We start from the raw sequence: 115,343 nt of genomic DNA, 5'->3' as shown, positions 1-115,343 counted from the left end.
GAATTTTTCCACCTTTTCGGGTACAGTCTAAAGCTTGAAAAAATGCTTTATCACTGGGTACAGCTAACAAGGTGACATCTACACCCATTCCCCCAGTTAAAGCTTGAATTTTTGCAGGTAAATCAGGATCACGAGCATCAAAAGCGGCTTCTGCTCCTACTTCTAGAGCCTTTTCAATTCTAGATGGTAAGAGGTCGGTAGCGATCGCTCTGGCTCCAAAATACTTCACCAACATCATAAACATTAACCCAATTGGCCCAGCCCCAGTTATTAACACAGTTTGTCCCGGTGCAATTTGAGCCTTTTTCACCGCTTTTAAACAGCAATTAGTCGGTTCGACAAAACTCGCTTCCTCAAAACTGATCTCATCAGGAATCGGAATTAAACCCCCATTCTCCACAATATGTCCTGGTACTTTCACATACTCTGCAAAACCACCACCACTGGCGTTAAAACCTGCGGTAGTTGAGATATTTTTATAAACATCGCACATGGAGAAATTATCATTTAAGCAGTAAGCGCAACGCATACATGGTATATGGTGCATCACCGCAACCCGTTGTCCTACTGTCCAACCTTTCACCTCAGAACCTACCGCTGCAATAGTTCCAGCCGTTTCATGTCCAAATATACGTGGCGGTTCATACAAAGGATAACGAATCTTTTTAATATCTGACTGACACAAACCTACAACCCGCACCTGTACTAGCACTTCATCTGCTTCTAGTGTCGGAACTGGGACTTCTTCGTAGGATAATTGATTTACGCCTCTAAATACTTGTGCTTTCACGTTGGTTTCTTATCGTTCAACGTTACTAGATTTAGCATTTTGTGATCAACTTTAGGTTATGATATGTCAGATTTTTGTATTTTCACCCTTTCTAATTCGTCCTCTAGAGATTGTTCAAAATTTTGGAATGCTTCAACATCTGCTGAGGAAAGATATCCCCCGATTCCGCCATTCTCAAGTCTGAGAATCTCACCACGGTTGTCTTTAGCAGTAATTGTTAAAATTTCCCCTTTTTGCCAAAGTCGATATCGTGTACCCTCATAGCATCTACCACCTTCAGGTGCTGGTATACTTAGTATATCCAAGGCTTTTTTGGCAGTTTGCACAATTTCTTCAGCATAAAATTGGCAGCGAATAGTATGAGTAAATTTTGGTACTCTATTCTTTCTGTTTAAATTAGTTGTTTCTAACTTGTCAATGATCTCAGGAACACTTTTTGGAACTTTAAGCTCATTAGACTGCTCCCAAATAATTTTAATCATTGTTCCTGGATTTTGCTCATCAAGGTAAACCAGAAAATCATCCGCGTGCCAAGCTTCAATACCCCAAGGAGCTAAGGCTTCTCTGGGAAAACCATCCATGTCAACAGTAACAATGACTTCTGCCTTAGCAACTATAGCAGCAGCAATAACATGGCGATCATCTGGATTATTTGTCATATTTGCAACTAAATGCTCTGGCACTTCCACCATTGCTTCAGGAAAGTATCTCTTGATCTCCTCCTGTAAGTATGCTGCTTTAGCATCTGTTTTCATTCTTCCATTTTTTACAAGCTTGCGAGTAGCACGATCTAGAATTTCTTGTGAAAAATGAAGTTCGTATAACTATGCTTCAGCAGCACGCATCAAAGTATCACGTAAAGGCATAGGGTAGATGACACAGGAATCTAAAATTACAGAGAGTACCATTTTACTGATCTAATTCGCTACTCTCATCATCATAGAATCCCTCAGCTTCTAAAAATTGAGTGAATTGCTTCATTCCTTCCCGACGCTTGATATCGCGCTGTTCCTTATATTTCATCAAATCGTCAAAACGAACACGCCGATGTGTTCCTACTCTAATGCAAGGAATTTCACCCTGGTCTAATAACTTAATCAGATGGGGACGTGAAACTTTAAGAAGGTCTGCTGCTTTTTGGGTCGTCAGTTCTTTATCCTCAATGACTACAGATATTACTTTACCTGATGCCAGTGCATGAACAGCCTGATGTAAAACCTGATAAACAGATTCGGGAATGTGAATTTCTTTACCGTCTGCTCCTACTAGTTTTGGTTGAGAGCCTTCAAGCTGAAGTATACGTTCAAGGTGCTTGATGGATGACTGTTCCTGTTCTTGAGCCATCACTGACTCTACAGGCAGGTTCTGCCCAGATATGATGGTCTTCATTTTTTATGATTACTCTAATCAAGATATATAAAAGTATATCTTTTATATTATCTAAACGCAATATCCGAAACGACCATCAAGGAAAAACGTACTTTATGAGACTCAGGATACGCTGGATTCAAGAATGTAGAGGAAGAAAATAATTAAATCGGGTAAATCCTCAAATCCTGTAAATCCTGATTCTGACTCTAGGATCAAGGAAGGCAGAGCCTTCAGGAATTCATTCCCATACAGAGTATGGGAACGAGAAAACGAGAAAAAGAAAATTATTTAGACAACAACAGCAGCTTGTTTCTTAAAGAAAGCTTGCAAAACAGTTTCTGAAATTTGCCGACTAGTTAAACCTAACGCTGCATAAGATTCCTCTGGTGTGGCATGATCTACCAAAATATCTGGTACACCAATCCGCTTCACAGGAACCAAAACATCAGCATCCATTAAAGCCTCAGCCACCGCAGAACCAAAGCCACCCATCAAACAGCCTTCTTCCAAAGTGACAACTCGGCCAATTTGTTTAGCCAAAGGTAAAATCAACTCAGTATCCAAAGGTTTAACAAACCGGGCATTAATCACAGTAGCTTCAATGCCATGTTCGCTGAGAATTTCCGCCGCTTGCATACTGGGGTAAACCATTGTGCCGTAACCGACGATTAACACATCATCACCCTGACGGAGAATTTCCCCTTTACCGATTTCCAAAGGTTCCCAACCTTCTTCCATCAAAGGGACACCATGACCATTACCGCGAGGGAAACGCATAGAAATGGGGCTACTGGTGTGATTAATACCAGTCACCACCATCCGTTGTAATTCCGCTTCGTCCTTGGGAGCCATTACTACCATGTTGGGAATACAACGTAGATAGGCGATGTCATACATACCTTGGTGAGTAGGACCATCAGCACCAACAATACCCGCCCGATCTAAACAGAAGAATACAGGCAGGTTTTGGATGCAGACATCGTGAATAATTTGGTCAAAGGCGCGTTGTAAGAAAGTGGAATAGATAGCAGCAACGGGGCGCATTCCTTCACAGGCTAAACCAGCCGCTAAAGTCACAGCGTGTTGTTCAGCAATACCCACATCAATATATTGATTGGGTAATTTAGCTTGGAGTTTATCTAAACCTGTACCGGTGGCCATTGCTGCCGTAATCCCGACGATTTTGGGATTTTGTTCTGCCAGTTTCACCAAAGTGTGAGAAAAGACTTTAGCGTAAGCTGGAGGTTTGGGTTTACTGGAAGGAATAGCCTTACCAGTGCTTAAGTTAAAGGGGGTTTGGGCGTGGTAGCCTACTTGGTCTTTTTCAGCTAATTCATAGCCTTTACCTTTAGTTGTCACCACATGAACCAAAACCGGGCCAATAATTTGATGTGCTTGTTGGAAGGTAGCAATCAATTCTTCTAAATTATGTCCATCTACAGGCCCCATGTAGGTAAAACCCAGTTCTTCAAAAACTGCACCTACTTTAGGAACCGCTAAACGCTTCATTCCTTCTTTGATGCGTTCGAGTTCTGGGGAAAGAGATTCACCAACAAAAGGAATGTGTTTGAACTGTTCCTCTAAATTATCTTTGATAAATTGCACCGGTGGGCTGAGGCGCATTTTGTTGAGATAGCGGGGAATAGCACCAACGTTGGGGGAGATGGACATCTCATTGTCATTGAGAACCACCAACAGGTTAGTTTTGGGTAAGTGTCCAGCATGGTTGATGGCTTCTAAAGCCATACCACCGGTTAAAGCACCATCTCCAATCACAGCAACGGCTTTAAATTTTTCCCCTTTTAAGTCGCGGGCTAAAGCCATACCTAGGGCGGCTGAGATACTGGTAGAAGCGTGTCCGGCACCAAAGTGGTCAAACTTGTTTTCACAACGCTTGAGATAACCTGCAACTCCGTCTTTTTGTCTGAGAGTGTGGAAGTCACTGTAGCGTCCTGTGAGTAGTTTGTGGGGATAAGCTTGATGTCCCACATCCCAAATGACTTTATCCCGATCTAAGTCTAAAGTCTGGTAAAGTCCAATGGTTAATTCTACAACTCCCAAACCGGGGCCTAAATGCCCCCCAGTTGCTGCTACGGTTTGTAAGTGCTTATCTCGAATTTGACGAGCAATTTGTTGCAATTGGCGAATCGACAAACCATGCAACTGGTTAGGATGGGTAATTTCACTCAGGTGCATATTATACGGTTTTCCTCTCTATACTCTACTTTTGGCATTAATTAGATTTTCCCACTTCAGGTGGCTACAAAAAGCTGGCAGTCATTAATGTTGTTTGTAGAAGTATAACTTTGGTGAGTTATCCGCAACAATTTCTCGTCATCTCCCTATCATAATTGGGGTACTCCCAGGACTACTGGTGTCTCTGGTTGTTTCTGTTGGCGTTGCAAATATTTACTTAAGACGTAAGCCATGTCACCACGGTTCATGGGGCGTAATGGGTTAATATTACCTTGGCTATCTGTGTTGATAAATTCTTCACTGACTACGGTAGCGATCGCTTTTCTGGCCCAAGTGGGTATAGCCTCTGCATCTGGGTGTGCTGTCAAAATTTCGTTGACGGTATCGTTGGGAAACTGAAACACTCCATAGGCCTGGGCAAAAATTGCTAAACCTTCAGCCCTAGTTATCTTCTGATTGGGAAAGAACATATTCCCGCGATAGCCTTTCATGATGTCGGTTTTCAGCACTGTGCGAATGTCTTGATATGCAGGATGAGAATTTGGCACATCTGCTATAAATATTACATTTTTTTGTTGAGCAGCTAGGCGCTTTTCTAAACGAAAGGCTTTCACTAAAATTGATGCTAATTCAGCCCGACTAATTAACCTGTCTGGATAAAATTGACCATCTGGAGAATTGGTAATTAAATTGGCGTTAATCACCTTTTGTATATAATCTGCGCTTGTAACAGGTAGTTGTTCTGTGGTTTTTGCCTGTGCAATTACTGGGTAGGTTTGCAGTAGGCTGACTAAACTTAATGTACCTAGGATTTTTTTCATGTCAACTATGATTTTAGAAACGCATGATTGGTGTTGACGTTTTTTGAATAACTGAAGTTGCCGATTTTTGATATCATTAATTATGAGTATTTTTTATGTATAATTTGAAAGTTTTTATCTGGGAAATATAACCAATTACCTATTACCTATTACCCATTACCAATTTTGTAGTATAGTCGGCTGTGATAGTGTCTTTCCCAAAGTTAATTTTTCAGGAGTTTTGAGAATGTCCGTAGCAGCAGACCCCGTGAAGTTGATGAAGCAAGAAGTTGGCAAAGCCGCCGCCGCCCTGGTAAAATCGGGTTCTATAGTTGGATTGGGTACGGGGTCAACTACAGCCTACACAATTCAGTATTTAGGAGAACGCCTCAAGTCGGGTGAACTCAAAGATATTGTTGGTATCCCCACCTCTTTTCAGTCGGAAGTTCTAGCAAAACAGTACGGCGTTCCTCTCACCACTCTCGACGCTATTGACCATATTGATATTGCCATTGATGGTGCTGATGAAGTAGATCCCCACAAAAACTTGATTAAAGGCGGTGGTGCAGCACATACCCGCGAAAAAGTGGTAGATTATCTGGCAGAGCAGTTTATTGTTGTAGTCGATGCTGGTAAGTTAGTAGACCGCTTGGGTTCTAGTTTCGCTGTCCCAGTGGAAGTTATTCCTATGGCTATTACCCCCGTTCTCAATGCAATTAAAAAACTCGGTGGTAAACCTGAACTCCGCATGGGTGTAAGAAAAGCCGGCCCAGTCATCACCGACCAAGGTAACATGGTTGTAGATGTGAGATTTGACAATATTAGCGACCCTGTGAATTTAGAGAAAACACTGAATAATATTCCTGGTGTTTTGGAAAATGGCATCTTTGTAAATTGTGTTGATTTGGTTTTGATTGGCGAAGTTATCGATGGTAAGCCTGTTGTCCGCCAAATGTAGTTAATCGACACTTTCAGGTCAAGTCGCTTCTCTACGAGACGCTGCGCGAACGCTCCAATTAAAAATTATTAATTAAAAATTGCAACCAGTGGGGGCTTGTACCCACCACTGATTGTAGATCACTGAATCTTTGATTCAGTGGGGGCTTGCACCCAAAATTAATTAATTAAAAATTATTATTAATCTTAAATTTTTAATTTTTAATTTTTAATTTTTAACTTTTAATTAAAAAAAGGTCAAAAATTCAAAATGAAGGGTGTGTTAGCCGCAGTAGCAACAATTGAAGTTAGCTATATAGTAAAGTAACGCACCCTCAAATTTGATGAATTATTGAATTAGGTTATGTAGCAGGTGACAGGTGACAGATGACAGGTGACAGATGACAGGTGACAGTGTGAAAAGTGTTTTGGTGTCTAGGTTTTCTAATAAGTTGGTATTCTAACCACCTTGCCGGTTGTTATAGTTGTAAATATTAAATATTCAAAATCCCCAATTCAAAATCTAAAATTCCGCAATGCTATATAAAAGATTTGGACGCACAGAATTACAAATGCCCGTGTTTTCCTGCGGGGGAATGCGATATCAATTTAAATGGCAAGATGTTACACTAGAAGAAATTCCAGCAGATAATCAAGAAAACTTAGAAGCGACGATTCGTCGTGCATTAGAAGTTGGGATTAATCACATTGAAACTGCCCGTGGTTACGGAACATCAGAAATGCAATTGGGTAAAATCCTGCCCCAGTTTCCCCGTGAGAAATTAATAGTTCAGACTAAAGTTTCTCCTGTGGCAAATCCTGAAGAATTCCGCAAAACTTTGGAAAAATCTTTGGCTTATCTCCAGTTAGATTATGTTGATTTGCTGGGTTTACATGGCATTAATGATGCAGAAAGTTTGGATAATAGTATTCGTAAAGATGGTTGTTTAGAAGTAGCGAAACAGTTACAAGCTGAGGGCAAAGTTAGATTTATTGGCTTTTCTACTCATGGGGCTACAGATTTGATTATACAGGCAATTAATACTAATCAATTTGATTATGTGAATTTGCATTGGTACTATATTAATCAATGGAATTGGACTGCTATTGAAGCTGCTAATAAATTAGATATGGGTGTGTTTATTATTAGTCCATCTAATAAAGGCGGGTTATTATATCAACCATCTACAAAGTTAGTTGATTTGTGTGCGCCTTTGAGTCCAATGGTGTTTAATGATTTATTTTGTTTGAGTCATCCCCAAGTGCATACATTGAGTATAGGGGCAGCAAAACCGAGTGATTTTGATGAACATTTAAAGACTTTAGAATTGTTAGATAAAGCCGAGGAAATTTTACCACCAATTCTTGAACGTTTAGAAAATGCAGCCATAGAAATTTTAGGAGAAGATTGGGTAAAAACCTGGGAAACTAATTTACCAACTTGGGAAAAAACACCAGGACAAATAAATATACGGGTGATTTTGTGGTTGTTAAACTTAGCTTTGGCTTATGACATGATCGAATATGGCAAAATGCGCTATAACCTTTTAGGTAATGGTAATTCCTGGTTTCCTGGTAATAAGGCTGATAAGTTAGCAGAATTAGATTTGCGAGAATGTCTTGTTAATAGTCCCCACGCTGAAAAAATTACGCAGATGTTAGCGAAAGCCGAGGAGATGTTAGGGGGTGCAGAGGTGAAGCGGTTGTCTCAAAGTTGAGGACTAGAAACTTCGTATATTTGATGATATACTAGATTTTCATATATCAATAGTTAGTTGATAAAATTAGCTAACACACATGAAATCTATATTTTTGCAAATACCAAAACAAATAGAATTACCTCTACAGTTTGTCACTAACCAAAAACAATTCACCTTTATCGATCTCTTTGCTGGTATTGGTGGATTTAGAATCGCTTTAGATAAACTAGGTGGTCAATGTTTAGGCTATTCTGAAATAGATAAACAAGCTATTAAAGTTTATCAGCAAAATTTTATCAGTTACTTCAATAAAAATGAAATTGAGTTAGGAGATATTACACAAATTAGTGAACTTCCGCCGAATATTGACATAATTGTTGGTGGTGTTCCCTGTCAACCTTGGTCTGTTGCGGGTTGTTTACGGGGATTTGAAGATCCGAGAGGAAAATTATGGTTTGATGTAATTCGACTGGTGAATAAAAATCAACCCAAAGGTTTTATATTTGAAAATGTTAGTGGATTAGCAAGTCCTAAAAACCGAGATAATTTGGAACTAATTCTCAATGAATTGACAAATATAGGATATTGCGTTAAATGGAAAGTTATTAATGCTTACGATTTTGGTTTACCTCAAAATAGAGAGAGAGTTTTTATTGTTGGGACTAGACGGGATATAGAAAGATCTCAAGAGTATAAATTCCCTAATCCTTTGAATATTCACCCAAAAGTTTTAGATATCTTAGATGATTTTAAAAATGTCAAAGTTATTGAGAAAGTTAAATTAGATGCAGATACTTTATTTAAAGGTATGATTCCACCATCAAGAACTCGATTTCAGAAAGATGATGAGTTAAATGATTTTTTCATTTTTTCTGATTTAAGAAATGGGCATACAACAATTCACTCTTGGGATATTATCGACACTACTAATAGAGAGAAACTAATTTGTTTGACTCTTTTGAAATATAGAAGAAGCAAAAAATATGGAAATAAAGATGGTAATCCTTTATCTTTTGACAATTTTCGAGAAATAATCAATGATATACAAATAAATGAATTGAATTCATTGGTTGAAAAAGGAATATTGCGGTTAATCGGTGATCACAAGTTTGAATTTGTGAATTCTAAAAATATGACAGGTATTAATAATATTTATAGAATTATTTTACCTACTGCTGATATTTTCCCGACTTTAACTGCTACTGGTGCTAAAGACTATATCGCAACAGTATCTATTCATGCTAATAATCCACAGGAATATAAAAATCTTTTCTTAGAAAAAATTTATCAACCGCAGAAATATATACCAATTACAGCAAAACACGCTTGTAAATTACAAGGTTTTCCTAGAGATTTTGAATACCATAAAAAAGATGAAGTAGCTAAGAAACAGTTTGGTAATGCTGTTCCTGTACCTGTGGTTGAGTATGTAGCTAAAGAATTATTGAAAATTCTTGATATCTAACTAATTTGGATAAAAAATATCATGAAATTCTTCTGCAAAATTTTCTTGTCCTAATTCAATAAAATTTTTTAGATTTTCCTTGATAATTTGTTTGGTAGAGTCATCCATATTTCATTATGAGTAATTAAATTCATCTACATAAATAATAAAGCAAGGTGAATAGATAATTGCTAATTTATCACCAATTACCAATCACCTATCACCTATCACTAATTACCCATGATGATTTCCCTTTGGCACGACTAGTACTTTATCAACACGATTTCCATCCATGTCCATGACTTCAAAACGCATACCTACCCATTCAAAATGGTCTGCTGCTGCGGGGATACGTCCTAAATGGGTGATCACAAGTCCACCTAATGTTTGATAACTACCTCTTTCGTCGGGTTCCAATTCGTCGAGATCGAAAAGTTCCAAAAACTCTTCTATAGGCAACATCCCATCTACAAGCCAGGAACCATCTTCTCTTTGTACAGCTTCTGGTTGATCCTGTCCTGGTTCTGCGGGTACATCACCGACGATTTCACTCATGATGTCATTGAGAGTGACTAAGCCTTGAATTACGCCATATTCATCGACTACTAGCGCCATGTGAGTAATAGTTTGTTTGAATAACTCCAAAACTTTTAAACCACGGGTGCTTTCCGGTACAAATACAGGCTGACGTAATCCTACTGTTAAGTCTAAAGGTTCACCCCGAAAACTGCGGGCTAATAAGTCGGTGACGGGAATTACACCCAGGACATTATCAAGTCCTTCTTGACAAACTGGATAGCGGGAATAGGCACTCTCCACCATTTTCTGGCGGTTTTCTTCTGGGGGATCTTCTAAGTCTAGCCAGACTATATCAGGACGTGGTGTCATTAAGTAACTGACAGGACGATCACCTAAACGAAAAACTCGTTCTACCATATCCTGTTCGGCTTCCTCAAAGGTTCCCGCTTCTGTCCCTTGTTCTATTAAAATTTTGATTTCTTCTTCAGTGACTTGAGGTTCAGTAGAGGGTGTAATTCCCAATATTCGCAGCACCAAATCTGTAGATGCACTCAAAAGATATACTATGGGCGAAGTTATACTTGCTAAAGCTCGCATGGGGACGGCGACAAGGGCGGCAATTTTTTCTGGGTTGTTTAATGCCAGCCGTTTGGGTACGAGTTCACCAACTATGAGGGAAAAATATGTAATCAGTAAGACGACTACACCAAATGCGATCGCACCACTATAATTTGCTAAAACTGGGACTAGCTTCACATACTCTTCTAGTCTTTTGGCAATGGTAGCACCGCCGAAGACACCATTAAGAATATTGATCAGTGTAATCCCCACCTGGACGATAGACAAGAAATGATTGGGAGATTCTGCTAGTTGTAGTGCAGCCCTGGCGTTGATATCTCCTTGATTAGCCAACTGTTGTAGTCTAACTTTTCGGGCTGAGACTACGGCCATCTCCGACATAGAAAATAAGCCGTTGGCAATAATTAGCACTAAAATGATTAAAATTTCAAAAGTGATGGAAGACATTGTTGATAATTGCCGCTAAAAAGAGCGAAGGTAGCTCAAACCCTAGTATCTAGTATTAAAGACGTTTCTATAAATGCTTTGAGTATACATAAAGTAGTAGTTATGATTATGCCCTTTTATTCGCAAAGCGGCTGTTAACCCTTTTAGAATAGTTAACATAAACTTCTTATAGATTTTTTCATCCCCTAATACCGTTTTACTTTAAGGTTGATACAAATGGACAGACGCGGGGACACGGGGACACGGGGACGCGGAGATTCATTTGTAGCTTTGCTCCCAGTGAATTGATATAACGACGTTCCAACTAAGCTGATAATTTATGGCTTTTTCTTCTATTGTGCGTGCTTTGGCGCGATCGCCTCTCACCGCAGAACTAATTACCAAACTCAACAAACAACAAGAATTGCGGTTAAATGGCATTTCACGTCTACCGAAGGGATTGGTAGCTTCAGCTTTAGCAACCCATGAAGACAAGGATTTGTGTGTGGTGTGTGCCACTCTAGAGGAAGCTGGCCGGGTTTTCGCTCAAATGGAAGCAATGGGATGGAAAACTGTCCACTTTTACCCTACATCTGAAGCTTCCCCTTATGAACCTTTTGACCCAGAAAATGAGCTAAGTTGGGGTCAAATGCAGGTTTTGGCTGATTTGGTCAGTAGGAGCGCCAAAACTCAGCAAAGTCCAAAAATGGCCATTATTGCGACTGTGGGCGCTTTACAGCCACATTTACCACCGCCAGCAGCGTTTAAATCTTTCTGTCTAACTTTGAAAAAGGGGCTGGAATTTGATTTAGATGCTTTTAGCAAAAAAATCACCATGCTGGGGTATGAACGAGTTCCGCTGGTGGAAACGGAAGGACAATGGAGTAGACGCGGGGATATTGTCGATGTGTTTCCGGTGTCCTCTGAGTTGCCTGTGCGTTTGGATTGGTTTGGAGATGATATTGAACAAATTCGGGAATTTGACCCCACTACTCAGCGTTCTGCACTGGATAAAATTAACGAAATAACTCTTACTCCTATTAGCTTTGCACCGATTATTTTAGACGCACTTAAAGATTTACCAAATGTAGAGACGTTCCATGGAACGTCTCTACAAGAGTTAGGAACATTAGAAGGTAGTCGGCGGTTTTTGGGGTTGGCTTTTGCAAAACCTGCTTCTCTGCTGGATTATTTACCAGAAAATACTCTCCTGGCTATTGATGAGCCTGAACAATGTTATGCTCATAGCGATCGCTGGGTGGAGAATGCACAGGAACAATGGGAACTCTTAACCGGGAACGGGGAAAATGACCAACTACCTAAAATTCATTGTTCGTTTGATGAGTGCATAGCTGAAGCTGGCAATTTTAACAAGTTATATTTATCGGAATTGGCTGAAGAAAATGGTGGTCTCAATTTAGCGAGTAGACCTTTACCTGTGACACCTCACCAATTTGCCAAGTTAGCTGAGACAATTAGACAAGAGCGCGATCGCAATTTTTCGATTTGGTTACTTTCTGCTCAACCTTCCCGTTCGGTTTCTCTTCTCCAAGAACACGATTGTCCCGCCCAGTTTATCCCCAATCCCCGCGATTATCAAGCCATTGATAAACTACAAATTAATCATACGCCTACCGCGCTTAAATATTCCGGTTTGGCAGAATTAGAAGGTTTTATTTTACCTTCTTTCCGGTTGGTTATTGTCACAGATAGAGAGTTTTATGGACAACATTCTTTAGCTAATTTTGGCTATGTCCGTAAACGTCGTCAAGCTGCATCTAAACAAGTTGATCCCAACAAATTACGTCCTGGGGATTTTGTTGTACATCGCAGTCATGGAATCGGTAAATTTGTCAAGTTAGAAAGTTTGACAATTAATGATGAAACCCGTGATTATTTAGTTGTTCAATATGCCGATGGTTTGTTAAGAGTTGCTGCTGACCAAGTTGGTTCTTTGTCTCGTTTTCGCGTCAGTGGAGATAAAGCCCCGGAATTACATAAAATGACCGGCAAAGCTTGGGATAATACGAAGAACAAAGTCCGCAAAGCGATTAAAAAACTAGCAGTAGATTTGTTAAAGTTGTATGCAGCGCGATCGCAACAACAAGGTTTTTCCTATCCCGCAGATATGCCTTGGCAAGAAGAAATGGAAGATTCTTTCCCCTATCAACCTACCACAGATCAGCTAAAAGCGGTACAAGATGTCAAACGGGATATGGAAAGCGAAAGACCGATGGATCGGTTAGTATGTGGTGATGTCGGGTTTGGGAAAACGGAAGTAGCAATTCGGGCTATTTTCAAAGCTGTCACCGCAGGAAAGCAAGTTGCACTTTTAGCCCCAACGACAATTTTAACTCAACAACATTATCACACAATTAAAGAACGTTTTTCACCTTATCCTATTAATATCGGTTTACTGAATCGGTTTCGCAGTCCAGAAGAAAAACGCAATATTCAAAAGCGGCTCGCAACTGGAGAATTAGATATAGTTGTGGGAACACATCAGTTATTAGGTAAAGGTGTGCAATTTAAAGATTTAGGACTTTTAGTAATTGACGAAGAACAAAGATTTGGAGTTAATCAAAAGGAGAAAATCAAAAGCCTAAAAACGCAAGTTGATGTTTTAACTCTTTCTGCAACTCCTATTCCCAGAACTTTATATATGTCTTTATCGGGAATTCGGGAAATGAGTTTAATTACAACTCCACCTCCCACCAGAAGACCAATTCAAACTCATCTCGCACCTTTAAACCCAGAAATTGTCAGAAGTGCAATTCGTCAAGAATTAGATCGGGGTGGACAGGTTTTTTATGTAGTACCGCGAGTAGATGGAATTGAAGAAACCACTGCAAATTTGCGGGAAATGGTACCAGGAGGAAGATTTGCGATCGCACATGGTCAAATGGACGAAAGCGAGTTAGAATCAACCATGCTGACTTTCGGTAATAATGACGCTGACATTCTTGTTTGTACAACAATTATCGAATCTGGTTTAGATATTCCGCGAGTTAATACCATCTTAATTGAAGATGCTCACCGTTTTGGTTTATCTCAATTATATCAATTACGGGGACGGGTAGGACGTGCGGGAATTCAAGCTCACGCATGGTTATTTTACCCCAAACAACGAGAATTATCCGATGCAGCCAGACAAAGATTAAGAGCAATTCAAGAATTTACTCAACTCGGTTCTGGATATCAATTAGCAATGCGAGATATGGAAATTCGCGGTGTGGGTAATTTGCTAGGTGCAGAACAATCTGGTCAAATGGACGCAATTGGCTTTGATTTGTACATGGAAATGTTAGAAGAAGCAATTCGAGAAATTAGAGGTCAAGAAATACCCAAAGTTGAAGATACACAAATTGACCTTAATCTCACCGCATTTATTCCTTCAACCTACATTACTGATCTTGATCAAAAGATGAGTGCTTATCGCGCTGTAGCCACTGCAAAATCCAAATATGAATTAAAATTAATTGCTGCTGAATGGACTGATAGATATGGCACTATACCTGTGCCGGCAAATCAATTATTGCGAGTAATGGAATTAAAACAATTAGCCAAAAATCTGGGATTTAGCCGCATTAAACCAGAGAATAAACAGCACATTGTTTTAGAAACTCCCATGGAAGAACCAGCTTGGAATTTGTTAGCTGAGAATTTAAAAGAAAGTATGCGTTCTCGTTTTGTTTATTCTCCTGGAAAGGTGACAGCAAGAGGTTTAGGTGTGTTTAAAGCGGAACAACAATTGCAGACTTTAATAGAGGCTTTCGGGAAAATGCAAGGTGCAATTTCTGAAGCTGCTTTGGTTTAATTTCGTAGGTTGGGTTGACGCAAGGAAACCCAACATTATTAATACTGTTGTTGGGTTGCGCTATCGCTTAACCCAACCTACTGTGAAATAAACAATTAAAATTCAAATAGAGGTGACAATGGTTTTACAATTACTCAGACACCAATTTACAGTTAAGCAATTTCACCAAATGGGTGAATCTGGGATTTTGTCAGAAAATGACCGAGTAGAATTAATTCGGGGAGAAATGATTGATATGTCACCTATTGGAAGAAGACACGCAGGTTGTGTCAATAGATTAGTTAATCTCCTAATTCAGCTTTTAGGAAAACGGATTATTCTTGCACCTCAAAATCCAGTAGTTTTAGATGAAACTTCTGAACCGCAACCAGATATAGCATTATTAAAACCGCGTCCAGATTTTTATAGAAATTCACACCCCCAACCAGAAGATATATTTTTGTTAATAGAAGTTGCCGATACAACGCTAAAATATGATCGGGAAATAAAAATTCCTTTGTATGCAGAAGCCAATATTCCTGAAGTTTGGTTAGTAGATGTTAATCAGGAAATTATAGAAGTATATCGAAATCCTATTCAGGGAGTTTATCAGGATGTACAGAAGTTAGTGAAAAATCAAAGTTTATCAATTTTAGCTTTTCCTGATGTGAGTATTAATGTAAGTGAGATATTTTAAGGATCATCTTTTCTAGTGTAAAATATAATTATTTATCAAACTAGTATTCATTAAATATAAAAATTAATGCTATACCACTGATTAGGAAAAATATTTTTGATCATGTTCAAAAATACATAATAGCCTGTGGAAAAAATAAAAATTCTGATGGTTATTACCTACTACATAAAACAGCAGTGGATAGTATATGTGCCACAATTCTCGCTGCTTGTGAAGATTTTTTTAACGAGAATATAGAATTTTGCTATGGAGATATTCTTTTAATAACTACTGATACAGAGCATATTCTTACTGTTGCACCTGCCCAGGATAATTTAAATTAGGTGGTAAATTAGATTGAGGTAATTGACTTGGCTGTTGTAAACTATTATTAGCATTAATTCCATATCCGACTGGAGCCGTCGAGTTGACAATACCTTGACTGGGAACTTGAACAGGATAAGTATTATTAGGTAAAGCAGATGTTCCTGTTGTTGATATTCCTATATTAGGCGTTGTCTGAATGCTATTCAAATTACCGTAAGAATTTTGTGGTGAGTTAGTTACTTTTAATTGATTATAGCCCATAATCGAACCAGAGGGTAAACCCTGATTAGGTAAGCTGTTAGTAGGTGAAATTGGGCTTACTCCTACATTGCTAATAGCAGGATTTAGTTGCGTATTACTCCATTTTTTGATTGCTGCTTCTAAAGGACTAATCACAACAGTGCTTTGATTATTTGTAGTCTGATTAGTAGTTAATCCCTGGTTTAAATTAGAAACATCTGTTATTGCTGTTGGTTCTGGAGATATCGGCGAATTATTCGTATCTAAAAACCGACTTTTATAATCACTATTTTCAATTTTTAATAAATTTTCTGCCTGCACCACAAAAGGATTTTTTTCAGGTTGTGAACTAATACTATTAGCTATCCCCAGGATAGACTTATATTTGTCTTCATCAGCAGCATTTTTTTGATTAATTACATCTTCTATAAATGAGTCACTATTATTTGGCTGAATCTTACTTGGGAAGGTAGTTACATTTGCAGATACAGATGCTTGTTCAAAATCATTTAACAAAGTCGGCATATTATCAATATCTGCGGCAATAGCTTTATCTTCTTCTGAAAGTGAAGTTTCAGCAGTTTTTTCAGCAGCAGCTTTTTTAGTTTGTAGTTTAGTAAAAAGCTCTGGATTGAGCCAATATTCCCGAATTACCAGTACTATAACTAATAAAAAAACTCCTGTTACCCAAAAACTAGGGCGCAAGAAATTTGATAACCTGGCTTTGAAATAACGTAAGTAGGCAGGAGGATAGTTACGATCTGACATAAGATAATAAATTGGTGATTGAATTAGATAACAAACTGATACAAGTTGATGCAACCTGAGACTAGCTCATGAAAAGCATAAATATATTAGACATAAAAGTGAAAATTAAATGTGCGTTTCCTAGAACCCTTGTAGAGACGTTCCATGGAACGTCTCTACTTTTCCACCAGATGTCTATTGAATATTGATATCAATGTAACCCCTAATTAGTTATTAGTCATTAGCGATACAGTTTTATGACTCAAAAATTTACTTTCACACCGTCAATAGGACTGATTTATCTTTGCGCGACTCGCGTCAATAGAAATAAACCTGTTCCCAAACCAAAAAAGTTAGGCAACCAAGCACCTATAAAGGGAGAAAGAATACCCGCCTGTGCTAAAGCGCCAGAAATTGATAATAGTAAGTAATAACTGAAAATAACTATGACACTAATCGCAAAACTAGTTCCTTTCCCAGTTCGTTGAGGTATGGTTCCCATTGCAGAGCCAACTAAACCAAAAATTATACATACAAAGGGAAAGGCAATTTTTTGTTGAATCCGTACTTCTAATTTTCTAATTTTTTGGGGATTCCCCGCTAGGCGTTCTACTTCTAGTTGTTCTAGGGCTTGAGAAATATTCATTTCCCCGTAATCTCGGCTATTTTCGGCTAGATTCAAAGGTGTACGCGGTAGTTGTAATTGTTGTTTTTGAAACCGCAAAATGTTGCGATAAGAACTGTCTGGGGCGACTAAATAAATAGTTCCATTGTAAAAATCCCAAACTTGTTTTGAGCCATTCCACTCGGCAGATTCTGAGACTAAAATTTGATTCACTCCTTCTCGAGAACGGTCAATAATTGTTAAACCTTTCATTTGCTTACCATCAAATTGGTCAGCATAAAACAAGCGTGAAAGTACCTTAGTTTTAGTACCATCTGCTTCTTTAACTTCCCGATATTCAGGATAGTAAATATTTTGTTGTTTAAATGAAGGTTGATCTGATTTCAGTGCTTGCTCTAGGGTACGAGTGGCTTCATAATTTGCCGCTGGTGCAATTTGCTCATTAAAAACATATGTTATGCCTGTGATTAAACTGCTTAATAATACAGCAGTTAGTACCATGCGATAGACACTTACCCCACACCCACGCAGGGCAATTAGTTCACTCTCACTAGAAAGACGACTATAGGTCATCAAAGTAGCAAGTAAGGTGGACATGGGAAAAGAATAAACCATGACATAAGGCAGTTTTAATAAAAAAACTTTCAGAGCAATAGTAACTGGTAGCCCTGATTCCACCACTTTTCGCAATAATTCAAATAAGCTATCAATTGCCAATACTACAGAAGTAAATGCGCCGACACCGAAGAGGAATAGAGGCAGCAACTGCATAGCCAAATAGCGATCCATGATGGAAAAAGGCAGCAGTGAACTGAGGCTGTAAAAAGATTTAATCTGTTTAGATATCATAAGTAACTTTAAAATTTAAATAGTGACAACTTTTGTGAATTAGAGATTTTTGAATATATTTATTAAAATATTTATATATAGTAATTTATATGTTGACAAAATATTAAATCTTTGAATTTGATGATTAAAAATCATATAAAAAACCTAATACCAATTTAATGTGAATTTGCACAGAATCATCCAATCGTCGATTAATTCATCTGTGTTTATCTGCGTACATCTGCGGTTAATTGTTCTGGAAATCTTATTCTATGCAGTTTAATTTTCAGAAAGCTATAAATGAGATTGGAAAAAATCTATTACCTATTCCTTGTTTCCCATTTTTTGAGTTGATTTAGTTGAAAAAGTTATCACCTAAATAATATTGCCGCACAAGTGGGTTATTGTAAAGTTCATCGGCAGTACCGAAAGCCAGTATTTGTCCTTCCCGCATAATGTAACCACGATCAGTGATAGCCAAGGTTTCGCGGACATTATGATCTGTGATAAGAATGCCCATACCGCGATCGCGTAATTGTCCCACAATTTCCTGAATTTCCGCAACTGCAATCGGATCAACTCCCGCAAATGGCTCATCCAAAAAGAGAAATTTTGGACCTTCTCTCCCTGCGGCTAAAGCCCTGGCTAACTCAGTTCTTCGTCGTTCACCCCCAGAAAGTTGAATACCTTTACTATTGGCCACTTTTTCTAAGCGAAACTCCCCTAATAAATTATGCAACCGCTTCGACCACTCCCATCGTGGCACATTCGTTTGCTCAAATACCAGGAGAATATTATCCCGAACTGAGAGTTGGCGAAAAACACTGGCTTCTTGTGCCAGATAGCCAATGCCCAATCTGGCCCGTTTGTGCATTGGCATTCCTGTAATATCCCAACTATCTAACCAAACTCTTCCTTGATTGGGTTTTTCTAAGCCTGTGGCGATATAAAATGTTGTTGTTTTACCGGCACCGTTTGGTCCGAGTAAACCAACAACTTCACCTTGAGCAACAGAAAGGTTAACACGATTGACGATGACGCGCTTGCCGTAAGATTTGTGAATATTCTCTAAAACAATTTTCACTATTAACGTCTTGCTGAGGTGGTAGATATTAATTAGAACGTTTGAGGGCTGGTGTTTTTGGGGCAGGTTTGGCAGTTTGTCCGTTCACATTAGTGTCATCCACCATGTAGACAGATTCTACCTGACGGTTGGACTGGGGTAAGGCGATAAATCGGCCTTCGTCAATCAAATAAGTTACTTTCTCAGCCCGAATACTATTGTTTCCTTGTTGCAAAATATAAACGTTGCCACTGAAATCAATTCGCCGTTCTTTACTAAAGTATTGTGCTTGGGCGGATGTTGCTTGCAACTGACGAGCGGGATACAACATCTGCACATTACCACGAGCGGTGATTACTTGGGCTTTAGCGTCATATTCTTGCACATCAGAGCGAATGGTGAGTGGGCGATTTCCCCCTGCTGATTGAGCGGTAGCGGTTTGCACTTGGCTAGGGAAGGCAATTGCTCCCAACAGTGAAACTGGTAGCATCAAGGCTAAACCAAAGCGCCGTATTTGTGAATTTGGCAATTTATAGGGAGGTATCATAGCAATTGGGGATAGAAATCTTGAGGTTATGTTCTTATTATCTCCAGCAGTTTATCCAAAAATAAAATCTACTATCAAGAATATTTGTAGATAAATATTTGCTGGATTTGCTGGCTACTGAAGACTATTGACGTTTTTCTCCCCAGAAGGTTGCATTCAGGAAAAACCCCAAAATTATCTTTGGTATTTCTTGATGCTAATTCAGTTATTTATAGAAATCGTGGGTAAAAGCAAGGCTATATTTTCACCCCCATCACTACTAAGTATTTTTTCGGGATCGGTTTGTTGCAGTACTTTCAACAATTCCACGCTCTGAGTGAATAATTTTTCCACATTGATGCCGTAGTCACTTTCTGGATAGCGTCGCAGACGATTGCTACCTTCTCCCAATAGAATCATTGCTCCTCGCAAGTTGCGATTACCCAGATGATAGAGTGCTACAGCGATTTGCAAAATACCCTGGTATAAACTTTTTTCTGGTTCGGTTGCTTCAATCCACAGGGCTTCTAAGGTGTCATGACAAGCGTAGAACTGCCCAGAGTTGAACTGTTCTACGCCTTGCCAAAACTCTTGGGGCAGGTTTTCACTCATCCCATGGTTTCTCGGACTTCTTTGATGGTTTCGAGAGATATTTCTTGTGTTTCACCAACAAAGTCGCTCTCAGGGGTGAGGAACAGCATACAGTGACATTCTTTGCGTTCTCGCATGGGTACACAAGGACAGTTCCAATAGGCAGCGCTGACTTCCGCTTCTTTGTCTTCATAGTGGCGGCAAGGACATAAAGGCGCACCGAGTTCGTCTTTATGTTTGGCTAGACCTTCAATCACAACTGCTGTAACGGAAGGTTCAGAACAGAAGTACGTTCCAGTCCTCTTGGCGTATTGCTCGGAAAAATGCCGCATTGCCTCTAGGCTTTTATCGCTGGATTTGTTGTTAACTTCTGATGGAATCATTGGCTCGGACGCTCATAATTTTAAATATTTCTTAGCATTGTACATCAGCCAGGTGCAGGGGCAGGAGCAGGAGGCAAGGGTAAATTTTACAAATTACGAATTACGAATTATTGTAATGGTTTTTGCAACTGAAGTTGCAGTTCTTGTCCACGCTCTAAGATGATGCCGGGATAATCTCGATTGACTAAGATTTGTTGTGAGGATGAATTTATATTCTCCCATAAAATCCAACGACTGCCCACAGCCAACTGAGATAGGGTTTTGGGGTTTTGGGTGAGCCAAATTAAGGGGTAGTTATCTGGTGGTGTATTTGTTTCTTCTAGGGGGTTGGTTGCTGCTAAGGTTTCGAGAACGGGAATATCACCTTTGATTAAACCTGTGGCTGCTGTCCAAAGTTCTACTTGTAATTTTTGGCGGTGGGCATAAAAATATAATGAGGCGGCAGCGATGACTGCTTGTTCAAATTGTTCTTCTTCCCAATTTTCAGCACTATCAAGGGCAATAATGATTTCTTGTCCGGCTGTAATTAATTCTAATTCCCTGACTCTTAATTCTCCGTAACGAGCGCTGGTACGCCAATGGATGAGACGGGTGGGATCTCCAATGCGGTAAGGACGGAGCGATCGCACTAATCCTGTTGACGCTAATTGTAATGGTACTCCACGAGGATCGCTTTTTTGACTTTCATCTTGACCAATTTCATCTATTAGGGGGCAGTTGGTCAGGGGTAAAACGGTGGGATAGACAATAGCTCTGGCTTGACATTTGCGCTGCCGACGACACCAAAATAAGCCCCAAGGCGCACCTGTTCCCAATTCTATTGTTTCCCAACGGTATAAGCCTCGGCGTTGGGTAGGGTGATAATACGTCCAACGGTAGCTTGATTTTGCGCTAATGGTGTCAATTGGTTGTTTGACTGGTTTTCCGAAAATGAAGGGCAGTATATCGGCAACCTGCAATAAGGTGACAGGTGTTTGGGTGGGATTATGGACTTCTATTTCAACGGTGATTTCGTCGCCAACAGTGACTGGTGGGATGGGAGAGCGTTTGATGATGAGATGTTTGAGCGATCGCGGTGCTAAAAAAGCGGATACACCCACAAGGGCAAGACAAACTCCACTAATTACATATAACCAGCCCGCCATCGTGTTGATAGCAGCGCCTAAATAACAAATAGCAACGCCTATTAATACCCAACCGCCGTAGGTAGGAGATGAGGCGTGGATTTCTAGCCAATTGGTGATGTTTTTGGTGATTTTCATAGTTTCTTTTTTAACTCAACAATGGCGGAAATGTACAGTGTTTTGGCTATAACCTTTTTAACCAATTGTCCAACGCAATATCCACTAATAAATCTAGAGATTTAGTTTTACTGTTGATGATTTTTTCATAACTTTGATAGCAAAGACGTACTTTATCATCTACTGATTCCTCATTCATAAATGTTTGTATCAGGTCTATAAATGATGGATATTGATAATATGAACCACCTTGACTTTTAAAAGCTAGACGACAGTTAATCATTCCCTGAAATTCATGCCAATCTTCATTAACTAAGATACGCATTCTCATTGTTTTTTGTTTATTATAAGGTGCTGGATCTGGTAGTTTTAAAAATAAATGAGGTCTTCCATAGTAGACAGAACCAGGACTAGAAAAATTAAACTCTGCACATTTATTATTTTTCCCTTTCCCATATTCAATCACATTCCCATTCACATTTTCTTGCATTCGGTGATCAAAACTCAGAATTTTTTTACGAATTTTTAAAACAGCTTCTCTGTCTTTATCACTCGACTTTTCACATTTAGCTAGTCTATTAATTAATGCTCTGGGAGGTGGAGGTATATCTTCATTAGTATTTTTATTCTGATCAGGAATTTCGATTTTCAGCAATTTATGATTATCTAAATCTTTCAACTCTAAAAAATAGCTAATATCATCTGCTAAAATAGCAAATTCAAAAAATCTAATAGATAGATGATTATAAGTTCTATCTGTAAAATTATCCCGATGAAAATTAGGTGTAATTGCTATCAGTTCTATTGGTTTCTGATAGTCAACCTTATCTGCAAAAGGTTTTTCTTCCTGTAGGGCGTGATAATATCGAGTTAGCTGCTGAACAATATATCTATCTTCAACATTTTTCAATTCCAGCACTACTAACTGCTGATTTTTACCCAAAGCTAAAATATCACAATATTGTCCATTCACAAAATATTGACGCTTCAGGGGAGTCAGTCCTAAAAGTTGCTTTAAATTAGCCCAAACAAAATCTTCTAAATCTGCTTCAGTTGAAAATTCCCAACCTCTACCTGTTTGTTTTAAATTTACCAAATCCATTGTTTAAATCTGACTGTAGTAACTTCCTACTTTAAGTATTCCCAAAGTCAGATACTGATTTATCATCATCGTCTATTTATTTATAAAAATTTCTCTTTTCTCTCTTTGCGTCTGGAGCGCCTAACGTACTTCGTACTTCGCTTCGCTAATGCGTGAAATAATTGATATTATGTTATTTTGATATAAAACTACCTAACTTACTGCTGTCTTACCCAATTCCTAAAACTCTTAATAGTCGCATTTCTACCTGCGGTTTTACTTTGCTCAAGATATTGAGGAATTACTTCAATCAAAGGTAAATTGGGAAAATTTAAACTTGACTGAGACTCTATATAATTACCATTTTCTAAAATATTAATTTGCAGTTTCCCGTTCTCAAAACGCCACAATTCTGGTACATTTAAAGCTTGATAAATATTTGGATGAGTGCGGGAAGTAATATCAATTTCTAAAGCTAAATCTGGAGGAGGATCAATTGTTAAATCTAACCGCTTTTTTCCACGAATTAAAGCCTCATTTTTAATATAAAAACATTGATCAGGTTCTATCCCTTTCTCCATGAATTGATTTTTAAAAGTAGTAGAACCAAGACTGACAAATTCAATATCTAATTCTTCCAACAATGCCTTAATTAAATCACCGATAATTTCTTTATCAAATTCATGTTCTGGTAAAGGAGCCATAATTTCTAATATTCCCCTGTCATAAGCAATTCGCGCAGCACGATGTTCTCCCAACTCCTCAAGAATTGCTTCTAACTCTATCCAAGTGACATCTTCCAATAAAACTCTTTGTCCAGGGGGTACATGAATGCGCTTTAATTCCAACAACATCATTTCCACTCCTTGGAAAATATCAAATATTCTTAAACTAGTATAAATCTCTCTTTCTTCTCTTTGCGTCTTTGCGTGAGAAAAAAATTTTAAAACCCAAATATCAATGCCTTGGGATTTTAACTAAATTTACCAAAAAGTCAGAACAATGTCAATATCAATCGCTGAAAAAACCAAACTTCGTTAAATAATTGAGAATAGTATCAATAATATTGAGAATAGGGGGTAGTTTATTGCGAAAATATTTTTTTCAGGAATTTCGGAAAACCAGAGATAAGTTAATTTAATAGAACGCAGATGAAAATAAGGGTGGGAAAAACCCACCCTTGATAGATTACCGTTTTACCAATTTCTTAGACATCTTCCGCAGACGAATAGATTCAGGTGTAACTTCCACCAATTCATCTTGAGCAATGTATTCCAAAGCCCGTTCCAAATTCATGTCTATCGGTGTTTGTAACTGAGTAAGTTCTTCACCACCAGACGATCTATGGTTGGTTAACTGCTTGGTTTTACAAACGTTCAATTCCAAATCTTGAGGACGATTATGTTCACCAATAATCATACCCTTGTAAACCTTAGTTCCTTCACTGATAAAGAATGCGCCTCTATCTTCACAGTTTTTCATCGCGTAGGAAGTAGAAACACCTTCTTCAAAGGAGATGAGAACGCCTTTGTTGCGAGCTTCAATATCACCGCAAAGGGGACGATAATCAAGGAAACTGTGGTTCATGATGCCTTCACCGCGAGTCATTCGCATGAATTCACCACGGAAACCGATCAAACCACGGGCTGCGACGATAAACTCTAGTTGAGTGCGATCGCCATTACCAGGCTGCATATCTTGCATTTCTGCTTTCCGTTGTCCTAAGCGTTCAATACAGCTACCAACTGCATCAGCAGGAACGTCTAACGCTAGAAGTTCATAAGGTTCGCAAGGTTGACCGTTAACTGTGCGGTAAATTACTTGAGGTTGAGATACTTGGAACTCGAAACCTTCACGACGCATGGTTTCGATTAAAATACCTAAGTGTAATTCACCCCGACCAGAAACCAGGAATTTATCGGGAGAGTCAGTGTCTTCAACACGCAAAGCTACGTTGGTTTCTAATTCGCGGTATAAGCGATCGCGGATTTGTCGAGATGTCACCAACTTACCTTCTTGACCTGCAAAAGGTGAATCATTCACCCAGAAGGTCATTTGTAAAGTTGGTTCATCGACCTTAATTAAAGGTAAAGCTTGGGGTTCATTAGGATCTGTAATAGTTTCACCAATGTAAGCATCAGCGAAACCAGCTACAGCCACAATATAACCTGCGGTAGCTTCTTCCATATCTACCCGCTTCAAGCCTTCAAATCCCATCAACTTGGTAATTTTACCCTTCACAATACTGCCATCTTCCACTACCAAAGCAGCTTGTTGTCCGGTACGGATAGTCCCATTGTGGATTTTACCAATGATAATCCGTCCTAAATATTCAGAATAATCTAGGGTAGTAACTTGCAATTGCAGCGGTTTGTTGGGATCTCCCACTGGTGCGGGGACATGGCGGAGAATGGCATCAAATAGGGGCTGCATATCTACCCCTTCTGCTTCCAAAGTTTCCTTAGCGAAACCAGCCATACCCGAAGCAAACAGATACTTAAAGTCGCACTGGTCTTCATCTGCTCCTAATTCCAAGAACAGATCCAAGACTTTATCAACAGCAACGTGAGGGTCAGCTTGTCCACGGTCGATTTTGTTAATAACGACGATAGGACGCAGACCTTTTTCCAACGCTTTTTTAAGTACAAAGCGGGTTTGGGGCATAGGGCCTTCGTTCGCATCGACAATGAGCAGACAACCGTCAACCATGCCGAGTACCCGTTCTACTTCACCGCCGAAGTCAGCGTGTCCAGGGGTATCAACAATATTGATTAGGGTTTCTTTGTAGCGAACCGCTGTATTTTTAGAAAGAATCGTAATCCCTCGTTCCCTCTCCAAAGCGTTGGAGTCCATGACACAATCCGGAACGTCTTCGCCTTCGCGGAAAATGCCGGACTGTTTGAGGAGAGCATCAACCAAGGTGGTTTTGCCGTGGTCAACGTGAGCGATAATGGCGACGTTACGAATTGGGAGCGTCATAGAGGCTTGGGGTGAACTTTAGGGTTTTTAGATTAAGAAGCTAAATGTTTGGCTGCTGTAACAGAATCGGGGATGATTTGCCAATTCTGTAACGAACCTTTAATAATTCTAGCGCAATTGTCACAATTATTGTTGTTTTGACAATAACTGGCAAGAGGGTTGTTTGGGTTTAGGGGTGGTCATTGGGGTTATCAACGACTAAACCTTCGTTAACTGCTGCATTATTCAATTCTTGATCAGCAGATATAAAAGTTAATGGATGCAAACTATTTGCTATGCAAAGATTGTTAATAGCTTTAGCACCAGCTAATTGAACTGCGTCATAGCCGCGTAAACCATGTTTTTCTGCTAATGCCATAGCGGAATTAATGATGATGTCTGTAATTTCAATCACTTGATATTCAGATTGGATATCATTTCTCAACTGATGATATACAGTTGTCGCATCTGTATAACTGACACTTCCACCACGAAATCGTCTACTGATAGCCGCAGTAATTTCTACAGCAGTAATGGCTGCAATAAACACAGTACTTTTTAGAGTAGGATTGCATAAACTCATCACCCAAGCTGAACCTATTTCCGCAACATAGCGTTTAACTAAGGCGCTACTATCAAAGAAATAAACAGTCATTTAGCAGCGTTCCTCAATGATAGTTTGAGAAACAGGTTTACCCTGTACCTGAATGAGAGTTCTTTCCTGTTGTTGAGGAGTGGGTTGTTTAATCTCTTTCACCAAACCAGAATTTAAAAGTGCTTGATGAAATTTTGTAGTTTGATAAGCTTGTGCTTTATCAGTCAGATATATTTGAATAATCTGATTAAGCTGCTGTAGTTCATCCTGTTCTAAACTATCAAGCTGATTGAGAATTTCGTTAAGAATAGTTTGTGGCATAGGTTTTTAGTTTGTCATATCAGGATTTTCTATTATTTTAAACCGATAACAACCTGTAATTAACACTTACACCTAAAATTGTGCCAAAATTAACTTATAAATCTATAAATTTACAGGTTATGGCTTGGGTATCAGGACAGCAATTACAAGATGGTAAATACACCATTGAAAAAGAATTAGGTGAAGGTGGTTTTGGGATCACTTATCTTGCTAGAGATAATCATGGAAATTTAGTTGTTATCAAAACCTTGAATAATACAGTTCAAAAGCGTTCTGATTTTGCTAAATTTCAACAAGACTTTCTCAACGAAGCGATTAAATTAGCTAAATGTAGTCATCCCCATATTGTCCAAATTCATGAAGTCATCAATGAAAATGATCTTTGGTGTATGGTGATGGAATATATTGATGGTGAAGATTTAGGAAGTTTAGTAGAAAATCACGGTATTTTATCTGAAGATATAGCATTAAAATACATTCAACAAATAGGAGAAGCGTTAACTGTAGTTCATAATAATGGCTTGTTACATCGAGATATTAAACCGCAAAATATCATGTTGCGTTATGGTAAATCAGAAGCTGTGTTAATTGATTTTGGCATTGCGAGAGAATTTAAACCAAACTTAACTGGAACACATACACAAATGTTAGCTCCTGGTTTTGCACCCATTGAACAATATGATGCAAGAGCAAAACGGGGAGCATTTACAGATGTTTATGCTTTAGCTGCAACTTTGTATTCTTTGTTAACTGGAGAATTACCAACTATAGCACCAATGAGAGCAATTGTTACAGAATTGGAAGAAGTAAAAAAGATAAATTCTAGTATTAGCGATCGCGTGAATCATGCAATAATTAAAGGAATGGAAATAAAGCCGGAAAATCGTCCTCAGTCAATAAATGAGTGGTTATCTCTTTTAAATATCGAAAAAATTAGCAATATTGCTATTATACCAGCCACACCAATTATAGAAGATCAGATTATACGTGAATTTAAAACTCATGTTGATTATAAAAGTTCTAAAGCAGGATTGCTAATTCATCATAAAGAAAGTAGCTCAGACCTAGCATTGCATTATCATATAACTATCTCTGATACCCATGCTTTTAACTTTGGTGGAAATGGATTTGCTGTATTCCGAATTCCGACAGTATCATATAGCGTAGAATCAGTGACATTATTGCCTAAAAAAGAAGTCCTTGATAGATGTTTAATTGCTTATGAATTATTCAAAACTTGGGATTATGGTATTTTAGGTTGGAACTGTGAACATTTTGCTAGATTAGTCACAACTGGTGAAGCCATTAGTTATCAAGTAAAAGAGTCAATTTTAGCATTTTTCAATAACAATGGTTATCATCCATTAGCAAAAGAAATGATGGACAAAGCTTGTCGAAATGCAAAATACTAATTTTAGTTGAAAGCACTATAGCGTTTCTCGGTTGAGTGAGATACAATCACCCCACCCCCAACCCCCTCCCCGCAAGCGAGGAGGGGGCTATGATGTGCCTCATTCAAGTGCATACCGCCATAACATCTTTCTTTCTCTTCCTTCTCTTTCTCTTCCTTCTCTTTCTCTTCCTTCGCGTCCTTTGCTTCGCAACGCTACCGCGAACGCGCCTTCGCGGTTCATTTATTATTAACCTCAACACCAAACCAAAAGATTAAAATTAACCATCAATGCTATCAGAACGCTTTACCCAAGCCCTAACCTACGCACACGAACTCCACGCAAAACAAGTGAGAAAAGGTTCAGGAGTTCCCTATATTGCCCATTTACTAGGAGTAGCCAGCATAGCCTTAGAATATGGTGCAAACGAAGATGAAGCGATCGCAGCCTTATTACATGATGCCATAGAAGACCAAGGCGGAGCAGCCACCAGAGCAGAAATTAAACGTCGGTTTGGAGATAATGTCACAGCCATTGTTGATGGTTGTACAGACGCAGACACCACACCCAAACCCCCTTGGAAACAACGTAAAGAAACATACATTGCCCATATTTCCATCGCTTCCCCCTCAGTGTTGCTTGTTTCTACATCTGATAAACTTTATAATGCCCAATCAATTCTTAAAGACTATCGAGTTTTAGGTGAATCACTTTGGGAACGGTTTCAAGGTGGAAGACAAGGCACACTTTGGTATTATCGGGCGTTAGTAGATGCCTTTAAGCAGACCAAAACGACTTCCTTGGTAGAAGAATTAGAACGAGTAGTGACAGAGTTAGAAATTTTAGCAGCAATAAAAAATGAAGGATAAAAATTAGAAAATTTCATCCTTCATATTTACTCCTTAAAGAGGATGTTTTTTGTAGATTAGCGAAATAAACTACTTAATGAGCTATCTTCGTGAATTCGCCAGATGGCTTCTCCAAGCAGATTAGCAACTGAAAGCACTACAAGTTGGGGAAAACGATTGTTTTCTGGGATGGGAATGGTATTGGTGACTATCACTTCTTCAAACAACCCACTTGACAATCGCTCAATTGCAGGTGGGGAAAACACAGCATGGGTAGCACAGGCATATACCTGACTTGCACCTTCAGCCCGCAGCAACCTAGCCCCTTCGGCAATTGTCCCACCAGTATCAATCATGTCATCTACCAAAACGGCTGTTTTGCCTCTGACATCACCGATGACGTTCAAAACTTCAGCCACATTGTGAGCTTGACGACGTTTGTCAATAATTGCCAATGGTGCATCATTCAGCTTTTTGGCAAATGCCCTAGCCCGTGCTACACCACCCACATCAGGGGAAACAACTACAATGTCCTGTAGTCCTTTCCTCGCTAAATAATCTAGTAAAACGGGGGAACCGTAAACATGATCAAAAGGAATATCGAAATAGCCCTGAATTTGCGCTGCGTGCAAATCCATTGCCAGAATACGGTTAGCACCTGCTTCAGTGATTAAGTTAGCAACTAGCTTGGCAGTGATTGATTCTCGTCCGGCGGTTTTGCGGTCGGCACGAGCATAACCATAGTATGGAAGTACTGCTGTGATCTGTCTTGCGGAAGCCCGACGACAGGCATCAATCATAATCAGTAATTCCATCAAGTGGTCGTTAACCGGTTGACAGCTTGGCTGGACTAAATAGACATCACAACCGCGAATCGATTCTTGGATTTGAACATAAAGTTCGCCGTCCGCAAATCTTTTGCGAATCATTGGTCCCAATTCCATTCCCAGGTAACGAGAAACTTCTTGAGATAGTTGTAAATTGGCAGACCCAGAAAACAGACGCAGACGATGATTTTCAGTCATTCCTGTTGCGGCTGGTTCCATTTTTAAAGTTGCGGAAGTAAGCACAGCAGATCCTCGATGTGCATTCATGGCGATATTATCATCAGAAATTTAGCAGATTTAACCGACATAAGACTAAACAGAAGATATGTAAGTTTTGTTGAAGCTTTCATACAAAGAAAGCAATATTTCTCCATAGAATTACAATCATTAATTTTCTAGCTCTTCTGGGAAAAGCACCACTGAGGATTTTACTGATCTCCATTCTGGCCAATAGTTTCAGAGTTTCAAGTTTTTTTTGGGAGGAGGAAGACCGCCCCATCTTTGAAAATTTGGTATGGTAGATTACTTATTCTACCTGCTTCTTTTATAACTGAGAAAAAAAATTATTTACAGATTATTAAATGATATTTAAGTTTTCTCTCAGGCATGAGAACACCTGTGATTGAGAATCGACGTTACAATTTACCATCTTATGATACTAGCGCCAAATTGATAAAGTTTGAGAATTGGTGTTGATATATCGTGGACATAACCACAGATGTGGCCTTGGAGCGGGTAGAAGCAGAAGCCCTGGTTGAGGTTGCTGATATTTCTGGAGGCGCAGTAATCTAAATTAGATCGTCCGATACAAAAAAGCTTGCCTTTTGCTAACAAGAGCCAGCTTTTTCTTCCTGCTTCATCCTAGTAGTGTCGGCACTATCTAGTCTACAGGCTAACACGGTCAATCTAACCGCTTCTTGACTCAAATTACGAGCCGCGTTTAAATCTCTATCACACTCAAAACCGCAGTTCTGACACTGGAACACTCTTTGAGACAGTGACAGAGATGATTTCTTCTCACCACAACTAGAGCAAGTTTTACTACTGGGATAAAATCTATCCACAATTACTAACTTACTACCGTATAGCTGAGTCTTGTATTCTAATTGACGACGGAACTCATAAAAGCCCATATCCGCTATAGCTTTAGATAACTTACAATTAGCTAACATTCCAGATACATTTAAATCTTCTATTCCTATAACCGCGTGGTTTTTGCTGATATAGGTGGTGATTTTATGTAATGAATCTTTCCTGATGTTGGCTATTTTTTGGTGTAGTCTCGCTATTTTTATTTGGGCTTTTCTATGATTATTAGAACCGACTTGTTTATGACGGTTCAAATATTGCATTTTTCCTAGTAAGGATTCATACTTTTTATAACTTTTTGCTCCATTAAATACAACTCCAGTTGACAACACTGCTAGATGATTTATTCCTAAGTCAACTCCGACAAACTCTTGTTTTTTAGGAGTTTCATTGGTTTCTAGTTCTATTTTCCAGGAGATAAACCACTTATCAGCTTGTTTACTGATTGTGACTGATTTTGGTTTATATCCAAAAGGTAGAAGTTCATAAGTCTTTATCCATCCAATTACAGGTACTTTCACTTTTCTGTGGTCAATGTGAATTGCTCCATCTAAAGTAAAAGAATCATGTCTACCTTTTTTCTTGAATTTAGGAAACCCTTTAATTTTTTTGAAAAAAGATTTAAAGGCATCTGACAAATATCTTAATGCGTACTGAGGAGCGCATTTTGATACGTCATAATACCAGGAATGGCTAGATTTAACTGACGCTACTAACCATTTATGTAAGTCTATGGCTGTAGGAAATTTGATTTTCTCTTCGGGGTTTGTACGATTATGTATGAGTACCTGTTCACATAATGCTAATCCTTGATTCCAAGCGTGTCTGGCTACTCCTGCGTGTTGTGCCAGTAGTAGACGTTGTTGCTTGTTTACCTTGAGTTCGGTCTTGAATCCTAGTAGCATGAAGATATTTTACAAAAAAATTCCCATATATTCACAATAGTTGATGACTTTGGCAGGGATCATAAGTGAGTAATTGGTAGTAATTGTTAGCTTTTCAGCTACTGTTAATTAACCCTTATTTTTGACGCATCCTGACAGAAGAAGTTGATGAATGTTGATTATTGTCAGAGAATTGCAGACTCCTGAAGACAAAATTTCTCACGAATCAAATTAGGATTGCTATAGCTCAGTTGCTTTTAAATTCAATATATTCATATATCGATCATGCAAACACCCATTACAGTTGGTACTATCCTGCAAAATCGTTACCGGATAATTCACGTCCTGGGACAGGGGGGATTTGGTAGAACTTATCTTGCAGAAGACCAGAGGCGTTTTAACGAACTATGTGCAATTAAGGAATTGATGCTCACAGATACGGGAGTTCACGCAGGAAAGAAAGCCCAGGAACTGTTTCAGCGAGAAGCAGCAACTCTATATCAAATCGAGCATCCCCAAATACCGAAGTTTCGAGAAAAATTTGAACAAGACCAACGCTTTTTTTTGGTACAGGATTACGTTGCCGGGAAAACTTACCAAATGCTGTTAGCTGAACGCCAAGCTGTAGGTCAAACTTTCACAGAGGCAGAAGTGCTAGAGTTACTACACGCTCTGTTGCCAGTGTTAGAGCATCTTCACGGTTTGGGAATTATTCACCGAGATATTTCGCCAGATAATTTGATTTTACGGGATAGTGACAACAAACCTGTATTAATTGATTTTGGGGTAGTGAAAGAACTCGCAACCCGACTACACTCCCCAACTAAGACTCCAGCGACAACTGTAGGTAAATTAGGCTATGCTCCTAGTGAGCAAATGCAATCAGGACGAGCTTATCCTAATAGTGACTTGTATGCACTGGCAGTGACGGCGATAGTTTTACTGACTGGGAAAGAACCAGTAGATTTATTTGACGAAACACAACTAACTTGGAATTGGCAGCAGTGGGTACAAGTTCAGCCGGGATTTGCTGAGGTTTTGCAACGAATGTTGAGTTATATTCCAGGCGATCGCTATCAAAGTGCGGCGGAAGTAAAATCAGCATTGCAATCCCTAAATCAGCCCCATATCCCTCAGCCAAATGTATCCTATCTCCAGACTGTCGCTGTTGGTCGTCGTCCTGACCCGATTTTACCACCATCCAACAAACCTAAACCTGTAATTTCACTTAAGCAAACTAGTTCGATTTTAGATAGTCCATTGGCAATTGGGGCTATCGGTAGTGCTGTAGTTATTTTAGCGGGATTTGGTTCTTGGGCAGTGGTAAATTCCTTCCGCAATCAGTCTAAGACACCACCGGAACCAATCAAAACCCCTCAAGATTTTCCGTCCCCGGTGATTACGGGTGGTACGATTTTTGCACCTACACCCACACCTACTAGTAGTGAACCTGTTGTATTTAATAAACGTCTCCAATTAGACATATCTAATCCAGCTAAATTAGAAGGTTCTATCCAAGAAAATCAAATTATTAAGTATAGTTTTGTGGGTCAGGCTGGGCAAATATTAAATGTTAGCATCGAAGAAGAAAGTAGCATTGTGCTATCTGTATTAGCACCTAATGGTCAACTCATTAATAATCTATCTCAAGAAGTATTGCAGGATATGGGTACATATACTGTTCAATTAAATCTGGCTGAGGGAGTTACTTTCAGTGACTATAGTCTGATTGTGGCTTTAGAAAACGCAATTAATCCAACACCAACACCCACGGAAACTCCTACACCAACACCAACAGAAATTCCAACACCAACTCCCACGGAAACTCCAACACCAACTCCAACACCTACTGTTGATACAGAAGAAAATAATCAACTCCCGGAAACAACACCAACACCTGGATTTTAGGGTAAATTATGGATAGTCCCGGCATGAAATGAAGAAAAGACACGGGGATGCGGAAAGCATTTCTTTTTAGAAATTCCACCTGAAACCTGTGCAACTCAATGAGAGATGCAGTTGGGGTTTTATCCCCTCTCCCTGTCATCAGCTAATCCGTCTTTAAGTTGCATAATCCCTAGCCTCAGAAAGACGCGGAGACGCGGAGAAGGGGAGACACGGGGATGCAATTTGAATGATTATTAGCTTACCGTTTCACTTTAAAGATATAAATGGACAGACGCTCTGACGCGGAAGGAAATCCATTTGTAGCTTTAATGAAGTGAATTGATGTCAAAGCTTCTTTTTGAGAAAATTGCCACGGATAAATGTCAATTATAAACAGTAATTATTCGCAAAAAAATTGTTAAACACACTACTTATTACAGGAACTGATACTGAGGCTGGTAAAACTGTTTTGACAACAGCCTTAGCTGCTTATTTCCAGAAATATTACCCCCACCGCAGCTTGGGGATCATGAAACCGATTCAATCGGGGGTGGGAGACAGAGAACTATACCAAAGTCTTTTTAGACTAGAACAGTCTCCAGAAGAAATTACTCCTTTGTATTTTCAAGCACCTTTAGCCCCACCCATCGCTGCGGCTAAGGAAAATCGCTTTGTTGATTTAGGAATTGTTTGGAAGACTTTGCTAGATTTACAAAAGCGGCGGGATTTTGTTTTGGTTGAAGCTTTAGGTGGTTTAGGTTCACCAGTCACTGATGAATTGACAGTAGCTGATTTAGCGGGTGAATGGCGATTACCAACGCTGTTGGTTGTACCTGTGAGATTAGGAGCGATCGCACAAGCTGTGGCTAATGTAGCATTAGCTAGAGAAAAAAAGATTAATTTACAAGGCATTGTCCTTAATTGTACACAATCGAGAACTGAAGAAGAAATTGCTGACTTAACACCACCAGATTTAATTCGCTCATTTACATATATACCTGTTTTGGGTTGTTTACCCTATTTAGAGAATCCCACTGATTTGGATCAACTCGCTCAAATTGCATCTAATTTAGATTGGGAAACTTTGGGGTTGTAAGTAGCTTGGCGCAATTAAATATAAAACCTCTCTCCAAACCTCTCCCCTACAAGGGGAGAGGCTTTGTTGATTATTGTCAGAGAATTGCAGACTCCTGAAGACAAAATTTCTCACGAATCAAATTAGGATTGCTATAGCTCAGTTGCTTTTAAATTCAATATATTCATATATCGATCATGCAAACACCCATTACAGTTGGTACTATCCTGCAAAATCGTTACCGGATAATTCACGTCCTGGGACAGGGGGGATTTGGTAGAACTTATCTTGCAGAAGACCAGAGGCGTTTTAACGAACTATGATCTTATATTTTTTAACGCCCACCTACTTAGAAAGATATTTGCCAATTACTAATCACCCATTACCAATTACCAATTATGGTTTCTACTTTTCCTAATTCATCAACTGTAAATTTAACGAATGTGCGGTTAGAAATTCGCTCTTTACAACCGCAATTGGTAGAATGGCGACGACGCATACATCAAAAACCAGAGTTGGGTTTTCAAGAAAAAATCACGGCTGAATTTATTTCCCAAAAGCTGCAAAGTTGGGGAATAGAACATCAAACCGAGATTGCGGAAACTGGCATTGTTGCGATTATCAAAGGTGAAAAATTTGGGAATGGTAAAGTTTTAGCGATTCGTGCTGATATGGATGCTTTACCAATTCTAGAAGCGAATGAAGTTCCCTATTCTTCCCAGCATGATGGGGTGATGCACGCTTGCGGACATGATGGACATACTGCGATCGCTCTAGGAACAGCATACTACCTCCACCACCATCGTCAAGACTTCTCAGGAACTGTAAAAATCATCTTCCAACCGGCAGAAGAAGGACCGGGTGGTGCAAAACCGATGATAGAAGCTCTTGTACTCAAAAATCCTGATGTTGATGCCATTATCGGTTTACATCTATGGAATAATTTACCTTTGGGGACAGTGGGAGTCCGTGCAGGTGCATTAATGGCGGCTGTAGAATTATTTCGTTGCACCATTTTCGGCAAAGGTGGACATGGTGCAATACCTCAACAAACGATTGATTCTATTGTAGTAGCTGCCCAAATAGTCAACGCCTTGCAAGCGATTGTCTCTCGCAATGTTAACCCCATTGATTCAGCCGTAGTGACAATTGGGGAACTTCATGCAGGTACGGCTGTAAATGTGATTGCTGATACTGCCAGAATGGGTGGTACTGTCAGATATTTTAATCCTGATTTAGCAGACTTTTTTAAACAAAGAATTGAACAGATTATTGCGGGAATTTGCCAAAGTCATGGTGCAAGTTATGAGTTTGATTATATCCATCTTTATCCACCTGTAATTAATCATCCACAAATAGCAGAATTAGTCCGTTCTGTAGCCGAAGAAGTCATAGAAACTCCTCTTGGTATTGTTCCCGAATGTCAAACAATGGGTGGTGAAGATATGTCATTTTTTCTGCAAGAAGTTCCTGGTTGTTATTTCTTTTTAGGTTCTGCAAATGCCGAGAAAAAATTAAATTATCCTCATCATCATCCCCGGTTTGATTTTGATGAAACAGCTTTAGTCATGGGTGTGGAAATGTTTGTCAGATGTGTGGAAAGGTTTTTTAGTTAATTACAAAAAAAGGGAACAGGGAATAGGGAATAGGGAATAGGGAATAGGGAATAGGGAATAGGGAATAGGGAATAGGGAATAGGGAATAGGGAATAGGGAATAGGGAATAGGGAATAGGGAATAGGGAATAGGGAATAGGGAATAGGGAATAGGGAATAGGGAATAGGGAATAGGGAATAGGGAATAGGGAATAGGGAATAGGGAATAGGGAATAGGGAATAGGGAATAGGGAATAGGGAATAGGGAATAGGGAATAGGGAATAGGGAATAGGGAATAGGGAATAGGGAATAGGGAATAGGGAATAGGGAATAGGGAATAGGGAATAGGGAATAGGGAATAGATAAGAAACTTTAGTTCTGAGTTTAAAGCTCAGTCAAAAAAAGATGTTTTTTGAAGGAGATAAACGAAAAAAACAGTGCGGAGCCTGCGCCGCTCCGCCTCCGGTCATTATTTCAATCTCATGTTTCTAAACATGAGTTTTTTCTGTTAAGAGTTGCCCGTTAAGAGTTCCCTCTGAAAGCATATTTCATTTGAGCGAGATATACCGTGAACAAAGACTTTTTATCTGCCATTCGTGATTTATTAGGATAACAAAATTCAAAGCGAAAACTTCAATAAAAACTCTGCGTCACTTTGCGTTTACCTCAGCGAACCTCTGCGTTTAAAAGTAAAGTTGACAACCGTTTTTAGTATAACAAATTTTGAAATTGGCTTGTAGTTAGGGCTACCCTGCGGGAACGCTTCGCAAACAGCCCTAATTTGAGGTCTAAAGACCTCACTACAAACCTTTAATTATTTACGTCACTTTACCTAATCGAAGACGATATCACCCGCTACACGGAGTTAGCAGCTAACAGAAATATCTGCAATTTTCTGAGATAAATAATTTTGTAAGTCTTAATTATCAGCGCTTAAGCATTCCCAAGGTGTTATCTGCCACAAACACCACACAAAGGAAATTTATGCGCTATCGTTCCTATGGAAGACAAAGCAAATATTCTCTTGTCGCAGCTGTTAAATTTGTCAGCTTTACGTTTTTTTTTGGAACTTTAATCTGTGGTGGTTTCTATACAGGTTCTTTTATGATCTCGTATGTTACATCCAGCTTAAACACTATTCACCCTACCTCAATTCCTGGTATTAAAAACCCAGAAAAATGCGTTTCTGTGGGTAGAGTTTGGCGTGATGATAAATGTTGGGATTATCAACATAATCCTACATTTTAATCACTATATAAAAGTTCTATTTGATTTTCCCAAATCAAAAGTCTCATATATCCGACTTCTCTAAAAAGTCGGGTATATTCTTACCAGGAAGATAGAAAATTCCAACCCTCTTTTTGTGGATTATCTTCTTCGGGCGTTTTTGATTTTGAATCTTCCTGAATGAATTGATCATATTCACCAGAATCAACCCATTTTAATAATTCCCCAGTTCGCATCACTATCCAAGAAAGTTTATGTTCTGTATAGCTTAATATCTTTGTCACATTATCCAAGCTATCAAAGCTATGAGATCCAAATTCACGAGACTGAATGATAAAATCTTCAATGACATTATCCGTCAAGTATTCATTGGGTAAACCCGCAAGTTTCATCAATGCAGTTGTGGCTATATTAATATCTTGACACGCTAATAAACCAGCGCGATCAGCAGTTAACTTGGCCATCATCACCCAATTATATAAAGCTAGTTCGACTCCACTGGCAACTAAGCCACCAATTCCCAATGTAGTGCTACTCAATAAATTTTTTAAAATTGGCATCACAATTGCCATTTGATAATATATCATGTGTTGACTCTTAATGCGAGCAACTTCGTATCCTAAAACATAAAGTAATTCATCCCCATTTAACCATTCCATTGCCTCTAAATTAACGCCAATTAAGGGTTTTTCTACGCCAATAACGTAAGTTTGAATGTAACCTGTACCTCGAAAAAGATACAATTCAGGCAACGAAGAAAGATCAAGAATTTGGCAAGTTTCTACCAATGCTGCATATAAGGAGGGAAAATTACGATTTGTGACTCTGATTTCACTACCAAGGCTTTGTAATCTCAGTAAACGATCAATACTATATTCGTTAATTTTTTTGAGTAAGGGGGAAATTCCCGGCATTTTTTGTAAAGAAGCTAAAGCTTGCCGGTCAAAGGGGTGTTCGTAGGTTTGTGAATTAAGTCCAGTTAAAATTTTTCTGGTCAAGGGATATTGTCCTTATTGAGTTGTATGGGCGAGTACCAAACTCATTAAACTATCTAAAATGCGATCGCGCTACAATGGCATCATTTCTTTACCATATAGCATTTCCTGCACCATTACATAGGATACCAGTGAACCAAAAAAGATTTGCGCTGTTGCTTCTGGGTCATTAATCCCTAATTCTGGGTGAAACGCAAAATTCTGCAAAACCTAGAATTTTATAGTGGTGTTTACAGCGTCCCCCGCAAACTTAGACGCGAAAAGAAAGATTGATTGGGTAATTGCTACCTGCGGGTTAGAAAGTTTCTATTTTTGCCAATAGTTTACACCTTGTTAGAGGTATTTTACTTAAAGGAGTTGGTTTAGATGTACTGTGGTTGAATGTATTAGCATTACTCGATTTTGCTATGATTTTATTAACTATTAGTATTAACAAGTTTCGCAGTCAGTTAAGTTAAATGATTGAATATTGATTGAATATAGCAAATTTTAGATATCTGTAGGGGCGGGGTTTCCCCGCCCTCGAACTGGCGCTCGAACTGGCTTAAATATTCGCCTGCTGTCTTTGATAAAGTGACCAGTACAAACCCTTTTGTTTTAATAACTCCGCGTGTGTCCCCTGTTCCGCAATTACACCTTTTTCCATTACTAATATTAAATCAGCACGTTTCAAAGGTGCAAAACGGTGAGCAATTAAAAACACAGTGCGGTTAGCAGAAACTTTTTGCAGGTTTTGTAATACTTGCTGTTCGGTTTCACTATCTAAAGCGCTGGTAGCTTCATCTAAAATCAAAATCGGTGCAGCAGAAAGAAACAATCGCGCTAAAGCTATGCGTTGTCTTTGTCCACCAGATAAAGCAGTACCTCTTTCACCAACATTGTTTTCATAACCGTAAGGTAATTGGCTGATAAAATCATGTGCTACAGCTAATCTCGCAGCTTCTACAACTTGTTCAGCAGTAATATCTGGATTTCCTAAACTGATGTTTTCCAAGATAGAACCATTAAATAAAAAGTCTTCTTGGAGAACTACGCCGATTTGTTGTCGCAAAGATGCTAAGTCAGCACTTTTGATATCAAAACCATCAATAAGGATGCGTCCTGATTCAATTTGATAAAGGCGTTGCAAAATTTTGGAAAGGGTACTTTTTCCAGAACCGCTACGTCCGACAATTCCTACAAATTGTCCAGGTTCGATATTAAAAGAAATTCCTTTTAATACAGGTTCTGTGTTAGAATTGTAGCGAAAAAATACTTGCTCAAAACTAACTTCACCTTTAAGTGGTGGTAATACTAAACCTGTTCCCGCTTCGGTTTCTGGGGCGGCGTTGAGAATATCACCAATGCGGTCTACAGATAGTAGCACTTGCTGGAGATTTTGCCACAATTGGACTAGGCGTAAAAGTGGTCCCGTAACTCTCCCCGATAACATTTGAAAGGCGATTAATTGACCAACTGTAAGTTGATGATCAATTACTAATTTTGCCCCAAACCAAAGTATTAGCAATGTAGAAAAATTAGTGAGAAAGTCACCAATATTACTGCTAATATTAGAAGTTGTAGAAGCTTTAAAACTGGTGCGAATAAAGCGAGCAAATAAGCCTTCCCAACGTTCTCTAGCTACTGGTTCTGCGGCGTGGGCTTTAACTGAATGTATACCCGTAACTGTCTCTACCAAAAATGATTGACTGTCAGCACTGCGGTTGAAAGTTTCATTTAACCAATTCCGCAAAATCGGTGTAGCGACAATTGTCAAAGTCGCAAATAAAGGTAATACTGCTAACGCTACAAAGGTAAGGGGAATGTTGTAATAAAACATCAATCCCAAGTACACAACCGCAAAGATGCTATCGAGAATAACTGTTAAAGCTGTACCTGTGAGAAATTGGCGAATTTGTTCTAATTCCTGAACTCTAGCGATTGTATCTCCCACTCTCCTCGACTCAAAATAAGCCAAGGGTAAACGCATCAAATGGCGAAAAAGTTGAGCCGATAAACTCAAATCTAAACGCCGTGCTGTGTGGGTAAAGATGAATAGCCGCAGCATACCCAGGATAGATTCAAATATAGCAACCAACAAAAGTGCGATCGCCATCACATCAAGAGTTGCTAAACTTTCCTGTACCATCACTTTATCAATGATGACTTGGGTAATTAACGGTGTCGTTAACCCCAACAATTGCAAAGTAAAGGAAGCCAGCAATACTTCACCTAACAAAACTCGATATTTCCAAACTGCGGGAGTGAACCAAGAAAGGTTAAATTTTTCTTGTTTGGAAACCAGTTCTGCTTGCCATAATTTACCATCCCAGCAGGATTCTACTACTGATTGGGTTAAATATTCACATTCAAAATTGAGAGGATTGGCAATAATTAAACAATTACCTTTCATCCCATAAGCTACAACCCAACTACTGATAGATTCAGATTTCCACTCCAACAAAGCCGGAAATGATAACTGTCGTAATTCACCCCAACTTACCTGCACGCGGCGCAAAACTAACCCTACTTTTTCTGCTGCTTCAACCAGATTTTTGGGGCGTTGTCCTCGGAGTTGACGTTGCACCCATTCCAGTTGTACAGCATTATTTAAATGTTGCGCCACCATTGTTAAACAGGCCGCACCAGTATTCCCACTCGCTACAAAAGGATAGTTAGAAATTACAGGTGTGGGAGATTGGGAGGTGGGGAGATTGGGAGGTGGGGAGATTGGGAGGTGGGGAGGTGGAGAAAAAGTTTCTTTCTTTTCTTTATTTGCTGAACCCGCCCAAAATTCATCAATTTGAGAAGTGGAAAACTTTGCCCACAGTGCTGAACTCCAACACACAATTACCACTTCCTTACTAGCAGCTACAGCTTTACAATCAGCGAATATATTTTGACAATTACCAAACCAATCTCCTTTTTGTAAAGTTGCTACAGGTTGGCTGACATCTTCGGTGCGTAAGCGGACTTTACCAGTAACAATAAAAAACTGATAACCTCCTAATTCTTGTGACCAAATTTTCTCCCCAAGTTTGTATTCACGGATTTCTGACTGATTTTTTAATTGGGTTTTTTGTACATCTGTAAGCCAGGATAGTGGTGGTTGATTCCAGGGTAAAGAATCTACCACATTTGCTTGTAAAGAGTTATTATCCAGAATTTTTAGCTCACTTGTAATTTTACTGTCAGATTTTGAATTTTCGACCCTAGCCATTTATCAAATAACTCATTTTCAAGGGATTTTTTAAGTTGAGTATCTTCTAAAGATGCGGGCAGAAATTGTTCTACTCTAAACAAACTGAAACGCCCTTCAAGTTCGATCACTCCTGTCATTTGTCCAGGATTTGCAGCATCTATAGCCGCCCGCAAAACATCGGGTAAACTCCCCCGACTAATTGGTCCCATCATCCCGTTAAAAATTCGTTCATCTGCCAATGAATACTCTTTTGCTAATTGTTCAAAACTACTTCCTTCTTCAATTTGAGTTTGTAGTTCTTCAGCTAGTTCTCGGCTATCAACCATAATCCGAGAAAGTACCACACGATCTAAATAAATCTTGTGTTCAATAAAGTGTTCTGGGAGTTTTTCTTCTGCAACTAAAGCTTTCAGTTTTTCTAATTGGAAACTAAAAATCACTGATTCATGAAATGTGGTGTAGTCACTGCCATTATTTCTTAACCAGTCTTGAAAGTTTTGAGGATCAGTTAGTTGATTTTTCAGTCGAAAATCAATAATTGTTTGTTCAATTAATGCTGGACTGATATCAATATCTGTTCTGGTCTGTAGTTCTTGTTCGATGACGTATTGACGGATTACATCACTAATAAACTGATTCAGTTTACCAGAGACTTGTAAGTACTTGATTACTTGAGAAAGGTCAATCTGCTCGTCATTAACAGTAAAAAATGATGAAGATTTCATGAAATAAATATGAGGAAACCACTAAAAATCTATACAACTTTTCTATTGAATAATAGATAAAACCGTAGGAAATTACGGTTCATAATGATAAAGATTCTGTGAATTAAATAAGTAAAAAATAAATAATTATAAAATTAACCCAACTTACCGAGAATTCTCTCAATGGTAAAGGTAATTATTTACCTGATGTTTAATATGTTTTGAGGCAGTAAATATAAAAAAACAGCAAATATGCTGTAAATGTTTTACTAGGTTTTAGTAACAATTCAAACAAATATACTTTTCCAAATCAAGGCAATGCTAATAGCAGAAACCGCACCGATAAATGTGTTGATGATGTTTACGACTTCATTGGTAAGCCAAGTATATTTAGATTGCAATGTTGCGCCAATGACACTTTCTAAGTTTGTAGCAATAAATGCTGCTAATACACACCAAGCAATTCCTAAGATATCAATTAAATTAACACCCCAAGCCACAAGTGCGATCGCAACTGAGCCGACAACACCCGCTAAAGTTCCTTCTAAGCTAACCGCCCCTTCTGTACCTCTAGCTACAGGTTGCAGCGTCGTAATCAAAAAGGTACTCTTACCATAAGCTTTACCCACTTCACTCGCTGTCGTGTCCGATAGCTTAGTGCTAAAACTCGCTACATAGCCCAAACATAGTAAAAACTTCAAATCAGGTACAAGCAACACTCCCACAGCACACAAAGCCGCAATTAACGCCGAACCCCAAACATTTTCTGGTCCCCTAGCACCAGAACGCTTTTCTGCAATTCCTGCTGCTTCCTTTTGCGCCATGCCAATACGCGTTACCCCAGAACCGACAATAAAATAAAACACTACCACTAGATATCCTTGCCAACCTAGTGTTCCCCAAATAATTACACCCAATAACCAAGCATGGAAGATACCCGCCGGAGTTAGCAATTTCTTGGGAATAATCGCCACTATCCCCAACAAAATCGCATTTAAACCTACACCTACTAACCAGGGATTTAAAGACTCAATTAAAGATAACATTGGTGATAAATTGTGAGTGTTTTTAGGGTTTTTATGGTAATAAGATGATTTTATACTCATTTACCACAGATTTATCGTCATCTTAGATACCTTAGTCCTGCCTATCCTGCTTTTTAAGGGCTTGTCGCACTACTTCAATTTTCAATTCTAGTGCTTCGGCAATTTGTTCTACAGTTAACCCCATTTTCAAAAGACGAGGTATTGTTTCTAACTTAGTTTTTAGCTGAGTTTCTTCCTCAACTTCTTGATAAAATCGAGTTTGTTGCCATTCTGTTAATCCAAACATCGCTTCTAACTCCTGACGGCTATAGGTGGAAAACTTATAAATGAGCATCCTTTCTACTAATTCTAAAAGATAACGACTGTTGGCCGCATCTGCTTGTTGTACTAAATTAATTAAACTTCTTGCTGTTTGTACAGCCACATCTTCAGGTGCAACTACTAATTTAATAATTCCCAAACCAATTGAAGATGATGTATCAGTTAATTCATCTAAATAAACTACATGAATTTGTCCAGCAGCAAGCGAAGTTTGATATGCAAAAGGTATTCCAGGATCAAGACTACGTTTTGCCCACAATACTACAGCTTGCCATGATTTATCAGGCTTATATTGGTTTAAGTAAAGAAATACTTCTGTAATTAACCGCCAGTATAAATCTTCATCGGGCTGAAATTGAACTTCTACAAAATAAATCGGATCTTCTGGGTACTCGACTTTGGGTAGAAATACACCATCTATGCGACGTGCTAGTTCTTTGATTTCTACTGATGAAAATTCGTAGTGTGTAGCTAGTTGGGGTGATTTTTCCAGCAGTTCAAATAAGACGCTGGGGAGATTTTGTAGGAGGGTGTAGAATATGGTGTCTGTCTTCATTTGTGGTCAGATCGACAAAATTCCATTTGTAAAACTTAATATAATCACTATAGATCTCGTGATCACGTTATAATTTGTAATGCACTACGTTTAATAGTATAATTGTACTATATAAATAAGAAATTGCTATTTTTGCGGAGAGAGGCAATATGAAAGGAGAGCTTCTCAAAAGGTTTTTTAGAGCGATCGCTAGTTCAGACCAAGAAGCGATTGATAAACTCACATATCTAGTTATAGAAGAAGAACGCAGCAAAGGACATACTCTTCTTGCTGACCAGTTAGAGAATATTACTAAAAAGAAATCCAAGGAGCAATCTCCCGACTTTATTAAACCTGTTCCCTCTCTTCGAGAAGCTACGCGAACAGCACCAGAGAACTTACAGGGTTTAAGTGAATTACCAACCAGTAAGCGTTTTAATCTTCCTCTGGTAACAAGTATACCAAGGGATAAACTACGCCATTACATGATTTTGCCTGAGAATATTGAAAAGCGGTTTCAAAGAATTGAACGCGAGTATGCAGCAAGAGATAGACTAGCTCATCATGGATTGCGCTATAGACAAAAAATTCTCCTCTATGGACCTCCTGGTTGTGGAAAAACATTAGGAGCAGAACGTTTAGCTTGGAATACAGGTTTACCACTTTTAAAAGTACGTTTTGATGCAATGGTTTCGTCTTTTTTAGGCGAGACTGCCAGTAATTTAAGACTTGTATTTGAAGATGCTTCAAAAAATCCATGTTTGTTGTTTCTTGATGAATGTGACTCGATTGCTAAAACACGAGAAGATTCTCAAGAAGTAGGAGAAATTAAGCGAGTTGTAAATACATTTTTGCAAATTCTGGATGAGTATCAACCTTCTTCGGGGCTTATGGTAGCAGCTACGAATTTGAATAAATCTTTGGATACAGCCCTGTGGAGAAGATTTGATGATTTGATTGCAGTACCCAAACCGGGAGAACAAGAGCTAGAATTTATACTAAAGGAAACACTATCTGCTATTGAAGTGGGATCTATCAACTGGCCAAGAATTATTGAGCAGATGAGAGATTTTTCTGCCGCTCAAGCTGTGAGAGTTGCACAAGATGCGGCTAAACGAGCAATCCTTGAGCGAGAGGGTTTAGTGATTCAGGAACACTTAGAAGAAGCGATCGCAGAAATCAAGGTTTCCTAGTTTTTTGAAAATTAAATTTTTGGTGTTTGGAGAAAAAAATGGTTGAAGGTTCTCAGGGTTTTCCGCATATTCAACTTAAATTGACAGACAAGGGTACAGCAAAATCTCTAGGTGGTGGCGGTAGTAAGAAAGAAACTCAAACATCTATTAATTTAGGTAATCGTCAAGGACACGGAAGCAAAATTAAAAACCTAGTATCTTCTGTAGTTGATGATTGGATAACATTTAAAGAAGAACAAGAGACAAAAGAACAAGAAAATCAACGATCTACTCTTCCCGATGCTATAACTTTAATATTAGAAATTGATCCTAAAACATTTGATCTAGATGATTTGAGAACTTCAGATATAGCGATTATATCAGAGTTAGAAGATGGTTATATTATCGGTGCATCAGCAGATACGAACCTTAGTGAACTTCAAAAGAAAATAGAAAATTTTCTGAATGATCAAAGAGGTGGTGGTGTAATCGCAAAAATTTTAGATATTCTTGATAAACATCAACATCCAGAATTTATTTTATCTCCCAGTTTATTAGAGAAATGGGATCAAATAAGAGATAACCAAATTTATGTAGTTGAAGTAGGTATATCATGTTTAGGAACTAAAACAAAATTACCTGAATATCCAGATCAAAAGAATTATAAAAATTCTGAGAATTATGTAAAAGCAATCAAGAAATGGGATGAAGATCGTGATATAACCTATCAAGAATGGGATGAATTAGCATCAGAAAGGCAAGAAGATTTATCCAATTTTGTTACCAATCCTAAGTATCATGGTGAAATATTAAGTAGCTTTATAGAAGATACTCCTCAACATTCTCTAGTACCTGATAGTTTTTCGTGTCTAATTCAAATTTCTGGCTTAGGTTTAAAGGATTTAGTATTTAACTTCCCTTATGTTTTTGAAGTAACTGAACAAGATAATATTTATGAACCAGGCTTACCTGAACATGAAATATCTGGATATAATAATGACTCATTTATCCTAGAATCTCCTAATGAAAATGCTCCTAAAGTATGTATAATTGATAGTGGTATTCAAGAAGAACATCCTTTACTAAAAAATGCTATTGATTCTGGTAACTCAATATCTCTGATTCCTTCAGAAATAAATTTAACTGCTGATATGGTTAGTAATGGCGGTCATGGAACTAGAGTTGCAGGAGCAGTTTTATATCCAAGAATTATTCCCAATCAAGGAAGTTATAAAGCAGTTTGTTGGCTTCAAAATGCAAGAATACTTAATAGTGATTGTAGATTATCTGATAGGCTGTATCCACCTTCATTGCTAAATGATATTGTTGAATACTATTATAATCAAACAACAACAAGAATATTTAATCATTCACTTGCTAGTGATGCTCCTTGTCGGACTAGATATATGAGTTCTTGGGCATTTACTATAGATCAATTAAGTTATAAAAAAGATATTCTTTTTATAGTAGCTGCTGGAAATATTCCTTTAGATAGCTATCGAACTTCACCAAGATTATCCGTTAGACATCACTTATTAGCCGGTAGAGAATACCCAGATTATCTGACAGAAAATTCTTGTAGAATTGCCAACCCGTCACAAAGTTTTCAAGCATTAACGGTCGGTTCAATTACGTCAGATTCTTTTCGTGATTTATCTTGGTCTTCGTTAGGAGAAAAAGACGAACCTTCTCCTTTTTCCTGTTCTGGTTTGGGAATATGGGATACAATTAAACCGGAAGTAGTAGAGTATGGCGGTGATATTTTGAAAGATGATAATCAACCGCCAACCTTGCGTTGTAATTCCAATACCAGCCCAGAATTAGTAAGATCAACTTTAGGTAGTGGTGCTAGTCCTTTAGTAGCTGCGGATGATTTTGGAACTTCCTTTGCAGCACCAAGAGTAACCCATATTGCAGCCAGACTTGCTGCTGAGTTTCCTAATGAAAGTTGTTTGCTATATCGAGCATTAATTGTTCAATCAGCACGTTGGCCAGATTGGGCATTAGCAAAAACTAATGAAGAAAAACAGAATGTAATTCGTCAAATAGGCTATGGTATTCCTAGTCTTGAACGTGCCATTAGTAATACTCCTAATCGTATTACACTAATCACACAAGGAGAGAAATTAATTAAAGCTGGAGAGGCTGACATTTATCAAGTACAATTACCAGATAGTCTCAGATCACCAGGAGAAGAATTTGAAATTTTATTGGAAATTACATTATCATATAAAGCTCAACCACGTAGAACAAGGCGTAATAGAAGAAAGTATCTTTCAAGTTGGTTAGATTGGGAATGTAGCAAACAAGGTGAAGATCCCAAGCATTTTTTAGGAAGAGTATTAGCCAATTATAATGTTCCAGAAAATGCCGAAAAAGGAGATGAGTTATTTACCTGGACTCTTGGCAAGGAAAAAAACTATAAAAGCATTAAAAATGTATCAAGAAGTATAGGAACTATCCAAAAAGATTGGGCTTTTGTTAAATCTTATAACTTAAGAGAAGCATTCTGTATTGCAGTTGTTGGACACGAAGGATGGAATAATGATCCTTTTGCTGAAGTTCCATACTCTCTAGTTGTTAGCTTTGAAGCAATACAAGCTAATCTTCCTATTTATACGCCAATAGTTAAGGCTCAAATTGAAACAGAAGTTCAAACAGAAGTTCAAACAGAAATTGAAATTCAATCTTTGTAAATAACTGATACTAAATCCATAACCAATTACAAAATCCTACTTTTATTACCCATCTCACCCCACCATGAACAAAACCTTATTTCACCTCGCTTTCCCCGTCACCAATATCCCCCAAACCAAAACCTTTTATGTTGACGGCTTAGGATGCATTCCCGGACGAGAAAGCCCCCACGCTTTGATTCTCAACCTTTATGGACATCAATTAGTAGCACATACAACGAAAGACATCCTAACACCCCAGAAAAATATTTATCCTCGACATTTTGGGCTAATTTTTACCTATGAACAAGATTGGCAAGAATTACTAGAAAAAGCACAAATCAAACAGCTAACTTTTAGAGAAGAACCGAAAAGCCGCTTTGTTGGTTCTCCCCTCGAACATCACACTTTCTTTTTAGAAGATCCTTTTTATAACTTAATGGAATTTAAGTATTATCGATATTCAGAGGCGATTTTTGAGAATTCTGAACATACCCAGATTGGGGATAGGGTGTAATCGCTGCGGCTAAAGCATCTGCTACTATTGCTAAAGTCCGAGAATCTGTCAACATCCAAGGGTGAAGTGCAACTGGTAAAGTAAATTCCTTCCCTACAGGCATTTGTGAACTCTGAGGCGGTACAATCATCAAATCATAAGGTGTCCAGATAGATGTAAAATTCAACTGTTGCAACATCTGAACATCAGAATTCAAATCCTCAAGCAAAGGACTGTTGGGACGCATTTGCACAGCACCAGGAAGCCAAGAACCATAAGCTAAAACAGTTCCCTGATGAGGTGATGAAATGGTGATAAACCGCTTCACATTATTGATTCCCCCCAATCGTTGAATATAATAACGGCTGACAATTCCACCCATGCTAAATCCCACCACATCTAATGGTTGTTCTGGTTCAAAGGTTGCAGCGACATAATCAGCTACTTGCTGTGCTAATTTATCCAAAACTCCAGCACCATTATTAGGTGATAAATCTAGGGTATGTACAGACCAATCCCGTTGTCTGAGGTAAAGCGCCATTTTATTGAAAACTGCGCCGGTGTCATTAAGACCATGTACTAATAAAACGGGATTGCGTTGTAGCTGTTCAGTATTCATGGATGCTCTGCTGTATTAACTCTGTAGAAAATCTAACCGAGTATCATTTTCAGCAGCAACCAGGCTATGACAGTTTTTGTAGCTCACTAGTTTTTGTAAATTTTTGTTAAGTGAAGTCTCAGAATCTTGCTCCTAGTGACAGTAAAATTTAATAATTAGTTCGCAGTCTTTAGAAATTGTCAGTAGTTGTCGTGATTAGAAACAACTAGCTCAACAAAATGTAACATTATGCTGTAATAATTAATAATTACGGTGATATTGGAAGATATTAAAAACAGGAGAAATTGTCATGTTTGGGTTTATCAAAAATTTAATCGGTGGAATTCTGGGCTTCATCACTGGACTGTTTGGCAAAAAAGATAACGGTTACTACTTAGAACTAAAAGAAGAAGCAACTGAAACCAAACCAGCAGCAGTTAAGCCAGTAGCCGCAACTGTAACAACTCCCGCACCAGCAGCGACAGAAAAACCTGCTAAAGCAACCAAAACAGAACCCGCGAAAGCACCAGTCCCCAAAGCCGAACCAGCTAAACCAGCAGTACCCACTGAAACTACCTTTGCACCTAAGTATCTAGTTCCTACAGCTACGAATGTTCGTCGTCGTCCAGGAGCAAATATGAATGTCTTCCTAGATATGGCCAGTCAGGTAAAAACTCCTGGGTAAATTAATCGAGCATTAAAAATCTACGGAAAAGAATGTAGAGATGTTACATACAACGTCTCTACCAAATTTATTACAGCAGATTGCAGATCAATGAGGCTTCGCCGTGAGCGTCAGCCGATAGCTTGCGTGGCGTAGCCATACGGTACAGAATCAAAATTGAAACCTAGACACCAAGTAGGGGCGTATTGCAATACGTCCCTACTGACTCCTGTACGGGCGAACGGCCGTTCGCCCCTCCTGACTCCTGAATTATTTATTTTTTCACCCCATTTTTTAGAAAAATAATTCCACTATATAACTGAAATGCTGAATCCCAATTGCTCTTTTCTCTCTGAAATAGGTCAACGTGAGAGGGAATTTGATTCAGCACCTCTGTTTGATCTAAAACTTTTTCCGCAAAAGGCTTAAAATCTGACCAAGCCTTGACTGATGGTATTTGCTGCTCAAGCCAATTTATTAAACCATTCCAATTAATTCTCACTGTATTTTGGCTGGGTTGGGGAGTAATTTCTAAACCTTGCTGAAATTCATAACCTTGGTCATAAATTCTTAAAATGCTACGTCTTCCTGGCAAGTGTAAATCACAGAATTGGGCATAATCTTGAGTTTGGATTTTGCGTTCTAGTTGACGACGGGCGTTAACATCTACAACTTGTTCAAAAATTGGCAATAGTCCTACAACCCTGGCTGTAACTTCTGACCAATCAAAGCTGAGAGAACCAATTTGATTTTCTGTATTGCGACAAACGACGCTGGGTTTGGGTTGAGATTCTGAGAAATATTTAACTTGAAATACTTGAATTTGTTGAATTTGTGGGATTCTCAACCAGAAGCAAGGAATTCCAGCCTGTTGTAGTTGTGTTCCATAAAATTCAAGTTCGCCCACTTTTCCGGTGCGGTAGATTCTCCAATTGCGACTTGGTAGTATTAGTCTGGCTGTGTAGGAATCTACCTGCATAATTTGGGCAAATTTTGGGGCGGCTTTAACTTTTAGTTCGTTACTAATTGGCTCTAAAACTAATATTCCTTGTTCGGTGTTAGTGGGTTTTTTTGTAGCTTGAGAAATAGCTCTTTGTTTTTCTTCTTGCTTAATTTCTTCTAATCGCTGTAAACCTTGCCGTGCTTGTGACAAAATTTTGTTATGGGTTGTTAGCCGTAGTAGTTGCCGATAAATTTTTTCGGCTCGGTGACGTTCTCCAGAAACTTCTTGTAATCGTGCAAAATAAAATTGCACCCAAGGATTTTCTGGTGAGTCTTTAAGTAGCGGTTTGAGTAATTGGGCTGCGGTTTGATAGTCCTTGCGTTCAAAGGCGGCGGTAACTTCTTCCAGCATGACTTTTAATGAACTTGAATGAATGTCTCGCGCCAAGACGCAAAGACGCAAAAGAAGCGTTATTGTTGTGCGTGAGATATATCATTTATAGTTCCAAAAAACATAGACAAATATCTCATGCCTTTTGTTTGCCGGGAATAACCCCGACGGGGCGAACTACAACGCCCCCTATCCCTCGACTAAAAGCTGTCGGGACTACTTTACGTAAAATATTCAAACTGCCATTGACATCAGCATGAATCAATAAACCATTACCTGCTTTGTATAGCTTAGTCCTGATTCTACGACCATTAAATTTAACTTCTTTTTCTTTGGAGTCAGCTTTGCCATAAGTAGGAATAGTATCTTGGTCTAAAAAAGAGGCTACAGAGGTATAAGACTCCTCAGAAACCAATACATTTATCCCGCTTCGCCTTATAACTCAACTGCTGTACAAATCGAGTATGGGGAATACAAACGAAGTTTTGATTATTTCTGCTGCCTAAATTAGCATTCTGTTTCCACAATGGACTTTGACCTATTACTAAAGTGCCAATCCCACACTTCACTAAATGGTCAATAATTAACCGACTGGCTTTATGCAGATAATCATCTACTCGAAAATTCCGTTTTTTCGTTAAACTTTGTAATCGTTTAGATGTCTTTTGATGACTTGGTAGTAAAGCTTGTAAATTGGCTTTTCTCTGATTATAATAACGGTTAATTGATTTGATAATCCGCCCAGAAACCAGAACTGGTATAAAGCCCGGCTGGTTTGATGTTAAGGTTGCTAGATTATCTATTCCTAAATCAATCGCTGCTATATAATTAGGGTCTAAACCATAATCTATTTCCTCTTTTTCATAGACAACTTCTACTACATAATGGTCTATTTTGGGGACAATTCTTACTTGATTCAGATTTACATAGTCTACTTTTGTGGGAATATGAATCTGTGTTTGTGACAGATGAATTAAACCTACATTTATTTTTGGTTTACTCACTGCCTGGGCTGTGTAAATTAATAAATGTCTACCTTTTTCTTTGTGTTTATATTTGGGTAATTTGGGTCTGCCTAAAAATTTGGATTTATCTTCTGCATAAGCTTTAATTGCTGCAAAAAAGCTTAACCAGTTGCGATGTAGTCCTAATAATACTTGTTGGGCAACTTTTGCTGGTATAGCCTGGTATGGTTCTGTTGATTTTAATTGTTTTGCTAAACAATTGTAATCCAGATATTTTTGAGCAAAGATAAAACTTTGGCGAATATGAAAGTTAGCAAAATTGTAGAGGTTTTTGGCAGCAAAACATAATTTATCAATCTCCTGATAATGGGGATGATTTCTTTGAATGATATGCCGCTCGACTACTTGCATACACTAGCTGCTTTCTTAGAATATTCGTTCATATATACTAACATATCTTCCTGCTTATGATGCACAAAATTCTCGCTCATTTCCCTTTGCTAGAGAAAGCCTGTATAGGTGATTTTAGCTGACTTCTCTGTGATTAATGACTAGATATGACTATATTTGTCTATAAATTCTGCAAAGTTTTATAATACTTCACAAGTAGCAGCAATCAAGGATAATGCAACAACTGGCGCTGTGACTGCGCGGAGAATACGACGGCCTAGAGAAATGGGTTGAAAACCTTTATCTATGGCTAGTTCTAATTCTTTTTCTGTCCAACCTCCCTCTGGACCAATAGCGATAATTATTTCAGAAGAGGTATGAGAAATCACATTTTTGAGATGTGGATAATCTCCACGTGCTTCACAAATATAACGATGTTCCGCTAGAGATTCACAAATAGCGGTGCTAAAAGCTAGAGGTTCTAAAATCGTGGGGACAAAAGCCCGTTCTGATTGTTCAGCGGCTTCTGCGGCAATGCGCCGCCAGCGTTCTAGTTTTTGTGGACTGGGATTGAGTAAAGTGCGATCGCTCAAAATCGGTAAAATACAAGTTACTCCCAACTCTGTACAACACCTGACAACATCATCAAAGCCATTTCCTTTCGGTAAAGCCAGCATCAAAGTTATAGATACAGGTAACTCTGTTTTCACCTCAAGTAATTCTAAAACCTGTCCTTGTTCTCCTGTTAACTGCGCTAACCACCATTTACCGATTCCATCCATAGCAATAAATTTCTCCCCATCACGTAAGCGCAATACCCGTAATAAATAGTGTTGTTGTTGGGGTGTTAATAAAAGCTGGGTTTCTTGAAGTTGGGAAGGATTAATAGTGATGCGTTGGAGTTGAGACATATTAGGTTTGGTGGTTGTGAAAAAATGCGTAGATTTACACGGAGGTAGTTTGAAAATTGTCAGTGAGTCCGGTAATGGTACAACTGTTACTGTGATATTTCTTCTGATATAAATAATCTGCGGTAAATTAATTCACAGGGAACTTTTAACGGGCAACTCTTAACAGAAAAATCTCATGTTTTTAAACATGAGATTGAAATAATGACCTTTTTTTAATTAGAGCGTTCGCGCAGCGTCTCGTAGAGAAGCGACTTGACTGAGCTTTAAACTCAGAACTAAAGTTTCTTATCTGTTAAGAGTTCCCTTTTTTTGTAAATATAAGGTGGGCAATGCCCACCCTACTGACTACAGATCTTGGAAATACTTATCTAAAGCCTCATGTACCAAATCAGTCATAGGACGATCTTGTTTTTCAGCCGTTTCTTTTAGATGTAAATAAACATCATCACGCAAGCTGACCCGATGACGTGATTTACCGCTACTGGTGGGAGTTCCAGGTGTATAGGTATCTGAAAATTCGCGGATAGCATCAAAACCGATTCTGTCGCAAAAATCACCAAAAGTCTCTTTACCTTTGCGTGACTTCTTAAAAAAGACAAAAATCGGTTCTAAAAAGCTTTCTATATCATTGTCGTGCAGCTTTTCAATGATAGGTTGCGCCAAACGTGTTTGATCTGGTGAACCACCTAACCAAACTTGGTAAGATTCTGGTGCGCTACCCACAAAACCTAATTCTGCCATATAAGGACGAGCGCAACCGTTAGGGCAACCAGTCATCCTCACCACAAAATGGTCTTTTTGTAAACCCAGCTTATCTAATAAAGCGCGGATTCTTGCTAAAATTCCGGGAATTGCTCTTTCTGATTCGGTAATGGCTAAACCGCAGGTAGGCAAGGCCGGACAAGCCATAGCATACCGTGTTAAGGGTTCAATTTTACCAGGGTCAGAGACAACGCCGCGAATGTCTAAAATTTCTTGAATTGCTTCTTTGTTCTCTGGTGCAATGTCGTAAAAAATGACGTTGTGGTTGCCTGTGAGACGAATTGGTAAGTTAAATCTTTCCACAATTTCCCGCAAAGCGGTTTTGAGTTGAAAGGAACCTTCGTCTTTTACCCGACCATTATCGATGGAAATTCCTAAAAATAGCTTACCGTCACCTTGTTCATTCCAGCCCAGAAAGTCTTGATATTTGAATTTGGGTAGGGTTTTGAAAGGTTCGACTGCTTTACCAAAGTATTCTTCGACTTGAGTGCGGAATTTGTCCACACCCCAGTCATTGATTAAATATTTTAATCTAGCGTGACGACGGTCAGTGCGATCGCCATAATCTCTTTGAGTGGCAACAATCGCTTTGACGAGATCATAAACATCATCTTTTCCTACATAGCATATAGGATCGGCTACTCTAGCAAAGGTTTCTTCTTTATTGTGGGTTCTTCCCAAACCACCACCCGCAAGGATGTTAAAACCTTGGAGTTCCCCTTTTTTATTGGTAATCACTACCAAAGTCAAATCTTGGGAATACAAATCAACGGAATTATCACCCGGAACCGTGACGCAAACTTTAAATTTGCGGGGCATATAGTGAGTGCCATAAATTGGTTCCTCATTATCATGGACAATTGTGCCATTACCATTCTGATGTCTAGCAGCTTTCACATCTGGGTGTTCTTCTGCACTAATGGCCTTTTCACCATCTAGCCAAATTTCATAATAAGCCCCGGTTTGAGGAGAGAGCAAATCAGCGATATTTTGGGCATATTCCCAAGCATACTGATATTCTGGGCGATTTTTAAATGGTACGGGGGGAGCCATGACATTGCGGTTGATGTCACCACAAGCACCCAAAGTTGAACCTAGATTTTTGACAATTGTAGCGATCGCATTCTTGAGATTCTTTTTCAGAATACCATGTAGCTGAAAACCTTGGCGGGTAGTAGCTCTTAACGTATGATTACCATATTCATCCGCCAACTTATCTAAAGCCAAATAAAGCTCAGGAGGTACAAACCCACCCGGATTTTTTGTCCTCAGCATCATTTGGTAATCTTTTTCTTGTCCCTTAGCACGGTTATCACGGTTATCCTGTTGATAAGATCCGTGAAACTTCAGAATTTGTATGGCATCTTCACTAAAATGAGTTGTATCCTGAAGTATCTCAGTGGCTACAGGTTCACGCAAAAAGTTACTATTTTCTTTGATACCTTCTACTTTGGAAGGCTTGCGGTTTGTGAGAGAGGAAGCAGCAGAGTTAACCATTACAGTAGTTATGTTTGTCAATAATGCATCAATTAGAGCCGAATTAGCAATTTTACAGTAGCTGTTCAGCTATTAAAACACCGAAATTTCGGTCGTAATTATGAAGAATAATTTTATCTTAACACGGTAAAATGCTGGCTTTATCAGTGATTAAACACTGCATAAAACCAGCATTGGCAGTAAATAGGTGAGATTAAACACGACATAGTTTTATTTTTGCTTGTTGACACATACATATCTCGGTCATTCATGTCAACAGCCGCTATTAGATCGAATTGCACCAGCTTACTGAATTTATTGTATCAGTCTCATCCGCCAATTTTTTTTCCTCCCTTCGACAAAATCAGCAATTCCGGCAACTTTCTATCTAAAGCTATAGCCGATACCACCATTGATGCTCACAGCAGAAGCATCACTATTTTGGTAAGCACCCAGTCCAACTTTAGCGTTAGTGTAGATCAGGAAGTTTTTTCCTACTTCTGATTCCACACCAGCACCTACAACGACAGAATCTCTATTACCCAAAGGTGTAGGTTTGCCATCTTTTTCTACAAAAGAATAACCACCAGTAATAAAGGCATTTGTTTTATTAGCAATCGGAACGTCTACAGAAACTTCGGGGATGATAGCACTTGTTTCATCACTCCAGAGGACATTACCACGGGCTGAGAATGGAGTATTGCCCAACTTCACCCGGCCTGTGATATTACCACCCAAGGTAGCAGCATCGTTGTTTTGTCCGCCATTGGTGACACCAGCTGCCACACCTGCACCAATATAACTAGCATCAGTACCCTTTTGTGTTTCGGCAGATGCTTTGCCAGCGTTGAAAAATACAGGAGTAATTACTAAGGTAGATAAGGCAGAAATAGCGACAATTGACTTGAGTAAGCTTTTCATAATCTTGACCACATTTTAGAAGTTTTACTGTTAAATTACAGGTCGAATATCCGGTAAAAATGTTCCAGATAATTTTTATGTTTGCTGAAATCCTGGTTGCTATTGATGCAATCTATTGAGGATTAAGTGAGTCAGCAAATTTTTGCCCCCGTAATTATAATTACACAGCTAGATCCTCTAATTCCAGATTCTCAATTTAAGTTTTGAAAATTTTGATTGAAATTGAATCATGCTAACATCAGCAAAAATATAGTCGGCTTTGATGGGAGATGGGGTGACGGGGAGATGGGGAGATGGGGAGATGGGGAGATGGGGAGATGGGGAGATGGGGAGATGGGGAGATGGGGAGATGGGGAGATGGGGAGATGGGGAGATGGGGAGATGGGGAGATGGGGAGATGGGGAGATGGGGAGATGGGGAGATGGGGAGATGGGGAGATGGGGAGATGGGGAGATGGGGAGATGGGGAGATGGGGAGATGGGGAGATGGGGAGATGGGGAGATGGGGAGATGGGGAGATGGGGAGATGGGGAGATGGGGAGATGGGGAGATGGGGAGATGGGGAGATGGGGAGATGGGGAGATGGGGAGATGGGGAGATGGGGAGATGGGGAGATGGGGAGATGGGGAGATGGGGAGATGGGGAGATGGGGAGATGGGGAGATGGGGAGATGGGGAGATGGGGAGATGGGGAGATGGGGAGATGGGGAGATGGGGAGATGGGGAGATGGGGAGATGGGGAGATGGGGAGATGGGGAGATGGGGAGATGGGGAGATGGGGAGATGGGGAGATGGGGAGATGGGGAGATGGGGAGATGGGGAGATGGGGAGATGGGGAGATGGGGAGATGGGGAGATGGGGAGATGGGGAGATGGGGAGATGGGGAGATGGGGAGATGGGGAGATGGGGAGATGGGGAGATGGGGAGATGGGGAGATGGGGAGATGGGGAGATGGGGAGATGGGGAGATGGGGAGATGGGGAGATGGGGAGATGGGGAGATGGGGAGATGGGGAGATGGGGAGATGGGGAGATGGGGAGATGGGGAGATGGGGAGATGGGGTGACGCGGAGAGGAGGAGACGCGGAGATGGGGAGACGCGGGGACGCGGAGATGGGGAGATGGGGAGATGGGGAGACGCGGGGATGGAGAGAAATAATTACTTCCTGCACCCTGCCTCCTGCCCCAAAGAGCGATTTACATCTGCCTTAAAGCAGCGACAGAGAGTAAACCTGACCATCAATCAACAGTCGAGTGATGCCTTTGGCTTGTAGATGAGTACTAGCCTTATGTAGCATTCTACTGTCGGGAACTTTGATTACGCGATCGCGCTTGGTAGAAAAACGCTTGGCTACTCGGTGGTTATCAAATACTGGCAGCGTTTTTTGTTGAGTTTCAATGGTGGGAATTGGACCCAGGTCGCCAAAATCCTTAAGTGGTCTGGTAATTAATTCTGCCGAGCGGTCAATTACCAAGTAACAAGTTTTCGGCAAATGAGCCACGGACAATGGTAAAACTTGAACAGGTGCTTCCCCTGGTCTGCGTTTGGCCACTAAGGGTTCTACTTCCTCAAAGTCTTCATCCTCAAAGTCTTCCTCATCGTCGTACAAATCTTCATCTAAATCGTCCAAATCATCAGATTCATCTAGCAAGTCCTCGTCGAAGATATCATCTATGGCCGTTACGACTGGATGTTCATCGTCTAGAACCAGTCTGCTGGTGGGTAGACTAGGAATTTCTAGGGGCTTGGGTTCTGACAACTTGTGTCTGACGATTTCTATTTCCTTGACTACTGGTTTAGGTTTTTCCACCGCTGAGGAGCGTGTTTTCACCCTTCTAATAGCCGGGATTGGTTGAGTTTCCGGCTCGGACTCAGATACTTCTTCTATTGCAGGCTGTTGCAGTTCTACCTTGGGAAACTCCAAACTAGGGCTGTGGCTGCTGAATAGTTCTGTTTCTAGCTGTGGTTGACTCAATAGAGGTAACTGCTCATAGCTTACCTGCGCTCTGCCTTCAGGGGTTCTAGCAGCGCGTTTTAAAGAAACGAGGTATTCGTACTCTTCTTCTGGTAAAGTACTTTTGAGCAGTCGGCTAATTGTTGAGTTGCTGACACCATAGCGATCTGCCAGAGTCGAGGTTGTTTGGGCAGTCTCTCTATATAACTTGAGAATTTCTTGTTTGTCGGAATCTGTTAATTTTCTCACGGTAGACACCAAAATTTGTTAAGTTCGTTTGCGTCCACTGGTACGTCGCTTGAGGCTCAATGATGCTTCGTATTCTAAAGCAGCGCCCATACCAAATAAAACTCCACTAAAGACCCAAAATACTTCTAGTATGTCTCCACTTTGGTAATCGGGAAGATAATTAGTGGCATATTTAAACCACATATCTGCAATGTATAGCGAAAATGCCGCCGCTGCAATCATTCTCCAGGAGAGAGAAACTTTTCCTCCCCAAAAAGCCAGCAGCATAATCGTGGCGATAATTAACAGCAGCACATCACTAACTACATAGAACCAATTGAGAACAAAGGCTAGTTGCTGAACAATAGCATCTAGTTCTACAGAGGGAGCTTTTGTTTGCTGAGAAATCCACCAGGCGACAAAACTGCCTATCCCTCCAACTGACGCGACAATTAGCCACTGCCATTTTTCTAGATTGATTCGCCGGGAGAATAAAGCTAAAGCCATACCTATGCCCAGAAACAGATAACTCAGTACAAAAAACACATCCCCTAGAGATACTTCCGGGTCTTGTTTTAAGATTACTTCTGTATAACCGAAAAATATTCCTCCGATGCAATAAGCAAGCATACCTAAGCCAATTAAGAGCCAAACCTTTCTACTACTGACAATTTGGCTACTCCGCCAGTTTCTTAAGCATAAGACACCTGCACCCAAGTAGGCCGCAGCTTCAAAAATATTTGTCCCCAGCACATACCAATCTTCACGAATTTCTGTGCCATTTGGTCCGGGGATTTTGGCACTAAACAACAAAAAGTATAGCAGCGCTAGTAAAGCCCAGCCCATGCTAACCAAGATGATGTTTTGAGTATTAAAAATGGACTTAGAACGGTATGAATTGTTGTAAGAGTTACTCATAGGTCTCAACTAGGTAAATGCACTGTAGCAGTATTTTTAGCACAATTGATCATCTGGTCAGGAGTTGACCAATCAGGAATTACACAATTTAACACCGAAAGCAAGTGCTAATGGACGATTCGTGAGCAAATAATATCCATGCTACTGCCAAAGTTTACCTAGTGGAGATTGACTTAACCAACCGATAAACACCAATTGCTCTTCTTCTGGCATATCCTGTAACCGATCCTTTAATTGACGGGCAAAATTAGTATCACCAAAATATGTTTTTCCTAGTCGATGGAGTTCTTCCAGGAGAATAATCACATGAGTTTCTTGCCAAGGAGGCAATTTGCTCATTTGTGAAGGCTCAACAGTTAGTAATGATTTAACTGACTCTGAGGAAGATATTTGGGGAAATTGCTTTTGCTGTAATATCCCTGTTACATCTTTTTCAAATAAACTGGCTTGCCGATTACCTAATAAATCCTCAATGTCTAGATAAACGGCTTGTAGTAATAAGATACTAGCTAAGGTCAAAATCTCAGTGTTGCTATGGTTGCCTGTGTCATTATCTAGCTGTTCTAAGCGGACTTTTCCCCAGACACTATAGCGCTCTGGTTCTTCAAGCAACACACAAGCTTTGCCACGATTGTCGGTGAGAGATCTCCATAAAGCTTTAGCTTCGATCTCTTGACTAGCTTTGAAGATACTTATCAGGCGAAAGGTTTGCCCCTGATAATGGAGGATCGGCACCTGCTGATCCCGCGTTGGGTGCTGAATACTTGATATTTCAACATCCTGGCGTTTGAGAATAAACATGGCACTAGCAAATAACTCCTCACAGGGGCTGTTTTGATAAGGGATCTGTCATGGACTTGGGCAAGGTTGCCAAAAGTATAATTATTTAGTTTATTTTGGGGGATAATTAGGCATTTGCCAAACGCTTTACCAGCATACGCCCTATAGGGCATCAGCTTTCATGGGCAAATTCCCCCTTGACATCACAATATATCTGAATATCCCATCTATTTCGTTTTTAGTGTACATCGACTCACTAGTGACTTGGATTTTAGTTTTGATATTCTGGAATTTTCAATTTTCTCTTGCTTATAGCTAGGAAGAATTGATATAATGGTGTATGATGACTTTTTGAGAAGCCAGACATTCAGTCTTGGGCGCGTAGCTCAGTGGATAGAGCAATTGCCTTCTAAGCAATCGGTCGCAGGTTCGAACCCTGCCGCGCTCGTTTTAACTCAATATAAACCTTCCAGGTTATAAGTAATAATATACTGAATTTGCTAATTGAGGGTTATTTTTGATGCATTACATCAGATAAGTGCGGATATGTCCGTTAATTCTTTTGGTGTGTGCTTTAGATATTTTTATCCTAATAAGTATAAAAGCGTATTGTTGTATTGAAATATGATCTCTAGTTGTTAACCTGAAAGAAGATACCAATTTACGATATTCTATTAATTCGATTTGAATTACCCGTGAACTTGTGATTAAAAACGATATTTGGATTACTGAAATGGCTCAAAAGGGGCTAATTTCGCCTTTTGAACCAACATTAGTCCGAAAAGTGCAAAAAGACGCATCTGTAGCAGTTCAACCTGTAATCAGCTATGGTTTATCTTCCTATGGCTATGATATCCGCCTTTCCTCAGCTGAGTTTCGGATTTTTCGCCACATTCCCGGAACTGTCGTAGATCCCAAAAACTTTAATCCTCAAAATTTAGAACCAACAGCACTACACACAGATAGTAGTGGTAGTTATTTTATCTTGCCTGCTCATTCCTATGGACTGGGAGTTGCTTTAGAAAAACTGGCGGTTCCAGAAAATATAACAGTTATTTGTATTGGTAAATCAACTTATGCTAGATGTTTTCGTGGAGACACTCGCGTAGCACTAGTTGATGGGACATCTCCCACATTAGAGGAAATGGCTGAACGCGCTGAAAACGGTGAAAAATTCTGGGGCTACAGTATTGGCCAACACGGAAGAGTGATAGTCACTCTTCTTGAGAGTCCAAGATACATTGGTCGAGATTCTTTATTAGAAGTTACTTTAGACAATGACCAATCAATATTTTGTACACCTGATCATCTATTTATGACCAGAGATGGTCGAATGGTTGAGGCGCATACTCTAAAACCACAGGATTCATTAATGCCTTTGTACCGTCAATTGGCTCGTGGTTATGAGATGGTATATCAGCCACTTAACGGACATCTTTATCCTACTCATAGACTCAGTGATGAATGGAACTTGCATTGTGGTATTTACGAAGATACCCCTAGCACTCACCGTCATCATATTGACTTTAATCGCTTGAATAACAACCCCTGGAATATCATAAGGATGGATGCTTCGGCGCATATCCGATTACACAACAGTGAAAACTACGGTGATGAGTTTGATCCTGATGAACATGGGGAATCTATCCGAGAAGCTATTGGCAGACTAAAACAAAATCCAGAATGGAATGCAATGTTTTCTCAGCAGCAACAGCAGAAAGCTTTGAATTTCTGGCATGACCCCCAATATACAGAAATACGTCAAAAAGTAATTGAAGGTAGAAGAAATTGCTCTGATGCTACTAGGCAAGCACATCGTGAGGCAATGATTGAGTATTACAAAAATCCAACAGCGGTGGCTCTAACTGGACAACTAAGCAGACAAGCCTGGGCAAAAGACGATGGAACTAGACGTTCTCAGCAATCAGAACTGATGAAAAGATTGGCTGATGAGTCAAAAACTCGCCATGAAATCACAGCTGATGTAGTGCGCTCGGCCTTAGATCAAACTGGTTCTATTCGTGGGGCTGCTCGATTACTGGATTGCGATCGCTCTGTGTTTAGGCGATTTCCTGAAGTTATACAAGCATTTAGAGGTCTATCGCCAAGTAAATCTCTCCAGAATTACAAAGTTGTATCTGTCAAAGATGTACCTGGGATTCATGATGTTTATTGTCTAACAGTTCCTGAAGCAGGTAATTTTGCCCTAGAAGCAGGAGTTTTTGTGCATAATTGCGGTATAATAGCAAATCTAACTCCTGCGGAAGCTGCATGGCGAGGTCATCTCACTTTGGAATTTTCCAATTCTTCCAGTGCTGACTGTCGCATTTATGCTGATGAAGGTGTGGTGCAATTACTATTTTTAGAAGGGGAACCTTGCGCTATTAGTTACGAAGCTCGTCAGGGTAAATATCAAGATCAGATGGAAATTGTGACTCTTGCTCGCGTATAGTCCAATACTTGTGAAAAAGCTGTTTTCTCAATAAAACAACTTGATAATTATGTTTTGAGAATCGCAATAGCTATCACTTAAGTTTTATAAGTGTCCAATTAGATAATCATGTCAGAAGAACCAATCTCAGACCCATTTTTGATACAACTATTAGAAGGGTATAATTTAACAGAGGCGGCTGAGATTGAAAAATATATGACCGAGTGGGATGCTGCTACTTATAGCAGTGTTGCTCAGAGTATATTAGACCATGTAGCTAGAAAAGATATTGACCCTTTAAAATATTTACGGAAAGCTCATAACTTTAATAAAAAAGGAGCAATCAGAGTTCCAAAAACTGGATATCGTGGAGATAGTTCAGCAGTATATCGGAAAGGTAATGAATATCTGATTGTCAGACCAGACAAATATGGTAGCGAAAAGATAGTTACTTATGGAGTTAACGATGACTGAAGCAATTTTAAATGAGCAGGAATTGACAAAGAGAAATATTGCTCAATTATTATCACAATTGACAAACGCATATCAAAACACCCGCAGCGAAAGAAAAGAAATTGCTACTAAGTTTCCACCAGAAAATGAAGAGTTTTCACTATTAGAAGAAATTGAACTTTTAACAGTAAATTTGAGAGGTTATGCCAGTCAAATTGCAGCTACAGGTCAAATAGTTAATAAGGAGCAGGTAATTTCTCAATTACAAGCAATGCGAGTTTTTAGTATCAACCAAATTGGGGAATTTTACTTTAACAGTAATGGCAAGTATGAACAGATGAAGGATTATATTAGAATGTTGGATTATTTGCGGTTATTATTGTTAGAATATTTGCAGTCTGTTTAAAAGCTAAAGATCAAATTCTATAACTATTATCAATTCAATTGCTATACTATTATTGATTGCAACCGGACAAATTTATACATTTGATAAGTATAAAGTTGTCTTAATTTTCAAAGGTTTATCTTGCTCATAAATAAACTCTTGCTTACTCGATAAAGCAATTTCCGCTTTTTGCAACTCCCCACCCAAGTAAATCGCGTGTTCGACTTGCAAACCAGGACAATCTGCTACTATTTGCCGAGAAAGTTGACTTGCAGATTTACCAGAATAACAATTAACTACTTCTCCAGAACCAGGAGTCATATGTTCCACAATAATAATGCCATCCTGGATATAAATAATAAAACTACCCGCAGGATCTGCATAATCTCTTTGTTGACAAATTTTTGTATATTGGGATGTAATTACATTTTCAGTATTTTCAAAACAGTCATCATAAATATGGGCGCTTTGACTAATGGTAATTAATGAACCCATTTTTAAAGCATGATTAGATTTTTGAGTAATAGCATCAAAAATATGTCGTTGTAACTCCCGCAATCCCATAGCATTTGCAGGCCATGCAGAGAACATATCATTACTACGGAAAGTTGCTGTTAAAGATAATTCATTATCAACAATTCTTACCCAAATATGATTTAGGCAAGGTGGACTATCATTAGCATCATGACTAGCATCCCATAAAGACATTACTGCTCTTGCGGAATCAATATCATTTACTAGTTTATCAATTACTTGTTGAATTTGATCACGTCCAAACCAAGAACGTAAACGTTGCCCATAAGTATATTTCACACCTTCTCGATTCGGTGCATCATCTAAAATTTGCGAAATATATTCTTCTAAAAAACTTCTATCAATTGGTAAATAATTCGGTTCTGGAAAATAAAAATCATCAGGTTCATCGGTGACAACTGCCATTAAATCTATTAATTCTTGCCATTTGCCATCATAACCAGTTGGTCTAATTGTTCCAGTTGTTTTAATGCGATGAATGATTTTTACCCAAGTTTCGGCTATGGTTTTACCTTCAATTCTGTGTCCATAGCGTGAACCAGGTAAAACTGTGGGTTCAACGGTAGCCATAGGAAATTCTAAAGGAACACCCCAAGGAGCAATTATTTCTTTTTGGGCGTAATGCTTAATTTGTGCAACTGCTTCAGTAATTGATTTGGCTGCTTGAACTTCTATAGCAAGTCTGAGTTTTTCTAAAGCATTTATATCAATATCAATATCAATATAACCAGGAATCGGAGAAATAACTATCCAAGATTTACGCCCAGCGTCACTTAAATTTTCTTCAACACCATTGTGAAAAAAGTCGAGCAAGCATTGACAAGCACCTGCATTTTTATCTTCTTTGGTAGCGTTGAGAATTACTAAATGACGAACATGAGGATTTAGCAACAAATTGCGAATTAGTAAATTTATACCCCTAGTGGGTGAATACAACTGCCCAATTACAGCGTACTCTGATGGTTGTAGGTGTTTTGCGATCGCTTGCTTCACCGTCCATCCTGTAATCACTGCCGTTTGCCCATAACCGTAAATCAACTGGTTGGGCTTGTGCTGTGCCGCGTAACTCGTTCCTGTCATGGTTTGTTAAAAGTCAAATTTTAATAATTTAGCATCAATACGAGGATCACAAATTTTTATTCAACACCTCCGCGTCCCTCCGCGCTTCCCTCCGCGTTCCTCTGCGTTAAAAAAATCACCCTCTTTCCAAAATTTTCCAGTTCAATTACCCTAATCATGGCGCGATCGCGTTACGATCTTCTCACAATCTTTTTGGAAAAGTTCTATTTTCACATTTTCCAGCTAAAATAGTATATCTGTTCTACTGAAACTCCCAACGCAACAATCCATAAATCCATATATTTAGAGGCTCTAATGGCAATCAACACTGAGAATGCAGGCAAGCAAAAAGCGCTGAATATGGTACTCAACCAGATTGAGCGCAGTTTTGGAAAAGGAGCAATCATGCGCCTGGGTGATGCTACCCGAATGCGTGTAGAGACTATTTCCACAGGGGCGCTGACCTTAGATTTAGCATTGGGTGGCGGTTTACCCAAAGGGCGCGTAATAGAGATATATGGTCCAGAAAGTTCTGGTAAAACCACAGTAGCCCTACACGCCCTGGCCGAAGTGCAGAAAAATGGCGGTATCGCTGCCTTTGTTGATGCTGAACACGCCCTTGATCCTACTTACGCTGCTGCATTGGGTGTAGATATAGAAAATTTGTTAGTTTCCCAACCGGACACTGGCGAATCAGCTTTAGAAATAGTCGATCAGTTGGTGCGCTCTGCCGCAGTTGATATTGTAGTTATAGACTCCGTAGCCGCACTAGTACCCCGCGCCGAAATAGAAGGCGATATGGGTGATATCCACGTTGGTCTACAAGCCCGGTTAATGAGCCAAGCTCTGCGTAAAATTACTGGCAACATTGGTAAATCTGGTTGCACAGTCATTTTTATCAACCAGTTGCGACAAAAAATTGGTGTTACTTACGGTAGCCCTGAAACCACAACAGGTGGTAACGCATTGAAGTTTTACGCCTCAGTACGTCTCGATATTCGCCGGATTCAAACCTTGAAAAAAGGCACAGATGAATTTGGTAATCGGGTGAAAGTCAAAGTTGCAAAAAATAAAGTAGCACCACCTTTTAGAATTGCCGAATTTGACATCATTTTTGGTAAAGGAGTTTCTACCCTGGGTTGTCTGGTTGACTTAGCAGAAGAAACAGGCATCCTCCTCCGTAAAGGTGCTTGGTACAGCTACAACGGTGAAAACATTTCTCAAGGTCGAGATAACGCTATCAAATATCTAGAAGAAAAGCCAGAATTTGCCAGCAAAGTTGAAGAGCAAGTTCGTGAAAAATTAGACAAGGGGGCGGTGGTTTCTGCTAACTCTGTAGCTAAGGTCAACGAAGAAGAAGAAGAGGAAGAAGTCGAATTAGAGGAAGAGTAAACAAGAAACACGGGGACACGGAGAAGGTTTGGGACAAACAAATTCCCAAATCTCAAATCCCTTGTCCCCAAGCTCGGTAAAAAAAGTGGTCAATCCAAAATATTTGGACTTTTCTGATATTAGGTTTGTCTCAATAAAAATCTACTAAAACTCTACTACTTCAAACTCAAAAGTTGCAATTAGACGTTCCTCGACATATACCTCTATTTTATGTTTACCAAGAGGATCACCAGGAGCAATCTTCCAAAAATTTTTAATCACACCATTTACAGGTGTTTCTGTGCGCTTGGTAATGGCTGTAGTTCCGTCAGATGATATAGAAAAATTCTCAGATTCCTGTGTAGTCCAAGTTTCCGGTGCTTTGGGTAAACGTAGAACTTCGCGCCATTTCACTTTACCTCGATAGTTCGGAAGTTTAATCTGCCAACCATAGGCATCACCTTTCTTTAAGGGTACTTTAGTTGTAGGGAAAAAATTAACTTTACCCTCAGCATCAACTATCCTTACCCCAAACTCCGATTTAGTAACGGTAATCTTTTTACGATTAATTGACTGAGAATATTCTAGGGGTGCTTCCGCTAAAACAATACTAGAATTATTTAAATCCGCAGTTATAGCGCCCAATATCAACCAAAAAGAAGTTAGAAAAAGCCTAGCAGCCCAAATTCTCATCTGCATTATCTTCCTGTTAGATATTAGTATTTAATTCCCTCAATTTTAGCTATGTTCCGGGTTGAGATCCAAAAATCATCAATCGTTGAAAATAAGTATAAATATAGCCTAGAATATAATTCAGTAAAATGCTGAAAATAGAAAAGAGGATACAAATATATTGCATCCTCTTTTCAAACTGTATTGCTGAGAACAGTTCCGCTTTTTAATCTTCGTCAAGTGCAGGAAAAAATTCTTCAAACCGCCACAAGGTATCTTTATTTTCAATGAACCAAATGCGAGTTTCTGGTGTTAACTGACTCCAGACAACTTCAGGGGGAAGATGAGGAGAATCATACTGATATTCCTGACCAAGTATTCTGAGATTATCTAATACATTACTAGGAATACCAAGCTCTTGCCAGTTAACTGTGAAATTTCTACCAGTAACTCCCGCAGTGGGATCAAAAACTAATTGTGCAGTTCTGATTAGATCAGCAAAGTGTTGCGGTTTCAGTCCGATGATATCTTGAATTTCGAGTGATTTCTTAGGCTCTGGAGGCATTGTAACTGAAGTGATGAAGAAAATAGTTGGTTGATTGAATTTACTGCCAGAGATGATGCCCACAAATCTAGTTTAGCGCAGAAAATAAAGGTCAGCTTTACTGACCTAATAATTAGCTAATTAAGTAGCTTGGCACAATTAAATATAAAACCTCTCTCCAAACCTCTCCCCTACCAGGGGAGAGGCTTTGACTCCCCCTTCCCTACCAGGGAAGGGGGTTGGGGGGTTAGGTTTATATTATATTTTTTAACGTCCACTGACTTAGGAACTTGTCAGGTAATTATGCTACTTCCACTAAAACTGTAACCGCTGCAACTGCTATCAACATTTCGTCATTTTTATCGTTGAGAGAAGGTATTGCTAAACCATCAACTACCATTCCTCCAGTTTCTACGGTGAGAGATTTACGACCAAAGGGAAGAACAGCTAATACCTCTGCTTCTCGGACTTGTTCGGGGTAGGGTACTGCTACCTTGACTTCCACAATCATGTCATTTGGGTCTTTTAACCCGGCTATTTCCATAATACCAAGTAAGGCATTGTGAGCGATCGCATTTCTGACCGCCCTCGCTGCGGCTACAGTCGGTTCCTGTCCGTGCTGGTCTATGCCCATTCCCATTTCGATGATAAAGCGTTTTAGTGCCATTTGTAGATACTCTGAATTCTGTACCTTTTACTTTATCTCTGTAGTGGTATTCTGTTATCAATAAATTACAAAATTATCAGGGAACAGGGAACAGGAAAGAAGGCACTATTACGAATTATTTAATCTGGATGTCGGGAAAGACAAGAGTAAATATTAAAATTATATTCTCCATGAACATCAACCGTCGTCAATTTATCACCACTTTGGGAGTAAGTACTTTAGCAGCTACAATCCCTCCGGCTATTGCCAAAAATGCACTTTCACCAAACATAATTATCAAACCGCCATGTTTACAAATTGGCGATACTGTAGGATTAATTTCCCCGGCAGGTATTGTTGAAGCTAAAGATATAGAAGATGCAAAACAAACTTTTATAAACTTAGGACTGCAAGTAAAAACAGGCGTACATATTTTAGATAGAGACGGATATTTAGCCGGAAAAGATGCAGACCGCGCCCAAGATATTAATACAATGTTTGCAGATAAATCGGTAAAAGCCATTATTGCCATGCGTGGCGGTTGGGGCTGTAATCGGATTTTACCTTTACTTAATTATCCTCTAATCCGTTCTCATCCCAAAATTATTATGGGATATAGTGATATTACTTCTTTATTATTAGCTATTAATGCTCGCAGTCAATTAATTACTTTTCATGGGGCAGTTGCCACATCAACTTGGAATCAATTTACAGTTGATTATTTTAAAAGAATATTATTTAATGCCGAAACTGTAATCATGGAAAATAACCAAAATAGCGCCGGGAAAATAGAAGTAATTGCACCGGGAAAAGCCAGGGGTAAAATTGTTGGTGGGAACTTGTCAGTCATAGCAGCAATGGTAGGTTCAGCTTATTTACCATCTTGGCGAAAAAGTATTTTATTTCTGGAAGATATTGGCGAAGATATTTATCGCATAGACCGAATGCTGACGCAATTAAAAAATGCAGGTATTTTACAGCAAATTACGGGCTTTATTTTTGCACAATGTACTAATTGTCAATTGGGAGATGAACCATCATTTACATTAATGCAAATATTAAAACAGCACATTCAGCCTTTAGATATTCCCGCTTGGTATGGTTCGATGATTGGTCATATTCAAGATAAATTTACAGTCCCAATGGGTGTAGAAGTAGAAATAGATGCTGAGAATGGAACAATCAAAATGTTAGAAGCGGCTGTAATACCAATTTAATGTAAAGTTGCACCACAGGAGTTAGTACCCACAGCTTCTAGCGTACCGCTTTAACCCAGATGAGTAACGCGGGTATACCGTTTAGAGTGATTCAGGATCATGTGAAATTACATGGTTTTGTAGTATTTTCTTAACTCAGATGTAGTCCACCATCAACAGGTAGTGCTACTCCAGTAATAAATGCTGCTTTAGGAGAGCATAAAAATGCTACTACCTCACCTATCTCTATCGGTGATGCCCAACGTTGCATTGGTGTATTTTTGATTGTATTTTTTATAGTATCACTCTCTACTCCACCCCATTTAGAGGTGGCAAAATTCCAGGCTTCGGTCTTAATATAACCAGGAATAACTACATTGACTGTAATTCGTCGTGGTGCTAATGTCTTGGCGTAGTATCTTGTTAAAAACTCCACAACCGCCTTAGCTTGTCCTGGCATTGCATATGGCAACTGTGGCTTTTGGCTACTATTACATCCAGGAGAAGATATTGCTACTATATAACCGTTTTCATTCTCCATGTAATTAAGTGCTTTTTCCACACATCTAATGAAGCACTTAGGATAAACATTCTGATAATAGTCATACTGCTCAAAGCTAGTAAAACTACCATTACCCAATAACTGAGTGTGAAGATTGCCAGCTAAATTTGCCTCTTTTGATTCAGCAGATGTTGTCACCCCAACATAGAGTCCAGCATTATGAACAAAGGCTGTCAGCTTGCCTTCAAAATTATCTTCCACAGATTGGAATATTCTGTCAATAGTAGACTCTTGAGCTACATCACCTTTAACAATGTCAACTTTTATCTCATAGGTAGATTCAAGAGTAGCTTTTGCAGTTAATGCAGCCTCTTCATTGGCATTAAAGCCAAGTATAAGGTTATGTCCGTTCTTGGCTAGTTGCTGCGATATACCCCAACCAATTCCGCGAGTTCCACCTGTAACGATTGCTAATTTTGATAACATATTTTCCCACTCTTTATTAAAGTACAGCAGTCCTATCTAAGTTGTGAAATATCTTCTAAGCATTCAGCAATATTAGAGCCAAGAATCGAACGTAGCAAATTACATAAATTAATCGATATGATCACGATTGCTATCTGCGCTGTGATTTGTAGATAATAGCAGATTAAATGAATACACTTTGATTATCTTTTTTATTAGATTTGATTTCATATCATGTCCGCCTAATCACTTGTCAAAAAAATTCTCCGCGTCCCCGCCTCCCTCATTCTCCGCGTCAGTCTAAATGATAAGTATATCTCTGACGAGACGCTACGCGAACAACTGGACATGATATCAGATACTTTAGTCTCCTCAATGTGGGTTTTAAGTCTTTAACCGAACAGAATATAACAATTATCGCCACCCTAACCAACGCAAGCAAGGAACAATGAGGTAGTAACTCAACCCTAAGCACAAACTTATCAAAACACCCATTAAACTAAAAAAAACTATGGGTAGGAATAATTCAACCCAGCTTGGTTGACTGGAAAAATGGAAAATAGGCACTGGAACTCCTAAATTAATCAAGGCTGCGAGGATGTTTGCACTGCCAAAGGAAGCTAGAAAAGCGTAAGCTAGGTAATGGGTGCGAAGACCTAAACCCAAGGTGAGTAAGGAAACTGATACCAAAATCCATGCTACCAAACCCTCAGCGCTATTATGTGGTTTGATAAATTGCCAAATTATCCAGCCCGTACTATAACCAATTAAACCCATAAATGATGCTACTAAAAATCGTCGCTTTTGACCAAAACTCCCAGATAGGGTGAGTCCCCAAGCGGTTCCAAAACCAGCAACAGCAAATACTAAAATTTCTGGGGCTGAAACAGGCTGATAATTTTGGATGAGTTCGGCTAGTTGACGGGAGATGAATTCCACAACCCCAGCGCCTAATTTTGTCTGATAAGCCAAAATAAAACCGACGATTGTACCTAACATAGCGCCGATAGTACCCAAAATCATCGCCCAAATTGTTGCTAGACAAGCTAGTAAGAATTTAAATATCGTCCTAATCGTGAATGCTGTAGTATTACTTACAGTTTGGGTAAATTTGGTAACTGTTTGGCGGAGAGATTTTCCTAGTCGGGTCAAGAATCCTGGTTGTGATCCAGCGGGGACAATTTTCAGTAACCGTTTTTGAATAATACCTGCATGGGCGGGACGCGATCGCACTTCCTTCTGTACCATTTCATCTAATAAGTCGGCCAGACGGGGGTTAATATTGCATCGATTGCGCCAGCGTAACTCCCCAGTCATGGGATCTTCTAAATCCTGGGGATATCTACCTGTCAGTAATTCAATTATCGTCCTTCCCAAGGCATAAAAATCCGCAGCAGGCCCAACATTACCGCCAATCACTTGTTCTGGTGGACTATAACCAGAAGAAAATAACCGCGTCGAAGGGATGTGCGATCGCAATATCGCCCCACTAAATTGTTTAGCCCCGCCAAAATCAATCAACACCAATTGTTCCGCCTGAAGAGGTGCAGTTGGCGAAGGGTGACGTAGCATTAAATTAGAAGGTTTGATGTCTCGGTGAATAATTTGGCGTTTGTGCAGTTCCTGCAAAATCTTTACCGCTTGGGCGAACCAATTTAGCACCAAATCCTCTGGACATCCTTGAGGATAATTTCTGCGGATTTCTTCTAAATTTTCCCCATGAATTTTTTCCATCACCAGACAAGCCAACTGGTGCGGTTTAGGACTAGTCAAATTGATTTGAAAATACCCGTCAGCATCAACTTTGGGGACACCAGGATGACGGAAATTACTTAAAACTTCCGCTTCTTGGATAAACAATTCCAGCGCCTTGGGGGAATCTTCCACCAAGACTTTCAGCACTTTTTCTGTCTGGGTCTTTTCATCCCAAACAGTGTAAATTTGAGCAAATCCTCCCGAACCCAGCGGTTCAAGTGGGTGATAACGGTCTAACAACTGTAGCGGTGCGCCACAACTGTTACAAAATTTGTTTCCCCAAGGTTGGGGGTAAGGACGTTGACAATGAGGATTTATGCAGTGAACCGCACTCTGATTTATCTGGGACAAAACCACGAAAATACAAAGGCTGGATCGATTTTAGCGCTTCTTTAGGGTTAAGGAAGGAAAAATATCAGATTGAAGGGGACACGGGGACACGGGGACTTTGTTTGATAAGTAATTAAGCGAACATGATATCAGTCTCAACCTTGAAAGTTTTCTTCCCCCAGACATTGCCTGATAAATTTATTGATAGTGTAGATATCATGTCGAATATTTTGGGCTTTGATATAGTCGGTATGAATGGGAATAGTTTTTAGAGATTTCAAAATCAGCACAGGACGACCAACTTGACCCCAGCGTTCCTGATATTGTTCGATATCAGCACGCTGAATATCTGCGAATGAGTACTTTATAACTGTGCTACTACCTAAACTTTTGTATTCTATAACTACCTGACTCATGCTTTTGTCGAAACTACAAGTCACTACAGGAGTCGTGACTTCAGAACTGGCTACAGCAATTAAAAAAATCAGAAATGTACCGTAAATTAAATGTGCATTTTGTTGAGTTAGGGAACCTGGTATAAAAAATACTTTATACACATAAGAACAGAGTTGATAAGCTAGGAAGGCAATTAACAACCCTGCTAAAAACCAGTTCTTAGTCGGTTGGTGTTTCATTACCAATTTCTCGTCAGTTAATATCAAAATTTTCATGATCACCTCTTCATATAAACTTTTAGATATGACTACATAAGTGCGTCCTGATTTTACTGAAGATTCATTATTAACCGCATTCATTTTATACAATTTAAACATCGTGAATCAAAATATCACCACGGACAGAATTTCTATTATTATTCCCACACTTAATGAAGCGAGTAATATCAAAGAAACATTAGCTAGTATTCAACCCAGCACTAATGTAGAAATCATTGTAGTTGATGGCGGTTCCAAGGATAATACACAGAAAATAGTTCAATCATTAGGTATAACGGTTATCTCATCTCCTCCGAGTCGTGCTGTACAAATGAATAGTGGTGCAGCAATTGCTAGTGGAGAAATTGTTTTGTTTCTCCATGCAGATACTCGTTTACCCAATGGTTTTGATGTAATGATTCGCACTACATTACAAAAGCCTAGAGTTGTAGCTGGTGCTTTTGGTTTACGGATAGATGCACCGCATGGGGGATTGCGTTTGGTAGAATGGGGAGTGAAATGGCGATCGCATCTTTGGCAACTACCCTACGGCGACCAAGCTATTTTTTTAACTAAAGCCACATTTGAGCAAATTGGTAATTTTCCTGAATTGCCGATTATGGAAGACTTTGAACTTATCCGACGGCTAAAACGCTTGGGTAAAATTGCCATTGTTTCTGTACCTGTAATCACATCTCCACGTAAATGGCTGCAAAAAGGCATTCTCACAATTACTATACTTAATCAAATCATTATCCTTACATATTTACTCGGTGTTTCACCAGAGCGAATTCGCAGTTGGTATCGGTAATAAAAATTTAGGTTAATTTTAGGTATTTCGCACTAAGATAGTAATTATTAATCGTTCAAAATTCCCTAATTACGATTAAATTTCACCTAATTAAATACATCTAAATTTTTATGCTTATGAATATTCAACTTTTATTACAAGCATCTATTCATTCATCTGATTTTAATCTTACAGAAATTATAAAAAATGCATTATATTGGATTGATAGCCTGGGTACAATAGGAGCCATAGCTTTTATTGGCATCTATATTATTGCTACAATTGCTTTTTTACCAGCTGCAATTCTCACTTTAGGCGCTGGTGTGGTTTTTGGTGTATTTTGGGGTTCTGTTTATGTGTTTATTGGTGCAACTATCGGTGCTATAGCAGCATTTTTAATAGGACGTTATATAGCTAGAAATTGGGTGGACAAAAAGATTGCAGATAACAAGCAATTTGCTGCTATTGACAAAGCCGTGAGTAAGAAAGGTTTCAAAATTGTCTTTTTAACACGACTTTCGCCGCTATTTCCTTTCAACTTATTAAATTACGCCTTGGGAATTACAGGAGTTTCTTTCAAAGACTATTTTCTCGGTTCTGTCGGCATGATTCCGGGAACAATTATGTATGTTTACATTGGTTCCTTCGCTGGAAACATCGCATTCATTGGCACAGAAGCCCAACCTACAAATATGACTCTCACATGGGTTATCAAAATTGTGGGTTTTATAGCCACATTGGCTGTCACCATTTATGTTACCAGTGTGGCCAAAAAAGCTTTAGAGGAAGAAGTTTTATAGATTTTATGTAAGAATTCAGGAGTCAGTAGGGGCGTATTGCAATACGCCCGTACAGGAGTCAGGAGTTAGAAAGAAAGAAAGAAGGATGAAGAATATTTTCTCTTCTGTTCCATGTTAAGAGTTCCCTGCTATCAAACATTCTGTATCCTGAATCCTTACGATTTTATTAGTTTATATGGGAATTGTTAAATACAAAACTGACAAAATATTGCTGAGGGTATATTCATGGTAAAGATAACAGATTAACTGAAGACTAGAATCAAAAACATAGTTTATACTTCACCCTTTAGAGGTAATACATAATGTCTAATACAGAATTTGAGAGAGTTACAGTTTTGCCAATGGATGAGTATAATCAAAATTTGGTTGCTAATGTTCATCCATCAAATTGGGTTAATCCTCAACCTGCTGATAATTATGATTTGGTAGTAATTGGTGCAGGTACAGCCGGATTAGTTGTGGCTGCGGGTGCTGCGGGTTTAGATTTGGGTTTAAAAATAGCATTAATTGAAAAGAATCTCATGGGTGGAGATTGCTTAAATGTCGGTTGCATACCATCTAAATCTTTAATTCGGTCTTCTCGTACAGTTGGTGAAATGTGGAAATCTAAGGATTTAGGAATTAATATTCCCCAACATATTGAGATTGATTTTGCTACAGTTATGGGAAGAATGCGGCGAATTAGGTCTAGTATTAGTCATCATGATTCAGCCGCACGGTTTAAAAATTTAGGTGTTGATGTCTTTTTCGGTGCAGGTAGGTTTGCGAGTAACAATACTGTGGAGGTTGATGACCAAACTCTTAAGTTTAAAAAAGCTGTAATTGCTACTGGTGCAAGAGCCGTTAAACCTGCAATTAGCGGCATAGAAACAGCGGGTTATCTAACTAATGAAACAGTTTTTTCCCTAATTCAAAAACCAGAACGATTAGCCGTAATTGGTGGCGGACCGATTGGCTGCGAATTGGCACAGACCTTCCGCCGCTTGGGTTGTGAAGTGACATTATTTCATAGTGGTTCTCACATTTTAAATAAAGAAGATGGCGAAGCAGCAGCAATTTTGCAACAGGTTTTGATTGCTGAAGGTATTCGCTTAGTGCTGAATTGTCAGATAGAAGAAGTGGTGACAGTTACGGAAGGAAAACGGCTTTATTTTGCTGTGAATGGACATCGAGATTCTGTTACTGTCAATGAGATTTTAGTAGGTGCTGGACGTGCGCCAAATGTAGAAGGTTTGAATTTAGAAAAGGTGGGTGTGGAGTATGACAAACACCAAGGTGTGAAAGTAAATGATTATTTGCAAACAACAAATTCTAAAATTTATGCGGCTGGCGATATCTGCATGGATTGGAAATTTACCCATGCAGCAGATGCTGCGGCGCGAATTGTGATTAAAAATACCCTATTTTCTCCCTTTGGTGTGGGACGCGCTCAACTCAGTAAGCTGGTGATGCCTTGGGTAACATATACTGACCCGGAAATTGCCCATGTGGGGATGTATGCAGAGGAGGCGGAAAAAATGGGTATTGAGATCACGACTATTAAGATTCCTTTTAGTAGTGTAGATCGTGCGATCGCAGATAGTGAAGAATCAGGATTTCTGAAAATCCACCACAAAACGGGTTCAGATCAAATTCTCGGTGCAACTATTGTCGCTAGTCATGCGGGGGAAATGATTTCGGAAATAACCACCGCCATGGTCAATAAAATCGGTCTTAGCAAACTCAGTAGTGTGATTCATCCTTACCCAACTCAAGCAGAAGCGATTAAAAAAGCGGCGGATAGTTATCGACGCACACTACTGACACCAAATGCTAAAAAAATATTGGGATTTTTGCCCAAATTTTCTTGATTGGGGTATTTTTCCCAAATTGCAAATATTTATCGTCAATTCAAGGGTTAAAAACCCCTATGTCTACACTTAGTCTCAGTTGAGTCGGGGACACTTACCCCAACTCCAACTGTCTTCAATTTTCAATTTTCAATTTTCAATTTTCAATTTTTAATTTTTAGAGTTCTGATGCCGTATCAGGAGCAATAATTTCTCCAGTACCCAATTTTAAGATCATGTCCTGGTCGGTAATCAGTTCATTGAGTTCTTTAACTTTTAAATTCATTTTCTCACAAGCTTGGCGTAATTCTTGAGCAAATGTTTTTAGATTATCGCCATAGCCACATTGATAAGCCGCAGTTTCTATTCCCAGATTGGCATTGGCTCTCGCACAATCTACGAGTTCTGTACCATGCAATGGTGTTAAGGATACCATAAACGTAGTTATTACATATAACTATTGACATTGATAAATTAACAGGCATTAAAAATCCATTCATCCCTCTAATTAAATAGATCGTTAAAGAGATGGGGATAAAAATATAAACTAGATATAAACTAGAAATTTTCCCCTTCTCCTCTATATTTATGGTGGGTTACGGACTAACGTCCTAACCCACCCTACGATTTTTCGGTAATTGATTTTTTGGTGTTCCCTAATCAGTAAAAATTAACCTTGGATCGAAAAATCAACCCAAGGTCTACGTTTTGCTTTCACTTCCACTCTTTTGCAAATTCAGACTTCTTGACCTCCGATATTTGCTAAAGGCATTAATTTGTGGAAATTGTGCATGAATGCATGAATATTTAATCTCTAACCTCACACGTACACACTTGATTTTCATCAAATTACTGAAAACAAGTTCACAACTTTAGAGGAATGGCATATTTACTCTAAAATCTACTTTTAATTTATTGGAAATCACATGAAAGTTTATCGTTCCCTAGAAATAATTAACGCTAATTTTCCTCACTCTTCAGGTGTAGATTCCATAAAAAATAAATCGGGTGTTTTGTATAAGTAATTAGGCAGAATTGAAAATTGGAAGTTGAAAGTTGAAACCTAAGTTTTGGGAATATTTGGGAAGATTTTAAATAGGTGATTAAATAGCTGATAGCCGAGATTAGGCTCAGGGCTTGTTTGATTAATTTACAAAAAGATACACTCTAAATTAGCATCTCAACTCTTCCTTAGGATATACCTGAGATAGTGAGTCAGAATTGGGATCTAGTCAGGGTATGGGTTATGGTAAAAATAAATATTTCTGAGTTAGAGCAGGTTGATAAGTTTCGCAATTTACAATTAACTTTGCGTGATCGCTGGAAAACAAGTGAGCTATTTGACAACAGCGAAGCGGATATCTTAATTATCCCCTCTTTAAGCATCGACCAACGGGAACTGCAAAAGGTAGAAGGTTGTGAACATTATGAAGAAAGATTGCTATTTTCTTTAATCCGCTTACGAAATCCCCGCACCCGGTTAATTTATATTACCTCTATTCCCCTGCATCCAAGTATTATTGATTACTATCTACAACTTCTGCCAGGAATTCCATTTTCCCATGCTCGTAATCGCTTATTACTACTTTCTACTTATGATTCTTCCCTTAAACCTCTAAGTCAAAAGATTTTAGAACGTCCTCGCTTAATAGAACGAATTCGCCAAGCTTTACGGTTAGATAAAGCTTTTATGACTTGTTACAATTCCACATTTTGGGAAGCTGAATTATCACTGCAATTAAATGTTCCCCTTTATGCAGCTGCACCAGATTTGCAGATTTGGGGGACAAAAAGTGGTAGTCGGCAAATTTTTGCCCAAAGCGATGTTCCTCATCCAGATGGTAGCGAATTAATTGGCAATTCCCCAGATTTAGCCATAGCAGCGGCTGATTTATGGGAACGTCAACCGACATTAAAACGGATGGTAGTTAAACTAAATGAGGGGATTTCTGGGGAAGGAAATGCACTATTGGATCTCCGTCCATTGATAGATGTTGCACCCGGTCAAGGTTCTCATGGTGAAAGAGTAGCAGCAATTAGCCATCGCTTTTCAACTATGCGCTTCCAAGCCCCAAAAGAAACTTGGGAGAATTTCTCTCAACGTATCCCAGAGTTAGGTGCAATAGTTGAAGCATTTGTAGAAGGAGAAATCAAGCGTTCTCCCAGTGTGCAAGGACGCATTACACCAGCTGGAGAAGTAGAAATTCTCTCCACCCATGACCAAATTCTCGGTGGACCAGACGGACAAATTTATCTAGGTTGTCGCTTTCCCGCAGATGCCAGCTATCGATTACAATTGCAAGAATTAGGCTTAAAAGTTGGCAAACAACTGGCAAAAAAAGGCACATTAGAAAGATTTGGTGTTGATTTTGTCACAGTTGATCAAGGTAATGGTAAGTGGGATATTCAAGCAATTGAAATTAACCTCCGCAAAGGTGGCACAACTCACCCTTTTATGACTTTGAAATTATTAACAAATGGCAATTATGATCTATCCACTGGCTTATTTTATAGCCAGCAAGGACGACCTAAATATTACATTGCCACAGACAACTTACAAAAAGATCACTATCGGGGATTATTACCCAACGATTTAATGGATATCATTGCCTATCACAGATTACATTTTGATAGCGGAACCGAGACAGGTACAGTATTTCATCTTATGGGTTGCCTTTCCCAATTCGGCAAGTTGGGATTAACTAGTATTGGTGATTCTCCTCAACAAGCTGAAGATATATATAACAAAGTTATCGAAGTTCTCGATCAAGAAACTAGCGGCGACAATAATAGTTACAGCATCTTTTCAGATTTTGCTTTTCCCATTACTGGGGATGTCTAAGTAATACCAATTCAAAATTCAACATATTCCCAAGGGGTAGATGTTGGTAAGGTTTAATATCGTGTGCGGTTAAAAACCAGGACTTACGCAAAATATCTCTCAAACCCTCTTTTTTTGGGAGCATCCCAATTTTGCAAAAATATACGCAACTAACCCAAAAAACCTGTTAAACCTCTTACCTATGCCTTCGGCACGCTACGCGAACGCGCTCTTCGCGTCTTCGCGGTTCGTTTTTTCCGTTAGTCTTGCGTAAGTCCTAAAAACTTACAATTAAGACTGATGGTTTAAGTTTTTTTGATAAGTAATTAAGTGAACATGATATAAGCTGATAAAAGTGCATTTTTTTCAATATCTAATATGGCAACTATTAACGACAACTACCTGAAGCTAAAAGCTGGTTATCTATTTCCGGAAATTGGTCGCCGTGTAAATGCTTTTGCACAAGCCAATCCTGATGCGAAAATCATCCGCTTGGGTATTGGTGATGTCACCGAACCTTTACCAGAGGCTTGCCGCACAGCTATGATTAAAGCAGTGGAAGAAATGGGCGATCGCTCAACTTTCAAAGGATATGGCCCAGAACAAGGTTATGCTTGGTTACGGGAGAAAATCGCCGCTCATGATTTCCAAGCACGGGGAGCAGCAATAGAAGCTGATGAAATCTTCATTTCCGACGGTTCCAAGTGCGACTCAGGCAATATTCTGGAAATCTTCGGCCATGATAATGCGATCGCTGTAACTGACCCAGTGTATCCTGTTTACGTGGATACTAATGTCATGGCGGGAAATACTGGAGTAGCCAACGATAAAGGCGAGTTTGAAGGTTTAGTTTATTTACCTGTCACCGCAGAAAACAACTTCACCGCACAGATTCCCACCCAGAAAGTTGACTTAATTTATCTCTGCTTTCCCAATAACCCCACTGGCGCAACTGCCACCAAGGAACACTTAAAAGCTTGGGTAGATTACGCAAAAGCCAACGGCTCAATCATCTTTTTTGATGCTGCTTACGAAGCTTATATCACCGATTCTTCCCTTCCCCATTCGATTTATGAAATTGAAGGTGCAAGAGATTGTGCAATTGAGTTTCGTTCTTTCTCCAAAAATGCAGGTTTCACCGGCACACGTTGCGCTTTAACCGTCGTTCCCAAAACACTCACAGCCAAAGCCGCTGATGGTTCAAATGTGGAATTGTGGAAGTTGTGGAACCGTCGTCAGTCTACTAAATTTAACGGCGTTTCTTACATTGTCCAACGAGGTGCGGAAGCGGTTTATTCTGAAGCAGGACAAGCACAAATTAAAGCTTTGGTAAGCTTCTATTTAGAAAATGCCAAAATCATTCGGGAGCAATTAACAGCCGCCGGTTTATCAGTTTATGGTGGTGTGAATGCACCTTACGTTTGGGTGAAAACTCCTCATGGTTTATCGAGTTGGGAATTTTTCGATAAGCTACTAGAAACTGTAAATGTTGTGGGAACTCCTGGTTCTGGTTTTGGTGCTGCGGGTGAAGGTTACTTCCGCATTTCTGCATTTAATAGTCGGGAAAATGTGGAAGAAGCAATGAAACGGATCACCGAAAAGTTCAAGGTTTAGGTTTAGTAAGTTTTGGTGGGCAATGCCCACCCTACTTTTTGTTAGACTTGATTTATCAAAAATAATAAACGCTATGAGTGTAGCTATTCCCATTTTCAAACCCGTTAGCCAGATGCAATTAACACCTGGTAGTACAGTTACCATTCCCGATGTTACTTGGGCAGAATTTGAATCTATTTTACAAGAACTGGGAGATAAAAGAGCTTCACGAATTGCCTATAATCAGGGTAATTTAGAGATTATGGTTCCTTTACCTGAGCATGAAATTTCCAAAGATTTAATTTCTGATATTGTCAAAATATTGCTGAAAGCAAAAGGAATTAAATATCAACCTTTTGGTTCTACGACTTTTAAAAAACAAGGTACAGCCGGAGTTGAACCAGATGCTTGTTTTTATATTCAAAATTATCAACAAATGATAGGTAAACGGCGTTTACAACCAAATGATCCACCACCAGATTTAGCGATAGAAACTGATGTCACATCAAAAACAACCCTTGATGCTTATGAAGCTATCGGAGTTCCCGAATTATGGATATTTGATAGTGGTAAACTGGCTATTTATTTATTGAAAGATGGGAAATATATCAAATCTGAAAAAAGTCCCTATTTTGAGGATTTAGATATTATTCAGATTATACCTGATACTGTTGAACGTAGTTGGCAGGTGGGAAGTTTTCAGGCTTTGGAAGAATTTGCTGCAATGATTGAAAAGTAAATTATAATTAATCTTTTATCGGTGAAGCATTATCGAATAAATCTGTTTAATTCCTCAACTAAAAGATGTACTGTAGTTGAAGGATTATCACTTTCTGGATTACAAGGGTTATATTGCTTGAGAAGATTTTTAGCGTGTTTGATAGCCGTAGATTGTCGATTTTCTAACTCCTCATAAATTGTATCACTATTTTTAGTATATTTCTTTTTCAGCAAACTATCTAATTTAGCGATATAATTTTTACGAGGAAGTCCAGTATTGAGAAATTCAAAATGCAATACATACCATAATTCAAAGGCTTCATTAGAATAGGCAACTTTAAATCCTGCGCTTTTAGCACTTGCAATTGCATTATTAAAATCTTGCTTTGGCCAATCATCCCTATCAAATACACACCAAACCTGATCATAATCTCCTTGAGCTTTTAATTCTTTTGCTTTTTCTACTAGGTTACTAGGATTATATCCGAATCCTCTCACATCAATTACATCTTTAGGAACACGAAAGCTCTCGAAGTAATTTGGCTCAGTTTTTGCACCTTCACAAACTATTAAAAATCTGTCTATTGGCTCTCTTGTTTCAACTTTTCTATCAGAATAACCACGAAATGATGATGCACTCGAACTTTTTTTAGGCATTATATTCACCGATGATTTGACTTAAATTACCGTAAGAATTCAGGAGTCAGGAGTCAGGAGTCAGGAGTCAGGAGTCAGGAGTCAGAATGCTTAGGAAATGAAGAATAGAGAGAAGTAAGATTTTATCAAAATCATTAAATCTGACTCGAAAAGTCTTTATTCTCTTGACTTGGAGTATTCTCTATCCTGAATACTTACAAATTACCAATAAAAGGAATAGCGCCATATCTGCCTTTGATGTAGTCACTTTCAAATGAGGCATCATTTCTAACTTTATATTCAACCAGCGAATATAAATCTGTTGCACCATATTTATTTTTTTCAGTAAACCAAATCTGATCTCTACGAAATAGTTTATTACTCAACAGGTTTGTATCATGAGTCATAAATATTAGTTGTGCATTTTTAGAATTTGTTTCTTTTGAGTTAAATAATTCAACAATTGCTTTGCTAATCAAAGGGTGAAGTCTCGCATCAAATTCATCAAATATCAAAATTTTACCATCTTTAAGAGTATCTACTAAAGGACCAGCAATAGCAACTATTTTTTTAGTTCCTTCAGATTCTTGATCTTCTAAATCAAATAATTCTATAGAAACATAATTACCCTGTTCATCAAACTTTTGATGCAAAGTATTAACTGTAGTTGATTTATGAGATCCACTTTTTAAAATAAGTTTTTTCAATTCATCTGGTATGTCTTTAGGAAAAGAATCAGGAGTAATTACTGTTTCCTTTACGCTTAATTCTCTAATACCCAAATCTAATTTCTTTATTAACTGAAGAATTTCCTCTTTATTAAGATTATTTTCTGCTAAACAGCTTACTGTATAATCTAAATAACCTTTATCATGCAAGCCCGACACAATTTGCAGTTTTCTAGTGAGCCAAGCTAGTATATTTTCTGCTATTTCCACATTAAACTGAGCCGCTACTGAAAGAAAAAGTGCATTGTGCCTAGTTTTTGTATAAATCCCCTCAGCCTTGAACCTTTTAGATAAATTAAATGTAATAGGATTTCCATCATAACCCCGTTCAAAAAGCCGAGTTTCTCTTGTTTTTGGAACAACAAATAACCATTCTGAAACTACGCTTTCTTGAGTAGCTTCAAAACCATATCTATACTTTTTCCCATCTAATATAAACACAATCTCAAAAAAAGATGGTTGTGCCTCAGTTTCTGTACTTAACCCAAATGGCTCAACTCCTATTTCTTCTGTACTTTGTGTTTCTTTAGAGGAATTAATCATAAACCATTTCATAAATTTGATTGCTTTTGCTAGATTGCTTTTACCACTAGCATTAGCACCATAAATCGCAGCACTTTTGAGTAATTTCAGTTCATCATCTACTGCAAAAACATTGTTATCATCAAGTTCTTTTTCTTTAGCGACAATATTAGCCGCCACCATACTAAAAGTAACTTTATCTTTAAAGGATCTGTAATTACCAATACTAAACTCTATGAGCATAGCAACCTCCTATATTTAAACAGCATATTTGTGATAATTTCACAAATATATAACTTAAGCATAGCGGTTATCAAGATATATGAGCTAATTTTAATATTTTTCACCTTACTTACTCATCTTTAATATCATCAGATGGTTCAGCTTTTACCTGTTTATAAGTAGCTAAAGTCAGCCCTTCTTGCAAATGCAAAGAATACTTACTCAAACCAATGCGCTGTAGGGGCAATTCATGAATTGCCCCTACGTCAATAAAGCGCAGTCTCACATAGAATTGGTATCACGGTTTTCTAGCAAGATTACAGGTATGGGACTTGCTTCTAATACTGCTTGGGAGACTGAACCAATCAGCACTTGTTCCCAAGGTTGATGTCCGCGTTTTCCCATAACAATTGCAGTGACATGATACTCTTGGGCAATGCGAATAATTTCTTCGGGAACTGCGCCGGAAACGGTTAAAAACTCATATTTAATATCTGATAGCAGCTTTTTAGCTTGTTGCTGTAGTTGGTTGATAGCTTGCTCGTTTGCGGTGTTAACTACGTGTAAAACGATCGCATCTCCATTACTCCGACGGGCTAAATCTGCTACCTTTATCAAGACTTCTGTCGCTAAATCTGAGGTATCCACTGCTGCAAGTAACAGAGTATGGGTAGCAACTGTAACCTTTGTGGGATCTACTTCTCCCCTGGTTAATAATTTGGGTGCAAAAGCCATAGTTGCCCAAGCGCCTAAAGGTGCAGTGGTTATAATCGAAAGGGCAGCGATCGCTAAAATGATCTCTCCTCCTGCTATACCTTGGGCTAGGGGTATGGCCCCAATAGCCGCTTGTACAGTGGCTTTGGCGGAGTTTCCCGGTAGTAAAAACAGTCTTTCGCGCCAATTCCAATTACTACCCAAAGTCGAAAGATACCAGCCCACCGTGCGCCCGATAAATAAACCAATCGCCAGAATTAAAATACCGGGTAACAAAATTTTAGACAATACTTGCAGTTGAATACTTGCACCCAACAAGACAAATAGGAAAATCTCCGCTACTATCCATAAACTATCAAACCCGTTTCGCAATCTTCTAGCTAAGGGTGCATCTAACTCAATTAAGAAGAATCCTAAAGCCATTGTCGCTAAATAACCAGAAAAATACGGTAACCCGTGAGCGACAATTACCAGAAATAAAGCTAACCCAGCGGCGATGATCGTATCTTGAACTGCATTTTGAGTCCAGTTTTGTTTGGTTAAGAGTGAAACCAGCAACCGCGCAGCTAAATAACCAAACAACAGTCCCAAGCATATCTGCATGATAATTTGTAATGGCAGCAGTTGCAAAGCTGTTAAAGTGAATCCGCCAAAAAGAGTAATTTGCTCAACTCCTCCTTTACCCAAAAAACTCAGCAGGAGGCTGAAAACTAGCAATAGCAGCACATCAGATAAGGCGCTACCAGTTAAAATTGCGTCGGGAATACCTTTGGTGACACCCCAACCTAAACTTTTTAGTCTCAGCATTCCCGGAACAATCACAGCGGGAGATTCAGCGCCAATTACACAGCCTAACAGCAAGCCAGTGGGAAAGTCTAACTGAAAAATTACCATAGAAGCGAGGCAAATGGCGATCGCTTCCGTAGTCGCCGGCAAAAATCCCAAACGCAGCGCCACACTTCCCTGTTGAGCCAGTTTTTCTCTATCTAACCCCAATCCCGCCTTCATCAGAATAATCATTACTGCCAAAGTTCTTAACTCATCGGCAGCATTTAACACATCTGCGCTGATAACATTCCCTACTTGAGAACCAAGCAAAATCCCCACCAAAATCATCCCAATCAAAGGTGGAGCGCCTAACCGACGGGCAATTTGTCCCACAAAGAAGCCCATCAATAAAATCCAAATTATACTCAATAACATTCCTAACTCCTGAAAGTGCGATTTGTAGACAGATACTTTCTACAGGGGAGTTAGGTTTTAGCCATAGCCTACTCCCCCGCAGCAAGTCGGAAAAGTAGGAACTATCAGCCTTTCAAAAGGCGGTTTTGGCGAGTTCCATCGCCGTTAATATCTTTTGTATAACTAGATTACATCATAATTTAGTCAATGAACAAACTTTACTAATTACGAATCTGGAATGAAATTATAAGAATATCAATATTTGATAGATAGCACTATTTCTAAAAAGAAAATTCTTGTTAAGAAGATATGACATAATTACATTGTGTAACAAAAAAAACAAATAATATTACTGTAGTGTATTGTGTGATAAAGTTTTCCAGAAACTACTTAGTGAGTTATGAAATTTAACCTTAAATTTTTCCTTGCATTTTTCCTGACTGTAGTTTTAATAGCTTGTACACAAACCATCAATTCTAACTCAAAAGTTACTCAATCTATCTCACCCAATGTAACATTAAATGTTTCTGCGGCTTCTGATCTCAAATATGCCTTTGAGGAAATTGGTAAAACTTTTGAAAAAGAATCGGGAAATAAAATAGTATTTAACTTTGGTTCTACAGGTCAGTTAGCTAGACAAATAGAAAATGGAGCGCCTGTAGATATATTTGCAGCAGCTAATAAAGAATTTATTGAAGAACTAGATAAAAAGGGTTTAATTATTACTGATACAAAACAAATTTATGGGATTGGGCGTATTACTTTATGGACTCGTGAAGACGCAAAAATAAAGATTCAGGATATTAAAGATTTGGTAAAGCCAGAACTCAAAAAAATAGCTATTGCTAATCCTGATCATGCACCTTATGGACTTGCTGCAAAAGAAGCATTACAATCGGCGGGTTTATGGGAAAAAGTAAAACCCAGGCTAGTATTAGCGCAAAATATACGTCAAGCCCAACAATATGGAGAAACTGGTAATGTTGATGTAACTATTTCGGCTTTATCACTTAGTATTAATAAACCAGGAAACTGGGTTTTAATTCCAGATGATTTACATAAACCCCTTGAGCAGATGTTGGCTGTAATTAAAGGTAGTAAACATGAATTGCAGTCTCGTAATTTGGCGAATTTTATTAACAGTTCACAATCTAGGACTATCATGAAAAAATATGGTTTTATTTTACCAGGGGAAACACCAATCAAATAAAAACACAACTGTAAGTGCAAATGGTTCTTCATTATCAGCGGGAAAACCGTACTCAAGCTTAGTGGTTTTCATCACTGTACCTCACAGTTGAACTCGATATAATAAGACATGGTTAAACCAATGCTGTTGTCTACTAAAAGTTAAAAAAATTAACACAGTATTAACAGGAGAGTGCAATATGGGAAACCAACTAAAAACCGCTGTTTTGTTAGCGACACTCAGCGGTTTATTAATTGCAATTAGTTACTGGGTACTTGGTGGTACTACTGGCTTGATCATAGGCATTGGGTTAGCAGCAGTTACTAACCTGTTTTCTTGGTATCAATCTGATAAAATTGCCTTAGCAGTTTATCATGCCCAACCTGTTAGCGAAGCCCAAGCACCAGGACTTTATCGCATGGTGCAAAAATTGTCTGCACGGGCTAATATCCCCATGCCAGGAGTTTACATTGTTCCTGGACAAACTGCCAACGCTTTCGCCACAGGAAGAGATCCAGAACACGCTGCTGTAGCTGTCACTGAAGGGATTTTAAACATCCTCCCAGAGGAAGAATTAGAAGGTGTTATTGCTCACGAACTCACCCACATTATTAATCGTGATACCTTAACTCAAGCAGTGGCTGCAACTGTCGCCGGTGCGATTTCTTTCCTTGCACAAATGTTGAGTTATAGCCTCTGGTTTGGTGGCGGTTCGCGGGATAATGAAAGAGGCGGAAATCCTTTGGGAGTGCTGGCAACAGTCATGCTTGCACCCATAGCGGCGACAATTATTCAGTTAGCAATATCCCGCACCAGAGAATTTTCTGCTGATGCTGGTGCTGCTAAATTAACAGGTAATCCCCGCGCTTTAGCTAGGGCTTTGCAACGTTTAGAATCTATAGCCAAACAAATGCCTTTGAATGCTAATCCAGCTTTTGAACCATTATTAATTATTAGTCCCATTTCTGGGCAGTTTTTGGGGAATCTTTTCTCTAGTCACCCAGCCACTGAAGCGCGTGTAGCAGCTTTACTTCAATTAGAAGGCCAACTTATTAGTCGTTGATAATCTGTCTTTGGTCATAAGTATCTTGGCAAATCCCCAATTAACTAATGACCAAATTATGATCATTATAGGTGCAATGTTCATCCGCAAGTAAACTTTACCAACAGGATGTGGCAACCATGACTACTAACAACATCGAATCTATAGAAATCGTAGAAATTAGTCTTCAAACCAGGGAAAACGGACACACAGATGAAGTTAAGCAGGAAACTACAGCACTATTGGAAGCGATTAAAAAACGCGCCCAAGCTGAAGCTGAATCTGCTGGTACTCTCACCCGTGAAACCTATTTAAATGCTGTGCGTCAAGCACGGGAAGTAATTGAAAGGGACAAACTTATTGAGCGCGATCGCTTAGAATATTCTTGGGCGAGAATTCAAGAAGAATTGGAAAGAAATTGGTACTTAATGTCTAAAGATATCGCAGATTTTAGCGATCGCTTCCAAAATGCCGCTAAAGCCGCCTGGGAAGCCTTTAACGCCCCTCGTCCTCAAGATTAATCATCACAATACAGCAGGAGTCAGGAGTCAGGAGACGCTTCGCAGACCTATGGCTTACGCCACGCTGCGCTATCGGTTCAGGAGTCAGAAGTAAAACTGGCGAATGTGTATAGGTTTCAATCTAGATTCTGTACCTCATTGATCTGCAATCTGCTGTATTTAGGGATATAGGATGACTCATTGGTGTCAACTTAGGCTAGGGAGAGCTTATTTTTTTAGCTGAACAAACCCGCCCGGAACTCAAGTTCCGGTCTAAAAGCTAAAGTGCGTTAAAACGCACTCTGGTTAACTCAAAATCAAAAATTATCCTATTGATGCTAAAATAGTCGGTTAAAACCGACTTTAGCTTTTAGACAGGGAATTTATTCCCTGGCTCGCTTTTTTCTTTGTTCCGGTGTGAGTGCATTCCATCTTTCTATTTTTATCCAAGATACATCAGGGGAACGGGTAGCACCATTAGGCAATTTAAACATTGGGCTAAATATTTTTACCCTAGCTGCTAAAATATTACACCTTTTAGGCTAGTATTATCAACTAAGTGAGTTGTGATAAATATGTGTATGTACCTGTAAATATAAAAACATGGCATTCCACAAATCAAAACTGCCCAAGATTCAGTTTGCCAGATTGGCTGATTTTTCTGGGACTAAAACTACTAGAATTAGTATTGATGCTGGATAATGGGAAAGCTTTGACATTTACTAGCCAATCTAGCCCGGAAAAAAAGAACTAATTACTATGCGAACTCACTATTGCGGAGAACTCCGAAAAGAAGATATTGGAGAAACTGTTACTTTATACGGTTGGGTAGACCGTTACCGCGATCATGGAGGAGTGACATTTTTAGATTTGCGCGATCGCTCTGGGCTAGTCCAAATTGTCAGTGATCCTCAACGTACTCCCGATTCTTACTCTGAGGCTAACACCTTACGCAATGAATATGTTGTCGCTATCACTGGCAGAGTCACCCAACGTCCCCCAGAATCCCTAAATCCCCGCATCCCCACCGGCGAAGTCGAAATCTACGCCGATAAAATTGAATTACTCAACTCCATTCGCAAGCAACTACCTTTCCAAGTTGCTAGTGGTAACAACGATCCAGTTAGGGAAGAATTGCGGTTAAAATATCGTTATTTGGACTTGCGACGCGATCGCATGGCGCAAAATATGCAATTGCGTCACCAAGTCATCAAAGCTATGCGACGCTACTTGGAAGATTTACAAGGTTTTATCGAAGTCGAAACCCCCATTCTCACCCGTTCCACCCCCGAAGGTGCAAGAGATTACATCCTACCCAGTCGCGTTAATCCCAATGAGTGGTTCGCTTTACCCCAATCACCGCAACTATTTAAACAATTATTGATGGTATCCGGTATGGATAGATACTATCAAATTGCTAAATGTTTCCGGGATGAAGATTTACGCGCCGATAGACAACCAGAATTTACACAATTAGACATGGAAATGAGTTTCATGTCTGAAAATGAAATTATTGAACTCAACGAAAAATTAGTTTGTCATATTTTCAAAACCGTTAAAGGTATCGATTTACCTCATCCTTTCCCTCGTCTCACTTACGCTGACGCGATGAATAAGTATGGAAGCGATAAACCAGACACCCGCTACGGTTTGGAATTAGTTGATGTTTCTGATGTTTTAAAAGATTCTGGTTTCAAGGTTTTTCGAGAAGCTATTGCTAACGGCGGTATCGTCAAAATCCTCCCCATTCCTAACGGTAATGACGCAATTTCTAATGTTCGCATCAAACCAGGTGGGGACATTTTTAAAGAAGCAGCAGAAGCCGGTGCAAAAGGTTTAGCATATATCCGCGTTCGGGAAAATGGCGAAATTGACACTATCGGTGCAATTAAAGATAACCTCACACCCGAACAAAAGCAGGAAATCTTAACCCGCACAGGTGCAAAAGCCGGTCATTTGTTATTATTTGCAGCAGCTGATACCGCAACTGTAAACAAAACTTTAGACAGACTCCGCCAATTTGCAGCCAGGGAATTTAATTTAATTCCAGCAGATAAACTCAATTTACTCTGGATTACAGATTTCCCCATGTTTGAGTGGAATGCCGATGAAAAGCGCCTGGAAGCATTACACCACCCCTTCACAGCACCTCATCCTGACGATTTGCACGACTTAAAAACCGCCCGCGCTCAAGCTTATGATTTGGTGTTTAATGGTTTTGAAATAGGTGGTGGAAGTTTGCGGATTTATCAACGCGAAATTCAAGAACAGGTGTTTGAAGCGATTGGTTTATCACCAGAAGAAGCACAAAGCAAATTTGGCTTTTTGTTAGAAGCTTTTGAATATGGAACTCCTCCTCATGGTGGCATTGCTTACGGTGTAGATCGTTTGGTAATGTTGTTATCTGGAGAAGAATCAATTCGTGATGTCATTGCTTTTCCAAAAACACAACAAGCACGTTGTTTGTTAACAGATGCACCTTCAAGTGTAGATGCAAAACAATTAAAAGAACTGCACGTTGCTTCAACTTTTAAGCCTAAAGCCTAAGTGATATCATGTTTGGTTAAAGACTTATCATTAAGGCCGACGCGGGGAGGTGGAGAGGTGGAGACGCGGAGAGCTTTTGTGATAAGTAATTAGCCGATCATGATATTAGACCAAACTCTTGATTCCTCTTTGCGCCTTTGCGCCTAACGCACTTCGTGCTTCGCTTCGCTAATGCGTGAGACAAAAAAATATAGTTCATTTACCCGAAAATCGCTGTAAATCCGGCTAATGGTGTTCAAACAAACTCTCCACCTCCCCGTGTCCCCTCCGCGTCCCCTCATCTCCACGTCTCCACTTCCCCGCGTCTGGCTATAATTGCATTGATTTCAGAACTTCCACCAATTTCTCAATATGCTCTTTTTCATGTGTCGTCATTACAGATATTCTAATCCGACTTGTGGGGACTGTAGGAGGACGAATTGCAGGTGCAAAAATACCCGCTTCTCTTAACTGCTTTCCCGCTTTTAACGCTGTCGCTGCATCAGATAATTGAAAACATAATATCGCTGATTCTGTAGGTAATAATTGTAAATTAGGTAAATACTCTTTTATCAATTGTTTCAAATAATCAACATTCTGCCACAATTGCTGACGACGTTGGGGTTCTTGTTGTACTATCTTAATTGCGGCTAAAGCTGCTGCTGTGTCTGCTGGTGAAAGAGCAGTGGTGTAAATCCAACTAGGGGCGCGATTTCGCAAAAAGTCAATGAGGGCGTTACTTGCGGCTACATATCCCCCTAAACTACCCAAAGCTTTACTTAAAGTCCCAATTTGAATTAATTCTCTACCTGTACAGCCGAAATGTTCCACACAGCCAGCGCCTGTTTTTCCCATGACTCCAGTAGCGTGCGCCTCATCTAATAACAGCATACAATTAAATTCTTCAGCTAAATCTAGTAATTCAGGTAACGGACATAAATCACCGTCCATGCTGAAGACGCTATCTGTAATTAGTAAGCAGCGTCTGTAGTTGTGGCGTTGTTGCTGTAATTTTTCCAGCAGTACTGCAGTACTATTGTGCGGATATTCAACAATAGTAGCCCCGCTGAGAATTGCCCCGCTTTTTAAACTGGAATGATTATATTGATCAGATAAGATTAAATCTCGTTTACCGACTAAGGCTGTAATTGTACCTATATTAGCTAAATAACCAGAACTAAATACTACTGCTTCTTCTGTTTGTTTAGTAGATGCTATCCCTTGTTCTAAATCTCTGTGTAATTCTCTATGTCCACTGAGTAATCGAGAACCTGTGCTACCAGTTCCAAATTCTTGAATCGCAGCAATAGCGGCTGCTTGTAAGCGTTCATCTGCTGCCAGTCCCAAGTAGTCATTACTAGCAAAATTAATCACCTCTTGCCCAGATAAAAGCACAGTTGCACCGGAAAGACCGTGAATTGTCTGTACTGAACGATACCAGTTAGCCTGATGTATAGTTGCCAGAGATTCCTCTATCCAAGCATAAGGATTATGATTCATTACTCAGATCACAGAACATTTTACTATTACGAATTCTACACCCCAGCTTCAGTATTGCTCAGATGTGCGATCGCTTGTTTAATCCAATCTTCCACATAGGCATCTTTGGGTAAACCGATATTTTCGCTGACTACGTGCAGAGCATGACTGACTTCATGGGCAGTATATCCCAAAGCAAAAAGAGTCATTTGCACTTCTTCTAAAATTCCTGGTGCTGGACCGCCTGTAGCGACGAAGAAGCCTGCTGATTTGCGCCACTCGATCAGTTTGCTTTTCAGTTCTAAACAAATGCGTTCAGCGGTTTTTTTGCCCACACCGGGAGCTTGAATTAACATTTGAGTGTTAGCCGCAATAATGGCTTGGACTAACTCTGGTAATTCTAAAGTATCCAACAGTGCGATCGCTAAAGCTGCACCAATACCGGTAACACTGAGCAAATGACGAAATAAATCCCGTTCCGATGGGGAAGAAAAACCGTAGAGTAAAGGTACTTCTTCCCGAATCTGGTAATGGGTAAAAATTTGTACCACATCCCCAGTTGATGTCAATTGGTTAGCCAGACGTTGGGGAATATATAAATCGTAACCCATGCCATTTACTTCTAACGTCAACATGACGCGATTAGAGCCAACCGTTTGCACACCAGCAACAATACCTTTGAGATAGCTAATCATTCTAGGAAACCAAAATATGTTAGTCCTTCCATAATCCCAGCAGCACAACGGTTTTGGGCGAGGTAACGGTAGTCCGCAGGATTTTGATTATGCCATTGGAGTAACTCTGGACGAGCATTTCCGACAATGATTCCCCGTTCCCTACCTACAGCGAATAAAGCAATATCATTACCCGAATCGCCACAAACAACAGTCTGCTCGGCTGCAAATTTCCACTTCTGACGGAGAAACTGCATTGCTTGACCTTTATCGCTGGTCAGGGGTAAAATGTCAAGGTCTATTCCGCTACTATAAATTAACTTTACATTTAATTTAGTTTTTTGCAACTCAGACTCAAGTTGTGGTAATATGCCTGACAATTCGGCCTTCAGGAAAAAGCTGACCTTGAAAGGACGTTGTTCTGTATCTGGTTGTAGCACTAATTCCGGGAATTGCTCAGTGATAGATAATATTTTTTGGCTATCCCACCCTTGAGACAAGATACTTGACCATTGTGAATCGGGATTGTTGCTACCATCTAAATAAATTTCCGTACCCACAGACAGAACCAGAGCATCTGGTGAAAAGAGATTTTTTTCCTGTTGGAGTTCGCGGTAAAGAACAGGCGATCGCCCTGTAGAGTAAACTATCTTTGTCCCATGTTCTTCACGGTGTCTTTGCAAGCGATCGCTCAACTCCAATAATGCCTGATCATCGCCTACGAAGGTATGATCTAAATCCGTGACGAATAAAAACTTAGTCATAGCCAACTCCTTTGATTAGGTTAATCAACAAAAAGTGTATGCTGTTTTTGTAACTTGTATATAGAGATGATGGATGAGAAGCATTACAGCGCGTGATCCAGCTGAACTCGTCTATCTCACCCCAAACGTCATCACCGACTTTTTTATCCTTGTAATAGACTAATATCGGCGTTGCTGAATAAGGAGATGATTGAGGCTGACACGGAGACGCGGTGACGCGGTGATTATATATTGATGCAGATTCTCAAATCATCCCGCAATTATGCAATGCCCTAATATCAAGTCCGGTTGATTAGTAGACATCTCCGACAAAGATTATAGAGCCGAGAATCCCTGTCTCTACAAGGGTTTTAGGTCACGCATATTTAAAGAAAGGTCGATGTCTAAGGTACAACCTTGAATGATGCGGCTGTTGATGTGTGTACGCAGACATCACTATCAGTCAGAAAAGGTTTACAAATATTAATTTTAATGTTACAGTTCTTAACATAGAAGAAAAAAAGGATAAACCAATGCGTACAAATACTGCTATTATTGACGATCAAGGTAAACTCAACAATTTTGCGATTGAGCCAAAGGTTTATGTAGACGAACAAGGCGATCGCACCGGTTTCACCTCTTATGCAGAATTGCTCAACGGTCGTTTAGCAATGATTGGATTTATATCTCTCATAGCCTTAGAAGTATTTACCGGACACGGTATTTTTGGTGTTTTAGCCAATCTATAACAATCCGGTTTGATTGCTCATAGCTGGCGTGGCGTAGCCATACTTGTATCAAGTCCGGTTAAATACTTATCATTAGGGCTAACGCACAGATGGTTCGAGCCTTTTGATAAGCAATTAGCCGGACTTGATACTATAAATGATATTTGCAAAATTTTAAGTCTCGTAGGGTGGGCAATGCCCACCTTACGTATATTTTTAAATCAAAGAAAAGTCCTAAGTTATAGCAACGGACAAGGCGTTTAGGACATCAACCAATGCTAAAACTTAGACAAGAAAAGGCTTCTAGCACTGTCACCTGTCACCTGTTTCCTGTCACCTGCTATACTTTTAATTGTACGGATTTACCTAACTCCCATACCTGCGTTGATGATCAATGCTGAATTTCTAAATTGAGGATATAGTGTCCTAGCTGGACTTTTTCTGACCACAATTCATACTCCAGCCGCAAATGCTCTGGTAAACTTTTTCCGCCCAGGTGCAAGCTATTAGTAAAATTACGTAGACGTATCGGCTTGTGAGGTTGTAATGACTCAGTTGGTAACCAATAACGACTAAGGCCATAAACGCCCTCTTCCCAGAAATGACGGTAACTAACTTGACCATTTCCTTGCATAGTCATAGTTACTCGATAAGGGGAAATCTCCAGCCACAAAATCCTGGGACTGCTGGGGGGATAAGGGCTTTGATGATTGAGGTTAGGGATATCTTCTGGATTCAGAGAACTCCCAACTTCACAACTAATTAAGGGTGGTGCTGTCAATAGTAAATGAAAGCGATCAGTATCTTTTTGATACAACGTTCCGGCAGTTTCCACCACAGACCAAACTGGTAGGTCAGTGGAAATAATCGATAAGCACACGGGTTTGCGGTGATTGGTGAGCATGGGAGCAACAAGGGTGAGGAGCGAATAAAATCAACACTAGGGGATCTAGAAAATCAGCATTTTCCTTCTGCTGTTTAAGCTAAAACCTGCTTAATATTAACTGAATCTACTGGTTTATCGAGATTGCCGTAATAGCCCATCCCTCTATAGGGTGGGGATGAAAGGGAGTTAAAAAATTAAACGTCCTTGAACTATATTAAGCGCAGCTTAATCAAGTGAGAGAATAATTGAATTTTTTCACAATCTTAGGTTTGTGTGTTTCCGTAAACAGGAAAATGATGCTTTTTCTACAAAAAGCGAGTCTGGGAATATTTTGAATATTTTCTCAAAGTCCTCAGAATATAGCCTCAAAACAGAGAGAGTGTTTTTTAGATAACGAAAAGCGATAGGATACTAGGGAGGAAGTCCCAAGTGACAGCAAATAAAGTCACTCAAAGATTTTCAGTCTATTTAGAAGCCAGTGTATCCTAATGTCGGCTGCTGTTATAACTTTAGAAACTCAAGAAAACAGTTCTCATAACTTGACTATTCAGCGACCCCTCTCTGGACTGTCTCTACAGGGTCGGCTCCAAGTTCCTGGGGATAAATCTATTTCTCACCGGGCTTTAATGTTGGGTGCGATCGCTGAAGGTGAAACTCAAATTCAAGGACTGCTGTTAGGAGAAGACCCCCGCAGCACTGCTAGCTGTTTTCGATTGCTAGGTGCCCAAATTTCGGAATTAAATACAGAATTTGTAAGGGTTAAAGGCATTGGACTGGGGAATTTCCAAGAACCTGTGGATGTGTTAAACGCGGGTAACTCTGGAACAACCATCAGATTGATGTTAGGTCTGTTAGCTTCCCACCCAGGGCGGTTTTTTACGGTTACAGGTGATGATTCTTTGCGATCGCGTCCCATGTCCCGTGTTGTCAAACCTTTACAACAAATGGCCGCAGAAATCTGGGGACGCAAAGGTAACTCTTTAGCACCTTTAGCTATTCAAGGACAAGCCCTCAAACCTATTCACTATCATTCTCCCATTGCTTCGGCTCAAGTTAAATCCTGTATTCTGCTTGCAGGTTTAAACACTGAGGGTCAAACTACTGTCACTGAACCGGCTTTATCACGGGACCACAGTGAGCGAATGTTAAGAGCTTTTGGGGCAGAATTGACTATAGACCCGGAAACCAACAGTGTGACTGTGACTGGTAATGCTAAACTATATGGTCAAAAAGTCGTTGTTCCTGGTGATATCAGTTCTGCGGCCTTTTGGTTAGTCGCTGGATCTATTGTTCCCGGTTCTGATTTGGTGGTGGAAAATGTCGGTGTCAATCCTACCCGCACGGGAATTTTAGAAGCTTTAGCAATGATGGGAGCAGATATTCAACTGGAAAATCAGCGGGAAGTAGCTGGGGAACCGGTTGCAGATTTGCGGGTGCGTTCTAGTCAGTTAAAAAGCTGCACCATTGCTGGGGATATTATACCCAGATTAATTGATGAAATTCCTATTTTGGCGGTAGCTGCGGCATTTGCCCAAGGTACTACCATTATTCGGGATGCAGCGGAATTGCGAGTTAAAGAAAGCGATCGCATTACCGTTATGGCGCAACAGCTTAATCAAATGGGCGCTAAAATTACCGAATTACCCGATGGGATGGAAATTACTGGTGGTACGACCTTGGTAGGAACTCAGGTAGATAGTTATACAGATCATCGCATCGCTATGAGTTTAGCGATCGCTGCTCTCAATGCTACCGGAACCACAACCATTCACCGCGCCGAAGCTGCGGCTATTTCTTACCCCAATTTCACCCACACTTTAGCAGCAGTTTGTCGTTAACAATCCCCAAATAGAGCCGTAAGCATAACTTTCTTCAATTTTTCATTTTCACTTTTCAATTTTTAAGTGTTGAGGAGGTTGACTTCCGGCTCTGAATCTGCTATACTCGATTTTGATAAGGAAGAACTATCTTACAATAAAATATTCAACAAAAAATCCTTAACCGCTGATAAAGCGGTTTTTTAGTAGACCCATAACTAGAACTTGCTGTTACGCACAAAGTATTTTTTATAAGAAATTAGGCTGAAAACCCTGGAATATAAACCTAAAAATCCAAAAAGTTTTCTTTGGGTGGAATAAAGGACAAAGACAACAAGCTAATTTGGGAACAAAAACTAATCAGACTTTTGTACAAATTCCTACTGCTAAACTCAAAAACCGCATTTCTCAACTATGTGAACAATACGGGATTGAGTTTGTAGAAACTGAGGAAAGTTATACATCCAAGGCTTCGTTTTTAGATCATGATTTTCTCCCGAAGTATGGTGACGCAGCGCGGTCTTGGGGGTTTCCCCCAGGAGTGACTGCGGAACCACGAAGTGGTGAAAAACCCGTGACGTGGAAAGAATCAGGGAAACGAGTAAAGCGTGGATTGTATCGCACTGCTAACAATTTCTATGTTAATGCTGATGCTAATGCCGCAGCAAATATTTTAAGAAAAGTAAAGGCAACGTTGGGATTAAATCTCGATGGAGTTTATAGGGGCGCTTTGACTACGCCTTTAAGAGTCCGTTTTTGGGCTGCTTCAGAATCCCCGTGTTTTTAGACCGGGGAGTGTCAACGAGAATCCGAAGAAGATATCATTTCTCGAATGGCCAAGGCTGTTGCCGGTGCGAGTAAAACTCCATTGCGATAATGACCAGTTGCCAAGAGGACATTACTAAAACCTGGTAATTTATCAATTACTGGTGCAGGTCTACCTTCAGGACGGGGACGTAAACCAGACCAAGTGCGGAGAATTTTAGCTGTCGCTAAATCTGGGCAAAATGCGATCGCTTGTGCTTTCACAAATTCTAGCAATTCTTTGTTTGGAGGTATCTCATCTCCTTCATTGGGGAATTCCACCGTTGCACCCACCCAATAGTCACCACTACCCATAGGCACAAGGTGGACATCATTACCAGTAATCACCGGTTGAAAATCAGCATTGCCTAAAATCCGCCCTAAACTGAGGTATAAAGCCTGCCCTAGCACTGGACGGATATTCACCTTTTGATTTAATTGTGCAGTCAGTGGCGTGGAACCCAAGCCAGCAGCAACTATAAACCAGTCAGCAGTAACTTTACCCTCGGAAGTTTCAATAGATTTAAGTTGCTCAATAACTGCCGGCAATAATTGAGATGATGGAGTTGGGCTACTTAGGACACTCACACCAAATTTAAAATTAACTCCATTACGTTGAGCCGCATCCACTAAAGCTAAAGTTAAAGCCGTGGGATTCAGTTGCCGATCTTGAGGAGAATAGACAGCACCAATAATTTTGGGGTGATTGATTTGCGGACAGAATTTTTGGAGTTGTTTATTGTCCCAAACTGCTAACTGCCAACCTTGAGATTTACGAACTTCTCGTAATTGTTCCCATTCTTTCATCACTTCTACCCCACTTTCCAAAGGGTGTTCTGCGTCTTCCGACAACAGCATGACAATTCCCTGACGGTTATAAGGGATTTTGCGACCTGTAATCGCTTCTAGTTCAGGAATCAAAGTTTCATAACGTTGAATACTAGATTGGCGCATTTGCCAAGCTTTACCCTTGATTTTGTGGCTGATTACGCCCATCAGTACACCGAGCGCCGCGCTGGTAGAACCTTGTGCTGGTGGGTTTTTATCGAAAACCGTGATATTCAAACCTTTAACTTGGCTCAGTTCATAGGCGATCGCCGCCCCAACTACACCACAACCGATAATTACTACATTCATGACTTTTGTTAAGAGTGAGGAGTGAAGAGTCAGGAGTTTCTCTCTTAACCCTATCACCCCATCACCCCAGCATTTTGTGACTGAAGACGCTAAGAAAGTCTCAAGAAGATGGAGAAGAAGAGGACGCGGTGACGCGGTGATGGGGAAGAAGAGGACGCGGTGACGCGGGGACAGGGAGACGCGGTGAGGAGGAAGAAGAGGACGCGGTGAGAAAGAGAGATTGTCTTATGACAGTCAACTCTTTCCCCGTATCCCCGTTTCTTCTTTTCCCATATCTCCCTGTCTCTTTACTCTTGATTTATCCCCGCGTCCCCGTGTCCCCGCGTCACCGCGTCTCTTTCTTTATTCCTTCGTGCTTTCTGGAATCAGTTGCAGGAACTTATCAAAATCTGCAACGGTTTCCTTGTAGTTACTCAAAGCCAGACTAGTGTTACCGACGGTAGCAGCTTGGTCAATTTTCACCAAATGAGTTAATAAATCCTTGGTGATCTGCCGTGCTTTTGGTTGGTCTTGAGGTAGTAGGTTGGGGATGACATAAGTCATATTCAGCCTAGCTTCTGTGATTGGACCGTGGATAAAATTACCGACATTGATCCATTCACCGTTTTGAATCAAGCTTTTTAGTTCTTCTGAGCGATCGCGCACTACCTGAATATCGGGAACATATTCCTGGATTTTCGCCACTTGTGTCGGTGTATAAGTGGGAGGTGCAGTTGCGACACTAGGTCCGCCACAACTGATCAGAAATGTTGCCAATAATACTAGAATCAATGAAAAAATAGAGCGTTGAGGCACCATAAATCCCAATAAATTTGCTGTTTGTTTGCCGATTTACAGTGTCATTCTAGATCGCCTGTGTTATTTATCGTTCTGTCAGCAAAGTTTTTTGCAGAAAATTCCCTAATCACACCATCAATTGTCTAATTAGCGAGTCAAAAAAAAGAGTTTTAGGTGCTTTATCAACTTTTTTAAGTATGATTACTTAATAAAATGTGAGGAAAGCTTGATTAAGAGTTGCGAAATTTCCAAGGGATTGATAAGCTGAAACACTAATGAGATAAGCCTTCTGGCGATTTTTCTGTTTTCATATCCCCCACAGGCTGACCGAAGAGGACGCGGAGAGTGGGAGACGCGGCGACGCGGAAGAAGAAGATGCTCCAGATGGGGAGACGCGGTGACGCAAAGAGATGATCCCCGTGTCCCCGTGTCCCTCTTTCTCCGCGTCCTCGTGTCTTCTTCAACCAAGATAAGGAGTGTTTTGTCGTGAACGCATCTGAACAGGCAACAAACCTTGAACTCGCCAGCAAAATTGCTACGGTAGTTAACTTGTTCAAATTGGAGTTTCCTGATGCCAAATCGGATCTTAAACCTTGGCAGAATGACCCAGAAACAAGGGAATTAGTAGATCCAGATTCCATAGACATCGGGTTTCACTTTCCGGGAATCAGCAAATCTTGGCGCAGTCGCAGTATTTTGATTCAAATCCGTTTTTATCAAGATCCTATCAATCAATCCCAGCGAGCGATCGGTATTGAAGTATCGGGATTTGACCATCGTGGTCAAGTTTGGCGACTTTCAACTATAGAACAATGGAGTTTTGTGGGTGAGTCTGTTCCTTCTCCTCCCATTGGGGAAAAGCTCAAACACATTTGTCGACAAATTTTAGAAATATTTAACCTTGATTCCGCGCCTTAAAGATTGGGGAGATGGGGAGATGGATGGGCAGCGAGGATTCATTATGTAGTTTTAATTTAAGTAAATTGGTCTTAATCATCATCATATTCTGATTCATATATCTCAATATCTACTGGAACCGCAGTATCAGATAAATCTAAAGCATCATCTGTGAGGCGGATGATTTCCCCAGAAAAAAATTGTGCCAGACTTTTAGCGGCATTTGTTACTTCATCATTATCCCAATTTGTCCCAGGTGCTTGAGTTGGTGGTGGAGGAAGGGTTTGTACCGGGGCTGTGTGAGTAGCTATCGGTTCAATTCTTGCGGGTGTTGGTGCTACTTGGGTTAGTTGTGGTACGGGTGCTGGTGCTGGTGCTGGAGGTTGAATTTGCTGATTGTGGTTGGGTGTAGGTGGTTGTTGAACGCGAGTAGAATCTTGTGGTGGAGGACTTTTTCTAGTTGAGTTAAGTGTTGAAGACGTTAATTTTTCTAGATATACCTGGATTTCTCTCTGAAAAGTTTGCTGGAAAGCAGAGGTAATTATAGGCAGATCAGATTTACCTTTCTCATACCATGCTTGTTTAATAGCAATACGAGCCTCAACACCATCAAAGTCCATAAGTTGGCTCATTTGACGCAGCATTTCCCTTCTAGAGGGTGGTTGAAGGTTAGCAAGTACTTGTTGCCAAACTTGAGTTAAGTCATACTGTGATCCGGCTACAACTTCCTGTGAGGGTTCTGTAGAAATCGTTATAGGTGGGGGTGGAGTATATACAGGTTCTGGTGGTGGTGAAGATACTGTATTAGGTGTTGAATTGTGATTTGCTGGAGGATAGGCTACTGGGGGTGGAGATACAGAATTAACCGCCACATTGTGATTTGTTTGGGCATAGGCTACTGGAGGTGGAGATACCGCAGGTGTATTCGCTCGCTGAGGTACACTTGGCGCTTGCGGCTGAATATTGGCACTTGGTAACAATCCCAGTAATGTCACTTCTAACCACAAACGGGGCTGAGTGGTGTTTTTAAGTTGGACTTCTGCTGTTCGCAGGTGTTGTTGTCCACGTAAAATTGTGCTGATGTCCAAGCTTTGAGCAAAGTTAACTAGTGCAGTCCAGGTTTGTTGAGTACAAGCAACTAAATCTTGACGCTTAGGGGCAGTTTTAGCAATTAGTAAATCCCGATAGAAAGCAGCCAAATTTTGGAGAATGGTGAGGGGTTCTCTACCTCGATCTAGGATTTGCCTGGTAGAGTCTAGCACGACTTCAGGATGATCTTGTGCGATCGCATCTAACAAACCTAACAAATCTCTTTCACTAACTGAACCTACCAAATCCCAGACTTTATCTGGTGTGACTTCTCCCGCTAACAAAGCTAGTTGATCCAGTAGACTTTCTGCATCTCTTAATCCCCCTTGGGCAATTTGTCCTACTAAGGTAAGAGAATCATGACCAATATTAATGCTTTCTATGGCGGCAATATCGGTTAAATGCTTTACCATCGCCTCTAACTGAATACGTCTAAAATCAAACCTTTGACAGCGGGAAATAATTGTTGGTAATACACGCTGTGGGTCTGTTGTCGCCAAGATAAAAACTACGTGTTTAGGTGGTTCCTCCAATGTTTTAAGTAGCGCGTTAAATGCTGCGGTACTTAACATATGACATTCATCAATCACATAAACCTTATACCGACACTGCATCGGGGCAAATTGCGCCTTTTCAATCAATTCCCGGATATTATCAACACCTGTGTTACTAGCAGCATCGATTTCAATTACATCCGTCGCATAACCTTTGGTGATGCCTTGACAAATATCACACAAGCCACATGGTTCGGGGGTGGGCTTGTCACCTTTAAGACAATTCAAAGATTTTGCTAAAATCCGGGCGCTAGAAGTTTTCCCTGTACCTCTGGGGCCAGTAAACAAATAGGCAGGGGCGATTTTCGACGAGCTAATCGCGTTGGTGAGGGTGGTAGCGATCGCCTCTTGTCCAACTAGTTCAGCAAAACTCTTTGGGCGATACTTATGGTGCAGGGGTTCGTAAGACATGGAGAGCAATTTCAATGCCTTGGTTAATTGATTTGTAGCACCCAGTAGAGTTTGGGGTTTAACTATTTTAACAACTCATGGCAATTTCTCCTTGAGAAAAATCTTTCTAAATATATTTACTGAATATATAATAAATAATGTATTTTTTGCCCTATATCTTTCAGTGTTGTCAGGGAAAACCCAGTCCTTGTTCAGTCCGTTTGGGTTTGCGTCTCGCTTTTTGGTCACCGACATCGCTAAAATTTTAATCAGCAACACTCAATGGTGCAGCAGATGTTCAGGCGGCTTATTCAGTGGCTCAAAAGATTGTTTCAGGGTTTGTTTGGGAGGAAACATAGTCCTACCCCAGTAAAAAAGGATGTGGAAAAAACTGTAGCACCACCCCTGAGTGATACGGATTTAGAATTTCTGTTCACAGAACTTTTAGCAGGCGTTCAGCAAGCCAGAGGCCAAACTTGGGCGCAAAACTGGTTACATAAAATTGAGCATCGTGTCAGTACCCAACGTTGGCTAGAATGGTTAGAGCGCTTTGGTAAGAGATTATTAGCATCACCTAAACCCAATAATGAATTAGCCGCGCGGTTAGTGTATTTAGGTGAGTTGGGTGTCGGCCAAATTGGAGACCTTGCCTATGATATTGGTATGCAATTGTTGACACGCAATCAAGGCGAACCAATTTGGGAATATGACGGGCCAGATACTATGAGCCAAATTATCTCGGACCCAATCATCTCTCCTGCACCAGCAGCAGCAGATGATGAGAATTTACCAGAGGGAGAATACCAAACTGTCACTTTGGATGAATTGTTTGTCATGTTGCAGCAGGATGAAACTCTCCGCCAGCAAATTGCCCAACAACTAGAAATCGAAACAGATGATCCAGAAGTTATTATCCAGATGTTGATCAATCAATCCCAGGTAGAGGAATGATATCTAGGGAAGGTTAAACACTGATAGTTAGGGCTAACGCGGGAACAGGGGAAACGGGGAGAGTTTTTTGATAGGTAGTTAAGCGAACATAATGTGAATTCTTTTTTCCGGGAAAATTGAGACAAACGACAGGAAAAATCGAGGATTACTGAAAATTTTTTGTATAGTTTTTTCGCTCTATTAACATGGTCTTACCTCAATTGCTCGATTTGTTAAGTAATTCATAATTTTTTTGACACAACGATGGCTACAATCTAGGAGAGAGAAAATCCAAGAATGTGGCAAATGCTCAGGTGGCTATTGCAGTGGCTTAACAGATTTTTAAAGTACCCTTTTGACAGTCGTGGGACTCATGATGCCAACGCTGCACAGGGACATAAGGTGGTAGACCCCCCACCGGAATTAACTAATGCCGATCTGGAACTTTTGTTTAATGAGTTGCTAGAAGGCGTGCATCAAGCACGAGGCCAACAATGGGCGCTGAAGTATTTACAGCGGATGGAACCTCGAATTACTGTTGAGCGTTGGCTAGATTGGCTGCTAATATTTGGTGAAAAATTATTAGCTTCACCTGCGCCAAATAGTTTGATAGCAACGCGAATGGTGCAATTGGGTGAATTGGGTATCGGCCATGTTGGCGAACTTGCTTATGACATTGGTATCCGGTTATTGAGGCGTAATTTCGTCCAAGAGTATGAGGACAATCCTGAGCCGGTCAAGGTGGAACCCACGCACTCAACAGAACCACGGGGAAATACTCCTGGTCAACAATTGCTGCGCGATTTGGGTGAAGAGTTATGGGAGCATGAGCAGGAAGAAGCTGTAAATATCACGCCAGTATCCCCCAACTTGGAACAAGTATGGACACTGTTGAGTAAGGAAAATCAAGAACCAGATTTATCTGTGGAGTTCTCTTATGAGTATTCAGAAGAGGATAACTCGGTAAATCTTGAGGATTTAGAGCAAGTTCCAATTTCTTCCTTGACAGAGAGTTGGGATCAGTCGTTGGTGAATATTGAACCGAAGGTAGCTCATACCCTCGATGAGTTGGTGGTGAGGTTGGAGCAAAGTACCAATTTAGTCCAGCAACTTGCTTCGGAATTAGCAATCCGCGATAGTCAAGCAATTATTGAGCGACCATCATTTCAACTGACTGTTACCAATCAGGCTCAAGCATGGTTTTACCAAGGTTTACAGCAAGCTAAATCTGGGGATTTGTTGGGGGCGCTGGCTTTTTATAATCAAGCTACTAAACTGGAACCGGAATCTCACGAATATTGGTTTAACCAGGGCTTGACGCTGTTTCATTTACAACGGTTTGAGGAAGCGATCGCAGCTTATGATTACGCTGTGGCCTTAAAACCTGATTTCTACCAGGCTTGGTACAATCGGGGCGGTATTTTGGGTGAGTTTGGGGACTTTGAACAAGCTATTATTTCTTTTGACAAAGCTATCGAATTTAAGTCCGATTATCAAGAAGCTTGGTCTAGTCGCGGTCTGGCTCTGCTGAAGTTAGGACTGATTTGGGAAGCAATTTCTAGTTATGACCAAGCGCTGAATCTCCAACACCAAGACCAGGAAACTTGGTATTATCGGGGGGTAGCTCTGGCTGTATGTGAGCAATATGAAGATGCGATCGCTAGTTATGACCGAGCTTTAGATATCCAACCCGATTACCAGGAAGTTTGGATTGATCGGGGTGTAGTATTGTTTAATTTGAACCGCTGGTTAGAAGCGATTGAGTCTTGGGATCAAGCTCTCTCTATTCAATCTGATTTCTACTTAGCCTGGTATAACCGAGGTATAGCGTTAGAAAACTTAGGCAGACGGGAAGAAGCGATTACTTCCTATCAACAAGCTATCAGCATCAAATCAGATTTTCACCTGGCCTGGTATAACCAAGCAGTAGCCCTATTTTATTTAAATCGATTTTCAGAAGCGATCGCTTGTTATGATCACGCTTTAGAAATCAAACTGGACTATTGGGAAGCTTGGCTGGGTCGCGGTGGAGCCGTGGGAAATTTAGTTAATGACAAATTATCGCTGATTTTACCCAGTAGTATCGCCACAGCCAATCCCGCCCTCAATCAGCGCGGTTATGAAGGCAAATTAGCTACCTATGAAGAAGGTTTAAAATATCTTCGCCCAGATACTCACCCAGAAGGTTGGGGTAGATTGCATATAGCGATGGGTAATACCCACTATGAACAAGGTAAAAAACAACCCACACCCCGCTATTTTTGGCAAAAAGCAGTATCTGAATATCAACAAGCACTTTTAACTCTCACAGCCGAAGATTTTGCAGAATTGCATCTAGATGTTTTACAATCTCTCACCAAAGTTTTTGTCGGTTTGGGACAAACAGCACCAGCCCAAGAATTGCAACAACATGGACTAGACTTATTACAACAACTACTTAATCAAACAACCCGCTCTGAGCAAAGTAAAAAACAACTAGCTCTGAAATTTGCAGGTTTGAGACAATTAGGAGTTGATTTAGCTGTCAATGTCGGTGATTTAGTCGAAGCTTGGGAAATTGCCGAAGAAAGAAAAAACACCTGTTTAAAATTACTAATTTCTGGTGGAAATGATGACATTGATCAAAGTCATGAAATTGCACAAAGTTATTCCCCCAGCTATGACGCAATTCAACAACTGCTCAATTCCACAACAGCAATAATTTATTGGCATCTTAGCCCTATTGCCTTACACACCTTCATTATTAAAAATGAAGCTCCATCACCCATCTTGCTATTATCACCTATACAAGATGTAGAAGCCATACCCGAAGCAGTAAAACGCTTAGTTAACTTTGAGAATTGGCTAGAAGATTGGCATCAGCAACACCAGGAATATCGCCAAATTCATGAGCTAGAAAATCAACAAAACCATTCCTGGCAATTGGAAATGGAACAGCGGTTGTTAGCTCTGCACAACATCCTGAATATTTCTACCATTATTCAGGAACTAGAAGGTATCACCAACCTGATTATAATTCCCCATCGTGATTTAAATAGATTGCCTATTCACGCACTTTTCCCGTTTTCGCAGCCAGATTTACAGGTGAATTACACCATTAATTATCTGCCCAGTATCCAAATAGGACTTTCTCTGAAAACAGAGTTATTATCAAATTGGCAACAACAGAAATTCCTCAGTGTTGAAAATCTAGAAAGTACCGATAATAGCGAAATAACATCAGCGAATTTTACATCAGCAATTGTCAGGCAGATGTTTGATAATTCCCAACACATCCAAGGTTCACAAGTCACAAAATATAATTTAGAAAATGCTTTAGTAGCAGATTACAACATCTTTCATTTTACTGGTCATGCTATCAACAATTTTAGTGAGGTACAAACATCAGCTTTGGTTTTAGCAGGTGAAGAGCAACTGACTTTAGAAGAAATTTGCCAGCATACTTTGACAACCTATAATCTTTTTACACTCATAAATTGTGAAATTATTAGTAAGAGCAGTCAAAATAGCAGTGAATATCTAGGGTTAGCAACTGGTTTGTTAAAGAGTGGTGTTCCCTATGTATTAAGTACAATCTGGACTGTAGAATCATCTGTTACAACTTTAGTAATAATAGAATTTTACCGCAGATTACTTCTGCACAATTCACCGATTATCGCTTTAGCTGAAGCCACAACTTGGCTGAAAGAAATAACTGTTGTAGAACTCATCACCTGGTATGAAGATTTACTGAATAATTTGCATCCAGAGGAATTAAAATTGAGGAATTATGTAGCGATGCAAATTGACAAAAATAGTAAACTATCATCTCACAAACAGCCTTACAATCATCCTTGTTATTGGGCAGCATTTATGATCACAGGATGCGATTGAATACTTACGAATTGAGTTGACAGCAATAACCAAGTCACCCTTATTCATCAACAACATGAAAAGTAAGTTAGTATTACAAAATAATCCCTTTAGTGAAATATTCCTTTCTGGGCTTCTCACTATAGGATTTACAGTTGCGGGACTAGCCATTACTTATTCAACTTTACCAAAAAATTCTGTATTTTCTTGTAACAGAATTGCTGCAAAAAAGCCTAGTTGTGATTTTAGAGAAAAGGAATTATGGCTAGGAATAAAACAAGAGGCTTATTTAGAAGAAATAAATGCAGCAATTGTAGCTACCTTATCTGGAGAAAGTAATGATGATAAATATTTGGTGAAATTAAAAACTGACTATGATAATTTTACTCTTGTTAGCTATGAATCAGAATATCAAGCTCAGAGGATAGCATCTCAAATTAATGGGTTTATTGCTAATAAAAAACAAAATAGTTTCCAAATTGAATTTTCTTCAGAACTAAAAATAGGACAACTATTACTAGGATTGTTATTTCTCACTATCGGCTTTGCGTTTTTGATCGGGATAGTTTTGATTCCCTATTACAGAAAGATGACCTTTGATAAAACTACTAATAAAATCATCATTCAGCAAAGAGGTTTGTTGAAAAATAAGGTTGCTGAACACAAACTTAGTGAAGTTATAGAGGTGATTAAGGAAGAAAAAATAGATAAAAGTGATGATAGTACAACTACATATATTTTGTTGATGTCTGGAGATAAACGTATATCTTTGTATTTATACTGTGGTAAAGATTGGAAAAATGAATTAGAAATGGTGGAAACTTTAGCCGATTTTCTAAATCTTAAAATTACATATCAGCAAATTAAGGTTTAGGTAGAGTAAAACACAAACATTATCAAGTTTTACTATCATCATTCAACATTTTAAATAATGTATTTATAAAGAGAGTTTATTTAGAGTGGTAAGTAAGTAGGTGCTAATATTTAAAGCTATATTAATGCGGTTTTGCATTTAATTGATATAAGTCTAGCAGGCAAGACGCACCACAAGATTTAACTATATTAGGGTGATAAAATTTAGCTGCGTAGTAACAGCTTAAGAAATTTAAATGTAGGGTGTGTTGTCGCGCAGCACAACGCACGGTCACGAATTCAAGGTGCGTTAGCCTACGGCATAACACACCCTACGCACAATCTTCAAGTAAAACAGTATTAGTAGGTAGACGATTTGTAGTTTGCTATTTTGGGTGAAGAATGGCAAATGTAAGTCATATTTGAGCTTTTTGAAACTTTTTGTCCACACCATAGAACAGGTATTAGAAATATTAATGTTAGGCAAAAATATACCTGTTGCTCATAAAAATTAAATAAGGCTAAAATGTGTGCAACGTATACAAACAGTATTTTATGACTACAGTAAATACAACCGATTTAACTAGCGTTACGGCCACGCAACTTGTTAGCACTTTACTCGGATCTGGTGTGACAGCAACCAATATAACTTTTACAGGTGCAAACGTTGCTGGAGGTACCTTTACTGGAGGGATAGGAGCAGGTATAGGCATAGATAGCGGTATTATTCTTAGCACTGGAAACATTGCTTTTGCCCAAGGTCCAAATAACACAGGTAGCAGAACCGGAAACAATGGTAGACCAGGTGACACTAATCTAAATTCCATAGTCAATCCTCTCACCACACAGGATGCCGCAGTATTAGAGTTTGACTTTATTCCATCGTCGAGTACTATTAGCTTCTCCTATGTATTTGCTTCTGAAGAGTATCCCGAGTTTGTAAATTCAAGCTTTAATGATGTCTTTGCCTTTTTCTTAAATGGTCAAAACATTGCCCTCATCCCTGGTACTTCAACTCCTGTTTCTATCAATACCGTCAACGCTGGTAGTTCATCCACTCCAGGAACCGGACCGAACTCGTCATTTTTCACTCCCAATTATGGAACTGCTTTTGATCTACAGTTTGATGGTTTTACAACTGTATTAAGTGCAACGGCAACAGGTCTCGTCCCTGGTGTGACTAATAGAATTAAGTTAGCGATCGCAGATACTGGTGATTCCTCTTATGACTCTGCCGTTTTTCTGCAAGCAGCCAGTTTTGGTAACGCAACTTCTGTCAGCGTAACAGCTACAGATAGCAACGCTGGAGAAGGAACAACACCTAATTTGGGTGTATTTACTATCACTCGGACAGGTAGCACCGCTAATGCTCTCAGCGTGAATTACACAATTTCGGGAACTGCATCTGCCACCGACTACAATACCATTCCTTCTACCATAGTTATTCCTGCCGGTCAGGCTTCAACCACTGTTACTATCACTCCTATTGACGATACTCTTGTCGAAGGAAATGAGACCGTCATCCTGTCTTTAATTGATACTACTAATTACGATTTGGGAACACCAAATAGTGCAACAGTGATCATTGCTGATAATGAAGTTCAGAATACTGTTGTCAATCTATCGGTTTCTCCTGCCAGCGTCTTTGAAAACGGAACAACCAACTTAGTTTACACTTTCACTCGTGAGGGGGCTACGACGAGTCCTTTAACCGTTAACTACAGTGTTGGCGGTGCAGCTACCTTCAATACTGACTATACTCAAACAGGAGCCGGCAGCTTTAACGCCACAACAGGAACGATTACTTTTGCCACAGGAGCAAGTACAGCAACCCTAACCATTGATCCTACCGCAGACACCAACATTGAAAATAATGAAACTGTTGCTTTAACCTTAGCTGCTGGAACTGGTTACAGTATCGGTACAGCCACTGCCGTCACTGGTACAATTCTCGATGATGACGCTGCCGTTGTTACTTTAACTGTCAATCCCGCAAGCGTCCTTGAAGATGGGGCAACAAATTTAGTTTACACGTTCACCAGAACTGGAAATACTGCTACGGCTTTAACTGTGAACTATGGAGTCTCTGGCACAGCTACACTCAACAATGACTATGTTCAAACTGGAGCAGCAAGTTTCACAAGCACAGCAGGAAGCATTACCTTTGCATCGGGTGCAAGTACAGCAACTCTAACCATCAACCCCACAACTGATACCACATTAGAGTCTAATGAAACCATAGCTTTAACCTTAGCTCCTAACGCAAATTATGCGATCGGCACAGCAGGAGCAGTAACAGGTACAATCGTTGATGATGACACTGCTGTTATTCCCATCATTACCGTAGCCGCTACAGATGCCAATGCAGCGGAAACAGCAACAGGTGTAACTCCTAATCCTGGAGTATTTACCCTCACCAGAACAGGAAGCACAACTAATGCTCTGACTGTTAACTACACCAACGCCGGAACAGCCAGCAACGGTACAGACTATAGCAACTTACCTGGAAGTGTGACTTTTGCCGCAGGTTCTGCAACAGCAACTGTGACAGTTAACCCCATTGATGACACCATCATTGAAGGTACAGAAACGGCTGTCCTCAACTTAGCCACGGGTACAGGATACACCCTGGGTGCTGCTACAAGTGCCACTGTGAATATTGCTGATAATGACATCCCACCTCTACCAGTAATTACCGTAGCCGCTACAGATGCTAGTGCAGCGGAAACAGCAACAGGTGTAACTCCTAATCCTGGAGTATTTACCCTCACCAGAACAGGAAGCACAACTAATGCTCTGACTGTTAACTACACCAACGCCGGAACAGCCAGCAACGGTACAGACTATAGCAACTTACCTGGAAGTGTGACTTTTGCCGCAGGTTCTGCAACAGCAACTGTGACAGTTAACCCCATTGATGACACCATCATTGAAGGTACAGAAACGGCTATCTTCAACTTAGCTACTGGTACAGGATATACCCTGGGTGCTGCTACAAGTGCCACTGTTAATATTGCCGATAATGATTTTCCCATCATTACCGTGGCTGCTACAGATGCCAATGCAGCGGAAACAGCAACAGGTGTAACTCCTAATCCTGGAGTATTTACCCTCACCAGAACAGGAAGCACAACTAATGCTCTGACTGTTAACTACACCAACGCCGGAACAGCCAGCAACGGTACAGACTATAGCAACTTACCTGGAAGTGTGACTTTTGCCGCAGGTTCTGCAACAGCAACTGTGACAGTTAACCCCATTGATGACACCATCATTGAAGGTACAGAAACGGCTGTCCTCAACTTAGCCACGGGTACAGGATACACCCTGGGTGCTGCTACAAGTGCCACTGTGAATATTGCTGATAATGACATCCCACCTCTACCAGTAATTACCGTAGCCGCTACAGATGCTAGTTCTCGATGATGACGCTGCCGTTGTTACTTTAACTGTCAATCCCGCAAGCGTCCTTGAAGATGGGGCAACAAATTTAGTTTACACGTTCACCAGAACTGGAAATACTGCTACGGCTTTAACTGTGAACTATGGAGTCTCTGGCACAGCTACACTCAACAATGACTATGTTCAAACTGGAGCAGCAAGTTTCACAAGCACAGCAGGAAGCATTACCTTTGCATCGGGTGCAAGTACAGCAACTCTAACCATCAACCCCACAACTGATACCACATTAGAGTCTAATGAAACCATAGCTTTAACCTTAGCTCCTAACGCAAATTATGCGATCGGCACAGCAGGAGCAGTAACAGGTACAATCGTTGATGATGACACTGCTGTTATTCCCATCATTACCGTAGCCGCTACAGATGCCAATGCAGCGGAAACAGCAACAGGTGTAACTCCTAATCCTGGAGTATTTACCCTCACCAGAACAGGAAGCACAACTAATGCTCTGACTGTTAACTACACCAACGCCGGAACAGCCAGCAACGGTACAGACTATAGCAACTTACCTGGAAGTGTGACTTTTGCCGCAGGTTCTGCAACAGCAACTGTGACAGTTAACCCCATTGATGACACCATCACGGAAGTCACAGAAACGGCTATCTTCAACTTAGCCGCTGGTACAGGATACACCCTTGGCACGGCTACGAGTGCCACTGTTAATATTGCCGATAATGATTTTCCATTAGTCACTATTAACCTTAGTGACAACCAAACGATAGTTGAAGGCCGTACTAGTTCTCAAAACGTTTCCTATACAGTTACTCTTTCCGACACTAGCAACCAAACTATTACTGTTCAATATGCCACTAGTAACGGTACAGCTATAGCAGGGCAAGACTATACCGGCAAAACAGGAACTTTGACCTTTAACCCTGGTGTTACCAGCCGAGTCATCAATATCCCCATTGTCAATAATTTCATCAATGAAGCGAATGAAACCTTTACTCTTAGCCTGACATCTCCCACCAATGCCAGTCTTGGTACAAAAACCAGCGCCACGACGACTATAACCGATACCCTCGTTGCCTCTGTCACCACCACCCTACCAATCTACGTTGAAAACCTTTCTCTCTCAGGAACAACGTCTATAAACGGTACAGGTAATGCCGGAAATAATGTCCTGATTGGTAATCAAGCCAATAACATTTTATTTACTGGATCAGGTGCTGATACCTTGAAAGGAAAGGCAGGTGCTGATACTCTCACCGGTGGAGCGGGCGCTGATATTTTTGAATTTGGTGGTCAAGCTTTAGCTATAAATCCAGGAACAGGGTTTTTGGAGGAAACAGGAGCAACTTTAGGGTTTACAGGGCCAAAAAATACTTACGTTGGTAAGGATAGAATTACCGACTTTGCCTCTGGAGTAGATAAGATTACGCTGGACATTAGCACCTTTACAGCTGTAGGTCCGGCAGGTTCAGATTTATCATTGGTTGCTAATGGTTTTACCTTAGTTAACCAAGCTACTAATTCTGGTATTGATGCTAAAAATGCTTACTTTGTTTACAATCAAGGAACTGGAGACTTGCTCTACGATGTAAACTTGTCGGTTTTTGGTAATGGTGGAGGCGGAATCTTCGCTAATTTGGGAATCGGTACCACATTAGCCGCGACAGATATATTACTCATTGCTTAATAGCCGTGTTTGACTGATAGTTAAGCATCTTGCAAAAGTACAGCACTTCCCGATGTTATGAGGTACAAGAACCCCACCCCCAACCCACTAAGAGCAAGCGATGAGCGGGCTAAGATGTACCTTATAACAAAGGAATCCGCTGTATTTAAGCTTTTGGGAATTTTCTGCCTAAGTAGGTAGGATAAATATCGGAAATATGACGATTATAAACAGATATACTAGTTGCTGGTAAAAATAAAACTGGGCTAAGATGTGCAGAACACATACAAGCTCTATTTTATGAATACTTTACCCACTAGCATCCTTGCATTGACATATCAACACCTCAGCGCCTTTGCTGGCTTAGACAATTTCTGGAATCTATTCGACACTACATTTGGCACACAATACAACCGCAGTGTAGCTGAAATTCTGCGTTTACAGTGGCAAGTTGGTGATTTTAGTCAAATTCCGCAAATAGAAATTCTTGATAGCAGCATTCTGGGAACTGCTAATGGCGCTTATGCCACTAGCACAAATAAGATTTATCTATCAGATACCTTTTTGGCAACCGCTACACCAACAGCTATTAGTGCGCTTTTATTAGAGGAAATTGGGCATTTTGTAGATGCTCAAATTAACCTGACGGATAGTGCTGGAGACGAAGGAGCGATTTTTGCTGAGTTAGTAAAAGGTAATAGTCTAGATGATGCCACCTTACAGGCTTTGCAAGCAGAAGATGATTCAGCAACAATTACCGTAAATGGGCAAGTTATTCAGGTAGAACAGCAGAATTTTACGGGAACTAGCGGGAATGACACGATTACAGGAACTTCTGGGGATGATGTCATTCAAGGCTTAGGCGGTAATGATACACTTTCAGGACAAGGTGGAAATGATCAATTATTCGGGGGAACAGGTTCTGATACCCTCACAGGTGGAACAGGACTAGATACATTTGTTTTTGAATATTTCAGTGGTAATTTTTTGCCCCAAGACCTGGATGTAGTCACTGATTTTGTCCAAGGACAAGACAAAATTGACCTCAGAACTGTTGGTATTGCTGACTATCAAACACTCTTAACTCTCATGAGTGATGATTCTCTCAGTAATGCCGTCATTGCTGCCCGCTATGACAACTCTTCTAATTCCATTGGTTATAGATTGAGAATCAATGGCTTGAGTAGCAGTCAACTAGCAGCCACAGATTTTATTTTCAGCACATCTGTTGTTAATGACA

General features: G+C 39.7%; 98 protein-coding genes, 1 tRNA gene, 4 pseudogenes and 1 riboswitch (1 of these 104 only partly in view). Of the genes and pseudogenes, 46 read left to right on the top strand and 57 right to left on the bottom strand.

Translation table 11 applies throughout. The features are described from left to right. The 5 genes from A9Y75_RS23580 to A9Y75_RS23560 form a co-directional block, all read right to left on the bottom strand. Nucleotides 1-790 carry the 5' portion of a zinc-dependent dehydrogenase gene (locus A9Y75_RS23580; RefSeq protein WP_071191967.1) on the bottom strand. It extends 257 nt beyond the left edge of the window, so only the first 790 of its 1,047 coding nucleotides appear in the window; it begins with the start codon at nt 788-790; the stop codon falls past the left edge of the window. A 56-nt stretch (nt 791-846) separates the two neighbouring features. Next, entirely contained in the window at nt 847-1,545 is a 699-nt protein-coding gene (locus tag A9Y75_RS23575) for a hypothetical protein (protein ID WP_236721506.1), read from the bottom strand. A gap of 154 nt (nt 1,546-1,699) precedes the next feature. Further along, nucleotides 1,700-2,179: a helix-turn-helix domain-containing protein gene (locus A9Y75_RS23570; protein WP_071191966.1), complete on the bottom strand. Its 480-nt coding sequence runs from the start codon at nt 2,177-2,179 to the stop codon at nt 1,700-1,702. A gap of 270 nt (nt 2,180-2,449) precedes the next feature. After that, nucleotides 2,450-4,357 carry a 1-deoxy-D-xylulose-5-phosphate synthase gene (gene dxs, locus A9Y75_RS23565; protein WP_071191965.1) on the bottom strand — a complete coding sequence of 636 codons (1,908 nt, stop codon included), beginning with the start codon at nt 4,355-4,357 and terminating at the stop codon, nt 2,450-2,452. Nucleotides 4,358-4,506: 149 nt separating this feature from the next. Then, on the bottom strand, nt 4,507-5,178 hold the full coding sequence (locus A9Y75_RS23560) for an S-layer homology domain-containing protein (protein WP_071191964.1): 672 nt from the start codon (nt 5,176-5,178) through the stop codon (nt 4,507-4,509). 226 nt (nt 5,179-5,404) lie between these two features. On the opposite strand from A9Y75_RS23560, the gene rpiA reads away from it, so the two are divergent. The 3 genes from rpiA (at nt 5,405) to A9Y75_RS23545 (ending at nt 9,258) form a co-directional block, all read left to right on the top strand. Further along, nucleotides 5,405-6,115, top strand: coding sequence for a ribose-5-phosphate isomerase RpiA (gene rpiA, locus A9Y75_RS23555; protein ID WP_071191963.1), 711 nt, complete (start codon nt 5,405-5,407; stop codon nt 6,113-6,115). A 514-nt stretch (nt 6,116-6,629) separates the two neighbouring features. Then, the gene (locus tag A9Y75_RS23550) at nt 6,630-7,811 is read left to right on the top strand and encodes an aldo/keto reductase (RefSeq protein WP_071191962.1); all 1,182 of its coding nucleotides are present in this window, start codon (nt 6,630-6,632) and stop codon (nt 7,809-7,811) included. A gap of 79 nt (nt 7,812-7,890) precedes the next feature. Then, nucleotides 7,891-9,258, top strand: coding sequence for a DNA cytosine methyltransferase (locus A9Y75_RS23545; protein ID WP_071191961.1), 1,368 nt, complete (start codon nt 7,891-7,893; stop codon nt 9,256-9,258). Nucleotides 9,259-9,471: 213 nt separating this feature from the next. Here the strand turns inward: A9Y75_RS23545 and A9Y75_RS23540 are convergent, their stop codons facing one another. Continuing rightward, nucleotides 9,472-10,782, bottom strand: a complete 1,311-nt coding sequence (locus tag A9Y75_RS23540) for a hemolysin family protein (RefSeq protein WP_071191960.1) — start codon at nt 10,780-10,782, stop codon at nt 9,472-9,474. A gap of 319 nt (nt 10,783-11,101) precedes the next feature. Here A9Y75_RS23540 and mfd point away from each other — a divergent pair, with 319 nt between their 5' ends. Together mfd and A9Y75_RS23530 are read left to right on the top strand one after the other, a co-directional pair. Continuing rightward, nucleotides 11,102-14,578 carry a transcription-repair coupling factor gene (mfd, locus tag A9Y75_RS23535; RefSeq protein WP_071191959.1) on the top strand — a complete coding sequence of 1,159 codons (3,477 nt, stop codon included), beginning with the start codon at nt 11,102-11,104 and terminating at the stop codon, nt 14,576-14,578. Between the two features lie 118 nt (nt 14,579-14,696). Beyond that, nucleotides 14,697-15,254 (top strand): Uma2 family endonuclease, encoded by a 558-nt coding sequence (locus tag A9Y75_RS23530; RefSeq protein ID WP_071191958.1) that lies wholly within the window; start codon nt 14,697-14,699, stop codon nt 15,252-15,254. A gap of 288 nt (nt 15,255-15,542) precedes the next feature. On the opposite strand, the gene A9Y75_RS23525 is transcribed toward A9Y75_RS23530, so the two are convergent. From A9Y75_RS23525 to A9Y75_RS23470, 12 genes are all read right to left on the bottom strand, one after another. Further along, nucleotides 15,543-16,568, bottom strand: coding sequence for a hypothetical protein (locus A9Y75_RS23525; RefSeq protein ID WP_071191957.1), 1,026 nt, complete (start codon nt 16,566-16,568; stop codon nt 15,543-15,545). Between the two features lie 277 nt (nt 16,569-16,845). Continuing rightward, a complete protein-coding gene (locus A9Y75_RS23520; protein ID WP_071191956.1) occupies nt 16,846-17,961 on the bottom strand; it encodes an LptF/LptG family permease in 1,116 nt (371 codons plus the stop codon). Between the two features lie 394 nt (nt 17,962-18,355). Further along, nucleotides 18,356-19,084 (bottom strand): LPS export ABC transporter ATP-binding protein, encoded by a 729-nt coding sequence (gene lptB, locus A9Y75_RS23515; RefSeq protein ID WP_071191955.1) that lies wholly within the window; start codon nt 19,082-19,084, stop codon nt 18,356-18,358. A gap of 28 nt (nt 19,085-19,112) precedes the next feature. Then, a complete protein-coding gene (locus A9Y75_RS23510; RefSeq protein WP_071191954.1) occupies nt 19,113-19,610 on the bottom strand; it encodes an LptA/OstA family protein in 498 nt (165 codons plus the stop codon). Between the two features lie 201 nt (nt 19,611-19,811). Beyond that, nucleotides 19,812-20,201 carry a DUF309 domain-containing protein gene (locus A9Y75_RS23505; protein ID WP_071191953.1) on the bottom strand — a complete coding sequence of 130 codons (390 nt, stop codon included), beginning with the start codon at nt 20,199-20,201 and terminating at the stop codon, nt 19,812-19,814. Then, nucleotides 20,198-20,563: a ferredoxin thioredoxin reductase catalytic beta subunit gene (locus tag A9Y75_RS23500; protein WP_071191952.1), complete on the bottom strand. Its 366-nt coding sequence runs from the start codon at nt 20,561-20,563 to the stop codon at nt 20,198-20,200. Before A9Y75_RS23500 ends, A9Y75_RS23505 begins: the two co-directional genes overlap by 4 nt. Nucleotides 20,564-20,670: 107 nt before the next feature. Further along, nucleotides 20,671-21,825, bottom strand: a complete 1,155-nt coding sequence (locus A9Y75_RS23495; protein ID WP_071191951.1) for a DUF58 domain-containing protein — start codon at nt 21,823-21,825, stop codon at nt 20,671-20,673. Nucleotides 21,826-21,871: 46 nt separating this feature from the next. Continuing rightward, a complete protein-coding gene (locus tag A9Y75_RS23490; protein WP_071191950.1) occupies nt 21,872-22,906 on the bottom strand; it encodes an endonuclease NucS domain-containing protein in 1,035 nt (344 codons plus the stop codon). Nucleotides 22,907-23,103: 197 nt separating this feature from the next. Further along, nucleotides 23,104-23,739, bottom strand: a complete 636-nt coding sequence (locus tag A9Y75_RS23485) for a Uma2 family endonuclease (protein WP_071191949.1) — start codon at nt 23,737-23,739, stop codon at nt 23,104-23,106. A gap of 334 nt (nt 23,740-24,073) precedes the next feature. After that, entirely contained in the window at nt 24,074-25,864 is a 1,791-nt protein-coding gene (gene typA, locus A9Y75_RS23480) for a translational GTPase TypA (RefSeq protein ID WP_071191948.1), read from the bottom strand. A 169-nt stretch (nt 25,865-26,033) separates the two neighbouring features. Further along, nucleotides 26,034-26,498, bottom strand: a complete 465-nt coding sequence (locus A9Y75_RS23475; protein WP_071191947.1) for a type II toxin-antitoxin system VapC family toxin — start codon at nt 26,496-26,498, stop codon at nt 26,034-26,036. Beyond that, the gene (locus tag A9Y75_RS23470; RefSeq protein WP_071191946.1) at nt 26,499-26,759 is read right to left on the bottom strand and encodes a hypothetical protein; all 261 of its coding nucleotides are present in this window, start codon (nt 26,757-26,759) and stop codon (nt 26,499-26,501) included. 80 nt (nt 26,760-26,839) lie between these two features. On the opposite strand from A9Y75_RS23470, the gene A9Y75_RS29920 reads away from it, so the two are divergent. After that, nucleotides 26,840-28,171 carry a serine/threonine-protein kinase gene (locus A9Y75_RS29920; protein WP_236721505.1) on the top strand — a complete coding sequence of 444 codons (1,332 nt, stop codon included), beginning with the start codon at nt 26,840-26,842 and terminating at the stop codon, nt 28,169-28,171. 269 nt (nt 28,172-28,440) lie between these two features. Next, nucleotides 28,441-29,019, top strand: a complete 579-nt coding sequence (locus A9Y75_RS23460; protein ID WP_071191945.1) for an HD domain-containing protein — start codon at nt 28,441-28,443, stop codon at nt 29,017-29,019. A gap of 56 nt (nt 29,020-29,075) precedes the next feature. On the opposite strand, the gene A9Y75_RS23455 is transcribed toward A9Y75_RS23460, so the two are convergent. Then, complete coding sequence (locus A9Y75_RS23455) at nt 29,076-30,092, bottom strand: ribose-phosphate pyrophosphokinase (protein ID WP_071191944.1); 1,017 nt, start codon at nt 30,090-30,092, stop codon at nt 29,076-29,078. Between the two features lie 560 nt (nt 30,093-30,652). Beyond that, the gene (locus A9Y75_RS23450) at nt 30,653-31,819 is read right to left on the bottom strand and encodes an RNA-guided endonuclease TnpB family protein (RefSeq protein ID WP_071191943.1); all 1,167 of its coding nucleotides are present in this window, start codon (nt 31,817-31,819) and stop codon (nt 30,653-30,655) included. Between the two features lie 264 nt (nt 31,820-32,083). On the opposite strand from A9Y75_RS23450, the gene A9Y75_RS23445 reads away from it, so the two are divergent. From A9Y75_RS23445 to A9Y75_RS23435, 4 genes are all read left to right on the top strand, one after another. Continuing rightward, a complete protein-coding gene (locus A9Y75_RS23445; RefSeq protein WP_071191942.1) occupies nt 32,084-33,706 on the top strand; it encodes a serine/threonine-protein kinase in 1,623 nt (540 codons plus the stop codon). Nucleotides 33,707-34,100: 394 nt separating this feature from the next. After that, on the top strand, nt 34,101-34,781 hold the full coding sequence (gene bioD, locus A9Y75_RS23440) for a dethiobiotin synthase (protein ID WP_071191941.1): 681 nt from the start codon (nt 34,101-34,103) through the stop codon (nt 34,779-34,781). Between the two features lie 176 nt (nt 34,782-34,957). Continuing rightward, on the top strand, nt 34,958-35,083 hold the full coding sequence (locus A9Y75_RS30310) for a hypothetical protein (protein ID WP_269086333.1): 126 nt from the start codon (nt 34,958-34,960) through the stop codon (nt 35,081-35,083). Nucleotides 35,084-35,158: 75 nt separating this feature from the next. Further along, entirely contained in the window at nt 35,159-36,376 is a 1,218-nt protein-coding gene (locus tag A9Y75_RS23435; RefSeq protein WP_071191940.1) for a M20 family metallopeptidase, read from the top strand. A 1,307-nt stretch (nt 36,377-37,683) separates the two neighbouring features. Here A9Y75_RS23435 and A9Y75_RS23425 read toward each other — a convergent pair. From A9Y75_RS23425 to A9Y75_RS23405, 6 genes are all read right to left on the bottom strand, one after another. Beyond that, nucleotides 37,684-38,580, bottom strand: a complete 897-nt coding sequence (locus A9Y75_RS23425; protein WP_071191938.1) for a M48 family metallopeptidase — start codon at nt 38,578-38,580, stop codon at nt 37,684-37,686. Nucleotides 38,581-38,649: 69 nt separating this feature from the next. Continuing rightward, nucleotides 38,650-38,784 carry a hypothetical protein gene (locus tag A9Y75_RS30305; protein WP_269086332.1) on the bottom strand — a complete coding sequence of 45 codons (135 nt, stop codon included), beginning with the start codon at nt 38,782-38,784 and terminating at the stop codon, nt 38,650-38,652. Nucleotides 38,785-39,121: 337 nt separating this feature from the next. After that, nucleotides 39,122-41,776 carry a type I secretion system permease/ATPase gene (locus tag A9Y75_RS23420; RefSeq protein ID WP_071191937.1) on the bottom strand — a complete coding sequence of 885 codons (2,655 nt, stop codon included), beginning with the start codon at nt 41,774-41,776 and terminating at the stop codon, nt 39,122-39,124. Further along, nucleotides 41,725-42,483, bottom strand: coding sequence for a peptidylprolyl isomerase (locus A9Y75_RS23415; RefSeq protein WP_071191936.1), 759 nt, complete (start codon nt 42,481-42,483; stop codon nt 41,725-41,727). Before A9Y75_RS23415 ends, A9Y75_RS23420 begins: the two co-directional genes overlap by 52 nt. A 266-nt stretch (nt 42,484-42,749) precedes the next feature. After that, nucleotides 42,750-43,508 (bottom strand): TIGR00297 family protein, encoded by a 759-nt coding sequence (locus tag A9Y75_RS23410; RefSeq protein WP_071191935.1) that lies wholly within the window; start codon nt 43,506-43,508, stop codon nt 42,750-42,752. 91 nt (nt 43,509-43,599) lie between these two features. Continuing rightward, nucleotides 43,600-44,385: an Rpn family recombination-promoting nuclease/putative transposase gene (locus A9Y75_RS23405; protein WP_071191934.1), complete on the bottom strand. Its 786-nt coding sequence runs from the start codon at nt 44,383-44,385 to the stop codon at nt 43,600-43,602. Between the two features lie 149 nt (nt 44,386-44,534). On the opposite strand from A9Y75_RS23405, the gene A9Y75_RS23400 reads away from it, so the two are divergent. The 3 genes from A9Y75_RS23400 (at nt 44,535) to A9Y75_RS23390 (ending at nt 48,728) form a co-directional block, all read left to right on the top strand. After that, on the top strand, nt 44,535-45,557 hold the full coding sequence (locus A9Y75_RS23400; RefSeq protein WP_071191933.1) for an ATP-binding protein: 1,023 nt from the start codon (nt 44,535-44,537) through the stop codon (nt 45,555-45,557). A gap of 38 nt (nt 45,558-45,595) precedes the next feature. Beyond that, complete coding sequence (locus tag A9Y75_RS23395; RefSeq protein WP_071191932.1) at nt 45,596-48,232, top strand: S8 family peptidase; 2,637 nt, start codon at nt 45,596-45,598, stop codon at nt 48,230-48,232. 64 nt (nt 48,233-48,296) lie between these two features. Then, nucleotides 48,297-48,728, top strand: coding sequence for a VOC family protein (locus A9Y75_RS23390; protein WP_071191931.1), 432 nt, complete (start codon nt 48,297-48,299; stop codon nt 48,726-48,728). On the opposite strand, the gene A9Y75_RS23385 is transcribed toward A9Y75_RS23390, so the two are convergent. Continuing rightward, a complete protein-coding gene (locus A9Y75_RS23385; RefSeq protein WP_071191930.1) occupies nt 48,658-49,326 on the bottom strand; it encodes a triacylglycerol lipase in 669 nt (222 codons plus the stop codon). The genes A9Y75_RS23390 and A9Y75_RS23385 overlap by 71 nt on opposite strands. Nucleotides 49,327-49,615: 289 nt before the next feature. On the opposite strand from A9Y75_RS23385, the gene A9Y75_RS23380 reads away from it, so the two are divergent. Continuing rightward, the gene (locus A9Y75_RS23380; protein ID WP_071191929.1) at nt 49,616-49,990 is read left to right on the top strand and encodes a hypothetical protein; all 375 of its coding nucleotides are present in this window, start codon (nt 49,616-49,618) and stop codon (nt 49,988-49,990) included. A 253-nt stretch (nt 49,991-50,243) separates the two neighbouring features. Here the strand turns inward: A9Y75_RS23380 and A9Y75_RS23375 are convergent, their stop codons facing one another. From A9Y75_RS23375 to A9Y75_RS23365, 4 genes are all read right to left on the bottom strand, one after another. Then, nucleotides 50,244-51,323, bottom strand: coding sequence for a tetratricopeptide repeat protein (locus tag A9Y75_RS23375; RefSeq protein ID WP_071191928.1), 1,080 nt, complete (start codon nt 51,321-51,323; stop codon nt 50,244-50,246). A gap of 115 nt (nt 51,324-51,438) precedes the next feature. Beyond that, a complete protein-coding gene (locus tag A9Y75_RS29915) occupies nt 51,439-51,717 on the bottom strand; it encodes a hypothetical protein (RefSeq protein ID WP_236721504.1) in 279 nt (92 codons plus the stop codon). Continuing rightward, nucleotides 51,707-52,678 carry a transposase gene (locus tag A9Y75_RS23370; protein ID WP_236721503.1) on the bottom strand — a complete coding sequence of 324 codons (972 nt, stop codon included), beginning with the start codon at nt 52,676-52,678 and terminating at the stop codon, nt 51,707-51,709. Before A9Y75_RS23370 ends, A9Y75_RS29915 begins: the two co-directional genes overlap by 11 nt. A 179-nt stretch (nt 52,679-52,857) precedes the next feature. Further along, a complete protein-coding gene (locus A9Y75_RS23365; RefSeq protein ID WP_071191927.1) occupies nt 52,858-53,568 on the bottom strand; it encodes a 16S rRNA (uracil(1498)-N(3))-methyltransferase in 711 nt (236 codons plus the stop codon). 10 nt (nt 53,569-53,578) lie between these two features. Here A9Y75_RS23365 and A9Y75_RS30425 point away from each other — a divergent pair, with 10 nt between their 5' ends. After that, the gene (locus tag A9Y75_RS30425) at nt 53,579-53,680 is read left to right on the top strand and encodes a hypothetical protein (RefSeq protein WP_343232449.1); all 102 of its coding nucleotides are present in this window, start codon (nt 53,579-53,581) and stop codon (nt 53,678-53,680) included. A gap of 233 nt (nt 53,681-53,913) precedes the next feature. Here A9Y75_RS30425 and sir read toward each other — a convergent pair whose 3' ends face one another. Together sir and A9Y75_RS23355 are read right to left on the bottom strand one after the other, a co-directional pair. Next, nucleotides 53,914-55,827: a sulfite reductase, ferredoxin dependent gene (gene sir, locus A9Y75_RS23360; RefSeq protein ID WP_071191926.1), complete on the bottom strand. Its 1,914-nt coding sequence runs from the start codon at nt 55,825-55,827 to the stop codon at nt 53,914-53,916. 363 nt (nt 55,828-56,190) lie between these two features. Continuing rightward, nucleotides 56,191-56,727: a hypothetical protein gene (locus A9Y75_RS23355; RefSeq protein ID WP_071191925.1), complete on the bottom strand. Its 537-nt coding sequence runs from the start codon at nt 56,725-56,727 to the stop codon at nt 56,191-56,193. Nucleotides 56,728-57,028: 301 nt separating this feature from the next. Between A9Y75_RS23355 and A9Y75_RS28835 the strand changes: the two genes are divergently transcribed. Beyond that, nucleotides 57,029-57,997 (top strand): hypothetical protein, encoded by a 969-nt coding sequence (locus tag A9Y75_RS28835; protein WP_177176282.1) that lies wholly within the window; start codon nt 57,029-57,031, stop codon nt 57,995-57,997. Here the strand turns inward: A9Y75_RS28835 and A9Y75_RS28830 are convergent. The 3 genes from A9Y75_RS28830 to A9Y75_RS23335 form a co-directional block, all read right to left on the bottom strand. Beyond that, nucleotides 57,932-58,927 (bottom strand): transposase, encoded by a 996-nt coding sequence (locus A9Y75_RS28830; protein ID WP_071191924.1) that lies wholly within the window; start codon nt 58,925-58,927, stop codon nt 57,932-57,934. The genes A9Y75_RS28835 and A9Y75_RS28830 overlap by 66 nt on opposite strands. An 18-nt stretch (nt 58,928-58,945) precedes the next feature. After that, entirely contained in the window at nt 58,946-59,824 is an 879-nt protein-coding gene (locus A9Y75_RS23340; protein WP_071191923.1) for a hypothetical protein, read from the bottom strand. A 141-nt stretch (nt 59,825-59,965) separates the two neighbouring features. After that, the gene (locus A9Y75_RS23335; protein WP_071191922.1) at nt 59,966-60,625 is read right to left on the bottom strand and encodes an Npun_F0813 family protein; all 660 of its coding nucleotides are present in this window, start codon (nt 60,623-60,625) and stop codon (nt 59,966-59,968) included. Between the two features lie 354 nt (nt 60,626-60,979). Here A9Y75_RS23335 and A9Y75_RS23330 point away from each other — a divergent pair. The 6 genes and pseudogenes from A9Y75_RS23330 (at nt 60,980) to A9Y75_RS23315 (ending at nt 63,894) form a co-directional block, all read left to right on the top strand. Continuing rightward, nucleotides 60,980-61,052: transfer RNA gene (locus A9Y75_RS23330), tRNA-Arg, on the top strand. A 255-nt stretch (nt 61,053-61,307) separates the two neighbouring features. Continuing rightward, nucleotides 61,308-61,691: pseudogene (gene dcd, locus A9Y75_RS29910) on the top strand (dCTP deaminase); the annotation flags it as partial. Further along, nucleotides 61,665-62,831: pseudogene (locus A9Y75_RS29905) on the top strand (Hint domain-containing protein); the annotation flags it as partial. The pseudogenes dcd (A9Y75_RS29910) and A9Y75_RS29905, both read left to right, overlap by 27 nt. Before the next feature lie 6 nt (nt 62,832-62,837). Continuing rightward, a pseudogene (dcd, locus tag A9Y75_RS29900) lies at nt 62,838-63,056 on the top strand (dCTP deaminase); the annotation flags it as partial. A 108-nt stretch (nt 63,057-63,164) separates the two neighbouring features. Then, on the top strand, nt 63,165-63,509 hold the full coding sequence (locus tag A9Y75_RS23320) for a hypothetical protein (protein WP_071191921.1): 345 nt from the start codon (nt 63,165-63,167) through the stop codon (nt 63,507-63,509). After that, the gene (locus A9Y75_RS23315) at nt 63,502-63,894 is read left to right on the top strand and encodes a hypothetical protein (RefSeq protein ID WP_071191920.1); all 393 of its coding nucleotides are present in this window, start codon (nt 63,502-63,504) and stop codon (nt 63,892-63,894) included. The genes A9Y75_RS23320 and A9Y75_RS23315 overlap by 8 nt, the downstream gene beginning before the upstream one ends. 72 nt (nt 63,895-63,966) lie before the next feature. Here A9Y75_RS23315 and A9Y75_RS23310 read toward each other — a convergent pair whose 3' ends face one another. Then, a complete protein-coding gene (locus A9Y75_RS23310; protein WP_071191919.1) occupies nt 63,967-65,487 on the bottom strand; it encodes a thymidylate synthase in 1,521 nt (506 codons plus the stop codon). A 294-nt stretch (nt 65,488-65,781) separates the two neighbouring features. Between A9Y75_RS23310 and recA the strand changes: the two genes are divergently transcribed. Further along, nucleotides 65,782-66,858: a recombinase RecA gene (gene recA / locus A9Y75_RS23305; RefSeq protein ID WP_071191918.1), complete on the top strand. Its 1,077-nt coding sequence runs from the start codon at nt 65,782-65,784 to the stop codon at nt 66,856-66,858. A 144-nt stretch (nt 66,859-67,002) separates the two neighbouring features. Here recA and A9Y75_RS23300 read toward each other — a convergent pair whose 3' ends face one another. From A9Y75_RS23300 to A9Y75_RS23290, 3 genes are all read right to left on the bottom strand, one after another. Next, nucleotides 67,003-67,536, bottom strand: coding sequence for a hypothetical protein (locus A9Y75_RS23300; protein WP_083389722.1), 534 nt, complete (start codon nt 67,534-67,536; stop codon nt 67,003-67,005). A gap of 199 nt (nt 67,537-67,735) precedes the next feature. After that, on the bottom strand, nt 67,736-68,074 hold the full coding sequence (locus tag A9Y75_RS23295) for a hypothetical protein (protein WP_071191981.1): 339 nt from the start codon (nt 68,072-68,074) through the stop codon (nt 67,736-67,738). A 280-nt stretch (nt 68,075-68,354) separates the two neighbouring features. Then, nucleotides 68,355-68,720: a Lin0512 family protein gene (locus A9Y75_RS23290; RefSeq protein ID WP_071191916.1), complete on the bottom strand. Its 366-nt coding sequence runs from the start codon at nt 68,718-68,720 to the stop codon at nt 68,355-68,357. A 170-nt stretch (nt 68,721-68,890) separates the two neighbouring features. Here A9Y75_RS23290 and A9Y75_RS23285 point away from each other — a divergent pair, with 170 nt between their 5' ends. Further along, nucleotides 68,891-69,916: an LD-carboxypeptidase gene (locus tag A9Y75_RS23285; protein ID WP_071191915.1), complete on the top strand. Its 1,026-nt coding sequence runs from the start codon at nt 68,891-68,893 to the stop codon at nt 69,914-69,916. A gap of 130 nt (nt 69,917-70,046) precedes the next feature. Here A9Y75_RS23285 and A9Y75_RS23280 read toward each other — a convergent pair whose 3' ends face one another. From A9Y75_RS23280 to A9Y75_RS23270, 3 genes are all read right to left on the bottom strand, one after another. Continuing rightward, nucleotides 70,047-70,883, bottom strand: a complete 837-nt coding sequence (locus A9Y75_RS23280; RefSeq protein WP_071191914.1) for an SDR family oxidoreductase — start codon at nt 70,881-70,883, stop codon at nt 70,047-70,049. 393 nt (nt 70,884-71,276) lie between these two features. Beyond that, nucleotides 71,277-72,974: a serine/threonine-protein kinase gene (locus tag A9Y75_RS23275; RefSeq protein ID WP_083389721.1), complete on the bottom strand. Its 1,698-nt coding sequence runs from the start codon at nt 72,972-72,974 to the stop codon at nt 71,277-71,279. 128 nt (nt 72,975-73,102) lie between these two features. Further along, nucleotides 73,103-73,702: a hypothetical protein gene (locus tag A9Y75_RS23270; RefSeq protein ID WP_143046487.1), complete on the bottom strand. Its 600-nt coding sequence runs from the start codon at nt 73,700-73,702 to the stop codon at nt 73,103-73,105. 19 nt (nt 73,703-73,721) lie between these two features. On the opposite strand from A9Y75_RS23270, the gene A9Y75_RS23265 reads away from it, so the two are divergent. The 3 genes from A9Y75_RS23265 (at nt 73,722) to A9Y75_RS23255 (ending at nt 77,040) form a co-directional block, all read left to right on the top strand. Then, complete coding sequence (locus tag A9Y75_RS23265; RefSeq protein ID WP_071191912.1) at nt 73,722-74,411, top strand: TIGR04283 family arsenosugar biosynthesis glycosyltransferase; 690 nt, start codon at nt 73,722-73,724, stop codon at nt 74,409-74,411. Nucleotides 74,412-74,527: 116 nt separating this feature from the next. Then, nucleotides 74,528-75,190, top strand: a complete 663-nt coding sequence (locus A9Y75_RS23260) for a TVP38/TMEM64 family protein (RefSeq protein WP_236721508.1) — start codon at nt 74,528-74,530, stop codon at nt 75,188-75,190. A 302-nt stretch (nt 75,191-75,492) separates the two neighbouring features. Further along, nucleotides 75,493-77,040, top strand: a complete 1,548-nt coding sequence (locus A9Y75_RS23255) for a mercuric reductase (protein ID WP_071191910.1) — start codon at nt 75,493-75,495, stop codon at nt 77,038-77,040. A 157-nt stretch (nt 77,041-77,197) separates the two neighbouring features. Here the strand turns inward: A9Y75_RS23255 and A9Y75_RS23250 are convergent, their stop codons facing one another. After that, entirely contained in the window at nt 77,198-77,455 is a 258-nt protein-coding gene (locus A9Y75_RS23250; protein WP_071191909.1) for a hypothetical protein, read from the bottom strand. An 810-nt stretch (nt 77,456-78,265) separates the two neighbouring features. Between A9Y75_RS23250 and A9Y75_RS23245 the strand changes: the two genes are divergently transcribed. The 3 genes from A9Y75_RS23245 (at nt 78,266) to A9Y75_RS23235 (ending at nt 82,172) form a co-directional block, all read left to right on the top strand. Beyond that, complete coding sequence (locus A9Y75_RS23245) at nt 78,266-79,861, top strand: peptide ligase PGM1-related protein (RefSeq protein ID WP_071191908.1); 1,596 nt, start codon at nt 78,266-78,268, stop codon at nt 79,859-79,861. Nucleotides 79,862-80,218: 357 nt separating this feature from the next. After that, nucleotides 80,219-81,454, top strand: coding sequence for an LL-diaminopimelate aminotransferase (locus A9Y75_RS23240; protein WP_071191907.1), 1,236 nt, complete (start codon nt 80,219-80,221; stop codon nt 81,452-81,454). Nucleotides 81,455-81,527: 73 nt separating this feature from the next. After that, on the top strand, nt 81,528-82,172 hold the full coding sequence (locus tag A9Y75_RS23235) for a Uma2 family endonuclease (protein WP_071191906.1): 645 nt from the start codon (nt 81,528-81,530) through the stop codon (nt 82,170-82,172). Nucleotides 82,173-82,201: 29 nt separating this feature from the next. Here A9Y75_RS23235 and A9Y75_RS23230 read toward each other — a convergent pair whose 3' ends face one another. From A9Y75_RS23230 to A9Y75_RS23220, 4 genes are all read right to left on the bottom strand, one after another. Next, nucleotides 82,202-82,810 (bottom strand): RloB family protein, encoded by a 609-nt coding sequence (locus tag A9Y75_RS23230; protein WP_071191905.1) that lies wholly within the window; start codon nt 82,808-82,810, stop codon nt 82,202-82,204. A 194-nt stretch (nt 82,811-83,004) separates the two neighbouring features. Then, nucleotides 83,005-84,282: an ATP-binding protein gene (locus tag A9Y75_RS23225; protein ID WP_071191904.1), complete on the bottom strand. Its 1,278-nt coding sequence runs from the start codon at nt 84,280-84,282 to the stop codon at nt 83,005-83,007. 109 nt (nt 84,283-84,391) lie between these two features. Next, entirely contained in the window at nt 84,392-84,547 is a 156-nt protein-coding gene (locus A9Y75_RS28825; protein WP_177176277.1) for a hypothetical protein, read from the bottom strand. After that, nucleotides 84,544-86,178 carry a cation:proton antiporter gene (locus A9Y75_RS23220; protein ID WP_071191903.1) on the bottom strand — a complete coding sequence of 545 codons (1,635 nt, stop codon included), beginning with the start codon at nt 86,176-86,178 and terminating at the stop codon, nt 84,544-84,546. Before A9Y75_RS23220 ends, A9Y75_RS28825 begins: the two co-directional genes overlap by 4 nt. An 88-nt stretch (nt 86,179-86,266) precedes the next feature. Then, a riboswitch (Fluoride riboswitch) is annotated at nt 86,267-86,330 on the bottom strand. A 227-nt stretch (nt 86,331-86,557) separates the two neighbouring features. Here A9Y75_RS23220 and modA point away from each other — a divergent pair. The 3 genes from modA to A9Y75_RS23205 all read left to right on the top strand — a co-directional run bounded on the left by modA (nt 86,558) and on the right by A9Y75_RS23205 (nt 88,909). Then, nucleotides 86,558-87,367, top strand: a complete 810-nt coding sequence (gene modA, locus A9Y75_RS23215; protein WP_071191902.1) for a molybdate ABC transporter substrate-binding protein — start codon at nt 86,558-86,560, stop codon at nt 87,365-87,367. A 178-nt stretch (nt 87,368-87,545) separates the two neighbouring features. Continuing rightward, complete coding sequence (locus A9Y75_RS23210; protein ID WP_071191901.1) at nt 87,546-88,409, top strand: zinc metalloprotease HtpX; 864 nt, start codon at nt 87,546-87,548, stop codon at nt 88,407-88,409. Between the two features lie 119 nt (nt 88,410-88,528). After that, entirely contained in the window at nt 88,529-88,909 is a 381-nt protein-coding gene (locus tag A9Y75_RS23205; protein WP_071191900.1) for a hypothetical protein, read from the top strand. A 377-nt stretch (nt 88,910-89,286) separates the two neighbouring features. Here the strand turns inward: A9Y75_RS23205 and A9Y75_RS27945 are convergent. Beyond that, nucleotides 89,287-89,379 (bottom strand): annotated as a pseudogene (locus A9Y75_RS27945) (Uma2 family endonuclease); the annotation flags it as partial. Between the two features lie 268 nt (nt 89,380-89,647). Here A9Y75_RS27945 and aspS point away from each other — a divergent pair. Beyond that, nucleotides 89,648-91,435, top strand: coding sequence for an aspartate--tRNA ligase (gene aspS, locus A9Y75_RS23200; RefSeq protein WP_071191899.1), 1,788 nt, complete (start codon nt 89,648-89,650; stop codon nt 91,433-91,435). Between the two features lie 309 nt (nt 91,436-91,744). Here the strand turns inward: aspS and bioF are convergent, their stop codons facing one another. From bioF to A9Y75_RS23185, 3 genes are read right to left on the bottom strand one after another with little or no spacing between them, the layout of a single operon-like run. Beyond that, nucleotides 91,745-92,914: an 8-amino-7-oxononanoate synthase gene (gene bioF / locus A9Y75_RS23195; RefSeq protein ID WP_071191898.1), complete on the bottom strand. Its 1,170-nt coding sequence runs from the start codon at nt 92,912-92,914 to the stop codon at nt 91,745-91,747. Nucleotides 92,915-92,949: 35 nt separating this feature from the next. Further along, complete coding sequence (ruvA, locus tag A9Y75_RS23190; RefSeq protein WP_071191897.1) at nt 92,950-93,588, bottom strand: Holliday junction branch migration protein RuvA; 639 nt, start codon at nt 93,586-93,588, stop codon at nt 92,950-92,952. After that, entirely contained in the window at nt 93,585-94,331 is a 747-nt protein-coding gene (locus A9Y75_RS23185; protein WP_071191896.1) for a sucrose-phosphate phosphatase, read from the bottom strand. Before A9Y75_RS23185 ends, ruvA begins: the two co-directional genes overlap by 4 nt. Before the next feature lie 512 nt (nt 94,332-94,843). On the opposite strand from A9Y75_RS23185, the gene A9Y75_RS23180 reads away from it, so the two are divergent. Together A9Y75_RS23180 and A9Y75_RS30300 are read left to right on the top strand one after the other, a co-directional pair. After that, on the top strand, nt 94,844-95,059 hold the full coding sequence (locus A9Y75_RS23180) for a chlorophyll a/b-binding protein (RefSeq protein WP_071191979.1): 216 nt from the start codon (nt 94,844-94,846) through the stop codon (nt 95,057-95,059). 254 nt (nt 95,060-95,313) lie between these two features. Continuing rightward, nucleotides 95,314-95,439 carry a hypothetical protein gene (locus tag A9Y75_RS30300; protein WP_269086331.1) on the top strand — a complete coding sequence of 42 codons (126 nt, stop codon included), beginning with the start codon at nt 95,314-95,316 and terminating at the stop codon, nt 95,437-95,439. On the opposite strand, the gene A9Y75_RS23175 is transcribed toward A9Y75_RS30300, so the two are convergent. Further along, nucleotides 95,430-95,942, bottom strand: coding sequence for a hypothetical protein (locus A9Y75_RS23175; RefSeq protein ID WP_071191895.1), 513 nt, complete (start codon nt 95,940-95,942; stop codon nt 95,430-95,432). The genes A9Y75_RS30300 and A9Y75_RS23175 overlap by 10 nt on opposite strands. A 470-nt stretch (nt 95,943-96,412) precedes the next feature. On the opposite strand from A9Y75_RS23175, the gene aroA reads away from it, so the two are divergent. Both aroA and A9Y75_RS23165 read left to right on the top strand, forming a co-directional pair. After that, complete coding sequence (gene aroA / locus A9Y75_RS23170) at nt 96,413-97,762, top strand: 3-phosphoshikimate 1-carboxyvinyltransferase (protein ID WP_071191894.1); 1,350 nt, start codon at nt 96,413-96,415, stop codon at nt 97,760-97,762. Nucleotides 97,763-98,084: 322 nt separating this feature from the next. After that, nucleotides 98,085-98,528 (top strand): hypothetical protein, encoded by a 444-nt coding sequence (locus tag A9Y75_RS23165; RefSeq protein WP_071191893.1) that lies wholly within the window; start codon nt 98,085-98,087, stop codon nt 98,526-98,528. 11 nt (nt 98,529-98,539) lie between these two features. Here the strand turns inward: A9Y75_RS23165 and A9Y75_RS23160 are convergent, their stop codons facing one another. From A9Y75_RS23160 to A9Y75_RS28820, 3 genes are all read right to left on the bottom strand, one after another. Further along, nucleotides 98,540-99,682, bottom strand: coding sequence for an FAD-dependent oxidoreductase (locus A9Y75_RS23160; RefSeq protein WP_071191892.1), 1,143 nt, complete (start codon nt 99,680-99,682; stop codon nt 98,540-98,542). A gap of 342 nt (nt 99,683-100,024) precedes the next feature. After that, a complete protein-coding gene (psbQ, locus tag A9Y75_RS23155) occupies nt 100,025-100,480 on the bottom strand; it encodes a photosystem II protein PsbQ (protein ID WP_071191891.1) in 456 nt (151 codons plus the stop codon). A gap of 251 nt (nt 100,481-100,731) precedes the next feature. After that, nucleotides 100,732-100,923 (bottom strand): hypothetical protein, encoded by a 192-nt coding sequence (locus A9Y75_RS28820; RefSeq protein ID WP_177176281.1) that lies wholly within the window; start codon nt 100,921-100,923, stop codon nt 100,732-100,734. Nucleotides 100,924-100,945: 22 nt separating this feature from the next. Here A9Y75_RS28820 and A9Y75_RS23150 point away from each other — a divergent pair, with 22 nt between their 5' ends. Continuing rightward, a complete protein-coding gene (locus A9Y75_RS23150; RefSeq protein ID WP_071191890.1) occupies nt 100,946-101,377 on the top strand; it encodes a hypothetical protein in 432 nt (143 codons plus the stop codon). A 71-nt stretch (nt 101,378-101,448) separates the two neighbouring features. Here the strand turns inward: A9Y75_RS23150 and A9Y75_RS23145 are convergent, their stop codons facing one another. Next, a complete protein-coding gene (locus A9Y75_RS23145; RefSeq protein ID WP_071191889.1) occupies nt 101,449-103,410 on the bottom strand; it encodes a DNA polymerase III subunit gamma/tau in 1,962 nt (653 codons plus the stop codon). A gap of 261 nt (nt 103,411-103,671) precedes the next feature. Here A9Y75_RS23145 and A9Y75_RS23140 point away from each other — a divergent pair, with 261 nt between their 5' ends. The 6 genes from A9Y75_RS23140 to A9Y75_RS23115 form a co-directional block, all read left to right on the top strand. Further along, nucleotides 103,672-104,340, top strand: a complete 669-nt coding sequence (locus tag A9Y75_RS23140; protein ID WP_071191888.1) for a hypothetical protein — start codon at nt 103,672-103,674, stop codon at nt 104,338-104,340. Between the two features lie 276 nt (nt 104,341-104,616). Further along, nucleotides 104,617-108,192, top strand: a complete 3,576-nt coding sequence (locus tag A9Y75_RS23135; RefSeq protein WP_083389720.1) for a tetratricopeptide repeat protein — start codon at nt 104,617-104,619, stop codon at nt 108,190-108,192. Nucleotides 108,193-108,247: 55 nt separating this feature from the next. Then, nucleotides 108,248-109,045, top strand: a complete 798-nt coding sequence (locus A9Y75_RS23130; RefSeq protein ID WP_071191887.1) for a hypothetical protein — start codon at nt 108,248-108,250, stop codon at nt 109,043-109,045. A 533-nt stretch (nt 109,046-109,578) separates the two neighbouring features. Beyond that, complete coding sequence (locus tag A9Y75_RS23125; RefSeq protein ID WP_071191886.1) at nt 109,579-112,449, top strand: choice-of-anchor L domain-containing protein; 2,871 nt, start codon at nt 109,579-109,581, stop codon at nt 112,447-112,449. Further along, nucleotides 112,433-114,124 carry a Calx-beta domain-containing protein gene (locus A9Y75_RS23120; protein ID WP_071191885.1) on the top strand — a complete coding sequence of 564 codons (1,692 nt, stop codon included), beginning with the start codon at nt 112,433-112,435 and terminating at the stop codon, nt 114,122-114,124. The genes A9Y75_RS23125 and A9Y75_RS23120 overlap by 17 nt, the downstream gene beginning before the upstream one ends. Nucleotides 114,125-114,403: 279 nt before the next feature. Next, nucleotides 114,404-115,343: M10 family metallopeptidase C-terminal domain-containing protein (locus A9Y75_RS23115; RefSeq protein ID WP_177176280.1), on the top strand; the 940-nt coding region annotated here is incomplete at its 3' end.

Source organism: Trichormus sp. NMC-1 (genome assembly GCF_001858025.1).
Lineage (GTDB): Bacteria > Cyanobacteriota > Cyanobacteriia > Cyanobacteriales > Nostocaceae > Anabaena.
Note: the sequence above shows the minus strand (reverse complement) of the source record. Positions and strands in the feature narration are given on the sequence as shown.

Bases quoted from the DNA above. Each gene is read 5' to 3' on its own strand.
- A9Y75_RS23575 (WP_236721506.1), bottom strand. From the start codon at position 1,545: ATGAAAACAGATGCTAAAGCAGCATACTTACAGGAGGAGATCAAGAGA.
- A9Y75_RS23570 (WP_071191966.1), bottom strand. From the start codon at position 2,179: ATGAAGACCATCATATCTGGGCAGAACCTGCCTGTAGAGTCAGTGATG.
- dxs (WP_071191965.1), bottom strand. From the start codon at position 4,357: ATGCACCTGAGTGAAATTACCCATCCTAACCAGTTGCATGGTTTGTCG.
- A9Y75_RS23560 (WP_071191964.1), bottom strand. From the start codon at position 5,178: ATGAAAAAAATCCTAGGTACATTAAGTTTAGTCAGCCTACTGCAAACC.
- rpiA (WP_071191963.1), top strand. From the start codon at position 5,405: ATGTCCGTAGCAGCAGACCCCGTGAAGTTGATGAAGCAAGAAGTTGGC.
- A9Y75_RS23550 (WP_071191962.1), top strand. From the start codon at position 6,630: ATGCTATATAAAAGATTTGGACGCACAGAATTACAAATGCCCGTGTTT.
- A9Y75_RS23545 (WP_071191961.1), top strand. From the start codon at position 7,891: ATGAAATCTATATTTTTGCAAATACCAAAACAAATAGAATTACCTCTA.
- A9Y75_RS23540 (WP_071191960.1), bottom strand. From the start codon at position 10,782: ATGTCTTCCATCACTTTTGAAATTTTAATCATTTTAGTGCTAATTATT.
- mfd (WP_071191959.1), top strand. From the start codon at position 11,102: ATGGCTTTTTCTTCTATTGTGCGTGCTTTGGCGCGATCGCCTCTCACC.
- A9Y75_RS23530 (WP_071191958.1), top strand. From the start codon at position 14,697: ATGGTTTTACAATTACTCAGACACCAATTTACAGTTAAGCAATTTCAC.
- A9Y75_RS23525 (WP_071191957.1), bottom strand. From the start codon at position 16,568: ATGTCAGATCGTAACTATCCTCCTGCCTACTTACGTTATTTCAAAGCC.
- A9Y75_RS23520 (WP_071191956.1), bottom strand. From the start codon at position 17,961: ATGGATCGCTATTTGGCTATGCAGTTGCTGCCTCTATTCCTCTTCGGT.
- A9Y75_RS23510 (WP_071191954.1), bottom strand. From the start codon at position 19,610: ATGATACCTCCCTATAAATTGCCAAATTCACAAATACGGCGCTTTGGT.
- A9Y75_RS23505 (WP_071191953.1), bottom strand. From the start codon at position 20,201: ATGAGTGAAAACCTGCCCCAAGAGTTTTGGCAAGGCGTAGAACAGTTC.
- A9Y75_RS23500 (WP_071191952.1), bottom strand. From the start codon at position 20,563: ATGATTCCATCAGAAGTTAACAACAAATCCAGCGATAAAAGCCTAGAG.
- A9Y75_RS23495 (WP_071191951.1), bottom strand. From the start codon at position 21,825: ATGAAAATCACCAAAAACATCACCAATTGGCTAGAAATCCACGCCTCA.
- A9Y75_RS23490 (WP_071191950.1), bottom strand. From the start codon at position 22,906: ATGGATTTGGTAAATTTAAAACAAACAGGTAGAGGTTGGGAATTTTCA.
- A9Y75_RS23485 (WP_071191949.1), bottom strand. From the start codon at position 23,739: ATGTTGTTGGAATTAAAGCGCATTCATGTACCCCCTGGACAAAGAGTT.
- typA (WP_071191948.1), bottom strand. From the start codon at position 25,864: ATGACGCTCCCAATTCGTAACGTCGCCATTATCGCTCACGTTGACCAC.
- A9Y75_RS23475 (WP_071191947.1), bottom strand. From the start codon at position 26,498: ATGACTGTTTATTTCTTTGATAGTAGCGCCTTAGTTAAACGCTATGTT.
- A9Y75_RS23470 (WP_071191946.1), bottom strand. From the start codon at position 26,759: ATGCCACAAACTATTCTTAACGAAATTCTCAATCAGCTTGATAGTTTA.
- A9Y75_RS23460 (WP_071191945.1), top strand. From the start codon at position 28,441: ATGCTATCAGAACGCTTTACCCAAGCCCTAACCTACGCACACGAACTC.
- A9Y75_RS23455 (WP_071191944.1), bottom strand. From the start codon at position 30,092: ATGAATGCACATCGAGGATCTGCTGTGCTTACTTCCGCAACTTTAAAA.
- A9Y75_RS23450 (WP_071191943.1), bottom strand. From the start codon at position 31,819: ATGCTACTAGGATTCAAGACCGAACTCAAGGTAAACAAGCAACAACGT.
- A9Y75_RS23445 (WP_071191942.1), top strand. From the start codon at position 32,084: ATGCAAACACCCATTACAGTTGGTACTATCCTGCAAAATCGTTACCGG.
- A9Y75_RS30310 (WP_269086333.1), top strand. From the start codon at position 34,958: ATGCAAACACCCATTACAGTTGGTACTATCCTGCAAAATCGTTACCGG.
- A9Y75_RS23435 (WP_071191940.1), top strand. From the start codon at position 35,159: ATGGTTTCTACTTTTCCTAATTCATCAACTGTAAATTTAACGAATGTG.
- A9Y75_RS23420 (WP_071191937.1), bottom strand. From the start codon at position 41,776: ATGGCTAGGGTCGAAAATTCAAAATCTGACAGTAAAATTACAAGTGAG.
- A9Y75_RS23415 (WP_071191936.1), bottom strand. From the start codon at position 42,483: ATGAAATCTTCATCATTTTTTACTGTTAATGACGAGCAGATTGACCTT.
- A9Y75_RS23410 (WP_071191935.1), bottom strand. From the start codon at position 43,508: ATGTTATCTTTAATTGAGTCTTTAAATCCCTGGTTAGTAGGTGTAGGT.
- A9Y75_RS23405 (WP_071191934.1), bottom strand. From the start codon at position 44,385: ATGAAGACAGACACCATATTCTACACCCTCCTACAAAATCTCCCCAGC.
- A9Y75_RS23400 (WP_071191933.1), top strand. From the start codon at position 44,535: ATGAAAGGAGAGCTTCTCAAAAGGTTTTTTAGAGCGATCGCTAGTTCA.
- A9Y75_RS23395 (WP_071191932.1), top strand. From the start codon at position 45,596: ATGGTTGAAGGTTCTCAGGGTTTTCCGCATATTCAACTTAAATTGACA.
- A9Y75_RS23390 (WP_071191931.1), top strand. From the start codon at position 48,297: ATGAACAAAACCTTATTTCACCTCGCTTTCCCCGTCACCAATATCCCC.
- A9Y75_RS23385 (WP_071191930.1), bottom strand. From the start codon at position 49,326: ATGAATACTGAACAGCTACAACGCAATCCCGTTTTATTAGTACATGGT.
- A9Y75_RS23380 (WP_071191929.1), top strand. From the start codon at position 49,616: ATGTTTGGGTTTATCAAAAATTTAATCGGTGGAATTCTGGGCTTCATC.
- A9Y75_RS23375 (WP_071191928.1), bottom strand. From the start codon at position 51,323: ATGCTGGAAGAAGTTACCGCCGCCTTTGAACGCAAGGACTATCAAACC.
- A9Y75_RS23370 (WP_236721503.1), bottom strand. From the start codon at position 52,678: ATGCAAGTAGTCGAGCGGCATATCATTCAAAGAAATCATCCCCATTAT.
- A9Y75_RS23365 (WP_071191927.1), bottom strand. From the start codon at position 53,568: ATGTCTCAACTCCAACGCATCACTATTAATCCTTCCCAACTTCAAGAA.
- sir (WP_071191926.1), bottom strand. From the start codon at position 55,827: ATGGTTAACTCTGCTGCTTCCTCTCTCACAAACCGCAAGCCTTCCAAA.
- A9Y75_RS23355 (WP_071191925.1), bottom strand. From the start codon at position 56,727: ATGAAAAGCTTACTCAAGTCAATTGTCGCTATTTCTGCCTTATCTACC.
- A9Y75_RS28835 (WP_177176282.1), top strand. From the start codon at position 57,029: ATGGGGAGATGGGGAGATGGGGAGATGGGGAGATGGGGAGATGGGGAG.
- A9Y75_RS23340 (WP_071191923.1), bottom strand. From the start codon at position 59,824: ATGAGTAACTCTTACAACAATTCATACCGTTCTAAGTCCATTTTTAAT.
- A9Y75_RS23335 (WP_071191922.1), bottom strand. From the start codon at position 60,625: ATGTTTATTCTCAAACGCCAGGATGTTGAAATATCAAGTATTCAGCAC.
- A9Y75_RS23320 (WP_071191921.1), top strand. From the start codon at position 63,165: ATGTCAGAAGAACCAATCTCAGACCCATTTTTGATACAACTATTAGAA.
- A9Y75_RS23315 (WP_071191920.1), top strand. From the start codon at position 63,502: ATGACTGAAGCAATTTTAAATGAGCAGGAATTGACAAAGAGAAATATT.
- A9Y75_RS23310 (WP_071191919.1), bottom strand. From the start codon at position 65,487: ATGACAGGAACGAGTTACGCGGCACAGCACAAGCCCAACCAGTTGATT.
- recA (WP_071191918.1), top strand. From the start codon at position 65,782: ATGGCAATCAACACTGAGAATGCAGGCAAGCAAAAAGCGCTGAATATG.
- A9Y75_RS23300 (WP_083389722.1), bottom strand. From the start codon at position 67,536: ATGCAGATGAGAATTTGGGCTGCTAGGCTTTTTCTAACTTCTTTTTGG.
- A9Y75_RS23295 (WP_071191981.1), bottom strand. From the start codon at position 68,074: ATGCCTCCAGAGCCTAAGAAATCACTCGAAATTCAAGATATCATCGGA.
- A9Y75_RS23290 (WP_071191916.1), bottom strand. From the start codon at position 68,720: ATGGCACTAAAACGCTTTATCATCGAAATGGGAATGGGCATAGACCAG.
- A9Y75_RS23285 (WP_071191915.1), top strand. From the start codon at position 68,891: ATGAACATCAACCGTCGTCAATTTATCACCACTTTGGGAGTAAGTACT.
- A9Y75_RS23280 (WP_071191914.1), bottom strand. From the start codon at position 70,883: ATGTTATCAAAATTAGCAATCGTTACAGGTGGAACTCGCGGAATTGGT.
- A9Y75_RS23270 (WP_143046487.1), bottom strand. From the start codon at position 73,702: ATGAATGCGGTTAATAATGAATCTTCAGTAAAATCAGGACGCACTTAT.
- A9Y75_RS23260 (WP_236721508.1), top strand. From the start codon at position 74,528: ATGAATATTCAACTTTTATTACAAGCATCTATTCATTCATCTGATTTT.
- A9Y75_RS23255 (WP_071191910.1), top strand. From the start codon at position 75,493: ATGTCTAATACAGAATTTGAGAGAGTTACAGTTTTGCCAATGGATGAG.
- A9Y75_RS23250 (WP_071191909.1), bottom strand. From the start codon at position 77,455: ATGGTATCCTTAACACCATTGCATGGTACAGAACTCGTAGATTGTGCG.
- A9Y75_RS23245 (WP_071191908.1), top strand. From the start codon at position 78,266: ATGGTAAAAATAAATATTTCTGAGTTAGAGCAGGTTGATAAGTTTCGC.
- A9Y75_RS23240 (WP_071191907.1), top strand. From the start codon at position 80,219: ATGGCAACTATTAACGACAACTACCTGAAGCTAAAAGCTGGTTATCTA.
- A9Y75_RS23235 (WP_071191906.1), top strand. From the start codon at position 81,528: ATGAGTGTAGCTATTCCCATTTTCAAACCCGTTAGCCAGATGCAATTA.
- A9Y75_RS23230 (WP_071191905.1), bottom strand. From the start codon at position 82,810: ATGCCTAAAAAAAGTTCGAGTGCATCATCATTTCGTGGTTATTCTGAT.
- A9Y75_RS23225 (WP_071191904.1), bottom strand. From the start codon at position 84,282: ATGCTCATAGAGTTTAGTATTGGTAATTACAGATCCTTTAAAGATAAA.
- A9Y75_RS23220 (WP_071191903.1), bottom strand. From the start codon at position 86,178: ATGTTATTGAGTATAATTTGGATTTTATTGATGGGCTTCTTTGTGGGA.
- modA (WP_071191902.1), top strand. From the start codon at position 86,558: ATGAAATTTAACCTTAAATTTTTCCTTGCATTTTTCCTGACTGTAGTT.
- A9Y75_RS23210 (WP_071191901.1), top strand. From the start codon at position 87,546: ATGGGAAACCAACTAAAAACCGCTGTTTTGTTAGCGACACTCAGCGGT.
- A9Y75_RS23205 (WP_071191900.1), top strand. From the start codon at position 88,529: ATGACTACTAACAACATCGAATCTATAGAAATCGTAGAAATTAGTCTT.
- aspS (WP_071191899.1), top strand. From the start codon at position 89,648: ATGCGAACTCACTATTGCGGAGAACTCCGAAAAGAAGATATTGGAGAA.
- bioF (WP_071191898.1), bottom strand. From the start codon at position 92,914: ATGAATCATAATCCTTATGCTTGGATAGAGGAATCTCTGGCAACTATA.
- ruvA (WP_071191897.1), bottom strand. From the start codon at position 93,588: ATGATTAGCTATCTCAAAGGTATTGTTGCTGGTGTGCAAACGGTTGGC.
- A9Y75_RS23185 (WP_071191896.1), bottom strand. From the start codon at position 94,331: ATGACTAAGTTTTTATTCGTCACGGATTTAGATCATACCTTCGTAGGC.
- A9Y75_RS23180 (WP_071191979.1), top strand. From the start codon at position 94,844: ATGCGTACAAATACTGCTATTATTGACGATCAAGGTAAACTCAACAAT.
- A9Y75_RS30300 (WP_269086331.1), top strand. From the start codon at position 95,314: ATGCTAAAACTTAGACAAGAAAAGGCTTCTAGCACTGTCACCTGTCAC.
- A9Y75_RS23175 (WP_071191895.1), bottom strand. From the start codon at position 95,942: ATGCTCACCAATCACCGCAAACCCGTGTGCTTATCGATTATTTCCACT.
- aroA (WP_071191894.1), top strand. From the start codon at position 96,413: ATGTCGGCTGCTGTTATAACTTTAGAAACTCAAGAAAACAGTTCTCAT.
- A9Y75_RS23160 (WP_071191892.1), bottom strand. From the start codon at position 99,682: ATGAATGTAGTAATTATCGGTTGTGGTGTAGTTGGGGCGGCGATCGCC.
- psbQ (WP_071191891.1), bottom strand. From the start codon at position 100,480: ATGGTGCCTCAACGCTCTATTTTTTCATTGATTCTAGTATTATTGGCA.
- A9Y75_RS23145 (WP_071191889.1), bottom strand. From the start codon at position 103,410: ATGTCTTACGAACCCCTGCACCATAAGTATCGCCCAAAGAGTTTTGCT.
- A9Y75_RS23140 (WP_071191888.1), top strand. From the start codon at position 103,672: ATGGTGCAGCAGATGTTCAGGCGGCTTATTCAGTGGCTCAAAAGATTG.
- A9Y75_RS23135 (WP_083389720.1), top strand. From the start codon at position 104,617: ATGTGGCAAATGCTCAGGTGGCTATTGCAGTGGCTTAACAGATTTTTA.
- A9Y75_RS23130 (WP_071191887.1), top strand. From the start codon at position 108,248: ATGAAAAGTAAGTTAGTATTACAAAATAATCCCTTTAGTGAAATATTC.
- A9Y75_RS23125 (WP_071191886.1), top strand. From the start codon at position 109,579: ATGACTACAGTAAATACAACCGATTTAACTAGCGTTACGGCCACGCAA.
- A9Y75_RS23120 (WP_071191885.1), top strand. From the start codon at position 112,433: ATGCTAGTTCTCGATGATGACGCTGCCGTTGTTACTTTAACTGTCAAT.